General features: G+C 60.7%; 97 protein-coding genes, 7 tRNA genes and 2 riboswitches (1 of these 106 cut by a window edge). Of the genes, 62 read left to right on the top strand and 42 right to left on the bottom strand.

Annotation, left to right across the window (positions count from 1 at the left end; translation table 11 throughout):
- Nucleotides 1-1158, bottom strand: the 5' portion of a protein-coding gene (locus EBB56_RS01080; RefSeq protein ID WP_185696360.1) for a cobaltochelatase CobT-related protein. Its footprint begins 588 nt before the window's first position; only the first 1158 of its 1746 coding nucleotides appear in the window; the start codon lies at nt 1156-1158; its stop codon lies beyond the left edge, outside the window.
- On the bottom strand, nt 1155-2204 hold the full coding sequence (locus EBB56_RS01075; RefSeq protein ID WP_124802468.1) for a MoxR family ATPase: 1050 nt from the start codon (nt 2202-2204) through the stop codon (nt 1155-1157). The genes EBB56_RS01080 and EBB56_RS01075 overlap by 4 nt, the downstream gene beginning before the upstream one ends.
- A 213-nt stretch (nt 2205-2417) precedes the next feature.
- On the opposite strand from EBB56_RS01075, the gene thiO reads away from it, so the two are divergent.
- The 3 genes from thiO to EBB56_RS01060 all read left to right on the top strand — a co-directional run bounded on the left by thiO (nt 2418) and on the right by EBB56_RS01060 (nt 5602).
- Nucleotides 2418-3608 (top strand): glycine oxidase ThiO, encoded by a 1191-nt coding sequence (gene thiO / locus EBB56_RS01070; protein ID WP_124802466.1) that lies wholly within the window; start codon nt 2418-2420, stop codon nt 3606-3608.
- Nucleotides 3609-3727: 119 nt separating this feature from the next.
- Nucleotides 3728-4120: a nuclear transport factor 2 family protein gene (locus EBB56_RS01065; protein WP_045991941.1), complete on the top strand. Its 393-nt coding sequence runs from the start codon at nt 3728-3730 to the stop codon at nt 4118-4120.
- A gap of 33 nt (nt 4121-4153) precedes the next feature.
- The gene (locus EBB56_RS01060; RefSeq protein ID WP_108131560.1) at nt 4154-5602 is read left to right on the top strand and encodes an FAD-binding oxidoreductase; all 1449 of its coding nucleotides are present in this window, start codon (nt 4154-4156) and stop codon (nt 5600-5602) included.
- A gap of 114 nt (nt 5603-5716) precedes the next feature.
- On the opposite strand, the gene EBB56_RS01055 is transcribed toward EBB56_RS01060, so the two are convergent.
- Entirely contained in the window at nt 5717-6619 is a 903-nt protein-coding gene (locus tag EBB56_RS01055; protein WP_108131561.1) for a LysR family transcriptional regulator, read from the bottom strand.
- Between the two features lie 117 nt (nt 6620-6736).
- Between EBB56_RS01055 and EBB56_RS01050 the strand changes: the two genes are divergently transcribed.
- The 3 genes from EBB56_RS01050 to EBB56_RS01040 are packed head-to-tail and all read left to right on the top strand — an operon-like array spanning nt 6737 to nt 10840.
- Nucleotides 6737-8251: a sodium/glutamate symporter gene (locus EBB56_RS01050; protein WP_124802464.1), complete on the top strand. Its 1515-nt coding sequence runs from the start codon at nt 6737-6739 to the stop codon at nt 8249-8251.
- Nucleotides 8251-9870, top strand: a complete 1620-nt coding sequence (locus tag EBB56_RS01045) for an amidohydrolase (RefSeq protein WP_124802462.1) — start codon at nt 8251-8253, stop codon at nt 9868-9870. Before EBB56_RS01050 ends, EBB56_RS01045 begins: the two co-directional genes overlap by 1 nt.
- Nucleotides 9860-10840: a GTP-binding protein gene (locus EBB56_RS01040; RefSeq protein WP_052704285.1), complete on the top strand. Its 981-nt coding sequence runs from the start codon at nt 9860-9862 to the stop codon at nt 10838-10840. The genes EBB56_RS01045 and EBB56_RS01040 overlap by 11 nt, the downstream gene beginning before the upstream one ends.
- A 17-nt stretch (nt 10841-10857) precedes the next feature.
- Here the strand turns inward: EBB56_RS01040 and EBB56_RS01035 are convergent, their stop codons facing one another.
- Complete coding sequence (locus tag EBB56_RS01035; protein WP_124802460.1) at nt 10858-12351, bottom strand: PLP-dependent aminotransferase family protein; 1494 nt, start codon at nt 12349-12351, stop codon at nt 10858-10860.
- Between the two features lie 288 nt (nt 12352-12639).
- On the opposite strand from EBB56_RS01035, the gene EBB56_RS01030 reads away from it, so the two are divergent.
- From EBB56_RS01030 to EBB56_RS01015, 4 genes are all read left to right on the top strand, one after another.
- Nucleotides 12640-13728: a TRAP transporter substrate-binding protein gene (locus EBB56_RS01030; RefSeq protein ID WP_260425260.1), complete on the top strand. Its 1089-nt coding sequence runs from the start codon at nt 12640-12642 to the stop codon at nt 13726-13728.
- A gap of 122 nt (nt 13729-13850) precedes the next feature.
- Nucleotides 13851-14402, top strand: coding sequence for a TRAP transporter small permease (locus EBB56_RS01025; RefSeq protein WP_108131565.1), 552 nt, complete (start codon nt 13851-13853; stop codon nt 14400-14402).
- 3 nt (nt 14403-14405) lie between these two features.
- Nucleotides 14406-15746: a TRAP transporter large permease gene (locus tag EBB56_RS01020; protein WP_108131566.1), complete on the top strand. Its 1341-nt coding sequence runs from the start codon at nt 14406-14408 to the stop codon at nt 15744-15746.
- Nucleotides 15747-15829: 83 nt separating this feature from the next.
- Nucleotides 15830-16312, top strand: a complete 483-nt coding sequence (locus EBB56_RS01015) for a universal stress protein (RefSeq protein WP_045991948.1) — start codon at nt 15830-15832, stop codon at nt 16310-16312.
- Nucleotides 16313-16411: 99 nt separating this feature from the next.
- Here EBB56_RS01015 and EBB56_RS01010 read toward each other — a convergent pair whose 3' ends face one another.
- From EBB56_RS01010 to EBB56_RS00995, 4 genes are all read right to left on the bottom strand, one after another.
- Entirely contained in the window at nt 16412-17185 is a 774-nt protein-coding gene (locus tag EBB56_RS01010) for an IclR family transcriptional regulator (RefSeq protein ID WP_045991949.1), read from the bottom strand.
- Between the two features lie 95 nt (nt 17186-17280).
- Nucleotides 17281-18558, bottom strand: coding sequence for a TRAP transporter large permease (locus EBB56_RS01005; protein WP_045991950.1), 1278 nt, complete (start codon nt 18556-18558; stop codon nt 17281-17283).
- 10 nt (nt 18559-18568) lie between these two features.
- On the bottom strand, nt 18569-19156 hold the full coding sequence (locus EBB56_RS01000) for a TRAP transporter small permease (protein ID WP_124802458.1): 588 nt from the start codon (nt 19154-19156) through the stop codon (nt 18569-18571).
- Nucleotides 19156-20388: a TRAP transporter substrate-binding protein gene (locus tag EBB56_RS00995; RefSeq protein WP_204248927.1), complete on the bottom strand. Its 1233-nt coding sequence runs from the start codon at nt 20386-20388 to the stop codon at nt 19156-19158. Before EBB56_RS00995 ends, EBB56_RS01000 begins: the two co-directional genes overlap by 1 nt.
- A gap of 225 nt (nt 20389-20613) precedes the next feature.
- On the opposite strand from EBB56_RS00995, the gene EBB56_RS00990 reads away from it, so the two are divergent.
- Both EBB56_RS00990 and EBB56_RS00985 read left to right on the top strand, forming a co-directional pair.
- Complete coding sequence (locus EBB56_RS00990; protein ID WP_045991951.1) at nt 20614-22245, top strand: GMC family oxidoreductase; 1632 nt, start codon at nt 20614-20616, stop codon at nt 22243-22245.
- 183 nt (nt 22246-22428) lie between these two features.
- Nucleotides 22429-23478, top strand: coding sequence for a YeiH family protein (locus EBB56_RS00985; protein WP_083970279.1), 1050 nt, complete (start codon nt 22429-22431; stop codon nt 23476-23478).
- A 109-nt stretch (nt 23479-23587) separates the two neighbouring features.
- Here EBB56_RS00985 and pta read toward each other — a convergent pair whose 3' ends face one another.
- The 4 genes from pta to tenA form a co-directional block, all read right to left on the bottom strand.
- Entirely contained in the window at nt 23588-25750 is a 2163-nt protein-coding gene (pta, locus tag EBB56_RS00980; RefSeq protein WP_124802456.1) for a phosphate acetyltransferase, read from the bottom strand.
- The gene (locus EBB56_RS00975) at nt 25747-26961 is read right to left on the bottom strand and encodes an acetate/propionate family kinase (RefSeq protein WP_045991953.1); all 1215 of its coding nucleotides are present in this window, start codon (nt 26959-26961) and stop codon (nt 25747-25749) included. Before EBB56_RS00975 ends, pta begins: the two co-directional genes overlap by 4 nt.
- Nucleotides 26962-27245: 284 nt before the next feature.
- Nucleotides 27246-29198, bottom strand: a complete 1953-nt coding sequence (thiC, locus tag EBB56_RS00970) for a phosphomethylpyrimidine synthase ThiC (RefSeq protein ID WP_045991954.1) — start codon at nt 29196-29198, stop codon at nt 27246-27248.
- Nucleotides 29199-29275: 77 nt separating this feature from the next.
- Nucleotides 29276-29410, bottom strand: a riboswitch (TPP riboswitch).
- A gap of 11 nt (nt 29411-29421) precedes the next feature.
- Nucleotides 29422-30090, bottom strand: a complete 669-nt coding sequence (gene tenA, locus EBB56_RS00965) for a thiaminase II (RefSeq protein WP_045991955.1) — start codon at nt 30088-30090, stop codon at nt 29422-29424.
- Between the two features lie 81 nt (nt 30091-30171).
- Nucleotides 30172-30325, bottom strand: a riboswitch (TPP riboswitch).
- Between the two features lie 763 nt (nt 30326-31088).
- Between tenA and EBB56_RS00960 the strand changes: the two genes are divergently transcribed.
- Together EBB56_RS00960 and EBB56_RS00955 are read left to right on the top strand one after the other, a co-directional pair.
- Nucleotides 31089-32147, top strand: coding sequence for a GSCFA domain-containing protein (locus EBB56_RS00960; protein WP_124802454.1), 1059 nt, complete (start codon nt 31089-31091; stop codon nt 32145-32147).
- Nucleotides 32144-32848, top strand: coding sequence for a hypothetical protein (locus EBB56_RS00955; RefSeq protein ID WP_124802452.1), 705 nt, complete (start codon nt 32144-32146; stop codon nt 32846-32848). Before EBB56_RS00960 ends, EBB56_RS00955 begins: the two co-directional genes overlap by 4 nt.
- Nucleotides 32849-33047: 199 nt before the next feature.
- On the opposite strand, the gene mdoH is transcribed toward EBB56_RS00955, so the two are convergent.
- Both mdoH and EBB56_RS00945 read right to left on the bottom strand, forming a co-directional pair.
- Nucleotides 33048-34949, bottom strand: coding sequence for a glucans biosynthesis glucosyltransferase MdoH (mdoH, locus tag EBB56_RS00950; protein WP_045991957.1), 1902 nt, complete (start codon nt 34947-34949; stop codon nt 33048-33050).
- A complete protein-coding gene (locus EBB56_RS00945; protein WP_260425259.1) occupies nt 34949-36535 on the bottom strand; it encodes a glucan biosynthesis protein in 1587 nt (528 codons plus the stop codon). Before EBB56_RS00945 ends, mdoH begins: the two co-directional genes overlap by 1 nt.
- Nucleotides 36536-36898: 363 nt before the next feature.
- On the opposite strand from EBB56_RS00945, the gene EBB56_RS00940 reads away from it, so the two are divergent.
- Both EBB56_RS00940 and EBB56_RS00935 read left to right on the top strand, forming a co-directional pair.
- A complete protein-coding gene (locus EBB56_RS00940) occupies nt 36899-37153 on the top strand; it encodes an AbrB/MazE/SpoVT family DNA-binding domain-containing protein (RefSeq protein ID WP_124802450.1) in 255 nt (84 codons plus the stop codon).
- Nucleotides 37150-37491 carry a type II toxin-antitoxin system ChpB family toxin gene (locus EBB56_RS00935; protein ID WP_124802448.1) on the top strand — a complete coding sequence of 114 codons (342 nt, stop codon included), beginning with the start codon at nt 37150-37152 and terminating at the stop codon, nt 37489-37491. The genes EBB56_RS00940 and EBB56_RS00935 overlap by 4 nt, the downstream gene beginning before the upstream one ends.
- Before the next feature lie 197 nt (nt 37492-37688).
- Here the strand turns inward: EBB56_RS00935 and EBB56_RS00930 are convergent, their stop codons facing one another.
- From EBB56_RS00930 to EBB56_RS00915, 4 genes are all read right to left on the bottom strand, one after another.
- Nucleotides 37689-38045, bottom strand: coding sequence for a hypothetical protein (locus EBB56_RS00930; RefSeq protein WP_231498501.1), 357 nt, complete (start codon nt 38043-38045; stop codon nt 37689-37691).
- Nucleotides 38042-38983, bottom strand: a complete 942-nt coding sequence (locus EBB56_RS00925; RefSeq protein ID WP_045994905.1) for a lysophospholipid acyltransferase family protein — start codon at nt 38981-38983, stop codon at nt 38042-38044. Before EBB56_RS00925 ends, EBB56_RS00930 begins: the two co-directional genes overlap by 4 nt.
- Nucleotide 38984: 1 nt before the next feature.
- Nucleotides 38985-39377 (bottom strand): DUF4870 domain-containing protein, encoded by a 393-nt coding sequence (locus EBB56_RS00920; protein ID WP_045994904.1) that lies wholly within the window; start codon nt 39375-39377, stop codon nt 38985-38987.
- Nucleotides 39378-39475: 98 nt separating this feature from the next.
- The gene (locus EBB56_RS00915; protein WP_108131577.1) at nt 39476-39862 is read right to left on the bottom strand and encodes a VOC family protein; all 387 of its coding nucleotides are present in this window, start codon (nt 39860-39862) and stop codon (nt 39476-39478) included.
- Nucleotides 39863-39903: 41 nt separating this feature from the next.
- Here EBB56_RS00915 and EBB56_RS00910 point away from each other — a divergent pair, with 41 nt between their 5' ends.
- Both EBB56_RS00910 and EBB56_RS00905 read left to right on the top strand, forming a co-directional pair.
- Nucleotides 39904-40542, top strand: a complete 639-nt coding sequence (locus tag EBB56_RS00910; RefSeq protein WP_108131578.1) for a class I SAM-dependent methyltransferase — start codon at nt 39904-39906, stop codon at nt 40540-40542.
- 198 nt (nt 40543-40740) lie between these two features.
- The gene (locus EBB56_RS00905; RefSeq protein ID WP_124802446.1) at nt 40741-42231 is read left to right on the top strand and encodes an MFS transporter; all 1491 of its coding nucleotides are present in this window, start codon (nt 40741-40743) and stop codon (nt 42229-42231) included.
- Between the two features lie 101 nt (nt 42232-42332).
- Here EBB56_RS00905 and EBB56_RS21805 read toward each other — a convergent pair whose 3' ends face one another.
- Together EBB56_RS21805 and EBB56_RS00900 are read right to left on the bottom strand one after the other, a co-directional pair.
- Nucleotides 42333-42485 carry a hypothetical protein gene (locus tag EBB56_RS21805; protein ID WP_156088597.1) on the bottom strand — a complete coding sequence of 51 codons (153 nt, stop codon included), beginning with the start codon at nt 42483-42485 and terminating at the stop codon, nt 42333-42335.
- Between the two features lie 175 nt (nt 42486-42660).
- On the bottom strand, nt 42661-43995 hold the full coding sequence (locus EBB56_RS00900) for a replication-associated recombination protein A (protein WP_124802444.1): 1335 nt from the start codon (nt 43993-43995) through the stop codon (nt 42661-42663).
- A 226-nt stretch (nt 43996-44221) separates the two neighbouring features.
- On the opposite strand from EBB56_RS00900, the gene EBB56_RS00895 reads away from it, so the two are divergent.
- From EBB56_RS00895 to EBB56_RS00880, 4 genes are all read left to right on the top strand, one after another.
- Nucleotides 44222-44764 carry a hemerythrin domain-containing protein gene (locus tag EBB56_RS00895; protein WP_045994910.1) on the top strand — a complete coding sequence of 181 codons (543 nt, stop codon included), beginning with the start codon at nt 44222-44224 and terminating at the stop codon, nt 44762-44764.
- A 325-nt stretch (nt 44765-45089) separates the two neighbouring features.
- Nucleotides 45090-45902 carry a glutamate racemase gene (gene murI / locus EBB56_RS00890; RefSeq protein ID WP_045994899.1) on the top strand — a complete coding sequence of 271 codons (813 nt, stop codon included), beginning with the start codon at nt 45090-45092 and terminating at the stop codon, nt 45900-45902.
- Nucleotides 45903-45995: 93 nt separating this feature from the next.
- Nucleotides 45996-47102, top strand: coding sequence for a tRNA (uridine(54)-C5)-methyltransferase TrmA (gene trmA / locus EBB56_RS00885; RefSeq protein ID WP_124802442.1), 1107 nt, complete (start codon nt 45996-45998; stop codon nt 47100-47102).
- A gap of 213 nt (nt 47103-47315) precedes the next feature.
- Entirely contained in the window at nt 47316-52157 is a 4842-nt protein-coding gene (locus EBB56_RS00880; RefSeq protein WP_124802440.1) for an NAD-glutamate dehydrogenase, read from the top strand.
- 191 nt (nt 52158-52348) lie between these two features.
- On the opposite strand, the gene EBB56_RS00875 is transcribed toward EBB56_RS00880, so the two are convergent.
- Entirely contained in the window at nt 52349-52720 is a 372-nt protein-coding gene (locus EBB56_RS00875) for a hypothetical protein (RefSeq protein WP_045994896.1), read from the bottom strand.
- A gap of 459 nt (nt 52721-53179) precedes the next feature.
- Entirely contained in the window at nt 53180-54532 is a 1353-nt protein-coding gene (gene mgtE, locus EBB56_RS00870; RefSeq protein ID WP_108131584.1) for a magnesium transporter, read from the bottom strand.
- A gap of 101 nt (nt 54533-54633) precedes the next feature.
- On the opposite strand from mgtE, the gene EBB56_RS00865 reads away from it, so the two are divergent.
- On the top strand, nt 54634-54924 hold the full coding sequence (locus EBB56_RS00865; RefSeq protein ID WP_045994894.1) for an encapsulin-associated ferritin-like protein: 291 nt from the start codon (nt 54634-54636) through the stop codon (nt 54922-54924).
- Nucleotides 54925-55052: 128 nt separating this feature from the next.
- A complete protein-coding gene (locus EBB56_RS00860; RefSeq protein ID WP_108449714.1) occupies nt 55053-56069 on the top strand; it encodes a quinone-dependent dihydroorotate dehydrogenase in 1017 nt (338 codons plus the stop codon).
- 81 nt (nt 56070-56150) lie between these two features.
- Here the strand turns inward: EBB56_RS00860 and rmf are convergent, their stop codons facing one another.
- Complete coding sequence (gene rmf / locus EBB56_RS00855) at nt 56151-56357, bottom strand: ribosome modulation factor (protein WP_045994893.1); 207 nt, start codon at nt 56355-56357, stop codon at nt 56151-56153.
- A gap of 296 nt (nt 56358-56653) precedes the next feature.
- Between rmf and rlmKL the strand changes: the two genes are divergently transcribed.
- Nucleotides 56654-58954, top strand: coding sequence for a bifunctional 23S rRNA (guanine(2069)-N(7))-methyltransferase RlmK/23S rRNA (guanine(2445)-N(2))-methyltransferase RlmL (gene rlmKL, locus EBB56_RS00850; protein ID WP_124802438.1), 2301 nt, complete (start codon nt 56654-56656; stop codon nt 58952-58954).
- Nucleotides 58954-59313, top strand: coding sequence for a glutaredoxin family protein (locus tag EBB56_RS00845; protein WP_240184286.1), 360 nt, complete (start codon nt 58954-58956; stop codon nt 59311-59313). The genes rlmKL and EBB56_RS00845 overlap by 1 nt, the downstream gene beginning before the upstream one ends.
- A 91-nt stretch (nt 59314-59404) precedes the next feature.
- Here EBB56_RS00845 and EBB56_RS00840 read toward each other — a convergent pair whose 3' ends face one another.
- Together EBB56_RS00840 and EBB56_RS00835 are read right to left on the bottom strand one after the other, a co-directional pair.
- Nucleotides 59405-59755: a hypothetical protein gene (locus tag EBB56_RS00840; RefSeq protein WP_045994891.1), complete on the bottom strand. Its 351-nt coding sequence runs from the start codon at nt 59753-59755 to the stop codon at nt 59405-59407.
- A 2-nt stretch (nt 59756-59757) separates the two neighbouring features.
- Nucleotides 59758-60039, bottom strand: coding sequence for a hypothetical protein (locus EBB56_RS00835; RefSeq protein ID WP_045994908.1), 282 nt, complete (start codon nt 60037-60039; stop codon nt 59758-59760).
- Between the two features lie 186 nt (nt 60040-60225).
- Here EBB56_RS00835 and pdxB point away from each other — a divergent pair, with 186 nt between their 5' ends.
- Nucleotides 60226-61410: a 4-phosphoerythronate dehydrogenase PdxB gene (pdxB, locus tag EBB56_RS00830; protein WP_124802436.1), complete on the top strand. Its 1185-nt coding sequence runs from the start codon at nt 60226-60228 to the stop codon at nt 61408-61410.
- Nucleotides 61411-61607: 197 nt separating this feature from the next.
- Here the strand turns inward: pdxB and ggt are convergent, their stop codons facing one another.
- The 5 genes from ggt to msrB all read right to left on the bottom strand — a co-directional run bounded on the left by ggt (nt 61608) and on the right by msrB (nt 67694).
- Nucleotides 61608-63347, bottom strand: a complete 1740-nt coding sequence (ggt, locus tag EBB56_RS00825; protein ID WP_108449652.1) for a gamma-glutamyltransferase — start codon at nt 63345-63347, stop codon at nt 61608-61610.
- 219 nt (nt 63348-63566) lie between these two features.
- Nucleotides 63567-64466, bottom strand: coding sequence for a protease HtpX (gene htpX / locus EBB56_RS00820; protein ID WP_045994888.1), 900 nt, complete (start codon nt 64464-64466; stop codon nt 63567-63569).
- Nucleotides 64467-64651: 185 nt separating this feature from the next.
- On the bottom strand, nt 64652-65881 hold the full coding sequence (locus EBB56_RS00815; RefSeq protein WP_045994887.1) for a pyridoxal phosphate-dependent aminotransferase: 1230 nt from the start codon (nt 65879-65881) through the stop codon (nt 64652-64654).
- 108 nt (nt 65882-65989) lie between these two features.
- Nucleotides 65990-67024, bottom strand: a complete 1035-nt coding sequence (ylqF, locus tag EBB56_RS00810) for a ribosome biogenesis GTPase YlqF (RefSeq protein WP_124802434.1) — start codon at nt 67022-67024, stop codon at nt 65990-65992.
- A gap of 271 nt (nt 67025-67295) precedes the next feature.
- The gene (msrB, locus tag EBB56_RS00805; RefSeq protein WP_045994885.1) at nt 67296-67694 is read right to left on the bottom strand and encodes a peptide-methionine (R)-S-oxide reductase MsrB; all 399 of its coding nucleotides are present in this window, start codon (nt 67692-67694) and stop codon (nt 67296-67298) included.
- 305 nt (nt 67695-67999) lie between these two features.
- Between msrB and EBB56_RS00800 the strand changes: the two genes are divergently transcribed.
- The 15 genes from EBB56_RS00800 to EBB56_RS00735 all read left to right on the top strand — a co-directional run bounded on the left by EBB56_RS00800 (nt 68000) and on the right by EBB56_RS00735 (nt 78446).
- Nucleotides 68000-68075 (top strand) — tRNA-Glu (locus EBB56_RS00800).
- 40 nt (nt 68076-68115) lie between these two features.
- Nucleotides 68116-68190 (top strand) — tRNA-Gly (locus tag EBB56_RS00795).
- Between the two features lie 4 nt (nt 68191-68194).
- A tRNA-Glu gene (locus tag EBB56_RS00790) sits at nt 68195-68270 on the top strand.
- A 27-nt stretch (nt 68271-68297) separates the two neighbouring features.
- Nucleotides 68298-68372, top strand: a tRNA-Gly gene (locus tag EBB56_RS00785).
- A gap of 3 nt (nt 68373-68375) precedes the next feature.
- Nucleotides 68376-68451, top strand: a tRNA-Glu gene (locus EBB56_RS00780).
- A gap of 53 nt (nt 68452-68504) precedes the next feature.
- Nucleotides 68505-68579 (top strand) — tRNA-Gly (locus EBB56_RS00775).
- 394 nt (nt 68580-68973) lie between these two features.
- A complete protein-coding gene (locus EBB56_RS00770) occupies nt 68974-69918 on the top strand; it encodes an ABC transporter ATP-binding protein (protein ID WP_124802432.1) in 945 nt (314 codons plus the stop codon).
- Complete coding sequence (locus EBB56_RS00765; RefSeq protein ID WP_045993708.1) at nt 69915-70688, top strand: ABC transporter permease; 774 nt, start codon at nt 69915-69917, stop codon at nt 70686-70688. The genes EBB56_RS00770 and EBB56_RS00765 overlap by 4 nt, the downstream gene beginning before the upstream one ends.
- A gap of 68 nt (nt 70689-70756) precedes the next feature.
- Complete coding sequence (gene queF / locus EBB56_RS00760) at nt 70757-71611, top strand: NADPH-dependent 7-cyano-7-deazaguanine reductase QueF (RefSeq protein ID WP_124802430.1); 855 nt, start codon at nt 70757-70759, stop codon at nt 71609-71611.
- 123 nt (nt 71612-71734) lie between these two features.
- Entirely contained in the window at nt 71735-72295 is a 561-nt protein-coding gene (locus EBB56_RS00755) for a nitroreductase (protein ID WP_108131653.1), read from the top strand.
- 6 nt (nt 72296-72301) lie between these two features.
- Nucleotides 72302-72904: a YiiD C-terminal domain-containing protein gene (locus EBB56_RS00750; RefSeq protein ID WP_108131654.1), complete on the top strand. Its 603-nt coding sequence runs from the start codon at nt 72302-72304 to the stop codon at nt 72902-72904.
- A gap of 180 nt (nt 72905-73084) precedes the next feature.
- Nucleotides 73085-73172: transfer RNA gene (locus tag EBB56_RS00745), tRNA-Ser, on the top strand.
- A 263-nt stretch (nt 73173-73435) separates the two neighbouring features.
- The gene (locus tag EBB56_RS22295) at nt 73436-75196 is read left to right on the top strand and encodes an ABC-three component system protein (RefSeq protein WP_409360197.1); all 1761 of its coding nucleotides are present in this window, start codon (nt 73436-73438) and stop codon (nt 75194-75196) included.
- 8 nt (nt 75197-75204) lie between these two features.
- Complete coding sequence (locus EBB56_RS00740) at nt 75205-75747, top strand: hypothetical protein (protein WP_124802428.1); 543 nt, start codon at nt 75205-75207, stop codon at nt 75745-75747.
- Nucleotides 75744-78446: an AAA family ATPase gene (locus EBB56_RS00735; RefSeq protein WP_124802426.1), complete on the top strand. Its 2703-nt coding sequence runs from the start codon at nt 75744-75746 to the stop codon at nt 78444-78446. Before EBB56_RS00740 ends, EBB56_RS00735 begins: the two co-directional genes overlap by 4 nt.
- A gap of 202 nt (nt 78447-78648) precedes the next feature.
- Here the strand turns inward: EBB56_RS00735 and radC are convergent, their stop codons facing one another.
- The 5 genes from radC to EBB56_RS00715 all read right to left on the bottom strand — a co-directional run bounded on the left by radC (nt 78649) and on the right by EBB56_RS00715 (nt 81832).
- Nucleotides 78649-79146: a RadC family protein gene (gene radC / locus EBB56_RS00730; RefSeq protein WP_124802424.1), complete on the bottom strand. Its 498-nt coding sequence runs from the start codon at nt 79144-79146 to the stop codon at nt 78649-78651.
- A 13-nt stretch (nt 79147-79159) separates the two neighbouring features.
- Nucleotides 79160-79771: a lambda exonuclease family protein gene (locus EBB56_RS00725; RefSeq protein WP_124802422.1), complete on the bottom strand. Its 612-nt coding sequence runs from the start codon at nt 79769-79771 to the stop codon at nt 79160-79162.
- 61 nt (nt 79772-79832) lie between these two features.
- The gene (locus EBB56_RS00720; RefSeq protein ID WP_124802420.1) at nt 79833-80570 is read right to left on the bottom strand and encodes an ERF family protein; all 738 of its coding nucleotides are present in this window, start codon (nt 80568-80570) and stop codon (nt 79833-79835) included.
- Nucleotides 80571-80581: 11 nt separating this feature from the next.
- On the bottom strand, nt 80582-80743 hold the full coding sequence (locus EBB56_RS21800) for a hypothetical protein (RefSeq protein WP_185696359.1): 162 nt from the start codon (nt 80741-80743) through the stop codon (nt 80582-80584).
- 120 nt (nt 80744-80863) lie between these two features.
- Nucleotides 80864-81832: a DUF932 domain-containing protein gene (locus EBB56_RS00715; protein WP_124802418.1), complete on the bottom strand. Its 969-nt coding sequence runs from the start codon at nt 81830-81832 to the stop codon at nt 80864-80866.
- A gap of 940 nt (nt 81833-82772) precedes the next feature.
- Here EBB56_RS00715 and EBB56_RS00705 point away from each other — a divergent pair.
- The 4 genes from EBB56_RS00705 to EBB56_RS00690 all read left to right on the top strand — a co-directional run bounded on the left by EBB56_RS00705 (nt 82773) and on the right by EBB56_RS00690 (nt 86229).
- Nucleotides 82773-83882, top strand: coding sequence for an inovirus-type Gp2 protein (locus EBB56_RS00705; RefSeq protein ID WP_124802414.1), 1110 nt, complete (start codon nt 82773-82775; stop codon nt 83880-83882).
- Nucleotides 83883-84326: 444 nt separating this feature from the next.
- On the top strand, nt 84327-84491 hold the full coding sequence (locus tag EBB56_RS22290) for a helix-turn-helix domain-containing protein (RefSeq protein ID WP_260425281.1): 165 nt from the start codon (nt 84327-84329) through the stop codon (nt 84489-84491).
- Between the two features lie 106 nt (nt 84492-84597).
- Nucleotides 84598-85896 (top strand): YfjI family protein, encoded by a 1299-nt coding sequence (locus EBB56_RS00695; protein ID WP_124802412.1) that lies wholly within the window; start codon nt 84598-84600, stop codon nt 85894-85896.
- Nucleotides 85897-85995: 99 nt separating this feature from the next.
- The gene (locus EBB56_RS00690) at nt 85996-86229 is read left to right on the top strand and encodes a hypothetical protein (RefSeq protein WP_124802410.1); all 234 of its coding nucleotides are present in this window, start codon (nt 85996-85998) and stop codon (nt 86227-86229) included.
- Between the two features lie 153 nt (nt 86230-86382).
- Here EBB56_RS00690 and EBB56_RS00685 read toward each other — a convergent pair whose 3' ends face one another.
- The gene (locus EBB56_RS00685; RefSeq protein WP_124802408.1) at nt 86383-87456 is read right to left on the bottom strand and encodes a hypothetical protein; all 1074 of its coding nucleotides are present in this window, start codon (nt 87454-87456) and stop codon (nt 86383-86385) included.
- A gap of 426 nt (nt 87457-87882) precedes the next feature.
- Here EBB56_RS00685 and EBB56_RS00680 point away from each other — a divergent pair, with 426 nt between their 5' ends.
- The 9 genes from EBB56_RS00680 to EBB56_RS21795 all read left to right on the top strand — a co-directional run bounded on the left by EBB56_RS00680 (nt 87883) and on the right by EBB56_RS21795 (nt 100958).
- A complete protein-coding gene (locus tag EBB56_RS00680) occupies nt 87883-88173 on the top strand; it encodes an AlpA family transcriptional regulator (RefSeq protein ID WP_124802406.1) in 291 nt (96 codons plus the stop codon).
- A gap of 215 nt (nt 88174-88388) precedes the next feature.
- Entirely contained in the window at nt 88389-91754 is a 3366-nt protein-coding gene (locus tag EBB56_RS00675; protein WP_124802404.1) for a helicase-related protein, read from the top strand.
- Nucleotides 91751-92419, top strand: coding sequence for a DUF4391 domain-containing protein (locus EBB56_RS00670; RefSeq protein WP_124802402.1), 669 nt, complete (start codon nt 91751-91753; stop codon nt 92417-92419). Before EBB56_RS00675 ends, EBB56_RS00670 begins: the two co-directional genes overlap by 4 nt.
- Before the next feature lie 34 nt (nt 92420-92453).
- Nucleotides 92454-94346 carry a site-specific DNA-methyltransferase gene (locus EBB56_RS00665; RefSeq protein ID WP_124802400.1) on the top strand — a complete coding sequence of 631 codons (1893 nt, stop codon included), beginning with the start codon at nt 92454-92456 and terminating at the stop codon, nt 94344-94346.
- A gap of 4 nt (nt 94347-94350) precedes the next feature.
- Complete coding sequence (locus EBB56_RS00660; protein ID WP_260425258.1) at nt 94351-96066, top strand: RNA-binding domain-containing protein; 1716 nt, start codon at nt 94351-94353, stop codon at nt 96064-96066.
- A gap of 88 nt (nt 96067-96154) precedes the next feature.
- Entirely contained in the window at nt 96155-99202 is a 3048-nt protein-coding gene (locus tag EBB56_RS00655; RefSeq protein ID WP_124802398.1) for a type III restriction-modification system endonuclease, read from the top strand.
- 64 nt (nt 99203-99266) lie between these two features.
- On the top strand, nt 99267-100238 hold the full coding sequence (locus EBB56_RS00650; RefSeq protein WP_124802396.1) for a restriction endonuclease: 972 nt from the start codon (nt 99267-99269) through the stop codon (nt 100236-100238).
- 24 nt (nt 100239-100262) lie between these two features.
- Nucleotides 100263-100592 carry a hypothetical protein gene (locus tag EBB56_RS00645; RefSeq protein ID WP_124802394.1) on the top strand — a complete coding sequence of 110 codons (330 nt, stop codon included), beginning with the start codon at nt 100263-100265 and terminating at the stop codon, nt 100590-100592.
- A gap of 213 nt (nt 100593-100805) precedes the next feature.
- Complete coding sequence (locus EBB56_RS21795) at nt 100806-100958, top strand: hypothetical protein (RefSeq protein WP_185696358.1); 153 nt, start codon at nt 100806-100808, stop codon at nt 100956-100958.
- Between the two features lie 60 nt (nt 100959-101018).
- On the opposite strand, the gene EBB56_RS00640 is transcribed toward EBB56_RS21795, so the two are convergent.
- The 3 genes from EBB56_RS00640 to EBB56_RS00630 form a co-directional block, all read right to left on the bottom strand.
- The gene (locus tag EBB56_RS00640) at nt 101019-102797 is read right to left on the bottom strand and encodes a DUF726 domain-containing protein (RefSeq protein WP_124802392.1); all 1779 of its coding nucleotides are present in this window, start codon (nt 102795-102797) and stop codon (nt 101019-101021) included.
- A 79-nt stretch (nt 102798-102876) separates the two neighbouring features.
- The gene (locus tag EBB56_RS00635) at nt 102877-103944 is read right to left on the bottom strand and encodes a YafY family protein (RefSeq protein ID WP_124802390.1); all 1068 of its coding nucleotides are present in this window, start codon (nt 103942-103944) and stop codon (nt 102877-102879) included.
- A 56-nt stretch (nt 103945-104000) separates the two neighbouring features.
- Nucleotides 104001-104666 (bottom strand): DUF2201 family putative metallopeptidase, encoded by a 666-nt coding sequence (locus EBB56_RS00630; RefSeq protein ID WP_124802388.1) that lies wholly within the window; start codon nt 104664-104666, stop codon nt 104001-104003.
- A gap of 212 nt (nt 104667-104878) precedes the next feature.
- On the opposite strand from EBB56_RS00630, the gene EBB56_RS00625 reads away from it, so the two are divergent.
- Nucleotides 104879-105133 carry a hypothetical protein gene (locus tag EBB56_RS00625; protein WP_124802386.1) on the top strand — a complete coding sequence of 85 codons (255 nt, stop codon included), beginning with the start codon at nt 104879-104881 and terminating at the stop codon, nt 105131-105133.
- A 174-nt stretch (nt 105134-105307) separates the two neighbouring features.
- Here EBB56_RS00625 and EBB56_RS00620 read toward each other — a convergent pair whose 3' ends face one another.
- Nucleotides 105308-106504, bottom strand: a complete 1197-nt coding sequence (locus EBB56_RS00620) for a site-specific integrase (protein ID WP_124802384.1) — start codon at nt 106502-106504, stop codon at nt 105308-105310.
- A 487-nt stretch (nt 106505-106991) separates the two neighbouring features.
- Here EBB56_RS00620 and EBB56_RS00615 point away from each other — a divergent pair, with 487 nt between their 5' ends.
- Nucleotides 106992-107324, top strand: coding sequence for a gamma-glutamylcyclotransferase (locus EBB56_RS00615; protein WP_124802382.1), 333 nt, complete (start codon nt 106992-106994; stop codon nt 107322-107324).
- 391 nt (nt 107325-107715) lie between these two features.
- Here the strand turns inward: EBB56_RS00615 and EBB56_RS00610 are convergent, their stop codons facing one another.
- The gene (locus EBB56_RS00610) at nt 107716-109368 is read right to left on the bottom strand and encodes a thiamine pyrophosphate-binding protein (RefSeq protein WP_124802380.1); all 1653 of its coding nucleotides are present in this window, start codon (nt 109366-109368) and stop codon (nt 107716-107718) included.
- A gap of 18 nt (nt 109369-109386) precedes the next feature.
- Nucleotides 109387-110127 (bottom strand): FadR/GntR family transcriptional regulator, encoded by a 741-nt coding sequence (locus EBB56_RS21790; protein ID WP_108131667.1) that lies wholly within the window; start codon nt 110125-110127, stop codon nt 109387-109389.
- Between the two features lie 135 nt (nt 110128-110262).
- Here EBB56_RS21790 and EBB56_RS00600 point away from each other — a divergent pair, with 135 nt between their 5' ends.
- Genes EBB56_RS00600 through EBB56_RS00580 form a run of 5 tightly spaced genes read left to right on the top strand, consistent with a single transcriptional unit; the run spans nt 110263 to nt 114412 of the window.
- On the top strand, nt 110263-111201 hold the full coding sequence (locus EBB56_RS00600; protein ID WP_260425257.1) for an NAD(P)-dependent oxidoreductase: 939 nt from the start codon (nt 110263-110265) through the stop codon (nt 111199-111201).
- 57 nt (nt 111202-111258) lie between these two features.
- Nucleotides 111259-112230: a TRAP transporter substrate-binding protein gene (locus EBB56_RS00595; RefSeq protein WP_124802376.1), complete on the top strand. Its 972-nt coding sequence runs from the start codon at nt 111259-111261 to the stop codon at nt 112228-112230.
- Between the two features lie 58 nt (nt 112231-112288).
- The gene (locus EBB56_RS00590; RefSeq protein WP_124802374.1) at nt 112289-113575 is read left to right on the top strand and encodes a TRAP transporter large permease; all 1287 of its coding nucleotides are present in this window, start codon (nt 112289-112291) and stop codon (nt 113573-113575) included.
- Nucleotides 113572-114069, top strand: a complete 498-nt coding sequence (locus EBB56_RS00585) for a TRAP transporter small permease (protein WP_124802372.1) — start codon at nt 113572-113574, stop codon at nt 114067-114069. Before EBB56_RS00590 ends, EBB56_RS00585 begins: the two co-directional genes overlap by 4 nt.
- Nucleotide 114070: 1 nt before the next feature.
- Nucleotides 114071-114412, top strand: a complete 342-nt coding sequence (locus EBB56_RS00580) for an NIPSNAP family protein (RefSeq protein ID WP_124802370.1) — start codon at nt 114071-114073, stop codon at nt 114410-114412.
- Nucleotides 114413-114718: the final 306 nt, after the last annotated feature.

Raw genomic sequence — 114718 nt, 5'->3', positions numbered from 1 at the left:
GATGGACTCGCCGTGGGCCTTCATCGAGCCGGAGCAATCGATCAGCAGGGTGACCTGGGCGTCACTGACCGGACGGTAGCGCTCGCGCCGAAAGACGCGCCGCTCCTGAGGGGAGGAGACGATCTGGGACAGTCGGCGGCCGTCGATGACGCCGCTTTCCTCGCCGTCCTGCCAGCCATCGCGATCGGCCACCGACAGGTGGCGACGAAACTGGCGGGCCAGACGACGCACATTGACCTTCTGGGCGTGCAGGCGCTCGTCCAGGCGCGACCGGTACTCTTCCAACTGGGCCTGACGCACCAGGCTGTCGGCCTCGCGCTCGCTGTCGTAGGCGGTGGTGAAGGCGCGATAACGATGGGCGCCGTCGGCTAGGGTGCGGCTCTGGCCGGTGGCGGCCAGGGGCACCTCGTCGTCGAGTTCGTCCTCGCTGTCGAGCAGCAGTGCCAGCGCCCGGCGTGGGTCCTTGGCTTCGTCCTCGCGCTCGCCCTGGGGCTCGTAACCTTCGAGCTGGGCAGCGATCCAGTCGGCGATGTCGCGGGCGTGACGCTGGAATCCTTGCTGGTCGTGGCGCTCGCGCCGCAGTCCTGCCAGGGCGTGGCCCAGCGCCGGTACGATATTGGCGCGGGTCGCTTCCAGCAAGTCCTCGAATTCCTCGAGCATGGGCGCCGCCATCAGCCGTGACCGGCTGATCTGGATCACGCAGAACAGCAACAGGCCCAGCGCGCTCTCGGTGAGCTGGGCGTGGTGATAGTCCAGCGACCAGCGCTCGAAGCGTGCTTTCAGGTTGCGCGCCATGCCTGGGGCTGGCCCGTCCAGCAGGGCCTCGACCCGACACTGCTCGAGCCAGTCGTAGATCAGTCGCGGCTCGGGTTCCTCGGGGCGCAGGCGCTGGTGCAGCCGGTCGTCGCTGAAGCGCTGGCGCAATGCCAGGGCGTCGCTGACGGCGCGATAGTCGGCGAGCGACAGGCAGTCCTCGGCGAGCTTGAGGTGAGGCGCGCGCAGGGCCACCCGGGACGCCCCTCGGTAGAGCCTGCGACCGGCGTAGAACCAGTCGTGCTCACCGGTATGGGCGCGCAGCACGGCGGCTTCCAGCTCCTCCAGGTACTGCTGGCGGCGCTGGCGGGCGAGCGCCAGCGCCGCCTCGCCCGCTGCGCTCATGGCGCCTCCCCGGCGTCTGCTTTCTTGTCCAGTGAATCGCTGGCCTGTGAATCGTCGTCTGACGACACACTGGCCACGGATTCGCTGAGTTCGGCATCGAAGCAGCGCTGGTAGAACTCGGCGACCAGGGGCCGTTCGTGCTCGTCGCACTTGTTGAGAAACGATAGCCGGAAGGCCAGCGCCGGGTCGCGGAAGATCTCGCAGTTCTCGGCCCAGGTGATGACGGTACGCGGCGACATCAGCGTCGACAGGTCGCCGTTGGCGAAGCCCTTACGGGTCAGTTCGGCCACCGCCACCATGGCGTCGATGTGGCGTCGGCCACGTTCGTTGTCCTTGCTCGGCACCCGGGCGAGCACGATCTTCACTTCCTCGTCGCGGCGCAGGTAGTCGAGCTTGGCGACGATGTTCCAGCGGTCCACCTGAGCGTGGTTGAGCAGTTGGGTGCCCTGGTAGAGGCCGTCCTGGTTGCCTAGCCCCACGGTATTGGCGGTGGCGAACAGACGAAACATCGGATGCGGGCTGATGACCCGGTTCTGATCGACCAGGGTGAACTGGCCGTCGCGCTCCAGAATGCGCTGGATCACGAACATCACGTCGGGACGCCCGGCATCGTACTCGTCGAAGATCAGCGCCACCGGGCGCTGCAGCGACCAGGGCACGATGCCTTCCTGAAACTCGGTGACCTGGACCCCGTCGCGAATGACGATGGCGTCCTTGCCGACCAGATCGAGACGGCTGATATGGCCGTCCAGGTTGACCCTGACGCAGGGCCAGTTGAGGCGGGCGGCCACCTGCTCGATATGGGTCGACTTGCCGGTGCCGTGCAGGCCCTGAACCATCACCCGGCGGTTGCGGGTGAAGCCGGCCAGGATCGCCAGGGTCACGTCGGGATTGAAGCGATAGGCGTCATCGATGGCCGGCACATGGTCGTCGCGCGTCTCGAACACCGGGACTTGGAGGTCGGATTCGATGCCGAAGATTTCCCGGGCGCTGTGCCAACGCTGGGCGGGGAGGGCGTCGTCGAGCAGGGGTGAGGCGTCGGCCATGGTCGTCAATCCTGAAACGCGGTGGAAAGGTGTGTCGTCACTATAGACCTGTTTTAAAAAATAACGCAAATTGTATCGAAAAATGAGATTTGGTGGATCTTGTGTCGCTGCGACGATTGGCCTTTGGCGGTGATAACAGCGGTGATAATGGTGGTGGCAGCGGTCGCGATAGCGGCGCTGAATTGACATGGGCAGACGAGCGAGGAGGCGAGCATGAGCGATGTAGTGGTGGTAGGCGGCGGGGTCATCGGCCTGATGAGCGCCTGGCAGTTGGCCGAGGCGGGGCTTTCGGTGACCCTGGTGGAGCGCGGGCGCTGTGCCCGGGAAGCCTCCTGGGCCGGTGGCGGTATCGTCTCGCCACTCTACCCCTGGCGCTACAGCGCCCCGGTGTCGGCGTTGTCGGCACTATCGGAAGAGGTCTATCCGGGACTCTGCGATGAACTCAGGGAGACCACCGGCGTCGACCCTCAGTTCAGCCGACACGGGCTTCTGTACCTGGCGGTGGAAGATGCCGACGCGGCGCGTCGCTGGGCCAGGTGTCAGGCCAAGCCGCTCGAGGACATCGACGCCGATGCCATCCGCCGGATGGAGCCGGCGTTGGCCGACACCCATTGGGTCCGCCAGGGCCTGGGCGGACTGTGGATGCCGACCCTGGGTAGTCTGCGCAATCCGCGCCTGGGCCGTGCCCTGCGTGCGCGGCTCGAGCGGCATCCAGGGGTCGAGCTGCGCGAGGGCTGTGAGGTGACCGGCTTCAAGGTCGTGGCCGGGCAGATCCAGGGCGTCGACACCGCCACCGGTGGGCTCACCGCGTCCAGGGTGCTGGTATGCGGCGGCGCCTGGAGCGGTGCCCTGCTCAAGCACCTCGGGGTCGGCATGGCGGTGGCACCGGTCAAGGGCCAGATGATGGTGCTGCGACCGGCTCCCGGCACGCCGCGGCCGCTGTCGCGGGTGGTGCTGGCCGATGGGCGCTACCTGATTCCACGGCGTGATGGCCGCATCCTGGTGGGGTCCACCCTCGAGCATCAAGGCTTCGACAAGCGCACCACCAGTGAGGCCCGGGTGTCGCTGTATCGCAGTGCTGTGCGCCTGCTGCCGGCGCTCGCCCGGGCGTCGATCGAGCACCACTGGGCGGGCCTGCGTCCCGGCTCCCCCGGGGGGATACCCTTTATCGGTGAGGTGCCGGGATGTCGTGGCCTCCACGTCAATGCCGGTCACTTTCGCAACGGCCTGGTGCTGGCGCCGGCGGCGGCGCGGCTGGGCGTCGAGCTGATGCTGGGGCGCACCCCTTGCGTGGAACCAGCCCCCTATCGCATCCAGCGCGAAGAGCCGGCGGGCCCTTTCTCTACCGCTGGCTCGACGTCCGTGTCGGGGCTGGCCCAATCGACGGCGGGCAACTGGTGCTAAGTGGCAGACGACCGGCCCCTATAGGCTCAAGGTGAGTCGAGGCGCGCTGCGCCTCGCCACCACTTTGCTGACACAGCGTGGGCGACACCCCCGCGCTGCCAATAACAAGGAGTCTCACCATGAGCCAGCCCGACGCCCAGTTTCTCGCCGACTTCGCCGACGCCCTCAACCGTCACGATATCGATGCGGTGATGTCGATGATGACCGACGACTGCGAATTTCATGCAGTCGCAGGTCCCGACCTGCTCGGCAAGACCTTTCGTGGTCAGCAGGAGGTTCGCGCCGGGCTGCGTGCCGCCTGGGAAAACGCGCCGGACGCCCAATGGCTCGACGGCGTGCATCAGGTCGTGGGAGATCGCGGCTACAGCGAAAGCACCTATAGCGGCACCACCGCCGATGGCATGCGCTCCGAGGCGCGGATGATCGACGCCTTCACCTTCCGTGACGGCAAGATCGCGGTGAAGAACGCCTACCGCAAGCAGCGCCCCGCCACGCCGGTCAACAACGGCTGAGCGACCTCGGATACCTGACTCGGGAGCTTCGACATGCTGGATCTACAGACCCCGCTGGCCGCTTCGTCGGACGATGCCGCCCGGGCCACTCCGGCCCAGGCCCCCTATGATCCCGCCTATGACCCGTTGACCGCCAGGCAGGTCGGTACCGGCTGTGACTATGCGCCGACCTACTGGATCGCCACCGCCGGCGAGCCCCCGGCCGACGATGGCCCGATCGTGGCGGACACCGACGCCGACGTGGTGATCATCGGCTCCGGGTTCACTGGCCTTACGGCGGCGATCTTTCTGGCCGAGCGCTACGGCATCAAGGCCACGGTGCTCGAGGCCAACCGTGTCAGCTGGGGATGCAGCACCCGCAACGGCGGCCAGGCCCAATGTGCCTCGGGGCGGCTCAAGCGGTCTCAGTGGATCCAGCGCTATGGCCTCGATACCGCGCTCAAGTTGCACCGCGAGTGTGTCGAGGGCATGCAGACCTTCAAGTCGCTGATCGCCGATATCGACTGCGACCCGCAGCCCGGCGGGCACCTGTATATCGCCCACAAGGATAGGGTGATGCCGAGCCTGGAGAAGGAGGCGCGGCTTCTGCGCGAGACCTTCGACTACGACGCTCGCATCATCGACGGCGACACCGTCAAGCGCGAGTGGGTGGGCGACAGCGAGGCGGCCGGCGCCATGCACGAGCCCGAGGGCATCGGTATCCACGCCGCCAAGCTGGCCTTCGGCTACCATCGCAAGGCGCGCGCTCTGGGGGTGAAGATCCACCCGGCGAGCCCGGTGCTGGGCTGGGAGACCCATGGCGACGTGCACCATCTGCGCACGCCAGGAGGCGTGGTCAAGGCGCGGGCGGTGGGCATGGCCACCGGCGGCTACGTCACCGGCCAGCTGAGCCCCCACCTCAAGAACCGGCTGCTGCCGATTCTGTCGAACTCCATGGTCACTCGGCCGCTGAGCGAGGCCGAGATCGAGGCCACCGGTTTCCGCACCCGTCAGGTGCTGACCGACACCCGAATCCTGCGCCACTACTATCGGCTGCTGCCGGACAACCGCGTGCAGATCGGCAGTCGCAGCGCCATCAGCGGCCGCGATGCCCCCAGGGAGCGCTACGCGGCGGTGCTCAGGGGCGATCTGGAGCGCAAGTTCCCGGCGCTTGCCGGCATCGAGATCGACTACTCCTGGTGGGGCTGGGTCGACGTCAGCCACGACATGATGCCGCGCATCCATCAGCCGGACCCGAAGGAGAGCGTCTACTACGCCCTGGGCTATGGCGGCAACGGGGTGATGTACTCGGCCCAGGCCGGCAAGCGCCTGGCCCAGTGGATCGCCGGGGAGGGCAGGTCGCTGGATCTGCCGATCTTCACCTCGAAGCTGCCCTTTCCCAACCTGCGCGAACGTATCGAGTCGGAGGCCTTCGCCCCCTTCCGCCGATTCGGCCAGCGCTTCCTCTATCGCTACTACTACTTCAAGGATGAGGTGCTCTGAACCCGATCGGTCCCGTTCTGGATATGGGTAACCCTCACGACGATGCCGCGACCTTGGGGTCGCGGCTTTTCAATGTCTGTGGTGCTGCGGTGGGTGCTGCGGCGGGTGCTGTCGCTACTTCACTTCCTCCGGTGGCAGCATCTTGTCGAGGCGGTCGAGAAAGGCCTGCTGAACCGCTGTCACGCCGTCTTCCCGCCAGGCCACCTCGGTGACCAGGCACTCCTTTACCCCCTCCAGCGGCAGTAGGGTGACGCCCTTGCGCACATAGTTGGTGGCGCACTCCAGGTGCACGGTGACGCCGAAGTCGCAGGCGACAAAGGCAAACATGGTCTCGCTGTTGAAGGTCTCCTGGGCGACATGGGGTTCGAAGCCCGCCTGCCGACAGATCTGCTCGAGCATCTGGCGAAAGTGTAGCCACATGCTGCGGGCGCCAAGAATGAACGGCTCCCGGGCCAACTCCTCCAGCCGGATGCTCTTGCGCCCGGCCAACGGGTGGTTGTCACCGACCGCGGCGATAAAGTGATCTCGCTGGATGGGACGGGAACGCAGCCCCGGGGTCAGCACCGGGCCGGTAACGAAGCCGAAGTCCAGGCGTCCCTCGGTCAATTCGTCGAGCTGCTGGGCGGTGGAGCCGAAGCTCAGGTCGAAGTGGATGTCCGGATTCTGGCGGCGAAAGTCGTCCAATAGTGCCGGCAACTCACCGGTGATGGCGAAGTCGGTGTAGCCGATGGCCAGCCGGCCCAGTTCTCCACGGCCCGCTCGCTGCGTCTTGAGCACCGCATCATCGACCTGGCGCAGTATCTGGCGGCTCTCCTCGAGCATGATGCGTCCCGGATCGGTGAGGCGGACCTGGCGATTGTTGCGCACGAACAGCGCTTCACCGATGGCGTCCTCGAGCTGAGCGATGGTGCGACTCAGCGCCGGCTGGGCGACGTTGAGACGCTCGGCGGCGCGGCGAAAGTGCAGGCTGTCGGCCACGGCGACAAAGGCGTAAAGGTGGCGAAGCTCAATGCGCATTGATGCCTCTCAGGTATCAAGGGAACGTTAAATGATATTATACGCGCAACGATGGCGTGCCTAGGCTGGAAGTGTTCGCTTCACTTCCAACAACGACAACGTCGAGGTGACTCCATCATGCAAGACTCCTTTCACGGGGTGATCGCCTTCGCGCTGCTTGCCCTCATGCTGTGGGTCGGCAGCCAGCTGAGAAGCCGGCTGAGCTGGCTTCGGGCCTCGCTGGTTCCGGCCAGCATCGTCGGCGGCCTGATCGGTTTCCTGGCGCTTTCGCTGGATCTGCTGCCGGGCTACTCACCCGCCGACTTCACCGCTCTGACCTTTCATTTCTTCACCCTGAGCTTCATGTCGCTATGCCTTACCGGGGGTGGTCGCCAGGACGCGCCCGGTGGTGGCGGCAGTATCGTGCGCGGCGGACTCTGGCTGACGCTTGCCTGGAGCATCAGCCTGGGCATGCAAGGTGCCATCGGCTTTCTGGTGGTGACCGGCTATGACGCCGTGACCGGCAGCGACGTCAGCGGATTTCTGGGAGCCATCGTGACCCACGGCTTTACCCAGGGGCCGGGCCAGGCGCTGACCTACGGCACCATCTGGGAGACCGAGTACGGCATCGCCAATGCCGCCCAGGTGGGGCTGATCTATGCCTCTCTGGGATTCTTGATGGCGTTTGCCCTGGGCGTGCCGCTTGCCCGGCGCTACCTGACCAAGGGGTTGAACGCCAATCGCGCCTCGCGCCTGGATGACAACTTTCGCCTGGGCTTCTTTACCCGGGCGGGCGACGACGAGGGCAACCAGCAGGCTCCCGGGATGGGGCGCATGGTGTCGCACCCGGGCAATCTGGATTCGCTGGCCTACCATCTGGGCCTGCTTGCCATCGCCTACGTGATCACCCACCTGTGGCTGACCTTCGTGCAGGGCATCATCGGCAATGCCTCGCCGTTCGGCATCAACGTCGGGGTGCTGTTCAGCCACAACCTGTTCTTTCTGCACGGGCTGGGTGTCTGCGTGCTGATGCGCATGGTGATCGATCGGCTCGGGCTTTCCCACCGTGTCGATGACGAGACGCTCAAGCGGATCACCGGCAGCGCGGTGGACTTCATGGTGGTGGGGACCCTCATGAGCATCCAGTTCGCGGTGCTCTACGCGCTGCTGGCGCCGATCCTGCTGGTGACCGTGACGGTGACGATCGTCACCCTGGTGGGCTGTCTGTTGATCGGGCGGTTGAGCGGCAATCTGGGACCAGAGCGTACCGTGACCTCGTTTGGATGCTGCTGTGGCTCCACCGGTACCGGGCTCTTGCTGTTGCGCATGATGGACGCCGACTTTTCCACCTCGGTGCCCAAGGAGCTTGCCTTCTTCAATCTGGCCATCGTGGTGGTCAACCTGCACATCCTGATGATCTTCGCCCCCATCGTGCCGTCGCTGACGCCGGCGATCTATCTGCTGGTGTTCGGCGGCACCGCCATCGCCCTGATCGCCTGCATCCCGCTGATGCTGATGTGGGGGCGGCACGGCAGAGCCTCATCGCCCTCGTCGGGCTGGGCCGAGGGTGTTCCCACCCAAGGCCATGCCGCTGCCCAGTCAGACTCAGCCTCCGCGTCTTCGCCCACCATCAGCAAGGGAGCTGCCTCCTGATGAGCATCACCGTCTATCCCGCTCGACGCATCCTGACCATGAATCCGTCCCAGCCCGAGGCGACCCATGTCGCGGTGCAGGGAGATCGCATCCTGGCGGTGGGGGATGCGCAAGCCATGCCAACCGACGCCCGCATCGATGATCGCTTTGCCGACAAGGTGATCCTGCCGGGCTTCGTCGAAGGCCACAGCCACGCTCTGGAAGGCGCCATGTGGGACTACCTCTATCTCGGCTATTTCAGCCGGGTCGATGCTGAGGGCAAGGAGTGGCCGGGGCTGAAGAGCGTCGCCGAGATGCAGGCCCGGCTGCGCCAGCATGCCGAGAGCCTGCCGCCGGGCGAGCCGCTGGTCGCCTGGGGCTTTGATCCGGTCTACTTTCCCGGCCAGCGCTTAAGTCGCCACCAGCTCGACGAGGCGGTGGGAGATCGACCGCTGGTGGTGCTGCACGCAAGCCTGCACGTGATGACCGTCAATTCGGCCATGCTGGCACTGTCCGGCATCAGCGAGGGGCCGCGGGTCGAGGGCATCATGCTCGACGAGGACGGCCAGCCCAATGGCGAGCTCCAGGAAATGGCCGCCATGTTCGTGGTGTTCGATGCCCTTGGCAGGAATCTGTTCGAGGCGGTGGCGTCACCCGAGGTGCTCAGGCGCTACGGCGCCATCGCGGCGGCCAAGGGCGTCACCACCATCACCGATCTGTACAACCCCTTGAGCGATGACGCCATCGCCTCGATGGTCGAGGTGACCCGGGAGGCCGATTTTCCGGTGCGCCTGGTGCCGGCCATGGGGGTGCTGGCGTGGTCGGCCGAGGAGGGCATCGCGCGGCTCCAGGCGGCGATGGGCCACAGCCATGAGCGGCTGGTGTTTGGCCCGGCCAAGCTGATGACCGACGGCTCGATCCAGGGCTATACCGCGCGGCTGAAGTGGCCCCACTACCATGACGGTCATCCCAACGGGCTGTGGAACGCCGAGCCAGAGGGACTGGTGGCGCTGGTGCACGCCTACCACCAGGCGGGGCTTCAACTGCACATTCACACCAACGGTGACGAGGCCGTGGAGTTGATGCTGGACGCCCTGGAGGAGGCGCTGACCCTATGGCCGCGCTTCGATCACCGCCATACCCTGCAGCACTGCCAGATCATCGACCATGCCCAGTTACGTCGCGCCGCCCGTCTTGGACTGTGCCTGAACATGTTCGCCAATCATCTCTACTACTGGGGCGATGTGCACCTGGAACGCACCCTGGGACCGACGCGCTGCCAGCGCCTGGAGCCGCTGGCCTCGGCCCGCCGACTGGGCATCGTCACCGCCATCCACAGCGATGCGCCGGTGACCCCGCTGGGGCCGCTGTTCACCGCCTGGTGTGCGGTCAACCGGCAGAGCGCCAGTGGCCAGACGCTGGGTCACCATGAGGCGGTGAGCGTGGAAGATGCACTGGAAATGATCACCCTGGGCGCTGCCATCACGCTGGGTATGGACGACCGTGTGGGTAGCCTGGACGTCGGCAAGTTTGCCGATATGGCGGTACTGGACGACGACCCATTGCAAGTTTCAGCACAGGATCTGCGACACATCCGGGTACACGCCACGGTGTCGGGAGGACAGGTGCATGAGGTGTGATGATCGGGTGCCGGTGACGGTGATCGCAGGTTTCCTGGGGGCGGGCAAGACCAGTTATCTCAACCGTCGGCTGGCGTCGGGGGATATCGAGGATGCTCTGATTCTGGTCAACGACGTCGGCGAGGTGAACGTCGATGTAGCGGCGATCGACTACCGCGATGATCGAGTGCTGTCGCTGTCCAACGGCTGCGTCTGCTGCACCCTGGGGGGCACCCTGGCCGAGCAGCTGTCCCAGGCGCTGCGACTCAAGGCCAGGCCAACGGAAATTCTGATCGAGGCCAGCGGCGTGGCCAATCCTCAACGGATCGCCGATATCGCCAGGCTGGCGCCGGGGCTTGAGCTTGCCGATATCGTGGTACTGGTGGATGCGAGCCAGGCTGGCCGTCTGGCGCTGGACGCCCAGGTGGGGGAGTTATGGCGCGCCCAGGTGCACGCCGCCCATCGTCTGCTGGTCAATCGTCTGCCCCAAGAGGACAGCGCGCGCGACCAGCTGCTCGGGTGGCTGGGCCAGCTCGCCCCTGGTGCGGCGGTGGCGACAGAGCCGGTACAAGTCGCTCCCGCGTCGTCCAGGACGACGTCCTCTGGCCCGGCCTTTTGGCAGGGAAATGGCGCCAAGGCATCGGCGGAGCCGTTCGCCGTGCGTGCCCGACACTCGGGGCTGACCGATGCCACCCTGCACCTTCGCCACTCCCTGGTGGCCGAGGAGCTGCAAGTGCTGCTCGAGCGCTACCGCGACTGCCTGTTTCGCGCCAAGGGTTTTGTCCGCTGTCGGCTGGCGGACGGGGAAGAATGGCGAAGTCTGCAGTTGAGCGGGCAGCGCCTCGCCTGGCAGAGCCACGGGCCGCCCGCTACCGGCGCCGTGCTGGTGTGCATCGGGCGTCGGGGCGAACGCTTTACCCGGTTGATGGAGGAGCTTGCGCAGCTCGACAGCGAGACTGATACGGCGCCGATGGCACCGATCGGGCGCTAGCCCAGTGCCTCCCGGATTCAGCCGGTGCGACGTGCCTGGGGCAGCAAGGCCGCCAGGCGTTCGATGCCGCGCTCGATGCGGGTCTCGTCGATGGCCGAGAAGCCGAGCCTCAGGGTGGGGCGAGGCGCCGGGGTCAGGAAGTGCACCTCGCCGTTCTCGATCAGGATGCTGTGCTCCTCGGCCAGCCGCTTCAGCAGTGCCACGTCAGTGTCGGCGGGGGCCTCCAGCCAGAAGCAGGAGCCGCCGAAGGTGGAGCGGATACGCAGCTCGGGCAGGTGGGATGCGAGGGCGTCACGCATCAACAGCCAGCGGCGCTGGTAGGTCTGGCGAATCTGGCGCAGCAGCGCGTCGTGGTAGCCGCGGTCGAGAAACAGCGCCACGCTGCGCTGGTTGTTGGTGGCGGGGTGGCGCAGCATCAGCCGGCGCAGGGCGCGCGCCTCGGCGATAAAGGCGGGGGGCGCCACCATGTAGCCGAGCCGAAGGCCCGGCGCCAGGGTCTTGGACAGGCTGCCCACGTAGATCACCCGGCCATCGCTATCGAGGCTCTTGAGTGCCGGCGTCGGGTTGTCGACGAAGTTGGTCTCGCTCTCGTAGTCGTCCTCGATGACCAGATAGTTGTTGGCGCTGGCGCTGTCGAGCAAGTCGCGGCGGCGCTGCATCGGCAGGGTCACGCCGGTGGGCGACTGGTGGCTCGGGGTGACGTAGGCCAGGTGGCAATCGGCCAGGCGCTGGTCGATCACCAGGCCCTGGTCGTCCACGTCCACCGCGACGATTTCGTCGGTGAAGGTGCGGGCGATATTGACCATGTCGACGTAGCCAGGGTTCTCCATGGCGAAGCGTCGACCCGCCCCCAGGATCAGCATGGCGGTGATCCATAGCGCCTGCTGGGCGCCCACGGTGATCAGGATCTCCTCCGGTCGGGCCCAGACGCCACGGCGGGGCAGCAGTCGCTGGTGGATCTGTTCGATCAGCAGCGGGTCGTCTTCGCTCAGGTGGTCTGCCGACCAGCGGCGGATGGCGGGTACGCTGACCGAGTCGCGGCTGCACTCCCGCCAGTGCTGGGTGGGAAACAGGTTGGGATCGATCTGGCCGTAGAGGAAGGGGTAGTCATAGTCGAGCCAGTTGGCCGGCTTGACGATGGTCGGCTGGCGCGAGGGTCGCATCGTCAACAGCTCGTCCCAGGGCGTCGCTGTGCCGGAGTGGGAGGTGGCGCTGGCGGCTGGGGGGGCGATGTCGGCTGGGGGCGTGACGCGTCCGGCGAGGATATCCGGATTGACGAAGTAGCCGCTGCGCTCCCGGGCGACCAGGTAGCCGTCGTCCAGCAGTTGCTCGTAGGCGATCATCACCGTGTTGCGGGCCACGCCCAGCTCCTTGGCGAGCTTGCGGCTCGAAGGCAGGGCCTCACCGGTGGGCAGATGCCCCTCGAGGATGGCGTGGGCGATCTGCTCGCGAAGCTGGCACTGAAGGCTTTCCTGACGCTTTGCGTCGAGTCGAAACAGGGGGGCGCTCATACCGACGACGGGTTCCCGGATGGTGGTTGTTGGACGAGTTCCGGCGTGGCCCAGGCCTGGCGGCCACGCTTGCCTACGATCTTACAGCGTCGACGTCTTGTCGAGGGCTCGCGGGTGCCTGGCCCAATCGATGTGGGGCCACTGGTCCTATGGCGTCGATGCTCGACGGGGGAGAGTGAGTCACATGGCGGGTCGGACCTGACGGCGCTCGCCAGCCAATGACGATCAAGATGTGACACCCGCAACAAGATTCCGCTTTAAGCGGCACAACAATGATGGGAGTTCCGCATGCACACCAAGTCCCCTTTCCTCCGCACCACGCCCCCGCGCAACATGACTCCTGCGGCCATCGGCGCTGCCGCCTCGACCCGGCGCCTGGGCCCACGCCCGCTGGTGGCGGCGGTCGCCCTGGCGCTGCTGGGCGCCGCTGGCTCGGCCCAGGCGGCGACCTGGAAGATGGCGCTGGGCGACGCCGCCGGTGGCACCCAGCATGAGATGGGACAGACCTTCGCCAAGCTGATCGAGGAAAAGTCCGGCGGCGACGTCAGCGTGGACCTGTTTCCCAACGGCCAGCTGGGCAGTGAGCAGGACACCGTCAACAACGCCAGCATGGGCCTGCTCGACCTGTCGGTACTGGCGATCAACAACATCACGCCGTTCTCGCCGACGGTCGGGGTGATGACGCTGCCCTACGTGATCCAGAGTCCCGAGGATGCCCGCACCCTGACCCAGGGCGAGATCGGCCAGGAGATGGTCGACAACACCATCCGTGACGCCGGCGTGCGGATACTGGGCTGGGCCTACTCCGGCTGTCGCCGTCTGACCAACTCGGCGAGGCCAGTGGCGAGCCCCGAGGATCTGGATGGCCTGGTCATCCGGGTGCCCAAGAACGAGATCATGATCTCCGCCTACCAGTCCTGGGGCGTCAATCCCAACCCGCTGGCCTGGTCGGAAACCTTTACCGCCCTGCAGCAGGGCGTCGTCGACGGCCAGGACAACCCCTACATCACCATCGACGCGATGAAGTTCTACGAGGTCCAGGATCACGTCACCGACAGCTGTTATGTGTTCTCCATGGAGCCGTTGATCATGGGTGAAGGCATGTTCCAGAGCCTGTCCGAGGAGGAGCAGCAGTGGGTGCTGGAGGCTGCTCAGGAGGCCACCGATCACAGCTACGAGTATCTGCTGGCCCAGGAAGACGCGATCAAGACCCGGCTGGTGGAAGAGCACGGCATGGAGATCACCGAGCCCGCCGACGGCGAGCAGGCGTGGATCGAACAGGCCACCGCCATCTGGCCCGACTTCTACGACAGCATCGGCGGCAAGGCCAAGCTCGACGAGGCGCTCGCCGCGCTGGGACGTGAGCCAGCCCCCTGATCTGTCACGACGTCGCTATCGTCTTGAATCCTCCCGGCGCCTGACTCCAGGCGCCATGAATCATGGCACCGCCGGAAGTCTGCCATTGGACGCCAGGTGGTGCCTGCTCAGAGGTCGTCGTGATGAATCGTCTATGGAAGCTCGTGGACAACCTCGAGAACTGGCTGTGCCAGCTATTGCTGGTGACCTTTGTGGCGCTGCTGTTTGCCCAGATCATGCTGCGCAACCTGTTCAGCTATTCGCTGCCCTGGGCCGATGAGCTGGCTACCTACGCCTTCGTCTGGTTCGCCTACCTGGGGGCGGTCTACGCCGCCAAGAAGTCGGCCCATAACCGCGTCACCTTCCAGTTCCGTTTCTTCCCGCGCTGGGTGGAGCTGGCCTGCGGTGCGCTGACCGACCTGATCTGGATCGCCTTCAACCTGGTCTTCATCTGGCTCAGTTACGACTTCGTGTTCAACAAGATGAATACCTTCTGGAAGTCCCAGACCCTGGGCATCCCGATGAAGGTGTTCTACCTGATCCTGCCGCTGGCCTTTGTGCTGATGACCCTGCGCATCCTGCAGAACAACTACCTGCGCTTCGTCAAGCATCGCGAGCCCGTCGATCCCGAGGCCGAGGCCATCGCCGAGGCCAAGTCCTCGACGCTGTCGTCATCCAACGAGAAGGGAGACTGATCCATGGAGACGACCATCATCTACGTGCTGTTCGGGGTGTTCTTTCTGCTGCTGGTGCTGGGCGCGCCGATCACGGTGTCGCTGGGGGTGGCCGCGCTTGCCACCTATCTGTCGCTGGGGGAGAACCCCATGGCCTTCGTGCAGATCGCCTTCACCTCGGTGGGGTCCTTTCCGCTGATGGCGCTGCCGGCCTTTATCCTCGCCGGGGCCTTGATGGAAGCCGCCGGCATTTCGCGACGCCTGGTGGATATCGCCGAGGCCTTCGCCGGGCCGGTGACCGGCGGTCTCGCCGCCGCCACGGTGTTCGCCTGCATGTTCTTCGGCGCGATTTCAGGCTCAGGGCCCGCCACCACCGCGGCGGTGGGCATGCTGATGATCCCGGCCATGGCCAACCGCGGCTATGATCGCGGCTATGGCTCTGCCATCACGGCGTCCTCCGGTGGCCTCGGCGTGGTGATACCGCCGTCCATTCCCATGGTCATCTTTGGTATCTCGGGGATGGGGCTGCAGCCACCGGCGGAGGCCGTGGCCGCTCACGGCGCCTTCCAGACGCTGTCGATTCCGAAGCTGTTCATCGCCGGCATTCTGCCCGGCATGGTGATCGCTGGCTGCCTGTTGACCGTCAACTACATCATCTCGCGCCGGCGCGGCTACAGCGGGCTGAGCGACAGCTGGTCCTGGGACACCATCGCCAGGAGCCTGAAGCGTGGCGTGTGGTCGATCCTGGCGCCGCTGATCATCCTCGGCGGTATCTACAGCGGTCTGTTCACGCCCACCGAGTCGGCCATCGTGGCCATCGCCTACACCCTGATCGTCGGCATCTTCCTGCACCGCGAGCTCAAGTGGAAGCCTACGCTCAAGACTCTGGAGACCACCACCTGGATCACCGGACGGGTGCTGTTGATCCTGTTCACCGCCACGGTATTCGGCCGCTTGCTGGTCGAACAGCGGGTGCCGGCGGTGATCGCCGAGGGCATGCTGGGACTGACCGATAACCTGTACTTGATCTGGGCCATGGTTATCGCATTTCTGCTTTTTGTCGGCATGTTCATGGAAACCCTGGCGGCTATCATGATCCTGACGCCGGTATTGCTGCCGATCATGTACATGCTGGGCATGGACCCGGTGCACGTCGGTATCGTCGTCGTCTGTGCCCTGGCCATCGGCTTCCAGACGCCGCCCCTGGGGGAGAACCTGTTCGTGGCCTCGGGCATTGGCGGCGCCTCCATCGAGGAGATATCGATCAAGGCGCTGCCGTTTGCCGCAAGCTCGGTGTTCGCGCTGTTCGTGATCGCCTACTTCCCGGAAATATCGCTGTGGCTACCCCGTATGCTGGGGTATTGATTGCGCACCGTCAGCGCACCGCAAAAAAGGCCGGGTGTCTTCGCATGTCGCGGCGACCCGGCCTCTCGCCAAGGAGTCACGCCATGCCTGTTTCGATCTCGCGTCTTCTCTGTTGCCTGGGGCTGAAGGACGATTGCCGCCAGGTGCTTGCCCACACCCTGACGCTGGCCAAGGCCACCGGGGCCGAGGTTCACGTGCTGCATGCGGTCAAGTCGTTGTCCGATGACGTCATGCATACCCTCAAGGCCAACATCGGTGAACGCGCCACCCTGGATGGCTTGATGGAGCAGCGCCTGCGTCTGGCGCGAGAGCGTCTGGACGAATTTGTCGAGGCCTTCTGGCAAGAGCACGAAGCGAACCTGCCTGGGCGCGAGGTGGTGGCCGCCAAGTCGGTGCTGGAGGGTTACCCGGCATCGGAGATTACCCGCTACGCCGTGCGCCATGACTGCGACATGATCATCATGGCCACCAACAAGCGCGGCTTCGCCTCGTCCTATGCAGGCCGGGTGACCAAGGGCGTGATCAAGCGTGCCAGTGTGCCGGTGGTGGTGGTGCCACCGATGTAGCCACGAAGAACGTCAGTCTGGCTGGCCGAGCGTGTCCTGACCCGATCGGTCAGTCAGCGTACCTTGGCAATGCGTTCATGCGTTCATGCGTTCGTATGCTCAGTGGTCGAAGGTATCCTGCAGCTGCCCGGCGATACGCCGCATCAAGGGCGCCCACTCCATCAGCGAGTCGATGCTGTGGCGCAGCCGGGGCGCGTGGATCGCCAGCGTCGCCTGGATGCGCCCGGTCTGGTCGTACACCGGCACGGCGATGGCCACCATGCCCTGGATGAACTCCTCGTTGTCGGTGCTCAGCTCCTTTTCGGCGATGTCCGCCAGGCGTCGCTCCAGCTCGTCTGCTTCGGTGGCGGTGTAGGGGGTATAGGCCTCCAGCGGCAGGTGCTTGAGCAGCTGGCGGCGCTGGGCCGGCCCCATCAGCGCCAGAAACATCTTGCCGCTGGCGGTGCAGTGCAGCGGAAGACGTGAGCCCGGCGGCAGCTGTATGCGTACCGGCCAGTTGGTCTCCACCCGTTCGTAGTAGAGCACCTCGTGACCTTCGAGCAGGGTCAGGTTGCAGGTTTCGTTGACCTCTTCGGCCAGGCGCTTGAGCAGCATACGGCGCGGCGCCTTGAGGCTCTCGTTGGCGAGCACGCCCATGGCCATGCGGTGCAGTCGTTCGCCGGGAAGCAGATGCCGTCCTTCCACGTCGCGCACGATCAGATCCTGCTCTTCGAGCTGCTTGAGCAGGCGATGCAGGGTGGGCTTGGGAATGTCGAGCTGACGCTCCAGGTCCGAGGCGCTGACGCCGTGGATCGAGGTGGCGATGGTTTCCAGCAGTACCAGGCCTCGTTGCAGCGTCGAATTGGTCGTGGTCCGAGTGCTTGCTGTAGACATACGCGATCCTTGACGACGGAAAATGGTGGCAGGCACTCATGATAACGCGGCAAGCCCGGTGAGGCTTGCCGCGTGCTCCTGCTTGCCTGTCGGTGTTACAGGTTCACCAGCATCAGTGACAGCGCCGGCCACATCGAGATGGCGATCCAGCAACTGATCAGCGCAATGAAGTAGGGGATGACGAACTTCACCAGGCGCAGGTAGGGGATCCCGGTGATGCTCGAGGCCACGTAGAGGTTGAGGCCGAAGGGCGGGGTGACGAAGCCGATGGCGGCGCCGACCAGGAAGATCACCGCGAAGTGGATCGGGTCGACCCCGGCGTTCTGGGCGATGGGCGCCAGGATCGGTGCCAGGATGATGGTCACCGGCAGGCTCTCGAGGATCATCCCGGCCAGCAGGATCATCAGCATGCAGGCCCCCAGGATCACGTAGTAGTTGCCCAGACCACTGAGCAGGTCCTGCAGCGCCTGGCCCGCGCCCAGCACCGACAGCAGTTGCTGCATCACCACCGAGATCGCGATCAACGGCGCCAGCATGCCGGCGATCTGGCCCGAGCGCAGCATGATCGAGGGCAGCGCGGTGAAGCGAATCTCGCGGGTGATCAGTAGCCCCGCGATCAGGGTGAAGCCCACGGTGATGGCGGCGGCCTCGGTGGGCGAGAACTTGCCCGAATAGATGCCGTAGATCACCACCCCGATGGTAGCGAAGCCGAGATAGGCGCGCCTGGCGAAGCGCGCGCTTTCACCCGCCTTGAACGGAATCAGGGTGCCCCAGCCGTGACGTCGCGCCACCAGGTGACAGGCCGCCATCATGCCGAACACCATCATCGCCCCGGGGATCATGCCGGCGATGAACAGGTCGCTGATCGACAGGTTCATCATGAAGCCGTAGACGATAAAGATGATCGACGGCGGGATGATGATGCCGACCGTTCCGCCGGAGGCGGCGGTGGCGGCGGAAAAGCGCTCGTCGTAGCCGTTCTTGACCATCTCCGGCTGCATGATCGAGCCGATGGTGGCGGTGGTGCCGGCGTTGGACCCGGAGATCGCCGCGAACAGGCCGCAGGCGCCGAGGGTGGCCATGCCCATGCCGCCACGCAGCCAGCCCAGTACCGAATAGGCGAAGTCGGACAGTCGCTTGGCGATGCCGGCGGCGTTGATCAAGTCGCCGGTCAGGATGAACAGGGGCAGTGCCAGCAGGCCGAAGAAGCTCAGGCCCTGGAACAGGGTGACCCCGATATTGGCCAGGGTGAAGTCGATGATCAGGCTGGTGCCGACCACCCACAGGCCGATCACCAGGAAGATCGGTACCCCCAGCAGAAAAATGGTGGTGCAGCCCGCGGTGACCAGGCCGATAAGCATGCCGTCGGTCATGACGTCTCTCCTAGTCCATGATGGACGGTTGCAGGTTGAACGGCTCGCGGCGCCGGAAGCGCGCGATGTCGCTGGCCAGGTTCTGCAGTACCCGGAAGATGATCAGCGCCCAGGCCAGCGGCGTGGCCAGGTAGAACCACCACTGCATCACGTTGTCGGTGCCCGGCACGATGGCGAAGTTCATGTGCGCCAGTTCCACCTGGGCGATGGTGAAGTGGATGACCAGGGCGCCGAAGCCGATCCACAGCACGGCGTCGAGCACCTGGCAGGCGAACTGACCGGTGTAGGGCAGACGCATGCGAATCTCGTTGAGCGACAGGTGGGTACGCTGCTTGACGTTGAGCGAGGCGCCGAACCAGGTCAGCCACAGAAACAGCAGCACCGGAATGCTGGTGCTCCAGGGCGCCTGCAGGCTGAAGAAGAAGCGGCGGATGACCTCGACGAAGATGATGCCCGCCATGCCGCTGTAGGAGATCAGGATGATCACCTTTTCCAGATTGGCGTCGAGCCACTTGAGTGGCGCCAGCCAGGCGGGGGTCGGCCGATCGGCGACGTCGTTCGACGTCGCCTGGGCCGCGGTGGCCTTGTGATCGGTCATTACGCCCTCCACCAGCGCTTCGGCGCCACGTTGACCGCCGCCATCTCACGCGGGATCTCCCGGGCGATGGTGTGGATTTCCTTGTAGATGTCGACGTCGCCGGCCCAGGCATTGAGCCGCTCGCGCCACTGCTCCCAGGGCTCTGGATTGAACTCCGGGGCGCATAGCTGCTCGGCCTGGGCGCGGATCTCGTCGGACAGCGGGGCCACCCGCACGTTGTTCTCGGCGAACACGGTGCCGGCGGCGGGGTGTTCGGTGGCGCCGACGATCTGGTAGCGGCCGGCCTCGTTCATGCCCTGGGTAAAGATCTGGGCGGCGTAGGCCGACTCCATCACTTGATCCTGCAGCTCGGCGTCCAGCGCCTCGAACTTCGACAGGTTCATGGCGGTGTGCTCGGTACCGGCGAAGAAGCGCAGGTCGACCGCCTGGGACACCACCGGTGCCATGCCGGCGTAGGCCACCGCGCTCATCCAGGTCTCGGCGCCGTCCAGCAAGCCCTGGCGTAGGCCGTCCAGGGTCTCCTCCCAGGCCACCGGTACCGGGTTGAGGCCAAGCTGCTCCATGGCGATGCGGCCAAGCTGGGTGCCGGTGACCCGGTTCTTGGTGCCCTGAAGCACCTCGAGGCTGTCCACCAGCGGCTTGTCGGCCCAGCTCTGACCCATCATCAGCCCGCGCAGATCGCAGTGGGTGAACAGGAACTGCAGGTTGTGGCGCTGGCGCATCGGCTCGCGCAAAAGGGCCTCGCTGCGATGGTCGTAGAAGAAGTGAAACATCGAGGCGACGCTCGGGAACATGTAGGCAAAGTCCAGCACGTTCAGGTAGGGCGCGCCGCCGGCGGAGTTCTGGGTCGAGGCCGAGAAGATGTCGACGATGCCCTGCTGGGCCTTGCTGACACAGTCGAGCTGGTTGCAGACCTCGTTGGAGCCCATGAACTCGACGCGGATGGCGCCGTTGGTGCGCTCCTCGACGTCACGGGCGAAGAACAGCTGCCCGGACTTCTGGATATCGAGATTGCGCTCGTTGAACCCGGAGGCGCCGAAGCGCAGCTGGAACTTGGGCTCGGTCTGATAGCGGCGTTGTTGTTCGGTGTCGGCGGCCCGGGCCAGGCTCGAGGCGGTGAGGCCAGCGCCGAGGCCACTGGCGGCCAGCAGCGTGGAGGTCATGCCGAAGCGACCCGAGATATTCAGGAAGTCGCGGCGCGACACGTCTGATGAGAAGAGGCGTGAACTCATGGAAGGCTCCCAGTCTTGTGTTTGGTGTAGGGATGCAGGGGAGTGCCGGGTCGTTCGCGCTTGGCGATCGTCGCCTGGCACCGGGCCCGATAAAGGGCCTTGACCACACCTTAGAAGTCTCTCGGGAATAGATCAATAAAAATGAGTTATTTTGTCTCGATATTGATCTTTTGAGAAAACTGTCTAGCATAAATTGAGATAAAACGTCTCGATTGAGTGAGCGACATGACAACCACAACACCACCGCCAGAGGCTTTCGACTACATCATCGTGGGGGCGGGCTCCGCCGGCTGCGTGCTGGCCAACCGCCTGAGCGAGGACCCCGAGGTGTCGGTACTGCTGCTCGAGGCCGGCGGGTCCGACTGGAATCCGTGGATCCACGTGCCCGTGGGCTACTTCAAGACCATGCACAATCCGGCCACCGACTGGTGCTACCTCACCGATCCCGACGAGGGCATCGACGGTCGCCGGCTGCAGTGGCCCAGAGGCAAGGTGCTGGGAGGGTCAAGCTCGCTCAATGGGCTTCTGTACATTCGCGGTCAGCGCGAGGACTACGACGATTGGGCGCAGCTGGGCAACGACGGCTGGGACTACGACTCGGTGCTGCCCTACTTCAAGAAGTCGGAGTGCCAGGAGCGGGGCGCCGATGACTACCACGGCGCCGACGGGCCCTTGAAGGTCTCGGATCTGCGCCTGCGCCGCGAGATCGCCGAACGCTTCATCGAGGCGGCCAAGGCCTCGGGGATTCCCGAGAACCGCGACGTCAACGGGGCCAGGCAAGAAGGCGTGGGCTACTTCCAGCAGACCTCCTACAAGGGCTTTCGCTGCTCGACCGCCAAGGCGTTTCTGCGTCCGGCGCTCAAGCGCCCCAATCTCACCCTGGTCAAGCGAGCCCACTGTCAGCGGCTGCTGCTGGAGGGCAAGCGCGTGGTCGGGGTCGAGTACCGCCAGGGGCAGAGCACCCATCGGGCAAGCGCCAGGCTCGAGGTGCTGCTGTCCAGCGGCGCCATCGGCTCGCCGCAGATCCTGCAGTGCTCCGGCATCGGGGACCCCGACCACCTGGCCGAGGTCGGCGTCGACTGCCGTCATGCACTACCAGGCGTCGGCGAGAACCTGCAGGACCATCTGCAGATCCGGCTGGTGTTCAAGACCTCCTGTCGCACCCTCAACGACGAGGTGCGTCATCCGCTGAGAAAGCTGGCGGTAGGCACCCAGTACGCCCTGACCCGCACCGGACCGCTGACCCTGGCGGCCAGTCAGGTGTGCATCTTCACCCAGTCGCGGGAGGGCCTGGATCGCCCGGATATCCAGTTCCATATGCAGCCGCTGTCGGCGGACAAGCCGGCCGAAGGGGTGCATCCGTTCTCGGCCTTCACCTCCTCGGTGTGCCAGTTGCGTCCGACCAGCCGGGGGCGTATTCGCATCACCAGCGCCGACCCCGCCGTCTATCCCTCGATCCAGCCCAACTACCTGAGCACCGAAGAAGACTGTCGCGTGGCGGTGGACGCCATCAAGGTGGCGCGACGCATCGCCGAGCAGGCACCGCTTGCCGAGGTGATCACCGATGAATACGTGCCGGGGCGGGAGTATCAGAGCGACGAGCAATTGCTCGAGGCCGCCCGGCGCTACAGTCAGACCATCTACCACCCGGCGGGCACCTGCAAGATGGGCCACGACGACCTGGCGGTGGTCGATGACCGACTGCGGGTGCACGGCCTCGAAGGACTGAGGGTGGTGGACGCCTCGATCATGCCGATCATCGTCTCGGGCAACACCAACGCCCCGACCATCATGATCGCCGAACGCGCGGCGGACATGATCAAGGCCGATCGCCGTGCCCAGGCGCGCGTCGCCTGACGTGCAGCGCTGGAACCTCGACAGCGGATCGATGCCATCGGGGCCTGGCCTTACTCGAGGCCGCGCTCTGGCCCTAACGTCGCGGTAGCGGGCTGGGCCAGGATCAAATCAATAGCGCGTCATCGGCTGACCCGCTGAGCGCGACCCCTGATACGCGAACAACGAATAAACGAGAGGACGCCCATGTCCCAGCCAACGACACACGCCAAGCCCGAGACGCCCGTGACCGGGTGGCGTCGCCATCTGGAGCCCGCCCGGGAGCGCATGCCGGGGGTGCTGATCTGCATCACCATTGCCCTGGCCACCACCTTTATCGCCGATCACTACGGTGGCCCGACCCTGCTCTACGCACTGCTGTTCGGCATGACCCTGCACTTTCTCAGCGAGCAGGGCCCTTGCCTGGTGGGGGTGGAGTTTGCCGCCCGCACCATCCTCAGGCTGGGTGTTGCCCTGCTGGGTGTACGCATCACCCTGGAGCAGGTGGCGGAACTCGGGATCGGCCCGGTGGTGACGGTGGTCGCCGGGGTGGTGCTGACCATTCTGGCGGGAAGCGTGCTGGCGCGACTGCTGGGGCTGAAAAATGACCTGGGGCTGCTGACCGGCGGGTCGGTGGCGATCTGCGGCGCCTCGGCGGCGCTGGCACTGTCTGCGGCGATGCCGCGCAACGAGATCGCCGAGCGCAATACCATCCTGACCGTGGTCGGGGTGACGACGCTGTCCACCGCCGCCATGGTGCTCTACCCGCTGCTGGTCGGCGCGCTGGAACTGACCGACACCCAGGCCGGCATCTTTCTTGGTGGCACCATCCATGACGTTGCCCAGGTGGTCGGTGCCGGCTACATGATTTCCGACGAGACCGGCGACATCTCTACCTTCGTCAAGCTGTTGCGGGTCGCCATGCTGGTGCCGGCGGTGATGGTGTTCATGCTGCTGTTTCGCCGCGCCCGTGGCGGTGAAGGCGGCAAGGTGCCGATGTTCCCGAGCTTCCTGGTGGCCTTCGTGGCGCTGGTGCTGATCAACAGTCTTGGCGTGATCCCCCAGGTGATGGTCGAGGGCATGACCGACCTGTCGCGCTGGTGCCTGGTCACCGCCATCGCCGCACTCGGTATCAAGACCTCCTTCCAGAAGCTCGCCGTGGTCGGCTGGAAGCCCGTCATCCTGATGGTCGCCGAGACCGTCTTCCTGCTTGGGCTGGTGCTGGTGTGCCTGTATACCGGCATCGCCGAGTGGTAGCGAGCGGTCCCGGGCGAGTTAGAAAGCAACGCAAAGCCCACACAAACACCGAGGCCCCGGTTCTCCGGGGCCTCGGCGTTTCTCACGGTCTGTGGCGCTGTTCTGGTCGTTACTGACCGGCCTGGATCGCGGTCAGCGCAATCGTATAGACGATGTCCTCGACCAGGGCGCCCCGGGACAGGTCGTTGACCGGCTTGTTGAGGCCCTGAAGCATGGGGCCGATGCTGACTACCCGAGCGCTGCGCTGGACCGCCTTGTAGGTGGTGTTGCCGGTATTCAGATCCGGGAACACGAACACCGTGGCGCGGCCGGCCACCGGTGACTCCGGTGCCTTCTGCCGGGCCACGCTGGCGATGGCCGCAGCGTCATACTGCAGCGGGCCATCGATGGCCAGGTGCGGGGCCCGTTCCCTGGCGATGCGGGTGGCCTCGCGGACCTTGTCGACGTCGGCGCCGCTGCCGGACTCGCCGGTGGAGTAGCTGATCATGGCGACCCGCGGCTCGATGCCGAAGGCCTCGGCGCTGGTGGCGCTCTGCAGGGCGATCTCGGCCAGCGCCTCGGCGTCGGGGTCGGGGTTGACCGCGCAGTCACCGTAGACCACCACCTGGTCGGGCAGCAGCATGAAGAACACCGACGACACCTGGCCGTAGCCGGGGGCGGTCTTGATCAGCTGAAAGGCCGGGCGCACGGTGTTGGCGGTGGTGTGCACGGCGCCGGAGACCAGGCCATCCACCTCGCCTTCGGCGAGCATCATGGTACCCAGCACCACGCAGTCATGAAGCTGGGCCTCGGCGGTCAGTGGGGTCAGCTTGCCACGTCGGCGCTCGACCATGGGCGCGATAAAGCGGCCACGCTCGGCGTCCGGGTCGAGGATCTGCAGATCGTCGGGCAGCTCCAGACCTCGCGCCTTGGCCACCTCCAGGATGGCGCGACGCTTGCCCAGCAGCACGCAGTTGGCGATACCGCGACGCTGGCACAGGATGGCCGCTTCCAGGGTGCGCGGCTCGTCGCCTTCGGGCAGCACGATACGCCGACGCTTGTGCTGGGCCATGCTGACCAGTTGATGGCGGAAGGCTGCCGGTGACAGGCGGCGCTGGGCGTCGTCGTGAATTAGTGCCAGCAGCCAGTCACGATCCAGGTGATCGGCGACGAAGGCGCAGATGGCCTCGGCGCGCTCGTGATCATCGACCGGAATGCCGCCGGACATCTCGGTGAGCCGGGCCACGGTGGCGTAGCTGTCGGTGTCCACCGAGAGGACCGGTAGCCCCGAGGCCAGCGCCGGGCGACAGACGTCGATCAGCTGCTGGCTGGGTGACTCGCCGTGGGTCAGCAAGAGACCTGCCAGGGGCACGCCGTTCATGGTGGCCAGCGCCGCCGCCAGCAGGGTGTCGTCGCGGTCCCCGGGGGACACGATCAGCTCGCCGGGACGCAGGGCGTAGAGCAGGTGCTCGGCGCTGCGGGCCCCCAGCGTCGAGTGAGCGACGCGGCGGCGATCGGCTTCGCCGTGGTGCAGGATCCTGGCATCGAGGGCGCGGGCCACGTCTACCACTCGCGGTGCGGTCAGGGAGGCCCGGTAGGGCACCGCCGCGACCACCGGCAGGGTCAGATCGGCGCCGCTGGCGAGCTGCTGCTGCCAGTGCTGGCGATGGGCGCGGGCCTCGACCTCGCTGACCGAGGCCAGGGTCTGGTCGATGGCAGAGCCGTCGCCGTCCCCCGGCAGTCGCATCAGCATGGCACCCAGAGTACGGACCGAACCCACCGCGTCGATGCTCTGGCGATGGAACTGCAACTGCTTGGCCAGCTCCTGGGGATCGGCGATCTGGCCATCGGCGACCAGTACCACCTGGGCGTCGAGGGCACTGGCCAGGCGCACGTTGAGGTCGAAGGCGTAGGCGTTTCGCGGCAGTGGGCGAACGCCCTCCACCACGATCAGCGCCGGTGCCTTGCCGGTGGCAGGGCGGGCGACGCGGGCGTGGCGCTCCACGGCGAGTTCCAGCAGACCATCGCGATCGTCGCGGCCGAGATACTGCTCCAGTGTCTGGCGCGAGATCGGACGCGGCGAACCTATGCCCAGGGTACTGGCCACCAGCGAGCGGGCGCGTTCGTCGTTGTCACTTGCCTGCTCGCCACCTTCGGACTGGCTGAAGGGCTGCAGAAAACCCGCGTCCAGCCCCAGCGTATCCAGCGCACGAAGCAGGCCGAGGCCGGCGGAGGTGAGGGCGACGCCGTCGTCGATGGGGATCAGCAGCAGCGTGCGGGACTGGGTGCTCACAGAACCTCCTCGAGCTTTGGCGTGGACGTCAGGCTCACGATCAATTCCCGGGTCTGGCTGGCGATATAGCCTTCCTCGTCGGTGGGGATGACGCGGATCTCCGGCGCCGAGCTGGCGCCTCGGTCGTGGATCTGGCCTTCCTCGCCACGCCCGAGGCTCTCGTTGGCGTCAGCGTCCAGGCGCACACCGAGGGCCTCCAGGTGGCCCAGCGTCCGGGCGCGCACCAGGGCAGAGTTTTCGCCGATGCCGCCGGTGAAGGCGATGCCGTCGATCCGGGGCAGGGCACAGGCCAGGCCCGCCAGGGACTTGGCCAGGCGGTAGCAGAAGACTTCGATGGCCAGGCTCGCGCCGGCGTGACCTTCACTGGCGGCCTGTTCGAGCTCACGCATGTCGTTGGTCAGCTCGGACAGCCCCAGCAGTCCGCTCTTCTGGTTGAGCAACTGATCGACGCCCTCCAGCGACATGCCCAGCTGCCGCGCCAGGTGCAGGTGCAGGCCGGGGTCGACGTCACCGCTGCGGGTGCCCATCACCAGGCCTTCCAGCGGGGTCATGCCCATGCTGGTGTCCAGGCTTCTGCCGGCCCACACCCCGGTGGCGGAGCAGCCATTGCCCAGGTGGGCAATCAGCCAGCCGCCTTCACCACGGGCGCTGACTTCTGCCAGGCGGCCGGTCACGTAGGCATGGCTCGAGCCGTGGAAGCCGTAGCGACGGATGCCGTGTCGGCTGTAGAGCTCTTCGGGGATGGCGTAGCGGTAGGCGTGGGGCGGCAGGGTCTGGTGGAAGGCGGTATCGAACACCGCCACCTGAGGCAGATCCTCGAACAGCCGGCGCGTGGCGACGATACCGTCGAGGTTGGCCGGATTGTGCAAGGGAGCCAGGCTGATGGTCTGGCGAATGGTGCGCACCACGGCGTCGTCGAGCAGGGTAGCGGCGGTGAAGCGCTCGCCGCCGTGTACCACCCGGTGGCCGATACCGATGGGCCGGTGGACGCCAAGGTGCTCAAGAATCGTCTTGAGCGCCAGGGCGTGGGTCGCACGGGGAAGCGAGACCTCGCGGGCGCTGCCGTGTTCGTCCGTCAGCTTGAGGCGAGCCTCGTGGCTGCCCAGGCGCTCGGCGATACCGGACAGTCGGGGAGCGTCGGGGGCCTGATCGATCAGCGCGAACTTGATCGAAGAGGAGCCGCAGTTGATCACCAGAATCGGGGCTTTCATGCCATCTCCAGAAAAGACGCCTTGGTGAGGCGAGAATGCGTGGGATGGCGGCGAATCTAGCACCGCCCCGGGGCGCGAATAATTGGCCTGGGGAGGTAGTCGAACGGCTTTGCTGGTGGATCCGACGAAGCCGTGATGAGCGTCAAGTGCATGAATCTTCGGATTAGACTTTTGTCTAACTTTGTGCGGCAGAACTGGAACCGGGCGTACAAGACTTGCATCCCCGAGCAGTCGAACGCTGCCCGGGGATGCGCCGGGGAATGGCTTGTCTCAGACCTCCTTGTTCAAACCTCCTTGTACAGCTCAGCGCCTTGTTCACGGAAGACCCGGGCGCGCTCCTCCATGCCGGCCATGACGGCGTCGCCGTCACCCTCCAGGCCGTTGTCGCGGGCGTAGTCGCGGACCTCCTGGCTGATCTTCATGGAACAGAACTTGGGGCCGCACATGGAGCAGAAGTGGGCCACCTTGGCGGAGTCCTTGGGCAGCGTCTCGTCGTGATAGGCGCGGGCGGTGTCAGGGTCGAGGCCCAGGTTGAACTGGTCCTCCCAGCGGAACTCGAAACGCGCCTTGGACAGGGCGTTGTCGCGGCGCTGGGCGCCGGGATGCCCCTTGGCCAGGTCGGCGGCGTGGGCGGCAATCTTGTAGGTGATGATGCCGGTCTTGACGTCGTCCTTGTCGGGCAGGCCCAGGTGTTCCTTGGGGGTGACGTAGCACAGCATGGCGCAGCCGTACCAGCCGATCATCGCCGCTCCGATGCCCGAGGTGATGTGGTCGTAGCCCGGGGCGATATCGGTCACCAGTGGCCCAAGGGTATAGAAGGGCGCCTCGTCGCAGTACTCGAGCTGCTTGTCCATGTTCTCCTTGACCAGGTGCATGGGCACGTGGCCGGGGCCTTCGATCATCACCTGGACGTCGTGCTTCCAGGCGATATGGGTCAGCTCACCCAGGGTCTTGAGCTCCGCCATCTGGGCCTCGTCGTTGGCGTCGGCCACCGAGCCCGGACGCAGGCCATCGCCCAGCGAGAAGGCCACGTCGTACTGCTTGCAGATCTCGCAGATTTCCTCGAAGTGGGTGTAGAGGAAGCTTTCCTGGTGATGGTAAAGGCACCACTTGGCCATGATCGAGCCACCGCGGGAGACGATGCCGGTGACCCGGTTGGCGGTCAGCGGCACGTAGCGCAGCAGCACGCCTGCGTGGATGGTGAAGTAGTCCACGCCCTGTTCGGCCTGCTCGATCAGGGTGTCGCGGAACACCTCCCAGGTGAGGTCCTCGGCCACGCCCTTGACCTTCTCCAGCGCCTGATAGAGCGGCACCGTGCCGATCGGTACCGGCGAGTTGCGGATGATCCACTCGCGGGTTTCGTGGATGTTCTGGCCAGTGGACAGATCCATGATGGTATCGGCGCCCCAGCGGATGCCCCAGGTCATCTTCTCGACCTCTTGCTCGATGGAGGAGGTCACCGCCGAGTTGCCCAGATTGCCATTGATCTTCACCAGGAAGTTGCGCCCGATGATCATCGGCTCGGCTTCCGGGTGGTTGATGTTGGCGGGGATGATGGCGCGCCCGGCGGCGACTTCCTGGCGCACGAACTCTGGGGTGATCTCCTCGGGAAGACGGGCGCCGAAGCCCTGCCCGGGATGCTGGTGGTCAAGGATGCGCTCGACCTCATCGCTGCCTCGATAGCCATCGGCCAGGGCCTGTCGACGCTGGTTCTCGCGGATGGCGATGAACTCCATCTCCGGGGTGATGATGCCGCGGCGGGCGTAGTGCAGCTGGGTAACATTGCCGGCGCGGCCATCGGCGCCACGACGTGCGCGGCGCGGCGTACGAGTCAGTTCGAAGCGCAGCGGAGCGAGCGTCGGGTCGTTGGCACGTCGGCGACCGTAGTCCGAGGTCGGGCCATCGAGCCATTCGGTGTCGTCGCGCTCCTCGATCCAGGGCCGGCGCAACTCGGCAAGCCCGCGACGCAGGTCGACCTCGACCTGGGGATCGGTGTAGGGGCCGGAGGTGTCGTAGACCAAGAGCGGCGGATTGGCCTCGTCGGCCCCGGAGGTGCGGGTCGCTGACAGCGAAATCTCGCGAAACGGCACCCGCAGGTCGTCGCGGGAGCCCTTTACATAGACCTTGCGCGAACCCGGCAGGGGCGTAACTGCGGCCTGGTCGACCTGGGCGGTCTCGGCCAGGAAGTGCGCGCTATGGCGGGGTTTGTTTGCGGAAACGGGTTGATCGAGCGGCATTGGCTTGTCCTTCTCACGGCACTGGGTGCTGGCGTTGTTGTGTGCATCGCGTGAGGAAGGAGGGGGCGTCGTGGCCTGGGCCGTGAGCGCTTGATCCCTACGCTGGTCCTCACCGCGATGCCATGGCATCGGGGTTACCCCCAGATCAGGTTCAACGGGTCCCATGCGCTGCATGATCTCAGCCGCCTCTGGCGGCCCCCCGTCAAGCGTGGTGCTGATTGTGTTAGTCGCTTAGATCGAGCCCCATCTGCCAGAAGTCGATCTCGAGTCGTGTCGCGTCGGCGAATATCCGTGACAGTCGCGCAAAGCGCTCGCCGGATACCTGGGCCAGCTGATCGTCGAGCCAGGCCTGCTCCTGGCGTGCGGCGGCCTGGAAGTCGTCGCTTTCGTACATGGCGATCCAGGTGTCGAAGGGATTGTCTGCACCGCGCAGGGTGTCCGAACGGGCGTTGAGCGTTCTCGCGATATCGGCGTAGCCGACCATGCAGGGGGCCAGCGCCACGTGCAGGTCCAGGAGGTCGCCGCGGCTGCCGGCGTCCAGCACGTAGCGGGTATAGGCCAGGGTAGCGCGAGCTTCGGGCAGCTCGGCGAGTTCGGCCTCGCCGATGCCCCAGTCACGGCAGAAGGCGAGATGCAGGCCGAGTTCCACATCGAGGATGGTCTTCATGCCGTCGAAGGCGCCGCGCAGCTCGTCGAGGCTGTGGCTCTTGTAGGCCGCCAGGGCGTAGGCCCGGGAGAACTGCAGCAGAAACAGATAGTCCTGCTTGAGGTAGTGACGGAAGCTGGCGTCAGCCAGTTCACCACGGCCAAGGGCGAGCACGAAGTCGTGTTCGATGTAGGCGTGCCAGTCATCGCGGCAGGCGTCGACAAGATCGGTAAAGCGGTAGCCCATGTTACCTCCGGTTGGTGCGGATCCGGAGTGCGGCGGCTGAGGACACGGCGACGAGAAAGGAGGGAGGTGCGCGCGCAGGGGCTGTCACCACCGCCTGATTCCCTACGCCGGTTCAAGGTGTGAAGCCACACCGCACCCGGATCAGGTTCCACGGGATCGGCGCTGGCGGCCGGTGATTCGTCACCCTGGCCCTGCGCCATCTCAGCCGGATTCACCGGCACCCCGTCAAGCGAGTCTGGATCGAGTCTAGCATGACCTCGAAGGGAGTCCACCTCGGCTTGGCAAGAACCGATCCCGATCAGTAGATACGCCGCTGGGGGGAGGAGGTTTCCACGATATCGCGAGAGTGCAACTGCCCAGATATCTGGAGAAGTTTCCGCATGGTTGAGAATGCATTTTATCCGATTGAGGAAAAGTGGCGAAGTAGAGTCCTGATTGATCAATTCGACAAAGTTTCGACGATTTTGTTGTTATTTAAAGGGATATTTGCGTGGTTTTTCTTGGATGTTCTCTGGATTGTATTTGCGTGTTTTGCGGCTGCCTGATAGAGAATATGTGAGAGAATCTAGAGTGAAAAAAGTACGTTTGTTTTATCGATATTCTGACAGTCGTTGTGCGCTTGATGACTCCTTTGTGAAGAAGGGCAGAAAGTGACAGGTGTGTTGGTCCCGTCTTTATGGGAAGCATTGGTTCGCCGAGTTTTCATGGAAGCTAAAAATGCTTGCTTTGTTCTCTTTTGAACCACCCGTGGGGCAGGGAAATGGTGCATGGGAAAGGTTCTATGAAGGGCTCCGGGGCCGTTGTCAGTGCTCGTTTCTCAACACAATAGACAAATATTTCGCCTATCTTTTTTTATGCAAATATTTTAGAAAGGAAGACGAGATGCCAGTGTTGGCGTAAACACTCCTATTCGTCGTGGTAATGTGTGATTTAAGATAGACGTTATCAATTTTGTTCGTTCACGACCGATGTTATATATTATGTTTGAGGTGATTAATATGAATCCATATTCGACACTTCCAGACCGTGCCTTCTGGAAAAAAGCTGTATCAGAAAAGTCGATTTTTGACATATCCAATTTGTGGTCTCCAAAGTTCAAGATCACAAAGGATAGTAGGGTGGTTACCTTCGGTTCCTGCTTTGCGCAACATATTGGAAACGCTCTTGATAGCAGAGGGTTCAACTGGGTCTCGACAGAAACTCCACCTAGGGGGCTCTCGCAGGAAAATGCAAAAAAATACAATTACAATATATTTTCGGCAAGAACCGGGAATATATACACCACCTCATTGTTGAAGCAGTGGGTAGAGTGGGCAACAGGGATAAAAGAGCCGCCTGAGGAGATTTGGGAAAAGAACGGAAGGTTCTATGATCCCTTTCGCCCCGTGGTGGAACCAGAGGGTTTCTGTAGTAAAGAAGAGTTAATGCTCTCTCGAGAGGAGACAATAAAAGCGTTTAGGGAATGCATCTTCTCATCAGACTTCTTTGTCTTCACCTTAGGGTTGACTGAAAGCTGGTTCAATTCGGAATACGGCTACGAGTATCCGATGTGTCCCGGGACTTCAGCAGGGACCTACCTGAAAGGTATCCATGCGTTCAAGAATCAGATGTATCCCTCTGTGATGAATGATCTGCGAGATGCCATAGAAATAATGCGTCATGAGAATCCTGAGTTACGCTTTATATTGACAGTTTCCCCTGTTCCTTTGGTAGCGACAAACTCCAGGAACAACGTGATCGTCGCTACAATGGAATCCAAGTCAGTGTTGCGTGCCGTGGCTGGGCAGATTTCTAGAGGTTGTAATTATGTGGATTATTTTCCTTCGTATGAAATAATCAACAGCCCGGTTTTCAAGGGGGTGTTTTTCGAACCCAATCAACGAAGTGTTAACCCCCACGGTGTCGATTTTGTGATGAATCATTTTTTTTCTTCTCTGAGGAAAAAGTTTGGCGCTGAGATTTTCGGAAAACAAAACAAGAGGGTAGGTAGCGTAAAGAAAATGAATGATCTGGTTTGCGAAGAAGAGATCTTCGACGCCTTTGGAGGTAAGGAATGAAGAAAAATATTTGTGTGCTGGGCAATAGCCACGTTGGTGCTTTGAAAAGAGCCTGGGACCTGATGCCAGAGTGGCATCAAGAATATAATCTTGTCTTCTTTACCGCTAGAAGTAATGGCTTGGGTGGACTGTTTCTCATCGATAATAAACTGGTTCCAAAAACAGATAGATTAAAGAGGACCATCACCTATACATCGGGTGGCAAGAGTGAGATTGATATCGTTGAATATGATCTATTCTTGATTTACGGACTTCAGATGGAAGTTTTTTTTGTCGAACCTGGAAAATTTTTTTCATCAGCAGTAATAAAGCAAACCGTGCTGGATAGTGTCAAGGGTACGACGTCCTGGAAGATCATGGAAATGATCAGGAGCGTGACCAATAAAAAGATATATGTTGGACATAATCCCCTGCCTATTCGGAAGAAAGGTGATGATAGAAGTTATCCTCCGGAAAGCTACCTGTCCGGAATAAAGTTGATGAACGATGAAGTGTATGATAAATGCAATGCCGAGTTGATCGCTCAGCCTGCTGATACCATCGTCAACGGATGTTTTACGGAGCGGGAGCTCTCGAAGGGAAGTAAAAGATTGCCTGTAGGGGATGCCATGGATGAGGAAGCGCATCCAGACCATGATATCAGGCATATGAACGAAGAGTTCGGGAAAAAGTGGCTATCCTGCTTTTTAAGTAGAGATTGACAAAGGGTTTTCCTGGCGGATGTGTGTTATCCGGAGCTGGAGAACGCTCTTTGTAGAGCAAAGCGTTACCACCAGACAGCGGCAAACAGATGAATCATGGATCACGCTACTATGCTTGACGTGTAGTAGTCCGCTGGGATTCCCCCTCCGGATGATGCAAAAGGAGGGGGAGGACACAACGCTGTGCCACGGCACCGGCTCAGTCGACGGGCTTCTCGCCGGAGACCTCCGGCGCCGATTCCGTGCCGTGCTCGCGAAAGGACTGCACCGGCATCTCGCGGGGGACTTCCCGTGGCGGCTCGGCCGGGGTCGCCGGCGGCGGTGGTGCCTCGGCGACGCGAAGCTCGCCTACCACCGCCGGGGGGCGGGTCTCGCTCGGGACCAGCAACAGGCCGGCGCGCCTCAGGGCCCGGCCGATGCTCAGGCTGGAGCTCCAGCGGACCAGCGGAGCGGCCATCACCAGGCCGAGCCACACCGGCGTCAGCCAGATGAAGAAGCTCGGGGTGAAGGCCCAGGTCACCAGCGCCCACAAGGCGCCGATCAGTGACCATAGCCAGGTGTGGCGAAAGGCTTCCTTCCAGGGCAGGGCGCGGCCCTCGCGGGACTGTGGATCCCAGGCCACGGTGCGGCCGCTCAGTACCTGAATCACGAAACGACTGTGGAACACCATCATCAAGGGCGCGATGAGCATGGCAAACAGCGTCTCCAGCAGCATGCTGGCGACGAGCCGGGCCCGTCCGCCATAGGCCTGTGGGTTCTGGATCAGCCCCAGCACCAGCCCTAGCACCTTGGGCATCAGCAGCATGCCCAGGGTGCCGATCAGCAGCGGCATGATCAGGTTGGGTGGGGCGATCGGCCAGTCGGGAAACAGCTGCGAACTCGAGGTGAAGAAGTTGGTCGGCACCAGCGCCCGGATCAGGGCGTCGATGGTGCTGATCACCAGGATCGCCAGCCACACCAGCGACGACAGGTAGGCGAGGGCACCGAAGAAGAAGTGCAGACGGCTGAGCACGTGCAGTCCGCGCCCGCCGAGCAGGCGCATATGCTGCAGATTGCCCTGAACCCAGCGCCGGTCGCGCTTGGCGTAGTCGAGGATATGACTCGGCATCTCTTCGAAGCTGCCGCCCAGGTCGGTGCGCATGCGCACCTGCCAGCCGGCACGGCGCAGCAGCGCCGCCTCGACGAAGTCGTGGCTCAGGATATCGCCACCCAGCGGTGGCTTGCCGGGCAGCTCCGGCAGGCCACAGGCATCGGTGAAGGCGTCCACGCGAATGATGGCGTTGTGGCCGAAGTAGTTGGCCGCGGTGGCGTGCCAGAAGCTCAGACCGCTGGCCAGCATCGGCGAGTAGAGTGCAGCAGCGAACTGGTTGGCGCGGCCGAACAGGCTGTCCTGGCGCACCGGAATCGGCACCGTCTGCAACAGGCCAAGGCGCGGGTTGGCCATCATCTCGTCGATCAGCTCGATGACGGTGGTGCCGCTCATCAGGCTGTCGGCGTCGATCACCAGCATGTAGTCGTAGTGGCTGCCCCAACGGGTGCAGAAGTCGCCCAGATTGCCTGCCTTGCGCCCGACGTTACTGTCACGGTGGCGGTAGTGCAGTTGGCAGTGGCCTTCCAGGCGCTTCTGCAGCTCGGCCATGGCGGCCTTTTCCTCGGCCACCACCTCGTCGTCGGTGCTGTCGCTGAGCACGAAGGCTTCCACCTCGATGCCTTGCGGCAGGTCATCCAGATCCTTGCAGGTGGCCTCGAGTCCGGCGGCGACTCGCAGCACGTCCTCGTTGTGGATCGGCATCACCAGGGCGGTGCGGGAGTGGGAGCCTTCGGGCCGCATGGGATAGGAATGGCGCGGCTTCAGGCTCAGCGGGTCACGCCCGGTCAGGTTGAGCACGAAGCCGATCAGCGCGCTCCAGAAGGCCATGGTGATCCAGCCGAAGGTGATCGCGAACAGGCCGATGATCGCCATCTCGAGCGGACTGATGCCCTCCACGTAGAGGATCCTGAACATGGTCCAGACCCCCAGCGCCGTGGTGGCGGCAATGGCCAGGCCGACGCCAAGACGTCGCAGGCGTGGCCAGGGTACCTCGGGAGTATGGGCGTTCATCAGGGGCTCCAGATGCTGTTCCAGGTTTCGCTCAGGCGCTCGCCACGAAGCATGAGGGTCAGGCGGATATCAGCGGGCTGGTCGCCGTCGGGCAGCAGCGTGAAGCTGGCGCGCCAGGTGTCGTTGTCGGGCAGCGGTGTGACCTTGGCCTCGGCGGTCTCGCCGCTGGAGGTGGTCAGGGTCATCTCGACCGGTTGGCTGGCATCGAGTCCCTCGAGCTCACCGCCGCGGAAGTCGATGATGAACTGGCGCAGGCGCTCGTCGGGGGGATCGCTCTGTCCCGGCACACCGCCCCAGCCCTGGCGCGAACGCACCACACGAGCCAGCGGTTCGGCCGTGGGGGTGTCGCCGAAGGTCCAGGTACGATAGCGGTAGGTGCGGGAGTCGCCGGCCATCAGCGGGTTGGCGGGCACCCAGTAGGCGGTGATGTTGTCGTGGGCCTCGCTGTCGGTGGGGATCTCCACCAGCTCGACGTGGCCTTCACCCCACTCGCCCTGGGGTTCGACCCACTGACTGGGGCGACGCTCGTAGCGGGCCTCCATGTCCAGGTAGGCGTTGAAGTGCTGGGGCCGCTGGACCAGGCCATAGCCCTTGGGCGAGGTGTCCTGCAGCCCTGAGATCTGGAGGCTTTCGGGGTTTTCCAGCACGCGCCAGGTCCACTCGTCGGTGCTGGTGGCCATCAGCAGGCCGCTGGAGTCATGTACCCGGATGCGGTAGTCGTCCTCCTGGCGGCGATCCATCTCGCCATGCAGGAACATGCTGGTCAGCGGTGCGACGCCGAGCTTCTCGACGTCTTCCCTGGCAAACAGGCGTGCCTCGGTGTCGACCTGGGTGCGCTTGCCCGGGGCGATGTCGAAGCGGTAGGCGCCGGCCAGAGACGGGCTGTCCAGCAGCGCCAGCACGGTCATGTGGGTATCGCCGGGCTGCGGCTTGACCAGCCAGTATTCGCGAAAGGCGGGAAACTCCTCGCCCCGGGGCAGGGCGGTGTCGATGGCCAGGCCACGGGCCGACAGGCCGTAGCCCTGGTCGCGGCCGACCAGGCGGAAGTAGGACGCGCCCAGAAATACCGCGAACTCATCCTTGTAGTCGGCGCGGTTGAGCGGGTAGTGCAGGCGAAAGCCGGCATAGCCGAGCCCACTCAGATCGAGCTCGGCGAGGTCGGCGGCATCGTCGTCGTAGCGAAAGCGCTCAGGCTCGAAGGGCAGCGAGCGTACCTCGCCATCCTCCAGCAGGTGGATATCCACCGGCTGGTCATACAGAAAGCCTGGGTGGAAGAGCTCCACCTCGAAATCGCCATCATCCTTCCACAGTGCCCGCTCATCGCGGTAGCGAATCTGTCGGTAGCGGTCGTAGTCCATCTCGGTTAATGCCTCGGGCAGCTCGGCCGAGGCCTCTTCATAGGGGGACGCGGCCAGTTCCTTGGCCCGGTTCGTGACCTGTTCGAACAGCGCGCCGGTCTCGACGGCCATGGCCGGCGTCGTCAATGCGGCGCTGGTGATGACGCCGACGAAGGCGAGCGCCAGGTTGCGCGAGCCAGGTCGCCGCCGAGCAAGGGTGTGTCGTGCTCGAGATATTGCCGTGTCCAAGTGCGCTCTCCTTGCGAGCGGACGAACGCCCGGTGGCTCGGGTTCGCCCGCTGGGGGTGTAGGGGATCCTTCTGCCGTTCACATCGATGGCATGTTCTATGCGACTTTCTATGCCACTTTCTATGTCGCTTTCTATGCCAAATCGAGCCAGCCTTTAATCTAGCCTATTGGCCGAGACAAAAGTTGCAATAGATGTCATTCGAGTGCATTTGAGGGTTTGTGCTAATTCGGGTTCCGTGTCGCCGATTAGCGACGGTGTTGGGGTGGGCAGGTTACTGAGCGGTAACAGGCGAAGTGGATGCACGAGCTTGCGGTCGAGGCAGCGCGTATCTGCTGTGTAGATACGTACAGGAGGGGAGTGATATGGAACTCAAGATTCAGAAGTGGGGCAATAGTGCCGCCATCAGGTTGCCAGTTGAATTGCTTCGACAGCTGGGCCTCAGCGATGGGGATTTGCTGGAAGTCGAGGAAACTTCCCACAGGTTGGTGTTGAAGCCTGTGGCGTCAAAGCCAAAGTATTCCCTGGAGGAATTGCTGGCACGCTGTGATCCCGAGGCTCCCGAGCCTGAAGACCTGGCAGCCTGGCAGGAAATGGCCCCGGTAGGGCGTGAAGAATGAAGCGTGACAAATATAGCCGTGGCGATATTGTGCGAGTTCCCCTCAATCTGACCGAAGGACGCGAGCAGCGAGGTGACTTTCGCCCTGCGCTAGTGTTGACGCCAATAGCTTTCAATCATTTTGGTACGGTGGTCGTGGCACCCATCACCCAAGGTGGCAACTTCGCGCGCCACGCAGGCTTTGCGGTACCTCTGAGCGGGACCCGTACGCAGGGGGTAGTGCTGGTCAATCAGATCAGGACTGTCGATCTTGAAGCGCGCGGAGCGCGCAGAGTCGAGTCTGCCCCGGATCACGTCGTCGATGATGCTTTAGCGCGTGTTCGTACGTTATTTGAATAGGCCGTGGTCGCAAATTCTTAGGCGCTGTCCGAAAAGTCGACGAGCGAAGGTTAGACAAGGCAAAAATCGGTGAGAAAGCGCAGTTTACGGGGTGTAAATGAGCATTTTGACCGGGCTGGCGCACCAGCCGATTTTTAACGCCGTATTACCGAACGCAGGCACTTTTCAGACAAGCCCTAGTGCTGGCATTGCCGCGCCTACCACAGCCAGCTGGATGGTCTGGGCGGCGGCAGGCGCTGGTGCAGGGCACGCCAGCCGACGATGCAGCGGATCACGAACCAGGCGGTGACCAGCAGTGGGGGCAGTGCCAGGCCGATGATCAGCACCGACAGTACCACTGCGGCGACCATGTAGAGCAGGCCGATCCAGAAGGTGCTGATCAGAAACTGGTAGTGGGCACGCAGCCAGGGGGCGGCGTCGGTGCGATAGACGTAGGCGACGACCAGCGCGATCAACAGTGTCACGAATCCGCTCACCAGCCCTGCCAGGTAGAGCAGATAGAGGACGTGGCCGACGCGAGTCTCCGGCGGCGGTGACACTGACGCTGTCGTCACTTCATGTTCCTCGAGCTGTAGAGGCGGTAACGGCGGAAGTCGGGATCGCCACGTTGTTCTTCCAGGGTCTTGGTGTAGCGCTTGTATTCCCACTGGTACTGGGCCGGGTCGAGTGCGATCACCGCCTCGATGCTGGCATTGACCCCGCTGCAGGAGATGGTCTCGTCTTCATCGTAGACGCGCTCGTCGGCGGCCAGGAAGTACAGCGCGAAGCCCCGCCCGGGACGGCGCAGAGCGACGCCGGTCACGACCCTTGCATTGGTGCGCGACACCAGCTTGGGCAACAGGGTGGCAGTGTAGGCGGGGCGCTCGAAGAAGGGCGCGAAAACGCCGCTGCCCCAGCTGGGTTCCTGATCGGGCAGGATGCCGACGGCCTCGGATCGCTTGAGCGCCTTGAGCAGCGCCGCCACGCCTCGGGGGTTGGTCGGCACCAGGCTGGCGCCGCAGCGCTCGCGCCCGGCGCGGATGATCGGGTCCAGCGGTGCCAGCTTGGGCGGCTCGTACATGGCGGTGAAGGGGAAGTGGCTCGACAGCCAGAAGTTCAGCACCTCCCAGTTGCCGAAGTGAGGCGCCAGGATGATCACGCCCTTGCCCTCGGCGCGGGCATCATCCAGCAGTTCGCGGCCATGTACCTCGACGATGCTGTCGGCCACTCGGTCGGGGTCGCCCTGCCAGGCAAAGCCGAGTTCCAGCATGGTGGCGGTGGAATGCTTGAGGCTTTCGCGCCCCAGGGTGGCGCGACGGGCCTCGGTAAGGTCGGGATAGACCACTTCCAGGTTGAGCCTGGTCACCGCGCGTTCGCGCTTGAGCAGGGGGTAGGCCACATTGACCAGGGCGACGCTGAGTCGCCACAGGGTCGTCGGTGACAGTCGTGACAGTATCCGCCACAGGCGTGATATCGCGGTAGCCTGGAGTCGCTGTTGCCAGGGGACGTTCATATCAGATCAACCAACTTTCCACATTGTCCGGAGCGCGCTTTTCCTGCAGTGCCTTGAAGCCTTTGACGCAGCGCACGATCAACCACACCGCCAGGGCCAGCAGCAGCGGCAGGCCGATCACGATCAAGGTCAGGATCGAGGCCACGATGCCGTAGAGCAGGCCTATCCAGAAGGTACGGATCTGGTAGCGATAGTGCTCGTCTAGCCACTCGGGGCCCTTGCCACGGTAGACGTAGGCGATGATCACCCCGATCACCGCGGTGAAGCCGGTGACCAGGTTGGCCAGCAGCAGCGCGTAGCCCACCAGCGACATGGTGGTGTCGGCGGGGGGCGTGTCGCCAGGTGAGGGAGGCTCGACAGTGGGTCGTTGAGGCGTAAGGTCGTGTTGGCTCATCCATGGTCCCTTGGGTGCATGTCATACGGCCCCGTTATCATACCCAGCCTGTGCCGCATTGCCATGACAGGCGAAGCGACCCGCAGGGACGACCGACGTTACTCCTGTTTGAGCGGACGGCTGATCTCCAGCAGGTTGCCGTCCGGGTCGCGAAGATACAGCGACTCGATCTTGCCGGTGGCACCCTGACGTTCCACGGGGCCCAGTTCCACCTCGACCGACAGGGCATCGAGGTGAGCCTTCACCTCAGCCAGCGGCAGATGGCTCTTGAAACAGACGTCGAGGCTGCCTGGGGTAGGGGTGGCGGCCCTGGGGGTCACGTCGGTGGCGGTCCAGTGCAGGCGCAGGGCCAGCTCGCCGAGCATCAGGTCGACCCGCTCGGTATCGCGATAGCGGACGTCCAGGCCCAGAACGCGGGTGTAGAAGTCCACGGCGCGGGAAATATCGGTCACGGTGATGACCAGGTGATCTAGACCTGACAGCATGCCTCTCTCCACAAATGATCCAAGTCCCAGAGAATACGACGATGCCAAGCTGTCCGCTATGCGCAAACCCGACGACGCACCACTTTCATGCGGACGGGCGCCGCGACTATTTTCGCTGTTCGGTATGTGACCTGGTGGCGGTGCCTCCCGAGCAGCGACTGGGACCGCAGGCCGAGAAGGCGGTCTACGATCAGCACGACAACCGCCCGGATGATCCCGGCTACCGTCGTTTTCTGGGTCGCCTGTTTGATCCCCTGAGCGAGCGTCTGTCGCCGGGTGCCGAGGGGCTCGATTTCGGTGCGGGGCCCGGTCCGACGCTGTCGCTGATGTTCGAGGAGGCGGGGTTTGCCACTCGGATCCATGATCCCTACTACCATCCCGCGCCGGAGAACCTGAAGCGGTATTACGATTTCATCACCGCCACCGAGGTGGTCGAGCACCTGTTCGCGCCCGGCCCGGTGCTGTTTGCGCTGGCGCGACAACTGCGACCCGGTGGCTGGCTGGGGCTGATGACCAAGCGCACGCCGGAGGACTTTGCCCGCTGGCACTATATTCGTGATCCCACCCATGTGGTGTTCTTCAGCGAGACGAGTTTTCGCTGGTTGGCCGAGGCACTCGGCATGAGTGTCGACTTCCCCGCGGCCGATGTGGTTCTGATGCGCCGTGACACGAGTCACTGAGGCCGGATTTATGCTTGACCAACAATGCGTTACAGATGCATGGGGGACGCCCTTCGAAAGACATTGACAGGCGCGAAAAGGGGGGTATATTCGCCGCCCAAGAGTCGTCGATACGCACCGCGACGGACGGACTCGAAACATCAACACCCACCCGCCGCCGCCGTCCGCGTCGTCCGCATCGCTGGAGCCCGACTCCTCATGTCTCCCCAACTCCTGGCCATGGCCCTGCCCCCCGTTCTGGGGCTATTCATTCTGGGCATCGGCAACGGTTTTCTGTCTTCGCTTATCACCCTGCGCCTGGACGCCGCCGGTGAATCGCCGGTGGTCATCGGCTGGGTCTCCGGCGCCTACTTCATCGGTCTTGGCCTGGGTGCCCTGTTCAACGACCGGCTGCTGCTCGCTATCGGCCATATTCGTGCCTACGGCAGCTTCGCCTCGCTGGTGGCGGTGACGGTGCTGCTGCAGGGGCTGATCCTGGATCCGGTGGCCTGGTTCGGGCTGCGTCTGATCGGTGGCTGGGCCACGGTCGGGGTCTTCCTGGTGATCGAGAGCTGGCTGCTGGCCTCCGGAGACTCCAAGGTGCGCGGGCGTCTGCTGGCGCTGTACATGATCGCCCTGTACGGCTCAGGTGTGCTCGGTCAGCTGCTTTTGGGCATCACCCAGAATATGGGCGAAACCGCCCCCTTCATGGTCATCGGTGCCCTGGCCTCGCTATCGGTGCTGCCGATGGCGATGATTCCGCGGGTCACGCCACTGCTCGACAAGGTCGAGCCGCTGTCGCCACTGCGCCTGATGATCCTCACCCCCACCGGGGTGGTGGGGGCCTTCGGTTCCGGCATGCTGGCGGCCGCAGTGTACGCCCTGATGCCGCTGTATCTGCAGCGTACCGGCTTTGATCTGGCCGAGGTCGGCCAACTGATGGCGATAACGGTACTCGGCGCCATGCTGCTGCAGTATCCGGTGGGCCGCTGGTCGGATCGTCACGACCGCCAGCTGGTGCTGATCCTGATCGGTCTGTTCTGCCTGGCCATCTCGCTGGCGGTGCTGCTGCTGCCGTTGCCGAGCTGGGGGCTGGCCGCGCTGCTGTTCCTGCTGGGCGGTGGCGTCTTCTCGTTGTATCCGGTATCGGTCAGCCACTCGGCGGACCGTGCCCCCGCCGGCGCCCTGGTGCCCATGAGTCAGGGGCTTTTGCTGATCAGCGCGCTTGGCTCCTCGGTCAGTCCGCCTCTGGTCAGCCCGGTGATGGCGGCGCTTGGCGATACCGCCCTGTTCATGGCCTTCGGCGCCCTCGGTGGCGCCCTGGTGCTGTTCTTCGCCTGGCGTCGCCTGGTGCGTCCGGCGCCGGTGCCGGTGGTGCCGTTCTCCCCGGCGACGCCGTTGTCGTCGGTGGGTGCGGAATTCGTGGTCACCGACGAGTGGGTGGCGGGCGCCAAGGAGCACGAGCATATGGAAGACCTGTCCGACGTGGTGCCGGACGTGGACGTGGCCGAGCCCATGGTGGGGCCGCCAGCCGAGGAAGGTCAGTACGTGCCTTATTTCGATGAAGACGGCTACCACGATGGCGTGCTCGAGGTGAACCATCACGAGTCTGATGAAGACGCCGCCGCTATCGAGCCAACGCCCGTCGAACCCGGCTGGGAGCAGGAGTCGCCGTCGGCGGCTGAGCCGGGCGACGCACCCAAGGGCTGATCAACGTGGCCGGCGAACTTGTCCCTTTGGGTCGCCGTGGGCGGCTCAGAGCTGGCAAGAGGCGCCGGCCTGAGCGGTCAACATGTGGCAGACAGTGGGCCTCAGTTCGGTCCGAACAGCAGCTTGAACAGCGCACGACGTACCGCGGGTGTCGCCTGCTGGCGGGCGTAGGCCAGCAGCACGTCGTGATGGTTGGGATGACGGGCGTTCTGTACCAGGATCTGACGAGCTTGCTGTAGCTGGGTGGCCGACATGACAGTCCCTCCGGAGCATCGGGTGCCCACCATGGGCACTTGAGTCCCACAGTAGTCGCGGTCCTGGCTCGCTCCTTACGATGCCTGGTTGTGCTGCAGCGGCCTATTTCCTTCCCACGTCGAAGACAGATGGTTTTTCTCAAGTGGTATCTGAGCTGCCACCTCCGCTTCTATCTCATCCGCTATCTGCGGCCTCATCGAGCTGCGCCCGCCAGGCCATGATGCGAGCGAAACGCTCTTCCTGGCCATGATCCGTGGGGCGGTAGAAGCGCTCGGTCGGCACTGCCTCGGGCCAGCAGTCGTGGGCCGACCCCGCCGGGTAGCCGTTGGGCTCGGCGTGGGCGTAGCGGTAGCCGTCGCCGTGGCCCAGGGAAGCCATCAGCTTGGTCGGTGCGTTGCGCAGGTAGGTCGGCACCTCCAGGCTCGGCTGGGCCGCGACAAAGGCCTGGGCCTTCTTCCAGGCCTGGTCGATGGCGTTGCTCTTGGGCGCTACCGTCAGGTGGATGGCGGCGTGGGCGATGGCGCGCTGGCCTTCGTAGTCGCCCAGACGCAGGTAGGCATCCCAGGCCGACATGACCAGTGGCAGGCAACGCGGGTCGGCGTTGCCGACGTCCTCCGAGGCGATGGCCGCCAGGCGACGGATGACGTCCAGCGGATCGCCACCGCCCTGGATAAAGCGGGCCATGTACAGAAGGGCGGCGTCGGGGCGCGATGAGCGTACCGACTTGTGCAGTGCCGACAGCAGGTCGTAGTAGTGATCGCCTTGCTTGTCGAAGGCGCTGGCAGTGTGGCCGATGACGTCCTCGAGCGCCTCGCGGGGCAGACGCTCTGCACCGCCTTCCGCCTGGGTGAAGTCGCAGGCGGTCTCCAGAAGGCCCAGGGCGCGCCGGGCGTCGCCGGCCGAGGCGCGCGCCAGTATCGCCAGCACCTCGTCTTCGACGCGGATGTCGCGGTGACCAAGGCCGCGCTCGGGGTCGGCCAGGGCGCGGCGCATGACCTCGATCAGCGCGGCCTCGTCCAGCGCCTTGAGCACATGGACACGGGCCCGGGACAACAGCGCCGAATTGACCTCGAACGAGGGGTTCTCGGTGGTGGCGCCGATCAGCGTCAAGAGCCCCGACTCGACGTGGGGCAGCAGGGCGTCCTGCTGACTCTTGTTGAGGCGGTGGATCTCGTCGAGAAACAATACCGTGGTCTGCCCCTGGCCCTGGGCCACCCGGGCGCGCTCCACCACCTCGCGAATGTCCTTGACCCCGGCCATGACCGCCGACAAGCGCTCCAGCCGTGCGCTGGAGGCGCTGGCGAGGATATCGGCCAGGGTGGTCTTGCCGACGCCGGGTGGCCCCCACAGGATCATCGAGCGTACCTGGCCGGCTTCTACCATGCGCCGCAATGGCTTGCCTGGCCCCACCAGCGACGGCTGGCCCACGTAGTCGTCCAGGGACCTCGGGCGCATGCGCCAGGCCAGGGGCGCGGCGTCTTCCTGGTGGGCCTGTTCGAACATGTCCATCGCCGACTCCTGAGAAGAATGAATTGAGCGCCAGACGTCAACGCTCAGGCGGTGTGTAGGAAATCAACCCTTCTGAATGTGGCAATTTTCGTCGGGCAAAAACTCGATTATGCGTCTAGGGTGATACATTCCGGTTCCCGCACGATCCGGAACCTGACCCGAGAAGGCCAGTCTAAGCTAGGGTGCCTTCAGCTCATGCTGACCACAGGAGGTTTCCGTCATGCCCATGCTAAAGCAACTGCGACGGGATCATGCCAACATGGCGCGCATACTGCACGTCCTGCAACTCAAGCAAAAGACCCTCGCGCAGGGAGAGCGGCCCAACTTCCAGCTCGTCAGGGAGGTGGTTGACTATATTCTCGACTACATGGCGGGTTTCACCCTGCCCCTGGAGCAGATCTGTACCGACCGTCTCAAGGAGCTGGCCCCCGAAAGCGAGGCAGTGGCCGAGCAGCTGTCCGGCGACTACCGCAAGCTCAAGGCCCGGCTGACGCGCCTGTCCCGTGACATCGACATGATCCTGATGGATGTCGCCATCCCCATGGACCAGTTTGCCGATGACCTCAAGCAGTACCTGGACAGCCACCGTGCTTACCTTCGCCAAGAGCGTGAGGAACTCTTCCCGCTGATCAGCGAGCACTTCTCGGACGAAGATCTCGATCGCCTAGCCCACGCCCTGCCGGAGAACGCCACCGCCGAACTTGAGCGACTCCAGGCGGCCTACCCTGAACTCTATGCCGAGCTACGCGAGGAGCCGGTACCCGCCTGATCGGTTTTTCCCTCGTTCGTTCCTTGCTTCTCGAGCATCACGTCGTCGGCCCGAACTCCGGTTCGGGCCGCATGACGTCTGCGCTCACCTCGGCGCGCTGGCGTATCCGTGGGCGCCCTTGCTGCGCTTATGCAGGTCCGCCAATGTCGGGTAGAATGGCGCCCATGTTGATTCAGGTGCCGTTTCCCTTGCTCAGCCTCTTGCCCCTCCTCCTTCCCCGTCTCCGGTCGGCCTCGATGGCGGCCCGATCCGATCGTGGGGGATATTTCCCCGCCGTCCGGCAGTGGCGGTGGGCATGGGCTTTGCCCGTCAGGGAGGAGGCTTGATGGCCGGACCTGTGCTGGTGTTCGACTCCGGCGTGGGCGGGCTTTCCGTGGTGGCGGCGCTCAGACGCCATCTGCCCGATACGGCGCTTGCCTACTGCTGCGACAACGCCATGCTGCCCTACGGTACGCGGCCGGACCCTTGGTTGGTCGAGCGGATCGTCGCGGTGTGCGAGGCGGCGGTGAATCGTACCGGTGCCGATACCCTGGTGGTGGCCTGCAATACCGCCAGCACCCTGGCACTGGAGGCCTTGCGCGAGCGCCTGGACGTGCCGGTGGTGGGCACGGTGCCGGCGATCAAGCCGGCCGCCCAGGCCAGTCGCAGTGGGCATCTGGCACTGCTGGCCACCAGCGCAACGGTCGCCCGGCCCTACACCCAGCGGCTGATCGACAGCTATGCGCCGCACTGCCAGGTCGAGAAGGTGGCCGCCGACGCGCTGGTGGCCGAGGCGGAGCGCGCCATCCAGGGGCACGCTATCGATCCTGCGGTGGTTCGCCAGGCGCTGGCAGCGCTTGTGGAGGATGCCCGTATCGATACGGTGGTGCTGGGCTGTACCCACTTTCCCTTGCTGCGTCGCTGGCTCGACGAGGCCATGCCGCGGGCCGTCACCTGGGTAGACTCCGGCGACGCCATTGCCCGACGGACGGCCCAGGTGGCGGTGGGCCCGGACGCCCGACAGGGCCTCGATGCGGCCTGGGTCACGAGTCTATTGCGGGATTCGTCAGGTGCGACGGACGCCTCGGAAAGGCTGACGCGAGGGCTTGCGTCCTTCGGCTTTGCGGCCCCTTGCCTGCTGGACGTGCCCAGCGCTTGACCCACCTCTTGTACACCGTCCGGCAGCGGCGCTGACCACGCCGCCATCGCCCACGTCATTTGTTTATTGTTCATCGTTTTTCCAGGAGTTTCCGTGGCCATACCCGTCGTTGAACCCGAACGCTATGCCGAACAGCTCGCCGCCAAGCGTGATCGCCTGGTCGAGCAGTTTGCGCGGTTTTCTCCGCCCGAGCTCGAGGTGTATCCGTCACCGCCGAGTCACTACCGGCAACGCTGCGAGTTTCGCGTCTGGCATGAGGGCGACGATCTCTACTATGTGATGTTCGAGGTCAATCCCGAGGACCCCGACGACAAGCGACTGGTACGCATGGACCAGTTCGCGGTGGCCAGCGAGCGCATCAATGCCCTGATGCCGGCGCTGCTCGACGCCATCCGTGACAACCCGGTGATGCGGCGCAAGCTGTTTCAGGTGGAGTTTCTGACCACCCTGGCGGGTGAGACGTTGATCAGCCTGATCTACCACCGCCCGCTGGAAGAAGACTGGGAGCGGGATGCCCGGGAACTCGAGCGCGAGCTTGGGGTGATGATCATCGGCCGCTCACGCAAGCAGCGGCTGGTGCTGACCCGCGACCACGTGTGGGAACGTCTCGAGGTGGACGGACAGGTACTGCACTACCAGCAGGTGGAAAACAGCTTTACCCAGCCCAATGCGCGCATCTGCGCCTCCATGCTGTCCTGGGCACGGGAGGTGACCACGGGCAGCCAGCAGCAGGACCTGGTCGAGCTCTACTGCGGCAACGGCAACTTCACCATCGCCCTGGCAGAGAATTTTCGCCGGGTTCTGGCCACCGAGATCTCGCGCACCTCGGTGGCAAGCGCCAGGGTCAATCTCGAGGCCAACGCGGTGACCAATGCCTTTGTCGCGCGGATGTCTGCCGAAGACTTCTCTTCTGCGCTCAAAGGGGAGAAAACAGGCCGGCGAGTGGACGAGATGTGCCTGGGTGACTATGACTTCTCCACAGTGCTGGTGGACCCACCGCGGGCCGGTCTGGACGCCGACAGCTGTGATCAACTGAGTGAATACCCGCGTATCGTCTATATTTCATGCAATCCGGACACCCTGGCCGTCAATCTCGAACAGCTCACCAGGACGCACCGCATCGTTCGTTTCGCTCTGTTTGACCAGTTCCCCTTCACCCATCACTGTGAGTGCGGGGTCTTGCTGGAACGGCGCTCCTGAGGCGCCAACGAGCCTAACGCAAGCGTGCTGTCAAGGGGGGATGCGTAACCGTCATGCTCCATGAGAAGGCGGGCATCTGGATGGGGGTGGGGTGGGGATTGGCGTAAGCTTGCCGAATGCGCCGGGAGCGCCGGATGCGTAGCGCCGCGCAGCACGCTCGTCACTACCTTTACACAGGCCACAGTGAAGTGGCCGCCGCCAACCGAGGTGAGGATGTTACACGTCGCACAGGATGACAGTCGCGAGGATCTGCTCAAGCAACTCGAGGAAAAGCTGGAAGGACGCCTCGATCAGGAAAAGGCCGGTCTGGTGGGTGACTTCGCTCGCCATTTCTACTCCACGGTGCCGCTGGAGGATCTGAGTGAGCGGCGCCTGGATGATCTGTACGGCGCCACCCTGTCGGTGTGGCACTTCCTGCAGCAGTTCGATCCGGCCTCACCCAAGGTCAAGGTGATGAACCCTGACTTCGAGGAGCACGGCTGGCAGTCGACCCACACCTTTGTCGCGGTGCTGCACGAAGACATGCCGTTTCTGGTCGACTCGGTGCGCATCGAGCTCAACCGTCGTGGCATGACCGTCCACGCCATCCACAATTCGGTCCTGTCGGTCGCTCGTGACAAGCAGCACCGGGTCGAGCGTGTGTCGTCTCCGGGTGAAAAGGACGCCCCCGAGCATCGTGAGTCGCTGATCGCCATCGAGGTGGATCGTCACTCCGACCCCGAGGAGCTGGCGGCCATCGAGCAGAGCATCCACGAGGTGCTGAAGGAAGTGCGCACGGCGGTGGCGGACTTCGATCCGATGCGCGCGCGCATCCGCGAGACCATCGACGAGCTCAATAGCTGCTGCCCAGGCCCGATCGACAAGGCCGATCACGACGAGGCGGTGGCCTTCCTCGAATGGATGCTGGAAGACAACTTCACCTTCCTCGGTTATGACGAGTTCACCGTCGACAAGGACAACGGTGGCCAGAGCCTCAATCAGGTCGACGGCAGCGAGCTCGGTCTGTTCCGTCTGTCCGATGCCCAGTATCGCCAGCGTATCCGCACCGACCAGGGAGTCGAGGGCGATCGCTACGTGCTGGTGCCGCAGCTTCTGTCATTCGCCAAGAGTGCCTTCCACGCCCGCGTCCACCGTCCCACCTATCCGGATTACGTGACCATCGATCGCTATGACGACAAGGGCAACGTCATCGGCGAGCGTCGATTCCTGGGGCTGTTCACCGCTGGGGTCTACAACGACTCGCCGCGTCATATTCCGATCCTGAGGCGCAAGCTCAAGACGGTGATGGATATCGCCGGCTTCAACCCCAAGGGCCACAACGGCAAGCAGCTGACCCAGATCCTCGAGGTCTATCCCCGCGACGACCTGTTCCAGATCGACACAGACGAGCTGGCCCAGACGGCGCTGGGTATCCTCGATATCCGTGAACGTCGCCGGGTGCGGCTGTTCATCCGCGAGGATCGCTTCGGTCGCTTCTATTCGTGCCTGGTATTCGTGCCGCGCGATGTGTTCTCGACCGAGCTTCGTCTGCGTCTGCAGAACCTGCTGTGCGAGGAACTCGACGCCACCTTCGGTGACTTCAACACCTACCTGTCCGAATCGGTGCTGGCGCGGATCCAGTTCATCCTGCGCTTCAACGGCGACACGCCGACCGACTACGACATCAAGGCGCTGGAAGAGAAGCTGGCGCGGCTCGCCCGCAACTGGCGTGACGATCTGCTCAATGCCGCCATCGAAGGCTTCGGCGAGGAACACGCCAACCAGCTGCTGGATCGCTTCCGCGACGCCTTCCAGGCCAGCTACCAGGAAGACTTCAGCGCTCGCACTGCGGTGTACGACCTGCAGCACATCGGCGAGCTGGACAACGGCAAGCCGCTGGCGCTGTCGCTGTACCGACTGATCGAGGAAGAGGGCAGCGGCGTCAACCTCAAGCTGTTCCACAAGCGCAAGCCGATTCCGCTGTCCGACGTGCTGCCGATGATGGAAAACCTGGGGCTCAGGGTCATCGGTGAACGCCCCTACGAGGTCGAGGCGGTGGACGAGAGCTACTGGATCCACGACTTCGATCTGGAGCATCACACCGACACCGAGGTCAACCTGCAGGAGATGCGCAAGCCGTTCATCGAGGCCTTCCAGCGCATCTGGGCCGGCGAGGCGGACAATGACCGCTTCAACCGTCTGATCATCGGCGCCAACCTCGACTGGCGTGAAGTGGCGATGCTGCGCTCCTACGCGCGTTATCTGAAGCAGATCCGCTTCGGCATCTCCCAGAACTTCATCGCCAATGCACTGGTGGCCCACCCGCAGATCACCCGCGAGCTGGTGACCCTGTTCGAGCTGCGCTTCGATCCCGAGGATCGTCCCGCCGAGGGTGAGATCGAGGCCTGCGTAGAGCGCATCAATGGCCTGCTCGACGACGTCGCCAGCCTCAACGACGACCGGCTGCTGCGTCGTTACGTGGAGCTGATCCAGGCGACCCTGCGCACCAACTACTATCAGAAGACCGAAGATGGCGGCTTCAAGGACTACCTGTCGTTCAAGCTGGAACCGTCCAAGGTCACCGGCATGCCCAAGCCGCGCCCGATGTTCGAGATCTTCGTCTGCTCGCCGCGGGTCGAGGGTGTTCACCTGCGCGGTGGCAAGGTCGCCCGTGGCGGCCTGCGCTGGTCGGATCGCCACGAGGACTTCCGTACCGAGGTGCTCGGGCTGGTCAAGGCGCAGCAGGTCAAGAACTCGGTGATCGTGCCGGTGGGGGCCAAGGGCGGCTTCGTGTGCAAGCGCATGCCGGAAGGTGCCGATCGCGAGACCATCCAGAAGGAAGGCATCGCCTGCTACCAGACCTTCATCCGCGCGCTGCTGGACGTGACCGACAATCTGGTCGGTGGCGAGGTCGTCGAGCCGAAGAACGTGGTACGCCACGACGAGGCCGACCCCTACCTGGTGGTGGCGGCCGACAAGGGCACCGCCACCTTCTCCGACATCGCCAACGAGATTTCCATCGAGTATGGCCACTGGCTGGGTGACGCCTTTGCTTCCGGCGGCGCCAACGGCTACGACCACAAGAAGATGGGCATCACCGCCAAGGGCGCCTGGGAGTCGGTCAAGCGTCACTTCCGTGGCCTCGGCATCAATACCCAGTCCGACGAGTTCAGCGTGGTCGGTATCGGTGACATGGCCGGTGACGTCTTCGGCAACGGCATGCTGCTGTCCGAGACCATTCGCCTGGTCGGTGCCTTCAACCATATGCACATCTTCGTCGATCCGACGCCGGATGCGGCCAGCACCTTCAAGGAGCGCAAGCGCCTGTTCGAGATGCCGCGCTCCAGCTGGGAAGACTATGACACCTCGTTGATCTCCGAAGGCGGCGGCGTCTTCTCCCGTGCGGCCAAGTCGATCAAGATCACGCCGCAGATGAAGGAGGTCTTCGGCATCAGCGAAGACAAGCTGCCGCCCAATGAGCTGATCCAGGCGATGCTGCGCTCGAAGGTCGACCTGATCTGGAACGGCGGCATCGGCACCTACGTCAAGGCCAGCACCGAGACCGACGCCGAAGTCGGCGACAAGGCCAACGACGTGCTGCGCATCGACGGCAAGGAACTGAACTGCCGAGTGGTAGGCGAGGGCGGCAACCTTGGCCTGACCCAGCGCGGGCGCATGGAGGCGGCGGCGCGTGGTGTGCGCGTCAACACCGACTTCATCGACAACGCTGGCGGGGTCAACTGCTCCGACCATGAGGTCAACATCAAGATCCTGATCGATGAGGTGGTGGCCAACGGTGACATGACCGACAAGCAGCGCAATCAGCTGCTGGCGGACATGACCGAGGAAGTCAGCGAGCTGGTGCTGACCGACAACTATCGTCAGACCCTGGCGCTGGATCTGTCCGAGCGGCTGTCCCACCAGGGGATCGGGCCCTATCGCCGCTTTATCAGCGAACTGGAAGCGGCCGGTCAGATCGATCGCGAACTCGAGTTCCTGCCCTCCGACGAGGAGCTCCAGGAGCGTTCGGCCAATGACCAGGGCATGGTGTTGCCGGAGCTGTCGGTGTTGATCTCCTACGCCAAGAGCACGCTCAAGGGCGACCTGATCGCCTCCGACGTGCCCGACGACGAGATCATCGCCCAGCACGCCACCCGGGCCTTCCCCCAGAGCCTGGTGGAGCGCTACCGCGACCAGGTCCTGAGCCACCGCCTGAAGCGCGAAATCGTGGCGACCCAGCTGGCCAACGATCTGGTCGACCACATGGGCATCGTGTTCACCCGCCGGCTGATCGACTCCACCGGCATGGGGCGTGCGGACATCGCGCGGGCCTACGTCATCGCCCGTGACAGCTTCCAGCTGCCCAAGCTGTGGGAGCAGATCGAAGCGCTCGACAATCAGGTCTCGACCGATATCCAGTACGGCATGATGCTCGACCTGATGCGCATGATTCGCCGCGCTTCACGCTGGTTCCTGCGCCATCGTTCGGGCCAGGCTGCCGGTGACTGCATCGAGTACTACCAGCCGCGTATTGCCCAGCTGCAGGAGAATATCGGCAAGCGTCTGCGTGGCGAGGAACTCGAGGCCTGGCAGGCCCGCCGTGACGAACTCGTCGACGCCGGGGTGCCCGAGGCGCTGGCCTCCACCGTGGCCGCGGCCGATAGCCTGTACGCGGCGCTGGGCATCATCCAGACCGCCCGTCAGGTCAACGAGAAGCCGCAGAAGGTGGCCGAGGTCTGCTACGAGATTGGCGCCCGTCTGGAGCTGCCGTGGATGATCCAGCAGGTTACCGCCTTGCCGGTGAAGGATAGCTGGCAGGCCCAGGCGCGGGAGACCTTCCGCGACGACATCGAGCGTCAGCAGATGGCGTTGACCGCCAGCGTGATGAAGATGGAGAGCGGCGCCCGCGATACCGCCGGACGTGTCGATCAGTGGCTCAAGCACCACGAGTCCATGCACAAGCGCTGGTGCCGCCTGATCAACGAGGTCGACAGTGGCGCCCAGGGCGGCTTCCCGCTGTTTGCCGTGGCGGTGCGTGAGCTGGTGGATCTGGCCGAGAGCAACAGCGAGGTCTAGACCCCGGGTCAGTGAGTCGACCACGCGAGGACGCCCACGGGCGTCCTCGTCGATTCTCGGGACGATCGAGTGGAACCGTGGCGTTGGTTCACACCAGGTGGCGGTTCACACAATGCAAGAAGGGCGCCCCTGGGGGCGCCCTTCTTGCGTCTGGCCTTTGCAGGCCTTGTCGGCAACCAACGGACCGAGGCTTAGCGGCAGCTGATGCTCCAGATCGCCTTGAAGCCTTCGCTGTCGTCGTTCAGCGCCGCCAGGTTGGTGTCTTCGTTGACGGTGCCGCCTTCGACCATGGCCTCGGCGCGCTCACGCTTTTCCGGGCTGGTGTTGGGGCCAAGCACCTGTTGCTCTTCGATGATGAATTCGTCGCGATCCTGGGCCTCGCACTGCTCCAGTGCGCGTTCCTTGGCCTCTTCCAGGGCTTCCTGGCGATCGTCGCCGAGCCCGGTGACGATGTAGTCGGTGCTCTCTTTCTCCATCGAGGCGCTGTCGCTGGCGCAGCCGGCAAGGCCGAGGGCGGCAACGGCGCCGAGGGCAAGCATCATGGGGCGAGTCTTGATCATCATGCGGTCTCTCCTTTTCCGTCTCGGGGATCCCTGTTTCCAGCAGGGATGGGCGCTTGTCACCCGCGCCTTGCTGACCATGCTAACGAATCAGCACAGCAGCACAAGAGTAGCGTACCGGCGACGGGGGGTGTCGCAGACGGGAGACGGCAGGCAAGGGACGGCAAACAAGAGTCGGCAACCAAGAGCCGGTAGATAAGTGACAGCAGACGAGGGGGCGCACGAAGCGGGAGGCAAGAGTCGGTAGACAAGAGCCGGTAGATAAGTGACAGCAGATGAGGGGGCGCACGAAGCGGGAGGCAAGAGTCGGTAGACAAGAGCCGGTAGATAAGCGACAGCAGACGAGGGGCGTACCAAGCGGGAGGCAGGAATCGGTAGATAGGCGACGAGGTGGCGGGACCACCGATCGGCCATCAGTGCCCGTGGGGCAGTGATGGCCGGTCGATGAATCCGCTCAGCGCGCTACAGCAGGAAGATCGTCGCCAGGCCGAGGAAGGACATGAAGCCGATCACGTCGGTGACGGTGGTCAGAATGACCGAGCCGGACAGCGCTGGATCGATGTTCATGCGCTTGAGCACGAGGGGAATCACGATGCCGCAGACCCCGGCGGCCAGCATGTTGATGACCAGGGCGGCGGCGATGATCACGCCGATCGCCACGCTCTTGAACCAGAGCACCGCCAGCACCGCCACCACCAGGGCCCAGACGACACCGTTGAGCAGGGCAATGCCGACCTCCTTGCGCAGCAGCCAGTTGCTGTTGGTCTTGCTGATCTGGCCAAGGGCGAGGCCGCGAATGGCCAGGGTCAGGGTCTGGCTGCCGGCGATGCCGCCCATGCTGGCGACGATCGGCATCAGTACCGCCAGCGCCACCACCTTCTCCAGGGCATCCTCGAACTGACCGATGACCCAGGCGGCGAGAAAGGCGGTCAGCAGGTTGATGCCGAGCCATACCGCACGACGCTTGGCGCTGGGCAAAACCGGCGCGAACAGGTCTTCCTCCTCGTCGAGGCCGGCCATGTTCATCAGCGCCTGTTCGGAGTTCTCCTGGATGACGTCGACGATATCGTCGATGACGATACGGCCGATCAACATGCCGTCGTTGTCCACCACCGGGGCCGACGTCAGGTCGTGGGTCTGGAACAGGGTGGCCACGTCGCGGGACTTCATGTCGCCCTGGATGACGTCGACGTCGGCGTCCATCAGCTCCGCCACCGAGGTCTCCTGATCATGGGAAACCAGCCGGGCCAGCGGCAGCACGCCGACGAAGTGGCCGATGCGGTCCACCACCATCAGGTTGTCGGTGTTGTCCGGGATCGACTCCTTCCAGCGCAGGAAGCGCTGCACCGTCTCGAGGGTGACGTCGGAGCGCACCCCGATGGCGTCGGTGCGCATCAGGCGCCCGGCGCTGTCTTCCTCGAAGGACAGGGTCTCCTGCAGACGAGTGCGCTGCATCTCGTCCATGGTGCGCAGCATGTCCTCGGCCACCTGCTTGGGCAGGTCCTCGAACAGCTCTGCCAGGTCGGCGGTGTCCAGGCTTGCCGTGGCGGCGACGATCTCCTCGGGGTCCATGTCCTCGAGCAGGGTGCTGCGCACCTCGTCATGGACGTGCAGCAGAACCTCGCCGTCGTCCTCCGCTGGTACCTGTTCCCATAGCCTGATGCGCTCGCTCAGCGGCAGCGATTCGAGCAGCAGGGCGACCTCGGCGGGTTCGAGATCCTCCAGGGCCTCGGAGACCTCCTGGGGGTTCTCGTCTTCCAGGGCCAGGTGGATGCGCGACAGCTGGCTTTCAAACGTCTCGGTCACTTCTGTCATGGGCCCTCCCGGCATATGTCGCTGACTGACAAGACAACGATCGTGTCCTACGTTGATGGAGTTAGTAGAACACAACTATTTACAAAGAAAAGGAGTGGCGAATGGCTGGATCGAGCGAGGGCTACCACGAACCGGTGGAAGAGTTGACGGCGCAGACCCGGGATTACCATCGCGCCATCGTGTCGTTGATGGAGGAACTGGAGGCAGTCGACTGGTACAACCAGCGAGTTGACGCCTGTCAGGACGAAGATCTACGCAAGATCCTCGAACATAACCGTGATGAGGAAAAGGAGCACGCGGCCATGACCCTGGAGTGGCTGCGCCGCAAGGATCCCGCCATGGACAAGTATCTACGCGAGTTTCTGTTTACCGAAGGGGACATTGGACACTGACGACCTGGGATGAAAGCCCGTTTGGGCAAAACTGCTGAGGTCTGATTCAGGAAGTCGTCGTGGCGTCGCGGCTGCGCTATACTCGCGCCCGGCCGCGCGCCCTCGTCCTTTTTCGCCTCGGAGACGCCATGTACGATCTCGCCCGCTCCCTGTTGTTTCGCCTGGATCCCGAACGGGCCCACGGCCTGTCCTTGACGTCGCTGGACTGGGCGGCGCGCGTGAAGGCGACGCGGTTGCTGGCAGGTGCCCGCGTGGACGATCCGGTCAAGGTGATGGGCTTGAGCTTCCCCAACCGTATCGGCCTGGCGGCGGGGCTCGACAAGAACGCCGATCACCTCGACGCTCTGGGGGCGCTGGGCTTCGGCTTCGTCGAGGTCGGCACCGTGACCCCCAGGGCCCAGTCCGGCAACCCCAAGCCCCGGCTGTTCCGCCTGCCCGAGCGTGGCGCCATCATCAATCGGATGGGGTTCAACAACCTCGGCGTGGATCACCTGGTGGAGCAGGTAAAGGCCAGCCGCTACCGCGGGGTGATCGGCATCAATATCGGCAAGAACCTGACCACCTCGGTGGAGGACGCCGGTGACGACTACCTTTACTGCCTGGAGCGGGTTCACGCCCACGCCGACTACGTGGCGGTCAATATCTCGTCACCGAATACCCCGGGGCTACGCAACCTGCAGTTCGGCGACCACCTCGATGAGTTGCTCGGACGCCTGCGCTCGACAGGCACTCGCCTCGATGAACAGAGTGGACGCCGTGTGCCGCTGGCGGTAAAGATCGCCCCGGACATGGACGAGGAAGAGGTCGTCCTGGTGGCGCGGGCGCTGGCGGACAATGGCATCGACGCGGTGATCGCCACCAACACCACGGTATCCCGTGAAGCGGTGCAAGGGCTTGCGCACGCCGATGAGCAGGGCGGACTGTCGGGTTGCCCGGTGTTCGACGCCTCCAACCTTGTGATCGAGCGGCTGCGCCAGGCGTTGCCCGACATGCCGATCATCGGCGTCGGCGGCGTCGACAGTGGCCAGGCGGCGGTGGCCAAGCGTCAGGCAGGGGCGGATCTGGTGCAGGTGTATTCGGGCTTTATCTACCGCGGACCGGGGCTGGTCCGGGAGTGCGCCAGGGCGCTGGCGTCGGCGCGCTGAAAGGGCGGGCAGCAAAAAGCCCATGGCGTCTTGTGCCATGGGCTTGGCGGGTCTTTCCTTTACCTCGACAGTACTGCGTTATCAGAGCACCATGGGGTTCTTGTGAATGCCGGACACTCCCGTCATGCCCGACCACTGGTCCCCACGACCTTCACGCCAACCGCTCATCCAGTATTCCCGTAGATTGATGTCCTGGCTGGGGCAGTCATCGCGGGATCTACCCGAGAGACCGGCCTTATAGCCATGTACATAGGCACGCTGGAAGCGATCACGTTTCTGTCGTTTCATGGGTCTACCTCGTGACAAAGGTACCAATCTGACCTGCCCCTGCGGGAAATTCGGGGGATGCAAGCGGCAGGCCCGTGATGCCCAAGCCCTGCGATGTGCAGGCTCTCCCGAGTCGCACGAAATGAAGGCTTGTTGACAGGGACACATGTGTCGTATCTCGTAGCTACCATTCCATTGATAGCGTAAGCCGCTCGGCATTGTCGACTGTTGTTTTGTAACAACCTGTTCACCTTGTCGTCATGAAATGGTTAACCGAATAATGGCTTTCGCAGTCATCATTAATGTAGGAGAAGCAAGTGCCTGAGAAGCTTGACCTTCTGGCAACCTGTCCGCGGGGCATCGAACAACTGTTAGCCGACGAGCTAGTCACATTCGGCTTGACACCGGGCAAGACCACCGTGGCAGGCGTGAACGCCGAGGGCGATCTCGAGGGTGCCTACCGGGCCTGTCTGTGGTCGCGCCTGGCCAACAGGGTCATCCTGTGTCTGTCGCGAACGGAAGGCGTCGAAACGCCGGATGCCTTGCACGATGCCGCCGCCGCCGTCGACTGGCAGCGCCATCTGCCTGCCGGTGCCAGCATTGCGGTGGACTTTCATGGTCGCAGTGACGAGATTCGACACACCCGCTTCGGCGCCCAGACGGTCAAGGATGGCGTGGTCGACCGTCTTGGTGCGGCCGGCCAGGCGCGTCCCGATGTCGACGTCCGTAATCCCGACGTTCGCCTGTATGCCCACCTGCACCGTGGCCGCTTGACGCTGGGCATCGACCTGTCCGGCGACAGCCTGCACCGGCGCGGCTATCGTCGCGATACCGGCCACGCCCCGCTCAAGGAAAATCTGGCGGCGGCGCTGCTGGTGCGCGCCGGCTGGCCGGAGTTGGCCAAGCAGGGGGCGCCGCTGGTTGACCCCATGTGTGGCTCGGGCACGCTGTTGATCGAAGCTGCGCTGATGGCCGCCGACATGGCGCCCAACCTGAACCGGGAGCGCTTCGGCTTTGCCCGCTGGGCCGGCCACGACCCGGCGCTGTGGCGCGAGGTCCTGCGCGAGGCCGAGGCCCGGGCGAGCATCGGACGAAAACGCGCGCGCTCGGTGATCTTTGGCTTCGACCAGAGCCCGCCGGCGCTGTCGGCGGCCAAGACCAACGCCATGCGCGCCGGCATCCCGGCGCTGATCCACCTCGATGGCGCCAGCGTGCATCGCCTGTCGCGGCCGCGGGTGCTCGACCCCGAGCTTGCGGGGCTGGTGATCAGCAACCCGCCTTACGGCGAGCGTATCGGCGAGCTGCCGGAGCTGGTGCGGCTCTATTCGGACCTGGGCGAGCGGCTCAAGGCCGACTTCGGTGGCTGGCGCCTGGCGCTGTTCACCGGCAATCCGGACCTTGGCCACCGTCTCGGCATGCGTGCCCACAAGCAGTACGCGCTGAGAAACGGCCCGCTCGAGGCCAAGCTGTTGCTGATCGATATCGCACGCCGCGATGGCCAGAACCAGAACCAGGATCAGAACCAGGATCGGAGCCAGGGTCGCCGCCATGACGCTGAGGCAACGTCGGCGGTCGACGGCCAGGCTAGCCCGGCCACTCGGGCAAGCCTGGAGGCGGCGTCCTCCGATACCCAGGCAACATCCACGGCACCTCGTAGCGAGGGCGCCCAGATGTTTGCCAACCGTCTGGAAAAGAACCAGAAGAAGCTGCGCAAGTGGCTCAAGCGCAGCGGCGAGAGCTGCTATCGGCTGTATGACGCCGACATGCCCGAGTATGCCCTGGCCATCGATGTCTACGGCGATCACGTCCACGTCCAGGAGTACGCCGCGCCCAAGTCCATCGATCCGTCCCAGGCCCAGCGGCGTCTGTTCGATGCCCTCGGGGTGATTCCCGAGGTGCTGGAAGTGGACCCCGGCAAGGTGGTGATCAAGCGGCGCAAGCGTCAGCAGGGCAAGTCTCAGTACGAGAAGCAGGGTCGCAGCGGCCAGCGCTTCCAGGTCACCGAAGGTCGCGCGACGCTATGGGTCAACCTGCGTGACTATCTGGACACCGGGCTGTTTCTCGATCATCGCCCGGTGCGCCGTATGCTCGGCGAGATGGCTGCCGGCAAGCGCTTTCTCAACCTGTTCTGCTACACCGCCACGGCCACGGTGCAGGCAGCGCTCGGCAGCGAGGCCGAGGGCGGCGCCAGTGACAGTGTCAGCGTCGACATGTCCAACACCTACCTGGAGTGGGCGCGGGACAATTTCGCGCTCAACCGGCTCGACCCGTCGCGCCACCGGGTGGTGCGCGACGACTGCCTGCGCTGGCTGGAGACCGCAGGCGGCGAGTTCGACCTGATCTTCATGGACCCGCCGACCTTCTCCAACTCCAAGAAGATGGAAGACACCCTGGATGTCCAGCGGGACCACCCGCGCCTGGTGCGCCTGGCCATGGCTCGGCTGGCGCCGGGCGGTACCCTGGTGTTCTCCAACAACCAGCGGCGCTTTCAGATGGATGACGAGCTTGCCGTCGACTTCGAGGTCAAGGACATCTCGCGTCAGACCTTCGACCCTGACTTCAGCCGCCGGCCGGACCTGCACCACTGCTTCCTCATCCGCCATCGGCAGGCGTCGTGATGGTACTGACGCTCTACACCACCCTGGGCTGCCATCTGTGCGAGCAGATGGAAGCCCTGGTGCGTGCCCTTGCCCGGGTGGAGTTCACCATCGAGCGTATCGAGATCAGCGAAGACGACACCCTGCTTCGCCGTTACGGCGAAAGGATCCCGGTGCTGATCGACGCTGAACGTCCCGATGACGTCCTGGAGGGGCGGGTGGAGCCGGATGCCGTCATGCGCTGGCTGGCGACACGCGGGTGGTTGAGCGAGCAAGTGGTCGCTGTGCAAGCCGAAGCGGACTCGGCGAGCCAGGGGAGGGAGGCTCCCGCAGTAACAGCGTCCCGGGTGAAGGGACGCCGCGTCTTCGGCAAGCTCTGAGCGGGTGCCGGGATGGCTGTAGGATGACTGTAACAAGGGCTATGGCGAGAGCGCCCGTAGTGGTGGCCTCGTCGCCATGGCGGCCACCGCGTTAGCGGCGGGTCGCCAGGGCAGCGGCCAGCTCTCGCTGGTAGGCCTCGAGATGTGAGGTCGGCTCCTCGTCAAGACGCCCAAGTGCCACCGCCAGTTCGAAGAAGCCAGGGCCCGGCAGTTGGGGTGCCTGGCGGCTGACCACCAGGGCGGCGATCAGCGGTCGTTCGGCCGCGACATCCTCGCGCATGGTGATTTCCAGGGCTTCGGCCACCCGGCGGATGGTGCGTGGCGGGGTGAGCCCTAGAGCCTCGGCGGCCTGCTGGTAGGTGATCGGCAGGGCGCTGTCGGGCAGGCTCTCCAGCAGGGCACGCAGTCGGGGAGCCAGGCTGGCAGGGGAGGTGTCCGCCATGCTCAGTGCTCGTCCAGCAGTGACAGTTGCCCCATGGCTTCACGGCCTTCCGGGCTATGGTCGTCGGCTTCCAGGACCTTGGTGAAACCTCGCGATCCGAGGATGGTCTTCTCGTCTTCCAGCCACATCATTGCCTGACCGTAGTCATCGGCCAGCTGATGCTTGAGCCCGCCGAACTGGGTTCCGATCTGGCCCCAGGCACGGCTGAAGATCCAGTCGCCGAACATGTCCTGGTGCACGTGCACGAGGACATAGTCATGGTCGGTTTCCCAGCGGACGATCACGGCGACTCCCGTCATATCACTTGGTGGCTACGGAGGGCGGGCGCCGGCTCCGTTTCTGGAAACGCTGATAAAGCCTTTGCAGTGTTTCCATTATGGTTATCATGGGCATTGTAAGCCCTTGAGGCTAATCCACAAATAGCCCGGTTGCATGACCGGGAGCCCGATACCTGCGACCCGGGGAACCCCATGAAGATTCTTGTCGATGCCAACGTGCCCGCCGCCGATGCCTGCTTTGCGCCGCTTGGCCAGGTCAGCCGCCGGCCGGGGCGCGAGATCGACGCCGACAGCCTGGCCGATGTGGATGCCCTGGTGATTCGCTCGATCACGCGTCTCGACGCCGATTTGATCGAGGCCACCAAGGCCAAGGGCTCGCCGCTGTCTTTTGTCGGCAGTTGCACCATTGGCACCGACCATGTCGACCAGGCCGCCCTGGCGCGCCATGCCATCACCTTCGCCAGCGCCCCGGGCTGCAATGCCGAGCCGGTGGTGGACTACGTGCTGTCGGCGTTGATGCTGGCCTGCGAGCGTCGTGGCCAGTCGCTGCTCGAGCGTCGCGTGGGGATCGTCGGTGTCGGTAATGTGGGCGGCCGGCTGGCGACCCGTCTGGCCGCCATGGGCATCGAGCACCGGCTGTGCGACCCGCCAAGGGCCGAGAGGGAAGCCAGCAGCAGAGCCGGTGACGAGAACGGCCAGGACTTTGTCGAGCTGGACGCCCTGATCGACAGCTGCGACGTGCTGTGCCTGCATACCCCGCTGGTGCGCGAGGGATGCCACGCTACTCGCCACCTGCTCGACGCCCGGCGCATCGAGGAGCTGCTGCCCGGTACGCTGCTGCTCAATGCCGGACGTGGCGACTGCGTCGACGGTCAGGCGCTGAGCCGACGCCTGGCTCGCGGTGATGACCTCACCGCACTGCTCGACGTGTGGGAGGAAGAGCCCTCCATCGACCAGGTACTGGCGCACCAGGTCGCCCTGGCCACGCCCCATATCGCGGGGCATAGCCTGGACGGCAAGCTGCGCGGTACCCATCAGATCCATCAGGCGCTGGTGGCCCACCTGGGGCTGGGGGAAAGGGTTTCCCTCGCGGAGCTGCTGCCCGCTCCCGCGTTGTCACGCCTGGTGCTCGATGGCGGCCTGTCGCCGGAGGAGGCGCTGGCGCTTTGCATGCGGGCGGTGTATGACCCGCGGCGCGATCATGATCGACTGCTGCGAGCCATGGCCGTCGATGACCCGGGCAAGGGCTTTGATCAGTGTCGGGCGAGTTATCCGCTGCGTCGTGAGTTTTCGACCCTGACGCTGGAGCTTGTCGGCCAGGCGCAGGAGCTGGCGCCCCTGCTGTCCGGGGCCGGCTTTCAAGTGGACTGCCGCTGACTCAGACGGCACCGCTGACACAGACGGCACCGCCGTCCAAGTGGTCTTTCCCGACCAGCTACATGGACACCCCAAGGGCCCGACGCCATGCGCCGGGCCCTTGTCTGTTGGGGCGGACATCCTCTACTGCGACTTCCATCGCGCGGCTGAGTCTTGGCGTCGCGGCCAAGTCTTGGCGTTGCCTGGGTGTCAGCAGGTTACAGCCCCATGGCCGAGGAGGTGGAACGGCGCGGATCGGCGCCGCCGTAGAAGACGCCGTCCTCGATCAGGATCGACTGGGCGGCACCCATGGCCTCCTGCTGGCTGACGGTGTGGCCCATGCTCTCCAGCAGGTCCAGGGTGTCGGGGCTGACGCCCTGTTCGATACGGATTTCGTCGGGCAGCCACTGGTGGTGGATGCGCGGCATGCTGACCGCTGCCTGGATGTTCATGTCGTGGTCGATCACGTTCATCAGCACCTGCAGGGTGGTGGTGATGATGCGCGAGCCACCGGGGCTGCCGGTGATCAGGTAGTTCTTGCCGTCGCGCTTGACGATGGTCGGCGTCATCGACGACAGCATGCGCTTCTCCGGCTCGATCTTGTTGGCTTCGCCGCCGATCAGACCGTAGGCGTTGGGTACCCCCGGCTTGGCCGAGAAGTCGTCCATCTCGTTGTTGAGCAGGAAGCCGGCGCCGTCGACCACGATGCCCGAACCATAGCTGAAGTTGATGGTGTAGGTGTTGGACACCGCCAGGCCGTTGCCGTCGGCGATCGAGAAGTGGGTGGTTTCGTTGGACTCGTAGGGCAGCGGGTTGCCTGGCGCGATATCGGCACTCGGGGTGGCCTGGTCGGCGGCGATATCGCTGCGTAGCTCGGCGGCGTACTCCTCGGAGGTCAGCCCGGCCAGGGGCACCTCGACGAAGTCGGTGTCACCCAGATACTGGGAGCGATCGGCGTAGGCCCGCTTCATTGCCTCGGCCATCAGGTGGATGGTGCGGGCCGAGTTGAAGCCCAGCTCGCCGATATCGTCGTCCTCGAGGATGTTGAGGATCTGCACGATATGGGCGCCACCGGAGGACGGCGGGCTCATCGCGTAGACGTCGTGGCCACGGTAGCTGCCATGCACCGGGTCGCGCACGGTGGCCTCGTAGCTGGCCAGATCCTCCCGTGTCATCAGGCCGTCGTGACGCTCCATCTCGGCGGCGATCAGCTCGGCGGTCTCACCCTCGTAGAACTCACGGGGGCCCTGTTCGGCGATGCGCTTCAAGGTGGCGGCCAGGTCCGGCTGGCGGTAGATGTCGCCGACCTGGTAGCGCGAGCCATCCTCCTTGAAGAACTTGGCGCGGCTGGCCTCCCAGGGCTCGAAGCGTTCGCTGGCGCTGTCGATGCCGTCGACGAAGCGCTGGGGCACGGCGAAGCCCTCTTCGGCAAGCTTGATGGCCGGGGCCAGGGTCTCGGCCAGGCTCATGGTGCCGTAGCGCTCCAGCGCCAGCGCCAGCCCTGCCACGGTTCCGGGTACGCCGGCGGCGTTGTGGGTGTAGCGGGACAGCTCGGCCACAGCGTCGCCGTTGTCGTCCTGGAACATGGTCTCGTAGGCCGCCTTGGGCGCTTTCTCGCGGTAGTCGATGGCGATGACTTCATCGCTGTTCTCGTCGGAGATCAGCATGAAGCCGCCGCCGCCGATATTGCCCGAACGCGGCTGGGTGACCGCCAGCGCAAAGCCTGCGGTCACGGCGGCGTCCACGGCATTGCCGCCGTTGGCCAGCACCTCTCGGGCCACCTCGGAGGCCAGGAAGTGGCTGGTAGCGACCATGCCGCGGGTGCTGACCTCAGGATGGAAGCGTTCGCCTTCCAGGATCGCCTGACTGTCGGCCAGCGCCGAGGTCGAGACGAGACCCAGAGCGAGCCCTAGCGCCGAGCCTGCGATTGCCCCGCGCAGGGAGTAAGAGACTGACATGGCATACCCTCGTGTTTTCGGTAGATCGTTGCAGGCCGCTGGCCGTGCGGCCAGAACGCCTCGTTGTACGCTGCTTAACTATTGTCGTGACGAGGCGTACGCGCAAATGGCGAAGCGATCCTGGGTGTGCCGAGAGGAGTAAGTGAAAGCCGGCTCCAACGACAACGCCCCCGCCAGGCAGGGCCGGGCGGGGGCGTTGCGAGCGCATCAAGTGTGCGCTTACTGGCGGTAGGCGGCTTCCTTGAGCGCGCGGATGCGGTCGTCCAGCGGCGGGTGACTCGCAAACAGCTTTTCCATCAGCTTGCGGGTCTGGCCGGTGGTGATGGCGAAGGCGGTCAGGGTGTCCGGCATCTGGTCGGGCATCTGGGTCTCGGCCTTGAGTCGAGCCAGGGCATTGATCATGGCGCCGGAACCGGCGAGCTTGGCCCCGGCGGCGTCGGCGCGGTACTCGCGGAAGCGCGAGAACCAGGCGGCGATCATCGAGGCCAGAATGCCGAACACGATCTCGGCGACCATGACCACGGCGATGTAGCCAAAGAAGCCAAGGCCCTCGTTGTCGTCACGCCGCAGGAAGCTGTCGACCACCTGGGCGACCACCCGGGCGAAGAACATCACGAAGGTGTTGAGCACGCCCTGAATCAGCGCCAGGGTGACCATGTCGCCGTTGGCGACGTGGCCGATCTCGTGGGCCAGCACCGCCTTGATTTCTTCGGGCTGCATGCGATTGAGCAGACCGGCGGACACCGCGACCAGGGCATCGTTCTTGTTCCAGCCGGTGGCAAAGGCATTGGACTGCTGGGCCGGGAAGATGCCGACCTCCGGGGTCTTGATGTTGGCCTCGCGGGCCAGCTCGGCGACGGTGTCGACCAGCCACTGCTCGGTGGCGTTGGAGGGATTTTCGATGATCACCGTGCCGGTGGAGCGCTTGGCCATCCACTTGGAGATGAACAGCGACACCATGGAACCCGCCATGCCGAACACGAAGCAGAAGATCAGCAGGCTGTTGAAGTTGATGCCCTGGGCGTTGAGGTAGGGCTCCACGCCGAGCAGGCGCAGGGTGATACTCGCCACCAGGATCACCGCCAGGTTGGTGCCCAGGAAGAGCAGGATTCTCATCATTGCCGACATTCTCCGTAAGGAAGGAAACCTGCCGAGCCAATCGGCTCGACGGGAGGAATCAGATGCTTAGATAAGCCCTGGAGCGACAAGTTTCAAGCGCCCGGGCGCGGATGACGCTATCACCGTGCCAGCGTCGAGATAGCGGATTCGATGCTGGCACCCGGCGATGACGTCGGCGTGACCGCTTACTGGCGATAGCGCGAGAGGAAGCGGGCGAAGCGATCCAGGGCGTCGCCGAGCTGATCGGCCCAGGGCAACGTGACGATGCGCACGTGGTCCGGGTCGGGCCAGTTGAAGGCGGTACCCTGGACCAGCAGGATCTTCTCCTGCAGCAGCAGGTCCAGCACCAGTTGCTGGTCGTCCTGGATATTGAAGACCTTGGGGTCCAGGCGCGGAAAGGCGTAGAGCGCGCCCTTGGGCGTGGTGCAGCTGACCCCTGGGATGGCGTTGAGCTTTTCCACCGTGATGTCGCGCTGGGCCAGCAGGCGCCCGCCGGGCAGGATCAGGTCGTTGATCGACTGGTAGCCCCCCAGTGCGGTCTGGATGGCGTGCTGGGCGGGCACATTGGCGCACAGGCGCATCGAGGCCAGCATGGTCAGGCCCTGGATAAAGTCGTTGGCGCGCTGGCGTGCCACCGCCCCGGACAGGGTCATCCAGCCGCTGCGAAAGCCGGCGCAGCGGTAGCTCTTGGACAGACCGTTCATGGTCACCACCAGCTGGTCTTCGCTGGCCAGTGCCCCGGTGGCCACGTGCACGGTGTCGTCGTAGAGGATCTTGTCGTAGATCTCGTCGGAGAACACCACCAGGTTGTGCTCACGGGCGATGTCGAGCAGCTCGCGCAGCACCTCGGGGGGATAGACCGCACCGGTGGGGTTGTTGGGGTTGATGATGACGATGGCGCGGGTGTGGCTGGTCACCTTGGCGCGGATATCGTCCATCGCTGGCGCCCAGTCGGCCTGTTCGTCGCACAGATAGTGCACGCCACGCCCGCCGGACAGGTTCACCGCAGCGGTCCATAGCGGGTAGTCGGGGGCCGGGATCAGCACCTCGTCACCGTCGTTGAGCAGCGCCTGCATGGCCATCACGATCAGCTCGGAGACGCCGTTGCCGATGTAGATGTCCTCGATACCTACGCCAGGGATCTCCTTGCGCTGGCACTCCTGCATGATCGCCTTGCGCGCCGAGTAGAGACCCTTGGAGTCACAGTAGCCCTGGGCGGTGGGTAGATTGCGCATCACGTCCTGCAGGATCTCTTCCGGCGCCTCGAAGCCGAACGGCGCCGGGTTGCCGATATTGAGCTTGAGGATGCGCTGTCCTTCGTCCTCCAGCCGCTTGGCGTGCTCGAGCACGGGCCCGCGGATGTCGTAGCAGACGTTGTCGAGCTTGTGAGACTTGGAAAGGGTGGGCGTGTCCATGGCGCGGGTCTCGCTGGGTCCGTGTGTCCGTGCCCGCCGGGGCGGGAGTGTCGTTGTTGGTGAGTCCTGTCGATGCGTTGCCGGGGCGGCGGTGGCCGGGCGTGCGGCCTAGTCGTCGCTCGCCGCTCCGCCCTGGGCACCCTGGTGAGGTGCTGCCTTCGAGGCGTCTTCTGTGACATCCTGCGAGCCGTCTTCCGAGGCATCGTCTGCGGCGTCGACAGCGGCTTCCTCAGGCGCCGGGATGTCCTCCGGGGTCTCCAGGGTCAGGCGCCCGAGCTTGCCGTCACGCAGTTCGTGCAACAGCACCTCGCTGCCGCGGTGCAGGTCGATCTCGCCACCGGCGCGCAGGCCACCGCGCTTGGCGGCGATCTCGGCGAGGATGGCGTGGCCGTCGAAGCCGGCCAGCGCCATCAGGTCCGGGCGAGCGTCTCCGTCGGCCTCGACCTTGTCGGCGTCGGGATTGGCCTCGTAGGCCGGCAGCGCCTTGAGTTTATAGCGTGCCTTGAGCGCCTCTGGATAGCGTTTGGCCAGCTCGGCGGCGGTGATCAGGGCCACATCGACATAGTCGATGGCGGTATCGCGGATGGCGCCGCTGGCCGCCAGACGATAGGCACTGGCCTGATCCTCTATCTTTGGCCACAGCACGCCCGGGGTGTCGGTCAGCGCCACGCGACCCTGGATGCGTACCTTCTGCTGGCGCTTGGTCACCGCCGGTTCGTTACCGGTCTTGGCGATGGTGCGTCCCGCCAGACCATTGATCAGCGTCGATTTGCCGACATTGGGGATGCCCATCACCATCACCCGCACGTCGCGGTCGGCACGCACCTGGCCAGCCAGTTCATGGCACAGCTTGGGAATGCGCTTGAGCTCGCGGGTATTGGTGGTGGTCACCGCCAGGGCGCGGGTGTCTGGCTGGGCGTCGAAGTGGGCGGTCCAGGCACGGGTACCCTCAGGATCGGCCAGATCGGCTCGGGACAGGATCTTGAGTACCGGCTTGTGGCGGGTCAGGCTCGCCAGCATCGGATTGGCACTGGAATAGGGCAGGCGCGCGTCCAGCACCTCGATGACCACGTCGATTTCCGGCAGCGCCTCGAGAATCTGGCGTCGCGCCTTGTTCATGTGTCCCGGAAACCAGCCCAGCATCTCGTTCTCCTGCCTTCTCTAAAGGGTGTTGCGCAAATGGCTCCCCATCTTATGGAAATGCGAGGCAAATGTCGCGAGCGGTGGATGACAAGGTCGCAGATGATGGAGGGCAGGGTCGCACACGGTGGGAGGCGAGGTCGCAAGGTCCGGGCGACAAGCGCGCCAGGCCCGCCGAAAAACACCTGGCGGCGGGCACAGGGGCTTGCAGCGAGAAGGAAAGGGGCAAGGGGAGAGAGACGTCTGGGGCGTAGGCCAGGGGATGGCGCAACGCCTACTCCCCCTCATGAAAGTCGATGGCCAGCGAGTTGATGCAGAAGCGCTCTCCGGTGCTGGTCGGACCGTCGGGGAACACATGGCCTAGGTGGGCATCGCAGCGATGGCAGGTGACCTCGATGCGGTGCATGCCGTGGCTGGTGTCCTCGTGGCGCTGCACGCTTTCGCAGGACAGCGGGCGGTCGAAGCTGGGCCAGCCGCAGCCAGCGTCGAACTTGTGCTCGTTTTCAAACAAGGGGGCGTTGCAGCACACGCAGTGATAGATGCCGTGCACCTCGGTGATCTGGTAGTCACCGGTAAAGGGACGTTCCGTGCCTTTTTCGCGGGTGACGTGGTACTGCTCCGGGGTAAGCTGCTCTCGCCATTCGGCGTCGGACTTCTCGATCTTCTTGCGCATGGACGGTCTCCCGTGACGTTCGGTCGAGGCTTGCGCATCGTGGTTCGCGTCGATGCGGCACCCACGACTGCATCAAAGTCGCAGCCTCGGTATTCAAGCTAAGACGTTTGCTGCAGTTTGACCAACTCCTGCGTTCCACGATGCAGGGGAGGGTGGCTGAAGCGTCGATGGAGAGCGAATGCGTATAGAAAGAGCCTATATAGAGAAGGGCGCTGAATCGAGCAGGAAATCCTTCAGCCGGGGTTGACACTTTTGAGGGTGCTCAGTAACATACGCGCCACCTCGAGATGAGACGAGGCGGATGCGTCCCATTCGTCTAGTGGTCCAGGACACCGCCCTTTCACGGCGGGAACAGGGGTTCGAACCCCCTATGGGACGCCAACTCGAATCTCGAGGCCGGAATGCGGCAGTAGTGCGCAGCGCGGGAATAGCTCAGTGGTAGAGCACAACCTTGCCAAGGTTGGGGTCGCGAGTTCGAATCTCGTTTCCCGCTCCAATGCGTCCCATTCGTCTAGTGGTCCAGGACACCGCCCTTTCACGGCGGGAACAGGGGTTCGAACCCCCTATGGGACGCCACTTTCCGGTACAATTTGCGATGCGTTTGCGGGAATAGCTCAGTGGTAGAGCACAACCTTGCCAAGGTTGGGGTCGCGAGTTCGAATCTCGTTTCCCGCTCCATGCGTCCCATTCGTCTAGTGGTCTAGGACACCGCCCTTTCACGGCGGGAACAGGGGTTCGAACCCCCTATGGGACGCCACTTCGCAGCGCAGGCAGGACACGATGAAGACATCGTTGGACTGCATCGATCAAGCGGGAATAGCTCAGTGGTAGAGCACAACCTTGCCAAGGTTGGGGTCGCGAGTTCGAATCTCGTTTCCCGCTCCAGTATCGAGAAGCGTCTCAAATACCTGTGAAAAGCACATCGCCAGAAGCAGCAACAGTCGCCTGAGCGACGCGAATCATCGCGTTGATCGGCGATTTTTTTGTGCTTGCGCGAAGCGAGTCCGGCGTAAGACCATCGAGTGCCCCCTGCGTCGACGCCGCATTTGCCGCTTTGTCCGGTTGAAGATGCTCCCGACCGACCCCATATGCTAAGCCTTCTATCGAATAGCGAATCCCGTCGCTCGGCACGGCGCGATCGCGACGGGTTGGGCAAGCTGATGCCAACCGTCAACGTCGAGTCACCCGCGACAGGCAAGCTAGCGAAGGCGTGCAGCGCTTGGCGTCCGATCTCATGCTTCAAAGCCCAAGCTTTCAACCCTGACACCAAGGATCCCTCATGGCCGAACCGGCTCTGTCCATTCGAGGCCTGACCAAGGTCTACGGCAATGGCTTCAAGGCCCTAAAGGGCATCGACCTCGACGTCCAGCAGGGCGACTTCTACGCCTTGCTTGGCCCTAATGGGGCGGGCAAGTCCACCACCCTGGGCGTGGTCTGTTCGCTGGTGCAGAAGACCGCCGGCCAGGTAAAGATCTTCGGCATCGATATCGACGAGGACTTCGCCCGGGCCAAGTACCATCTCGGGGTGGTGCCGCAGGAGTTCAACTTCAACCAGTTCGAGCGGGTCATCGATATCGTGCTGGCCCAGGCCGGCTACTACGGCATGCCTCGCCGTGAAGCGTTGCCTCGGGCGGAAAGTCTGCTCAGGGACCTCAGCCTGTGGGACAAGCGCAACGGCAGCGCACGCATGCTGTCCGGCGGCATGAAGCGCCGCCTGATGATCGCCCGCGCGCTGATGCACCGTCCCAAGCTGTTGATCCTCGATGAGCCCACCGCCGGGGTGGATATCGAGTTGCGCCGCAGCATGTGGGAGTACATGCGGCGTATCAACCGCGAGGAAGGCACCACCATCATCCTGACCACCCACTATCTGGAAGAGGCGGAGAGCCTGTGCCGCAACGTGGGCATCATCAACCACGGCGAGATCGTCAGGAACACCAGCGTGCGCGAGCTACTGAGTGAGCTCGACACCGAGACCTTCCTGCTGGATCTGGCCGAACCCATCGATCATGCCCCCGCCATCGAAGGCTTCGAGGTCAAGCAGGTGGACAGCGCCCAGCTATCGGTGATGGTGCATCGCGGGCAGTGCCTAAACGACGTCTTCGATGCCCTCAAGGCAGACGGCGTGCGGGTGCTGTCGATGCGCAACCGGGCCAACCGGCTGGAGGAAATGTTCGTGTCCATGGTGGAAAGCGGCAACGCCGACAAGGAGCTGAGAGGATGAACCCGAGTCAGATCGCGATCGCCCTGTGGACCCTGGTGGCCAAGGAAGTCCGGCGCTTTACCCGGATCTGGCCGCAGACCCTGTTGCCGCCGTCGATCACCATGACGATGTACTTCATCATCTTCGGCAACCTGATCGGCTCACGCATCGGTGAGATGGACGGCTACAGCTATATGGACTTCATCGTCCCGGGGCTGATCATGATGTCGGTGATCACCAACAGCTACTCCAACGTGGCCTCGTCGTTCTTCTCCAACAAGTTCCAGCGCAGTGTCGAGGAGATGATGGTTTCGCCGATGCCCAACTGGGTGATACTGGCGGGCTTTATCCTCGGTGGCATGGCGCGCGGGCTCGGTGTCGGCATTATCGTCACCGGGGTGTCGCTGTTCTTCACCCGTATCGAGGTGGCCCACCCGCTGTTGACCATCGGGGTGGTGATCCTGACCGCGGCACTGTTCGCCACCGGCGGCTTCATCAACGCGCTGCTCGGCAAGAAGTTCGACGATATCTCCATCGTGCCGACCTTCGTGCTGACGCCGCTGACCTACCTGGGTGGGGTCTTCTACTCGATTTCGCTGCTGCCGGCCTTCTGGCAGGGCGCCTCGATGCTCAACCCCATCCTCTACATGGTCAACGTCTTCCGCTACGGTTTCCTTGGCGTCTCCGACATCCCGGTCGGCTGGGCGCTCGCCGCTATCTTCGGCTTTATCGTGGTGCTGTTCGCCATTGCCCTGTGGATGCTGGAAAACGGCAAGGGCATTCGCAGTTGATCGCTCCGGCCGCCTCGGGCGGCCGGTCGCCGTTTGTCTCTCGGACTCTCTCTTGTTCAGGTATCGCCATGTCCACTATCCCTCGGGATCCCCACCACCGCCCCGACACCCTGACCGATGCGCCCCTGGGACGGGAGTCGGACTATCCCGAGCGCTACGATGCGCAGCTTCTGTTTCCCATCGAACGCGCCGCCAACCGCAAACCGCTGGGAATCGAGGAGGGCGCGTTGCCCTTCGTCGGCGAGGATGAATGGCACGCCTTCGAGCTGTCCTGGCTGACGCCCAGGGGCAAGCCCTGTGTCGCCGTGGCACGCTTTCGCCTGCCGGCAAGCTCGCCCCGGCTGATCGAGTCCAAGTCCTGGAAGCTTTACCTCAATAGCCTGAATCAGACCCGCTTTGCTGGCCACGACGAACTGATCGAAACGCTGAAGCGCGACTTGAGCGAGGCCGCCGGTGCCGAGCTCAGCGTGGAGATCCTGGCGGTGGACGACGCCGAGCTCAACCCGCGCCCGTTGCCGGGGGAGTGCATCGACGATCAGGACATCGAGATCAGCGACTATACGCCGAGCCCGGAGCACCTTTCGGTCAGTGACGAGATCGTCGAGGAAACGCTGACGTCCCACCTGCTCAAGTCCAACTGCCCGGTGACCGGCCAGCCCGACTGGGGCAGCGTGATGATCCGCTACCGCGGTCCCCGGCTCGATCGCGAAGGCCTTCTGCGCTACATCGTCGGCTATCGCCAGCACCAAGACTTCCACGAGCACTGCGTCGAGCATATCTTCATGGACCTGATGGACAAGGCTCGCCCAGAACGGCTCTTGGTGCTGGCACGCTACGTGCGCCGCGGCGGTCTCGACATCAGCCCCTGGCGCGGTACCCCCGGCGAGACACCGCCTACGCCGCTGCGCCTGGCGCGCCAGTAGTCGGCAATGGCTCAGGGCGATAGCGACAGCGCCACAGACAATACCCGAGTGATCTGGTAGGGTAATGCGAAGAATTCTCGATCGCTGAACAGTGACAGGGCTCGGACCCTCTGGAGTGACACGATGGATGCAATGACACTGCTGCACGAGCGCAGCTCCATGGGCAAGTTGATGGGGCCGGCGCCCAGCCGTGAGCAGCTTGAGGCGATCTACTGCGCCGCCCTGCGCGCACCGGATCACAAGGAGCTCAGACCCTGGCGGTTTATCGAGTTCTCCGGCGAGGGGCTCGATCGCCTGGGTGAATTGTTCGCCGAGGCCGAATTTCGCGAAGACCCCAAGGCGACAGACGAGTGCCTCAATAGCGCTCGAATGAAGCCCAAGCGCGCACCCATGATCATCGGCGTCGTCGCCAAGGTGAACCCGGACGTGCCCAAGGTGCCGAAGATCGAGCAGGTCATCTCCGCTGGCTGCGCTGCCCACGGCATCCTGCTGGCCGCCCACGCCCTGGGGCTCGGCGCCATGTGGCGCAGTGGCAAGTACGCCTTCGACGACACCGTGCGCAAGGGCCTCAGGCTCGGCGACGACGACGAACTGGTCGCCTTTATCTACATCGGCCAGCTCGGAGGCCGCCACAAGCCCATCGCCTGTCACGATAGTGAGGATTTTGTCGAGCGCTGGGACTAACCCCTCATGGATGAATTGATCAGACGCGTTGGCACGGCCCACCCGCGGCCCGTCTTGCCGCCCGAGGGAGGCGAGGACGACCCCGGGGCCTTTCTCGACTGGCTGGGTGAGGCCATCCCCCTGGTCGGGTCGCTTGGCATCACCCGTATGGCGCGCGACCAGGACTCGCTGCGCTGGGAGCTTGCCCTGACCCCTAACCTCAACGACAAGGGCACCGGTTTTGGCGGCTCGCTGGCCGCCCAGACCACCTTGCTCGGCTGGTGCTGGACCACCCTGTGGCTGCGCCGTCGAGGCTACAACCGCGACGTAGTGGTGGCCGAGGCCAGCCAGCGCTTTCTCGCCCCGGTGACCGGCGACTACCGCCTGATCTGCCGACCCGAGGCAAGCAGCTCCGCAGACGTTGATGCCAGTGGTGCGGCAGGGCCGGGTAGTGCCGGGCAGGTCAGCAGGGAAACAGGCGCCGAAGCGGCGCTCGAGCAGCGCCTGGCGGAACGCGGCAAGGGCCGCATTGCCCTGGTCCAGCAGCTGTGGTGCGGCGACACCCTTTGCCTGGAAGCCAGGGGTGACTACGCCGTGCTGGCCAGCGAACCTCCCATCGCAGCACGCTGACGCCATCGCGCCGCTTCGCCACCGCGCCGCTTCGCCATCAGACCCCGAACTGCCACGCGACGAATCTGATGTAAGCCGAAAAACGGCTTGCAATCGAGAACTTAAGGCGATAAAGTATGCGCCGTCTTGAGGGATAAGCACCGCGCAACGCGGGCATCATGTTTCTCGAGATGACAATGCGGAGGGGTGTCCGAGTGGTCGAAGGAGCACGCCTGGAAAGTGTGTAAGTCGAAAGGCTTCGAGGGTTCGAATCCCTCCCCCTCCGCCAAGAATATCGAATAAGCCGCTGATTTCAGCGGCTTTTTTATTTTGTGCTGTGCCCAAGACCATACCTCAGCCCATACCTTGAAGCTGGCTTCTAGTAGAGCGTTTAGGAATGCACTGGACGCATTGCCTTCGGATTTCTGATGATCCGTTGCTCCGTGCCTGTTGCTTACTGCTCTCAATACATCAACACAGCGAGTGCATTCGCCAAGAAGGTACGGTAGCCTTAAGTAAATCTACCTTGCTGTTGAGCATGTTACCGTCAGTATGAGACTTGGGATGGCGCGAGAACACACTACAAATGACAGCGCGAAGGACGTCGAGGGTAGCGATCGATACGAAATTCCTATGCGGTTGCTCTCAAATGGAGCGCTGTCATTAGTTATGGTGCAAACGGCACCTCTCTCCTCCGAACAGCTGAGAGAAGGAGGTGATAGGCCAGCTGCATTAGCTGCTGTCCATGCCCTATTCGATCATGATGATGCATCTGGTGCCGAGTCAGAGCTAGATTCGCTAGCCCCACCCGATCCACTTCTGATCGTTTTCCCAGAGTTCTCTTTTGGTTTCAATCACTGGCACGACCTGGATGAGCGAATAAGGAAAAGGCCCGAGAAGATAATAGTAATCGCTGGCTTTGGGCCGGTGAAAGGAAAGGCCATCAGAGAGTGGACTGAAGATCCAAGAGTCGAAACCGAAAGGCTTGGTCCTAACGAGACACTTCGTTCAGGCAGAAGCTACAACGGTGGGTGGTGTTGGGTTCACGACCCCAGCGATACTGGCCGTACCCAGTGCTTCTGTTTTTTGAAGAATTGCCGAGAACAATCAGTAGAGCCGCAGCATGTAACAGAAGAAGGGCGATCTGTTTTGGCTCTTCGGTTCGACGATATGCTTTTGCTTCCTGCCATTTGCGCGGATCTGGTTTCTAACAGAGAAGGCAATCCGCAAGAGCGTTTTCGCGAAATCGCTCGTTCTGAGGCAGATGAGCCAAGAGTCTTGGTCGTGGGTAGCCTCTATGATCCAAGCCCATGGAATAGTATATGGAATGCGAGGCTTAATTATCTTGTTCAATCAATACCAAACGTAGTTGTTGCATTAGTGAACTGCGCATTCGATGTGCCTCGATCTCAAGATGAGGAAGATTGTTGGCGGACTCGCACTGGAGTCTATATGGATAGGAGATATAGAGCGAGTCTACCATCGGAATCTGAGCGGCGCCCTTTTATCCGTACGCAGGAAACCGACGCTTTAGTCGGCGGTGTTGTGCGCCATTCTCAACCCTCTATCCTTTTTGGTCGAGTGGTATGGCCTCCATACGGTCCGACTACGGCTCGGTGGCTTTGGGAAGTATCACATCGGCTTGACCTTGTCACAATGGTTAGTGAGGATATCACTGAATGCCCATCGTTACTTGACTACGAATTCCCCCGGTTTCTTCGTCGACATATGCAGCCAGGCACTTCACAACAGGAGGCTGCAGTTAGGGAAATTTCAGATGGAGTGGGGATAAGTTCCGAGTCGATAACGGGTACCTGTTTACATGGTTTGGGTGCAAAGGCTTCCCCTCCAACTGAACCTTGGGGTTTTGACAATCAACCGACCGATCCCAAGGAACTTCTGAAGCGTTCAACTAAAGCACTATGTCAACTGGCTGGCAGCGACCAGACCGTATGGTGTGTCGATCCCTCTCTAGAAGGGTTACTGAGTTGCACTGAAACGGGTGCAAACATTCTAATTTGGAGCGGCGAGAAGGGTAAAGTGATGAGACAACAGCTGCGCTCGTGGGCGGCTTGTACTGACTCACACCCTCCACTTATTGCAGTTGCTCACGCCGACGATGGTGGACTATACCCAGAGTTGGTTCGCCCTGATCGACATACTGATTTTGCTGCCCCTCCTGAAGAGTCCGACGATATTGGGCAGGCACATGGCACGCGCTTCGCAAAGTTTATACCCATTGCTGAGGTGCTAGATGATGAACAGGATGACGATCAAAGGTTCGATGCTCTGAGAGAGGACGTGCCTCTATGAGTCCAGACATGGATAGTCTGATCAAAGAAATTAACAAATTGGCTGAATCTGTCGGCTTCTCTCAGGTTGGTAGTGGGCATCCATTGTATCCGAACCTTCCTGAAAATGCTTATGCTTACAGCAGTGACTATGCGTGGCTTGTGGTGTGGCCTGTAGCTGAAACAACAGATAGCGCGCTGAAATTGGCGGATCAGTCGGCCCAAAACCACTTCGCGGAATCCTTGCCACCTCAAGCAGGTCAAACTGGGTCAGTGATTGACGCTTATGTCGTTCTGGTACTACCTGATCCTCCAAATCCAGATATGGTTGAAATCCGTCGTGCAAGATTGAAACGATCAATATGTCGTCGTGCTGTGGTGTGGTATGAAGAGCAGAGCAATTCTTGGAATGGCCTTGATTCAATCACTGTATTGGGTGTGCGTGGCCTAGGCCCCCGTGAAGGACCTCGTAACTTACCGAATCTTCCGAAAGATGAGAAGATATTACTTGAGAAAATTGGTGTTGATGGTAAGCAAGCGGCTTTGTGCCACCTAACGGAAATTTCACAATGACGTCTACTCCTATTGAAATTCGAGAACTAACTGTTGAGGCCTTCCGCGGTGTAAACCACACAACGACTTTAGCTTTTCCAGGGCGGTTAACTCTGCTATTGGCACCAAATGGGACTGGCAAGACTACCGTTTGTAATGCTTTGGAATGGCTGCTAACGGGACAAGTTAAAGGCATTGAGGAACGAAATCTCAAATGCTTAACATCTGTTGAATCCGCTCAGCCGCGTGTAAGTGCGAAAATTTTCGTTGGTGACACTTCGCAAAGGGTGGAACGAACACGTGGGCAATGGAAAAGGGGGGATAGCAGCAGCTCCCTACGCAAATCGGCGCCGGGTGCATTCTTGGAATATCTGGCACCCGATACTGCAATGGCAGAGACTGGAAAGGCTGCCACTGGGATTCGTCAGAGCTGGTTACGGGGTACCCGGTTTTTAGCTGGTCATGATTTAGCATTGCTCTTGGATGATGAAAAAGATTCAATTGAAAGCCGGCGCCGAGTCTTTGCCGACTTATTTGGTGTAGAGCATATACAAGCTTCGCTAAGGCAAATCAAACGCTATAAAAATGAAATTGGGCCTGAGTTTAATATTATTGAAAAAGATGTTTCTAGGCTAGAGGAAGAAGATAAAGAATATTTTTCATTTGTGCCGCCCACTTCTGGAGCTGATTCATCACTGACGCAAGCTGCAGAGACCATTAATTTTTCTATAGATAATCTAGAGCCCAATCATGCGTTTGATAGCCTGCTTGCTGAGGTGACGCGTCGAGGCTCCATGGTCGAGCAGCAAGCAGAAGTCCTAGAACGCGTCAAGGCGATTTTTCCGCAGCTGAGTAGCCTTGAAAAGGAAAAAGAAGAATTACAAAAAAAAATAGGTTCAGAATCCGCAACGATCAAATGGCTCAAAAGTTGGTTGGCGCGAGTTGATAAAATTAAAGAGAGTGCTTGGTACGAGGAATCACGTTTGTCAGGAACTGGCCGTGATATGGAATGGCACTTGAAAGAGTTAGAAAAAGTTTTACGTGATGAAGATGTCGCTCCTTTTCTGGCGAAGGATATTAACATTACAGGTCTCCGAGAAGAGACTGAAAAACGGGCCTATCTTTTTTCTGAAGAGCGCCTCGCTAAGCTTGATGTTTTGATGAAGTTTGTGCCTGACTTGCTAAAGGCTAAGTTTCGGGTTTCTGAGTTAGAGGCTACGGAAGAATTTTCGCTGGGTGAGCCAAGCAATGAAGAGATAGATCGCAGTATCGCCTATCATTCGGAGTTAAAACGGCAGCAGCGCGAAATTTCATCTAATCTTGATAGCTTAGCTGGCCCTATCGGTGAGCTTCGCACTGCAGGAAGAACGGCGCTGAACTTGCTCGATGGTGATACATCTGATTGTCCTCTTTGTGGGCACGACTGGATTACAGCTCAGGCACTCCGCTCTGCAGTTGATCAGACATTGGCTGGCACAACTCCGGTTGTTCAAGCAATGGAAAAGCAGCTTTCTCAGGTAAAAGAGCAAGTGCATCATCAAGACAGGATAGTAATAAATGTAAAACAACGAGCTTCTGTATATGAGGAGTGGCGCGACAAGCATGGCATGATAAAAAAACACTTGGATGATGCTCATCAGCTTGGGCTGTCAGATTTTCCTGAAAAATGGGAAGATGAGGTCAAGCATGCTCGAAATTTGCGTCATCTATACCAGAAACTCGATGTCATATCGGCTGTTTTCAAAAAAGTTCCATTTGAAGTAAATTCAAAACTTCCTGTGGCCAAGGTTTTGGGTTTATCGCACGCGAAGATTAAAAATGAACTTCAAGAAATATGCTCTCGTAGGGAGCGAGTAAATGAAACTATCGATAGAGCGGGACGTATTCAGGAATCGATACAGCAGCGCCTAATCCATCATGATGTTTCAGAAGTTTATAAAGCTTTGGCAGCATTAGATAATCGTCTGTGTGATTTGGGCCGCGATTGGGAGAGTTTGTCAGGTAAAAAGCTTACGAAGCCTGCAATAGAAGAGATAGAAAGTGCGATTATAGGAGAGCGAAGGAGATTAGCGGAAGCGAAAAATTATTTAGATGCTGCGCAAGTCAGCCTTCGACATGCTGAAGAGGCTCGTCATGCAAGAGAGGCGAGGGTTCGGTTAAATGAGAAGCGTCAGAAAGCTATTCAGCTTCGCGAAAAGTTACAGCTTGCAGAAAATTTAAGTAATCGACTATCTCAGCATCGGGATGGGTATATTTGTGAGCAGCTTAATGATTTGATGCCCACTGTGCGCAGTCTTTTTAGTCGCGTGCATGCTAACCATGTTTTTGACACCATATTGCATGGCGACAAGTCAGATCCATTGAAATGGTTCGCACAAATCGATGGCAATCGACTTTCCACTGATAACTTTAGCCAAGGGCAACGACAGGATCTGGCGCTAGCTATCTTCTTGGCTCGAGCTTGTTCTTTAGGTGGTACATTCTTCATGGATGATCCATTGTTTCACTTAGATGATCTTAATCGTGTTGCTGTGTTAGATATTTTACGTGCTATCGCTATTTCCCAGCCCCATGTTCATTTGGTAATAACTACCGCAAGCCGTCCACTTGCCAGACATCTGAAGGAGAAGTTTGGTCGATTGGATAATAGTTTGCTCCAAGTATTGGAGCTGCAAGGTGACCCTCGTTCTGGGAAAATAGCCGTCGAGCCAATGAGATGAAGAGTTGGTAAAAATAGCTTATTTTTCAAGTTGAAATTCGGTTTTATTTATTTTTCAATAATAATATATCTCGTATGCAGAGAATAAGTTCTTAAAATTTTTGTAAGGTTGATATTTTTAATGACTGGGCAAAAAAAATAATGATACGGCCTTGAGGTGCTGCCCCCTAGGAGCAGCACCGGCTTTATGTCGTGTCTCGCTTTTACAGATATCTCATCTCCGCGAAGGACGCACATTCCTCACTACCCACTACGATGTGATCGATCACCCGGATTTCCATCAGGCCCAGCGCTTCCTTCAAGCGCTGAGTGATACGTCGATCAGCGTCGCTGGGTTCTGGGTCTCCAGACGGATGGTTGTGCACCAAGATCACAGCGGCGGCGTTGCAGGCCAGGGCCTGTTTGACCACTTCACGCGGGTAGACGCTGGCTGAGTCGATGGTGCCGCGGAACAGCTTCTCGAAGCAGATCACCCGATGCTGGCTGTCGAGGAATAAGGCGCTGAATACTTCGTGCTCGTAGTCCTGTAGTAGCACCTGCAGGTACTCGAAAGCGAGTGCTGGCTGAGTGATCTTGCGTCCCCTAGATAGCCGACGACGAGCGAAGGTCTTGGCGATGCTCAAGAGCTCCGCTTCAGTCACCGTGTCGGTGATGCGATAGGTGCCGGCGGTCTCGCCGGCACTCAGCTTGCGGTGGTTCATGGCGTCTCCCTCCTCAGGCCGCCATGACCATGGTCATGCGGCGCTCCAGCTCCTCGTAGAAGGCCTCGGCCCGCTCGGCGATGGTGCGGATCATCGCCTCGTCCCGGTAGGCCCGCTTCACGAACAGCGGCATGCCCGGCCAGTAGCTGACGAAGTCGATCCACTCCCGTTCGCTGACCCATAAGCCCCCCTGGCATTGTGCGACGTGCTCCTGGGGCAGCTCGTCTGCCAGCAGCAGCTCGATCTGGTACTTGGGTAGCTTGGTCTTGATCTCGACGAGGCCGTTGCTATCCACCAGACAATCCGGCGAATAGCCCACTTCGTGATTAAGGATGATGCCGACCTGCTCAAGACGCGGAAGTCCTGTGGCTTCTTGGTAGAGTTCTCTGGCCACCGGCTCCAACTCGTGTCCCCGTTGGGTGTGGGTGTTTCCCTGGAAGGCATCAGAGGGCTCGCCGGTGATGCGTTCGCCAATCAACTGGTGCATATAGCTCAGTGCACCTGCTCCGAAGCCTGCTGGCCCCTTGCCCTTGACCAGCAGCGTCTTCAACTCGGACATGGTGATGATGCCGAGCCTTGCGGCATGCCACTCGGGCGTGCCCTGTTCCAGTGTCAGGATCTGCATGATGTTCTCCTTCTCGATGACACGGCATAAGCCAGCGAGGGGAGGTTCCCTCGCTGGCCGATCAGTGATGTTGGTGGTTGGGCTGCGCACGCTTCTGTAGGGAAGCCCGCAGCCAGTCGAAGTCGCTTCGCGGCACCTGCTCTGCGTCGCCGTACTTGCCGACGAACCACTCCTGGGTTGCTGGGGGGCAGGCGGCGATCAACTGTCTGATCTGCCCGGCCTGAAAAGGCGTGACCAGCTTGACCGGAGCGGCGGCGTGGCCGTTGTCGTCCTGGCCCCGGGTGGTGATGTTGAGCAGAGCGCAAAGCACATAACGCTTGCCGTAGCTGGTGGAGGATCCAAAGGCCTGTACAGCGTTCTTGTTGCCGCTGGTATCGGCCGGCAGCAGCATGCTGGTCTCTTCCCGATGGCCGTCCTGGTGCATCAGCACGCCGGTCACCAGGATGCCGCGCTCCTGCGTCTGGATACGAAAGCTCACCGCGAAGCCGTGCTTCTTCATGATCGGCCGCACGGTATCGACGATGTCCTCGAGGGTGGCGTAGTGGCCGTTGTTGGTTTTCCCGCGCTCGGCGATGCTTGGCAGTTCGGTCTGCATGGCTGCCATGGCAGCGCTGTAGGCCATCAGCGCCTGGCGATCCAGCACGCGCTCCTGCATCTGCAGCAGGCGCTCCATCTTGTCGATATCGACATCAGGATTGAGGGCGGCCCGCTCGATCACCTGGATGATCGCGGTGTTGTCCGGGGTGGCTTGGGTAACCGGTGCTTTGTTGACGGTCTTGGGGTGAATGGGCGTTGCCATAATGGCCTCCGTTAGCGATAGCGTTGGATGACGTCAGGGAGTTGTTCGATAGACACCGGCTCAAGGGTCAGGGCCACGCGATAGACGCGACCCTCGGCCAGCACATGGGTCTCTGTTGCGTGTTCGCCGGCCTCCAGCAACTGACGCGTCAGCTGGGTTAAGACACGGCACATGTCGAACGTCATGGGCGGTTGCATGGGCATCTCCAGAAGAAGTAACGCCCGGCCTTTCAAGGGGCCGGGCGCTATGCCGTGATGAGGGAAAGACTGAGTGGGGGTGTCGCTACTGGTAAATCAGCCCACCAGCGCAAGGGCTGACTCCAGGGCCTTGTCCTTGAGACCGGCTCCCTGGCCAAACCAGGCGGAGTCCATCCGGTAGTCGTTGCTACGGGCGCGCTTCTCGTGATCCACGTACTCGGTGACCGCGTTGAGCAACCCCCAAGCGGTGCCTTGCGCCGTGCACAGCCGAGAGCCACGCCCCTCACCCTGATAGAGCTTCTGGACGCGATTTAGGGCGCGAACGTTGGGTAGCTTGGAGGGATCTTCCAGCGGTGCTTCGGCGTTGCAGATCACCGCTTGGAAGTAGGCTCTCGCTTCCTCCTGGCTGACCTTGCGCTCGGCCAGCGTTTTCAGGCGATACATGAAGTCGTCCCACTGTGAGACAGAGATCCCCAACTGCTGCTTGACCAGCTGAGGTCGGAACTCGGTGCTGTGCGGCACCTTCACGCCCTGCGAAGTGCCATCCACGGCGATGGTCAGGGTGTTGTTGCAGACCACCCGCACGGACGTCGGGGTAGCGACGGTAGCCAGTGAACCGTCGCAGGAGGTGGCCAGCAGCAGGTAGTCGTTGACCTGATCCTGGCCCTGCAGAGCTCCGCCCAGGCCGCTACGGGCCAGGGCCCAGAACTTGCGGCCACCTTTGAGCACCCCGGCGGTCTCGAGCTCATAGCCCGCGTATTCGGTCAGATCGCGGTAGAACTCCAGCACCTCTTCCGGCTGTACCACCTTGTAGCGTTGGGAGACCACCGACAGCGGGGCCCGGGTGTCGGAGCGATATAGGACCTTCTGCTCGGGGAAGGAATGGATGCTGCCCAGGTGGCCGGCACCATCGGTGATGAAGCGCACCGGGGATTCCTCGATGTGCCAGTCCATGCCGGCCTGCTGCCGCCAGACCTCCAGCGGTTGGTGACGGGACAGCTGCTGGCCCAGGCCATGCCAGGGGGTGTCACCGACGTAGGCCATGTGTTCGATTTGATGTGCCATGAAAGTATCTCCTATATGACTGTGATAAATACGGCATAAACAGCCAGCTCCCATGGGGGCTGCTGGCCTCAGTTATAAAGCGAGGTAAGTACAAGAATACGGGGAGTCGAGTTTGCTAAGGATTAATGGTGCGGAAGGAGCTCCCGCAATCTCGGCACTCATAGTTATCGAGCACCTTCGCGTCGAGCTCGTTACCAAGACGGGTCCCCGTGATCCCACCAGCCGTGCCACCCACTAGGCCTCCGAAAACGGCACCGGTGAGGGTACCCACGGTGATTCCCACCGGGCCTGCCCAGGCTCCTACTATGGCCCCGGTATTGGCACCACTTAGTGCACCGGCGGCCCCGCCGGCAGAACCTGCTGCCATACCGATACCTCCAGCGATCTTACGTCCGCGATGGCGTGTGCAAGTGCGACACGAACCACAACTCGGGCACGTGATCATCATACAAACCTCCTGATTACATAAAGGCGCGTCGAAGAAGTCATCGCCTCCCGACTTCAAGGAGGTAGTACGTGGCTGAAAATCTTTTAAATCCCCTCGACATGCGAAGCCAAAAAATATCAAGCTACGACGCCTGTTCACGACGCTAACTTTTTTTAGAGTTTGGGAGCTGAAGCGCCGTCATCATTGCGTTACCTACACTCAAAAGTCCGGTTTTTACGAGTATCGGAAAACCTTCAATTTTCGGGTCCTTTGTTATTGGATATAAAAGGGTTTTCTACAAAGGGAATAAGCAAGGCCTATCTAGCCTTGCTAACGGGAAAGCTCTTTATTGATTTGGATGTTACGTCTTCACAAGAAACCACTTTATAAAAATGTTAAACAATCAAATGTCATGGGATATAAGAAATATAACGGCTTTGCCGTATTTTTTTATGGTCATGGATCATCCTACGAGCAAGACGCTATAAATTCTCGAAACGGAAGGATGATTTCATGTGTGAATTTGAAAGAGATAATCTGAGCGACAGCGACATACAGGACTTTCTAGGCTGTCTGGATGAGTATGAGGTGGTAACGGATTCCCAAAATCAAGAGCGTCTTGTCTCGTCACGGCACGTCTTGACGAGACGGTTGATCGAGGCGGACAACCAATTGAGAGCGTTGGGAAAGGGGAATCGCTATTTGTATAGCGAGAATCTGATTCAACCGGTTTCCTGGGGCAGCGACCAGGTTAGGCTGGCGAGTCACCCGCTGCTGACCAGGCTCGAGAATCTCCTTGCCGAGCTGTTGACGCTCTTTGGGAATAACGCGTTCGGTCACCACTATGCGCCCAGCCCTTATATCGACCGCTTTTTGCGATCGTTTCAGGACTGTGTCTATTTGCATGAGGCAATATTCAACGGGGCCCCGATGATGACTCGCGAACGGGCCGAATGGGCCGTTGAGGATCTGAATGAACGGCTAAGCACCTGGCATCATCAGCTGTCGTTGCCGGATTTTGCCTACGAGTGCCAACGCGTTCACCGTAACAGTCGCGACAACCTCAAGCGCCTGAGAAACCTTATTCAGGCCCTGTTCGAGCGCCATGGTTGCCTGCTCGTACTGCGTGTGGATCTGGGGTATAGCCAGGAGTATGGCTCCTGGATCGATTACGAGACGGCCAAGCATCACCGTGAACGACTCTGCCAGCAGTTTCACACCAATGATCTATTTGCTCATCAACTGGGGTACGCCTGGAAGCTGGAGTGGGGCATGGACAAGGGGTTTCATTACCATTTCGTGTTCTTCTTCGATGCCAATCGGCGAAAGGAACCGGTCACTCTGAGCAAGAGGATTGGAGAGCTGTGGGCGCAGTCCATCACTGGGAAACAGGGGGTCTACCATAATTGTAATCTGAATGCCGAGAACATCTATGTACAGAATGCCATGGGCGAGATCGCCTATCACGACTTGACCAAGCGGGGTTATCTCGACACTGCGATCCGCTATCTGATCAAGGTCGAAGACTGCGCGGCACTTCGCGTTCCCGGCCGTTCTTTCCAGACCAGTGCTATCCCACGCCCCTTCCCGGGCGCTCGGTTGGGCCGGCCACGCCGGTATTAACCGATGGTTACCGGCGCTCGACCTGTTTCGTCCCGGTAACGCATTTAACATTAGTGCTGTCTCGACTACGGCACTGCCTGACAAAACACCCTGGTTTACGCCCGCGCCCATGGTATGGCGGCAGTGCCGCAGTTGGCTTGATACCCCGTTTCCTTACAAAGGAGGCTCAATATGAGCGATTCCTACAGTGATCGATGGCTTCGCTGGTTCGAAGAACAGCATCCCCATCTCAAAAGCTCTCGAGAACCCCAACCCCACCAAGTAGCTATCGGAACGGCACCAGTCCCCCAAGCAATGGCCGAAGTGCCGGCAAGGTTAAAAAAAACAGCCTGTGCTACGAATCTATCTGTAAGGCATAACTCATTCCCCCTTTCCGGTGGGATGAGCCAGCCATCATCAAGCGAGCTAGGCCCTGCTTCGGTTGAGGAGTTGATCATAGAGGTCATGGCGCTTCGCCTTCGCCTGAACATGTCTCAGAAAGCATTCGCCCACAAGCTGGGTATCAGCTCTCGGACCTATCAGGACTGGGAGCAGGGACGCCGCCGGCCGTCGGGCCCCGCCAGGACCCTGCTGGAACGGGGCCTAAAAGAGCTAGGTTCCGATCATTAGCCATAAAGCACAGCGAGAGCGATAGGAGGAGTAGAAAGGGGAGTGACTGTCTGAATTTGTGCTAGAATTGCAATTTCTCGCAAAAATAGCACGGATTGGGACAGTCATGGATGATATGAATCGGATGATTGATGAAGTGCAGGCTTCTTTGAGCCTGCCAGAAGCACAGTGCGAGATCCCAGCCATTGAGAGCGAATGGCCGCACTTTCGTGAAGGTTCTCGGTTTGAATCGGCGGTAGTGGCCGTCAGTGACCATGTCCAGGTTGCTTATGAGATGGCGGTGTCGGTTGCGTTGGGAGCGATGGCCACCGCATGCCAGGGGATGGTGGATGTGGAGTATCCCAACGGTCATCGCGTACCCACCTCCCTCATGCTGCTGGTTGCAGCTAACAGTGGCGAGCGCAAAACGGCACTGGAGGGCTGGTTCTTCGGGCCAATCCGTAAGCTGCAGAACGAAAAAGAAACTGAGCGAAAGCGGCTGCAGGAGGATTACTCTCGTGAACTGAAGAATTGGCAGGATAAGGAAAAAGTATTAAGAAAAAAGATGATCAAGGCATTCGATGAAGAGCTGGAAACGGAAGGTTTAGAGAAGCGCTTGGCCAAGCACGATAAAATAAGGCCGGTATCACCCAAAGACTATCGCTTGATTTATGAGAATACGACACCCAGCGCTCTAACCTACGGGCTTTACACCAATATTCCCATTGGATGCCTGTTGTCGAGCGAGGCCGGTAGTCTCTTCAGCGGTAAGGCGTTTGAAGATCTTTATCTTTTTAACGCGCTATGGAGCGGATCTCCTATTTCTGTTTCTAGGCGTACTAGCGAATCCTTCATGCTAGATGATGCACGCTTAACCGCATCACTCATGATACAGCCAGACATCATTCAGCGCTTTCTGGAAAAGCGAGGCGATGATGCCCATGGTAGTGGCTTCTTGGCCCGCTTCCTGTTTGTCTATCCGACTCCCATGGTCGGGCATCGTGACGAGATTCCAGCTAAGCTTTCTGATGCTGATATCGCTCCATTTCAGGATCGCCTACGTGAACTTTTATTAGAGTCACTAGAGTTACTCGAATCAAGAGAGTCACGTGACAATCAATGTCCACGCCGTGTTCTCACTTTTACAGCTAACGCCAAAAGCTTATGGAGAAAAATGTACCGGCATATTGAGCAGGAGATGTTGCCGGATCAAATTTATTATCATGCTGAAGGTCATGCCTCTAAGCTAATGGATAACATTACTAGAGTTGCAGGGATCGTTCATGCTTTTGAGGGTGATAGTGGAAGTATAGACACCGATATACTTACATATGCCTATCGCTTAGTTCGCCACTACTCTCGGCATTATCTAGACCATGTTGCAGGTGAGCCTGAAATTGTGACACTTGGAAATCGTCTGGTGTAGGATATAAGGAAATTTGCCGACTATCAAAACGATCAGTATCGGTTTGTTGTCTCTGATATCAAAAAGAGAACGCACCCGAAGTTGCGTAAAAAAGATAAGATGAAGGCTGCGCTTACTATTTTGAAGCGCTTGGGGCATCTCCAAGAACTGCCACGTAGCAAGCAGATGGTTTTTAAAGATACGGTTATTGGTCCCGGTGAGCCGGAAATCAAGAATGGAGGGGTTTATTACCTTGAAGAGTTGCCGCTCTTTGAGGATCAAGAGTTTATGGTGGGCCAGGGGATGATAAAGTCTCGGTATGAGATGGGGCCTACCTTCGGCGATAAAATGTGATGGATGTGGTTTTTATGATAAACAATTAAATTAATTTTTCTCTGCTGGTTTTTGGTTTCTATAAGGTTTTTCTATATTTAAGAAAAGTGCCCGCCCAAAAATAATTGGGTGGGCGACCTTTTCTGAAGGTTTTGTTGAGTGTGTTAAAGAGAGTTAGTTGGCCTGGTTAGTTTCGCCTTCCGGTTGGTAAGGTACAATGTCTTCCAGCGACTTGGCATTGGGGAGGCGGACTAGATACTGTTGCAATGCATCTAAATCGCTCAACTGGCTCATGAATGCCTCAATCTCCTTAGGGAGCTCGCCAAAGCGGAGTTGTAGTTGTTGTATTAGTACGGTTCTCACGCCCTCAATTCGTCCCTGTGTCAGTGCTGCCTCACCTTCCAGTTGTTGATTCTTTTCGATGCGGGGAAACTCATGACGTAGTGAATAGGCCAGGCCGCGCCGTCTACTCTGGTGCTCGCTGGCTCTTTGTTGTTTCTCACGCAGTGAGTGAACGATGTCTCGGAGTTCAGCTTGAAGGTCCTTCAAGCTGGAGATATCGAGCAACTGGTATTCGTAATTTGCCGCAAAGATGCGCTCCGCTAGTTTATCGGCTACCTCGGTGCGGTCGCGCTTTTCCCAATTGGGGTTATTGTACAGCAGGCCCTTGACCATGGTGCTGAGGAGCAAGGTGGTATCCTTGTTGGAGGGACGGGCATGTCGAGCATGGCCGCCCTTGCTAGCACGAACGCCGTAGTGCTTGCCTTCCAGGTTCTTGAGGGCCTCCAACATTGCCAGGTGACGATTGGCATGCTTTAGGGCAGTGACCGTGGGTGCAAGAGATGCCGTGACGGCGCTTGTCCATTCTCTGTTCATCGAGACCAGTGGTGAAAGGTTTTTCACCCAGCTATAGACGACGAATACGGCCTGGCGAAGCGCAATGTCTCCGTGGTGGGTCAGTTGGTTGTCGATGGCGCGTTTTCCCTGCTGGATCGACAGTTCCTGATCCCAATCTCCGCGAGGGTCGACGCTGTATACTTCGATCTCCTCGAAAACCTTGCGCAGCTGGTACTCACGAGCAGCCGGACTGGCGGGGCCCGTCAAGGCGAATATGCGTTCTGTTACTGCTTTAGCCTGTTGCACAAGTTCGATAGCGAATACCGCCCAGTGGCAATCCGAAGGGGCTGACGCTGTGAACAAGGAGGAGGGGGCGGGAGTAAACTGGCTGGTTAACCTTACCGGGTCCATCGGGCATCTCCAGGGAAGCTTTACAAGCAGGGTATCATTAGCCTTGGCGCTCGATGTGGACAAATGTGGCCCTTTGCCCGGTTTCTTGAAGACGCGGGGCGTAGCCCGACAGACGACGTTGATAGCCGAAAGCTACCTGGTGATGCCACCCATTGCGTCGACGCACGCGATCGTTTCCGCCAACTCCTCCATGAGTCCATGCTCTTCAGGCCGGTCGACAGCATTGCCTCTGTCGACCGGCCTGGAGTATTCGCCTTCGTATGGCTTTTGAGTCACTTGTCCTGGGGCATGATTTTTCTGTAATGTCAATGATTCTGCTTGTTGGCATGATGCCATTAAGTGGCACTAAGGCTTCAATCTCGGCGCAATGCGATGGTTCGGGTGTTCGCTTATACATCAGCTCAGAGAGGAGTGATAGAGATGCCCATGACCATCAAGGAAGGCGCCAAGACACTGAATGCACGTCATTTTCAAGCCGACCATGGAAGCGCACGGGAGTCAGAAATCAGGCCTAAGTCCAAAAAAATGCTGCGCATCAAGGAGTTGACGGCCAGGGTTGGGCTATCAAGATCTTCTATCTACAGCAAGCTGGACCCAGGGTCAGCAGCGTTCGATCCCACATTTCCGAAGCAGATCAAGCTGGGCAGCAGAGCAGTGGCATGGTTGGAGGACGAAGTGGAGGCCTGGCTGGATCAACTGGCTAGTCACCGCTCATGACCTTCACCGGAGCATGTGTGCCTGTCCCAGCCGTGTTGCCTTGGTCAATGGCGGCTTCATACACGGGGCACCCGGGAGCATGGGCAGGAGTAGGGGCTTGGCTCGCCCCACCACGTTTATGCTGCTGGGCTATTCCTATAAGCTCAAGGCTATAAAGAGCTGGGGTGACCAGCCCGTCATTGAGCACGGCCATAGATTGCAGGGAGAGCGATACCGTGGAGATCATCGACAACGTCAGCCGGCTGCTCGGCGACGACCTGAAGGATATCCTGCGGCCCGGTGCCCGTCTCAAGATCGCGGCCTCCTGCTTCTCGATCTACGCCTACGAGGCGCTCAAGGATGAGCTGGAGGCGCTGGATTCGGTCGAGTTCATTTTCACCTCACCCACCTTCGTTCCTGACCAAGCCAGCGACAAGTTTCGCAAGGAGCACCGGGAGTTCCATATTCCCAAGGCGGAGCGTGAGCGTAGCGTCCACGGCAGCGAGTTCGAGATCCAACTCAAGAACAAGCTGACTCAACGGGCCATCGCCCGAGAGTGTGCCGACTGGATGCGCCGCAAAGCCTGCTTCCGCTCCAATCGGGGCCAAGCGGCCATGCAGCCCTTTGCCGGCGTTGCAGCTTCAGGCGGCGACACTGTCTATATGCCGCTGCAAGGCTTCACGGCGGTGGATCTGGGTTACCAGCAGGGCAACGCTGTCTCCAACTTCGTCACCCGCTTCAGCGAGCCAGCCCACACCTCACAGTTCATGGCCCTCTTTGACCAGCTGTGGCAGGACGAGGAGAAGCTCGAGGATGTCACTGAACGGCTGCGCGAGCATATCGCCTCGGTCTACCGGGAGAACCCACCGGAGCGGATCTACTTCCTGATGCTCTACCACATCTTCCACGAGTTCCTGGAAGACATCAGCGAGGACGTGCTGCCCAACGACCGCACCGGCTACCAGGACAGCGTCATCTGGCAGAAGCTGTTCAACTTCCAGCGCGACGCGGCCACCGGCGTCATCAACAAGCTGGAGACCTACAATGGCTGCATCCTGGCCGACAGCGTGGGGCTCGGGAAGACCTTTACCGCCCTGGCGGTCATCAAGTACTACGAGCTGCGTAACCGCTCCGTGTTGGTGCTGTGCCCCAAGAAGCTCGCGGACAACTGGCTGACCTACAACCGTAACCTGACCACCAACGTGCTGGCCCAGGACCGTCTGAACTATGACGTGCTCTGCCATACCGACCTGCAGCGCACTCGTGGGGAATCCTTCGGCATGCCGTTGGACCGCGTCAACTGGGGCAACTATGACCTGGTGGTAATAGACGAGTCGCACAACTTCCGCAACAACGACGTCTACAAGGATCGCGAGACGCGCTACCAGAAGCTGATGAATCAGGTCATCCGTGCCGGTGTGAAGACCAAAGTGCTGATGCTCTCGGCTACGCCGGTCAATAACCGCTTCAACGACCTCAAGAACCAGCTGGCCTTGGCCTACGAGGGCGAAGCCGAGAACCTGACGCGCCATCTCAGCGGAGCCCAAGACATCGAGGGTATCTTCCGCCGCGCCCAGGCGACCTTCAACGAGTGGTCGGCGCTCCCGCCCGAGAAGCGCACCACGGGTGCCATCCTGCAGGCGCTGGACTTCGACTTCTTCGAGCTCTTGGACAGCGTCACCATCGCTCGCTCACGCCGGCATATCGAAACCTTCTACGACACTAGTGATATCGGCAGCTTCCCGGAGCGTCGCAAGCCGCTCTCGTTTCACTGCCCGCTCACCCACCGGTCTGGCGTGATTGGCTTCAACGAGATTTTCCGGCAACTCTCCCAGCTCAAGCTCTCGGTCTACGCCCCGATCAGCTACATCCTGCCCAGCCGCCTCAAGAAGTACGAGGAGATGTACGACACTGAAGTGTCCAGCGGGGGAGGAAGCTTCAAGCAGGTGGACCGGGAGAAGAGCCTGCAGGCCCTGATGACGACCAACCTGCTCAAGCGTTTGGAGAGCTCGGTGGCGGCGTTTCGCCTGACACTAGAAGGGCTGCAGGATAGCCATACCAACCTCCTAGAGAAGATTGAGGCCTTCAAGCGCACCGGCCGTTCGGGTGGCTTCGCCGATATCGCCGCGTCCTTCGAAGATGCCGACCCTGACGACGACAGCATTCCCATGCCTGGCGATGCCACGGTAGGTAAAAAGGTCCAGATCAGCCTGGAGGATATGGACCTGCCGTCCTGGGAGCATGATCTGAACAATGACCTGGTGTGGATCGAGCTGCTGCTGGAGGAAATGGCGAAGATCACTCCGGCCGACGATGCCAAACTGCAGCACCTGAAGACGCAGATCGCCAGCAAGCTCGTCTCGCCGATCAACCCCGGCAACCGCAAGGTGATGATCTTCACCGCCTTCGCAGATACCGCCAAGTACCTCTATGACAATCTGGCGCCTGGCTTGCTGGAGAGCCAGGGCGTGCACACCGGCCTGGTGACCGGCAGCGCTGCACCGAAGTCTACCATCGGGGCCATGCCCAACAGTCGCCAGCACTACGACTTCCAGGGCCTGCTGACGCTGTTCGCCCCTCAGGCCAAGAGCAAGGACGTGGTGTACCCCGATGAGCCCCGCGAGCTGGATATCCTGATCGGGACCGACTGCATCTCGGAAGGCCAGAATCTGCAGGACTGCGATTACCTGATCAACTACGACATCCACTGGAACCCGGTGCGCATCGTCCAGCGCTTCGGGCGTATCGACCGGATCGGCTCGCCCAACGCCAGCATCCAGCTGGTCAACTACTGGCCGGATATCAGCCTGGATGAGTACATCAATCTCAAGGAGCGCGTCGAGAACCGCATGGTGATCGCCGACGTCACCGCCACCGGCGACGACAACGTGCTCAACGCTCAGTCCAACGACGTCGCTTACCGGCGAGAGCAGCTTCGCCGGATGCAGGACGAAGTGGTGGAGATGGAGGACCTCAAGTCCGGCGTGTCGATCACCGATCTGGGCCTGAATGAATTCCGCATGGACCTGCTGGGGTACATGAAGGAGAACGGCGACCTGAGCCGAATTCCCAACGGGCTGCATACCGTCGTGCCGGCTCGCCCCGAGAAGGGCCTGCAGCCTGGTGTCATCTTCACGCTGCGTAACCTCAATCAGCGGGTAGGCCATCAAGGCAGTACGCTGCAGCAGCAGAACCGCTTGCATCCCTTCTACCTGGTCTACATCAGCCACACCGGCGAGGTGATCAGCGACTACACCGAGGTCAAGCGCCTGCTCGACCTGGCACGCACCGCCTGCAAGGGGCTGAGCGCCCCCGTCGAAGCTGTCTATCGTGCCTTCAACGAGGAAACTCAAGACGGCCGTGAGATGCACGACTATTCGGCGCTACTGGATGAGGCCATCCGCTCGATGATCGAGGTGAAGGAGGACAAGGACATCGACAGCCTGTTCAGCGGTGGCGAGACCACGGCACTGGTCGATACCATTGAAGGGCTCGACGACTTCGAGCTGATCACCTTTATCGTCATTCGTGAGGCAGGCTCAGCCACAGACATGGGTACGGAGCGTCATGCGGCCAGCGGAGAAAGCGAGAAAGAGGCATGACGGCACCGCTGTACCAGTACCCCACCAAGACGCTGCTCGACCGCGTGGTAGCCAAGCAGCGCATCCTGGCGCATGTGCGGGCCACCGCTAAGCTCAGGGAGCGACTGCGAGACGACGTCGCCCAGATCACCTGGCATGCCAAGCTGGCCCATAACACGATCAACTTGCCTGGCACTGACGACGTGCCCGAGTTGCAGGTCTTCGTGATCACGCTCAAGGGCGAAGACCTGCATCGAGATGTGCTGCGGGCCATCGACCGTGCCATACCTTTTCCGATCCTGTTCGAGCTACATGGCACCCGCGGCATCCGTGTCACCGCCGCCTACAAGCGGCCAAGCCAGGCCGACCCCAGCAAATGGGTGCTTGATGACCACTATGCCAGCAGTGACTGGCTGCCAGCCGAGTCGCCCCGTCAACCGCTGCCCACGGCCATCGACCTGAAGCAGCTCTACCAGCAGCTTCTGCGGAGCCTGCTCCCAACGCCGTCGCGTCAGGGCGAAGCCTTGCCGGATCAGTTGGAACGGCTCAAGGCCGTGGAATCCCTCAAGAGGGATGCCGACAAGCTCGAGAAGCGCCTGCGCAACGAGAAACAGTTCAACCGCAAGGTCGAGATCAACGCCGAATTGCGCTCGATCCGTGAGAAAATTGCTGACTATGACATCTAATCACGACCGCAGAGGTCCGGAGACAAGCGACACCATGGACAAGCTGAAGATGCACTCCCCTAACCTGACTGAGGACAGTATCGCCAAGCTGGCCGAGCTGTTCCCCAGCTGTGTCTCCGAGGCGCGGGATGAGCAGGGGCGAGTGAAGCAAGCCATCGACTTCGACCAGCTACGCCAGGAGCTCTCCGATCATATCGTCGAAGGGCCCAAGGAACGTTACCATCTCAACTGGCCCGGCAAGCGGGAGGCCCTGCTTGCGGCCAATGCGCCGATTGCCAAGACACTGCGCCCCTGTCGCGAAGAGAGTGTGGACTTCGATACCACGAAGAACCTTTTCATTGAAGGGGATAACCTTGAGGCACTCAAGCTTCTTCAGGAAACTTACCTAGGCAGGGTCAAATTAATTTATATCGACCCGCCCTACAATACAGGGCGTGAATTCATCTACGACGATGACTACCGCGAGTCCTTTGACGACTACCTTGATTCTTCCGGGCAGCGTGATGAGCAAGGTGGCCGGTTAGTTGCCAACACCGAAGCCAATGGGCGATTCCATTCGGACTGGCTATCTATGATGTACCCCCGGTTGCGGCTGGCAAAGAACCTTTTGTGCGATAACGGCGTGATCTTCATTTCCATTGATGATCATGAGGTTGATAACCTTAGAAAGCTGTGTGATGAAGTTTTTGGCGGTGAGAACTTTGTTGCACAAATAATCTGGCAGAAAGTTTTTTCCCCAAAAAATAGCGCCAAATGGTTCTCTGAGGACCATGATTATCTGCTAGTTTACGCTAAAGACAAAGATTCATGGGCTCCAAACATGCTTCCTCAGACAGAGGAAATGATTGCACGCTATAAAAATCCAGACAATGATTCAAGGGGAGTTTGGCAGTCTGACAATCTAACGGCGAGAAATCGCTATGATGCTGGGCTTTATTCAGTCACATGCCCTTCAGGGAGAGTGATTGAAGGACCACCCAGAGGAAGATATTGGAGCATAAGTGAAGAGAGCTTCCATAAGCTAAATGCTGACAACAGAATTTGGTGGGGGGAGGATGGGAACAATATGCCCCGGCTAAAAAGATTTCTGTCCGAAGTCAAGCAAGGAAGGACTCCGCAGACCATCTGGCCATATAGCGAAGTTGGGCATACTCAAGACGCGAAAAAGACGCTATTGAAGTATGTTGATTTCCAAGAGACAGAAAATGTTCTCAATTCAGTCAAGCCAGTTGAGCTGATACAGAGGATCTTGCAGCTATCCACATCGCCTGATGGCAACGATATTGTGCTTGACTTCTTTAGCGGAAGCGCATCGACAGCTCACGCAGTGCTAAAGCAGAATTATGAGGATGGAGGGAAGCGCCGCTTCATCGGGGTGCAAATTCCCGAGCCGCTGCCCAAGCCTGAGCCCGAGCTTGGTTCAATCTTTGAGATGGGGGCTAAGCGTATTAAGAATTACGCCAAAGAGATTTCATCAGAAGCAGATGACCAAAAGGCTAGTTCTCTCGATCTTGGCTTTCGCGTCATGAAGATTGACTCGTCAAACATGCGAGAAACTCACTATTCGCCGGACGAGCTGAGCCAGGGCCTGCTGGCTGAAAGTATCGACAATATCCGCGAGGGACGGAGTTCAGAAGACCTGCTCTTCCAGGTCCTACTGGGCTGGGGCGTAGACCTTTCGCTTCCCGTCTCCCGCCAGGAGCTCCACGGGAAAACCATCTTCCTCGTCGACGGGGCCGAGAAGCATATGGCCCTGGCCGCCTGCTTCGACCTCGATATCGACGAGGCCTTCGTCAAGCAGCTCGCCGAGTACGAGCCGCTGCGCGTGGTGTTCCGCGATGCCGGCTTTGCCAGCGACAGCGTCAAGATCAACGTCGAGCAGATCTTCGCTCAGAAGTCGCCCAATACCGACGTCAAGGTGATCTAGGCCCATGAGCATGGACGAGCAGGCGCTGAAGCAGTTGCTCCACTCCCTGATCGAGCGCTGGGAGAGCGAGGTGGTCGAGTTCAAGCGCGGTGGCAAGGGCTTCTCCACCTCGGATCTCGGCAAGTACCTCTCGGCGCTGGCCAACGAGGCCAATCTGCGTGCCTGCGAAAGCGCCTGGCTGGTCTTTGGCATCGACGACAAGACCCGGCGCATCCTGGGGTCCGAGTACCGCCAATCCCTCGGCGAGCTCGATAAGCTCAAGATGCAGATCGCCGACGGCACCGAGCCTAGTATCACCTTCCGTGACATCCACGAGCTGGAAACGCCGGAAGGGCGGGTGCTGCTGTTCGAGATTCCGGCCGCGCCGATGGGCATGCCCATCGCCTGGCTGGGGCATTACTACGCTCGCGCTGGGGAGAGCCTGACCAGCCTTGGCCTGGACAAGCTAGATACGATCCGACGACAGACCGATGCCACCGACTGGTCCGTGCAACTGGTACCGAATGCCACGCACGACCATCTCGACCCTGAGGCGGTCAGCAAGGCCCGAGAATCCTTTGCCAAGAAGTACGCCAACCGCTTCGAGCCCGGCGAGGTGATGGGGTGGCCGCTGGCCACCTTCCTGGATCGCGCCAAGCTGACGCTGGATGGCAAGGTGACCCGGGCGGCCCTCTTGCTGCTGGGCAAGGAGGAGGCGGTACCGCTGCTATCTCCCCATCCCGCTCAGCTGACCTGGAAGCTGGAAGGGCCGGAGCGGGCCTACCAGCACTTCGGCCCGCCGTTCCTGCTGGCTACGACGTGGCTGTACCAGCAGATCCGCAACGTGCAGGTGCGAATCCTGCCGGAGGACCAGCTACTGGGCGTGGAGCTGGCCAAGTATGACCAGCGGATCGTACTGGAGGCGCTGCACAACTGCATTGCCCACCAGGACTACACCCGCAACGGCCGGGTCCTGGTCACCGAAGAGCCGGACCGGCTCATTCTGGAAAACGCTGGTGCATTCTTCGAGGGCAGGCCGGAAGACTATGTCACCGGTCACAAGACACCGATGCACTACCGCAACCCCTTCCTGGTCAATGCCATGGTCGAGCTGAACATGATCGACACCATGGGCTACGGCATCCACGAGATGCATCTGGGGCAGGCGAAGCGCTATCTCCCCATGCCGGACTATGACGTGACCGACCCCGCCCGGGTGCGGCTGACGATCTATGGCAGCATCGTCGATCCGGCCTACACACGCATGCTGATCAAGAAGACCGAGCTCTCTCTGCAGGAGATTTTGGCCCTGGATCGCGTGCAGAAACAGCTGCCACTCGACAAGGAGATGGCGAGTCGCCTGCGCCGCGCCAAGCTGATCGAAGGCCGGCAGCCCAATCTGCGCGTCTCCGCCGAGATTGCCACCGCAACGGCGACCAAGGCCCAGTACATTCACACCCGCGGGCAGGATGACGCCTTCTACGCCAAGCTGGTGACCGACTACCTGGCCAAGTTCGGTTCCGCCAGCCGTCAGGAGATCGACACCCTGCTGTGGGACAAGCTCAGCGATGCCCTGGATGAGCCAAAAAAGAAGGCTAAGGTCGGTAACATTCTGACCAAGCTGCGCCGAGCCGGCCAGATCCGTAATGCTGGCAGCCGCGGTGCGCCGGAATGGCGGCTGACAGAGGCTGATGCAGAAAGCTCTGCAGAAAGAAACGGCGGCTCTGCAGAAAGAGACTGAAAGAAGTTCTATTTAAGTTGTTGATTTTAAAATTAAAGCATCGTGAGCCCTTTCTGCAGGCTCCGATGCCGGTGCAGAAAGGAAGGCCATGAAGCTCAAGTTCAAGACCCAGGAATACCAGACACGGGCGGTCGAGGCGCTGGCGGACTGCTTTGCTGGCCAGCCCTTTAGCAGCGGTATCCGCTACCGTATCGACCCGGGCGAGGCCGCGCCCCTGGCACAGCCGCTGCAGCGGGATATGTATGCTTCCCCAGACCCCGACGACGCCGGTTTCAAGAATGCCGCGCTGGAGCTGACGGAGTTTGAGCTGCTGAATAACATCAAGACCATTCAGCGCCGTCAGAACCTCCCGGTTTCCGATAGCTTGAAGAAAGACGACAAGACTGGCTGTCCCATCAACCTGGATATGGAGATGGAGACCGGTACCGGCAAGACCTACGTCTATCTGAAGAGCATGTTCGAGCTGAAGCAACGCTACGGCTGGAGCAAGTTCATCGTGGTGGTGCCCAGCATCGCTATCCGAGAGGGAGTCTACAAGTCGCTCCAGATCACCGCTGACCACTTCCTGGAGAGCTACGGGGAGAAGGCGCGCTTCTTCATCTATAACTCGAAGCAGCTGCACAACCTGGAAAGCTACTCCTCGGATGCCGGCATCAGTGTGATGGTCATCAACGTGCAGGCCTTCAACTCCCGTGGCGCCGATAACCGCCGCATCTACGATGAGCTGGACGACTTCCAGTCGCGGCGTCCCATCGACGTTATCAAGGCCAATCGCCCGATCCTGTTCCTCGATGAGCCGCAGAAGATGGAAGGGGGCAAGACGCTCAGCTCACTGAGCGAGTTCAACCCCCTGTTCATCGTGCGCTACTCGGCGACCCACAAGACGACCTATAACAAGATCCACCGCCTGGATGCCCTGGACGCCTACAACCAGAAACTGGTGAAGAAGATCTCGGTGCACGGTGTTACCACCAAGGGCCTCACCGGCACCGATGCCTATCTCTACCTCGAGAACATCGAGACGGCCAAGAACAAGCCCCCTGTCGCCTGGGTCGAGTATGAGGAGAAGTCAGCCAGTGGCGTGAAGCGAAAGCGCCGCAAGCTGGGCAAGGGTGACAACCTGCATGAACTCTCGGGTGGGCTGGACCAATACAAGGGCTTCGTCGTCTCGGACATTGACGCCCGGGTGGACCAGCTCAGCTTCATCAACGGCGTCGAGCTAACCGCCGGGGAGGTGACCGTCGACGTCACCGAGAAGGCGCTGCGCCAGATTCAGATCCGTGAGGCGGTCAAGGCGCACTTCAAGAAGGAACAGCTGCTGTTTTCCCAGGGCGTCAAAGTTCTCACGCTGTTCTTCATCGATGAGGTGGCCAAGTATCGCCAGTACGATGAAGGCGGCGAGGTACTGGGCGAGTACGCCCGGATCTTCGAGGAGGAATACAACCAGCAGCTCAACCAGGTGCTGACCCTTGAGGACAGCGAGTACAACCGCTACCTGAAGGGCATCAACGCCTCGGACACCCACAACGGCTACTTCTCCATCGACAAAAAGTCCAAGCGCCTCATCGATCCCAAGACCAAGGCCCGCTCGACTGAGACGGACGATGTCGATGCCTACGACTTGATATTGAAGGACAAGGAACGCCTGCTCTCCTTCGAGGAGCCCACGCGATTCATCTTCTCCCACTCCGCACTGCGGGAGGGCTGGGACAATCCCAACGTGTTCGTCATCTGCACGCTGAAGCATAGTGACAACACCATCTCCCGGCGCCAGGAAGTGGGCCGGGGTCTGCGTCTCGCGGTCAACCAGCTAGGGGACCGCATGGACGATCCCATGACGGTGCACGACATCAACGAGCTGACGGTGGTCGCCAGCGAGAGCTATAAAGACTTCGTCACCGCCTTGCAGCGCGACATCAGCAAGGATCTCTCCGAGCGCCCGCGAGTCGCCGATGAGGCCTACTTCACCGGCAAGCTGCTCGTGTCAGATGAGGGAGAGGTAGAAGTCACGCCCGCCATGGCCAAGGAGATCTACCGCTACCTGCTCAAGAACGACTACACGGATAACGCTGATCACATCACTGATGACTACCACCAGGCCAAGGAGGACGGGACCCTGGCCGAGCTGCCAGAGGCGCTGCAGCCCCATGCGCAGCAGGTCTTCCAGCTGATCGACAGCGTCTTCAGCAACGCCCAGTTGCCGCACATTGAGGATGGCCGCAAAGCCAAGCTGAACCCGCTCAATGACAACTTCCACAAGAAGGAATTCCAGGAGCTCTGGGAGCGCATTAACCGCAAGGCAGCCTACTCCGTCAGCTTCGATTCCAACGAACTGATTGGGAAATGCGTGGGCTACCTTGATCTGAAGCTCAAGGTGAAGCGCCTGGAGTATCAGGTGGAACGTGGCACCCAGAAGGCGGAAGCCAGCTACCAGGACATGACAAGTGGGCAGGCCTTCACCGTCGATGAGAGCGAGCGGGTCAAGCATGACGGCTCGCTTCACTCGGCGGTTCAGTATGACCTGATCGGCCGCCTGGCCGAAGCCACGCAGCTGACACGACGCACCGTCGCGGCGATTCTCTCCAAGATTCAGCCGAAGACCTTCAAGCAGTACCAGATGAACCCCGAGGACTTCATGGCCCAGGCCGCCAGGCTGATCAACGAGCAGAAGGCCAGCATGGTGGTCGAGCACATCAGCTATGACCCGCTCAACGAGCAGCACAGTCGGGAAATCTTCACTATAGAGAAGTCGGAGAACCAGCTGGATCAAGCCTACAAGGCCAACCGCCACGTCTATGACTACGTAGTGACCGATTCCAAAATTGAACGGGAATTCGTTGAAGAGCTCGATACCGGCAAGGAGGTGGTGGTCTACGCCAAGCTACCGAAGAGCTTCTTCATCCCGACGCCAGTGGGCAACTACAATCCCGACTGGGCCATCGCCTTCAACGAAAATAACGTCAAACACGTCTACTTCGTGGCCGAGACCAAGGGCAGCATGTCATCGCTGGAGCTGCGTGAAATCGAGCAGGCCAAGATAAAGTGCGCCAATGAGTTTTTCGACACTATCGCGACGGCGAGGGTGAAGTACGACGTGGTGGATTCCTATGACAAGCTGATGGATTTGGTTCGATAAAGAATAACGACGCCAGGCCTTTTCATGGCCTGGCTTATGCCGCGATAGAGACAAGGAGAGTGCTGTGGCTAAGATAATACTGGTAAGAAGTCCGCTTGAGTTAGCAAAAATAGATCAGGCCGGATATGGCTGGTCTCAAATGAATTTTTCAGAGCACTCATCTGCTGAATCACTGATGGCAGCATTTCGTGACCAAGATATCGAGGTTGGTAGGAAAGGAAACCAAATCCGGCGATTCTTTAATATTCGTGCCGGAGACTTGATAGTGGTGCCCGTCGCTCGGGCTATCCTGCTTTCTAGAGCTACTGGCGAGAAAAGCTTTGGACTAGATGTGGGGTATGGAGAAAACCGCGTCGGTGCAAAATACTTGCGGGGTCCAGATGGAACCATCAAAAGGATTCCTCGCGACGACCTTTCCACCGCCCTTGAGACACGGCTAAAAATTCGGATGGCCGTTGCATCGCTGGATGAGTTCTCAGACGAGCTGGAAACACTATATGCGCGGCTGGAATCTGGTGGTTTCAGTAACATCAATAGCCAGCATGAGGCTGAAAACAGTGAAGCAATTGAAGCTTTCAAGAATACCCTGCTAGAACGTATCCGAGAAGGAAATACCTTCCTTTCTGGAGGCGGAAATGGAATGGAAATGCTGGTGATGGAGCTCTTGAAGCTGGAAGGGTATGACGTTCACCGGCCCAGTAAGCGACACTACGAAGGCATTGCAGATGCTGACATTGAAGCTTACCGAAAGGATCGGTTCAATCCTACCAAGCTCCTCATTCAAGTAAAGCATCATCAGGGTACTACTGGATCTCACGGCATCCGGCAGCTCGCCGCAATTGATGAGGACGGCGCTCAGCGATGGCTGATCACGACAGCGATCTCAGGGGAAAGCACCAAGGCATTGGCGGAGAAAGATGGCATCCAAATAATGGATGGGGCTGACTTTGTTGATTGGCTCTCTGAACATTGCCAAAACTTGTCGGTTGTCACACGAAGTCGGCTTGGGCTCTCTGATGTCCCTGTACTGCTTTAAAAATACTGCTCTGGAGGAAATTCAATGGGCTATGATTCAGGGTTCGACCAGCGTCGGCTAGACCAACTAGCATCGACATACCTAACGGATAGCTTGGCAGTCGGCGACGTCGTATTTTTCGCTGATGACGATGGCCGGCTGGGGAAAGCGACCTGGTGCCTTAACGAGGGGCACTACAAGTCCCTGAACGACTCAGGTTTCAAGTATCACTTGATGGAGTTGCTCGACTCCCTCTTGACCTATCGTGCTCAGCATGAGCAGCCAAATGCTACACAAGGGGTGGTTAAGCTGAATAAGAAAGAGCTCAGAATGCAGTGGGTCACGCCGGAGGAAGCCAGCCGGCTCGCGGAGTAATTTGGCAAGCCATCCAAGAGCATCCAGGGTAAAAGCCAAGCTCATTCCGATCTTTAAATACTTGAACCCAAGCGGCTCAGATATCTCCGGTTGGCGATATGAAGCAAATGACAACAGAGGGTTCCAGCTCGGATGCATAATCAGAATAGGTCAAAAAAACGCCAAGTCACGCCTCCATCCAACATTTCTTTGTCTGAGGGGCGGGAGGTCGCCATGACACATGAAACCAAGGAAATGCTGGACTTCCTTCAAGCAGTAGCTGCTGCAGAGATCGAGAGAAAGCGCCGGCTTGGCCACTATGTTGTTGTTTGGTTGGACGGTCGGCCAGCGCTGATTGGAGAAGATGCGCCAACCGACCATGAGTGAAAAATTCTTCTTCTCTTAAGGTTTAAACAGATAGCTATTTTTAACCATTACTTCAACTTCTCAAAGGGATGAGTGCTCTAGAATGCTGACCAAGTTAGACTTGTATTCTGTATGCCCACCCACAATCTCAGTTACATCTATATTCACCACTTCGCAAATTCCAATGCCTTTAGTTTTAAAATATTCTATCTCTCCCAGGCCCACAGGATCATCCCCTAGCTCGGCAGTGTGGTACAGTTTTTTTAGCACATCGTCGTTCATTGAATAAAAATTAAAAACGCGGTCTTCTACTGACTGCAAAGCTCCAGCCCAGCGCTGTTTGTCTTTTCGAGATACCGCCCCACCAAATAAGTAAGCCTGATCAACTTTACAACCTGATCCAAGGAGAGCCACCAAGGCGTTGTGAATTACACGGCCACCTAACGAATGTCCGTATAGTCTCACCTTTAAGTCCGGAGCAAAAGTCTTTGCGTTAATTATTTGTTTGGCAAGCTCATTGCCATAGATATAAGAATTTTCTACCGCTTCATACCAGCAAGTTATCCCAGATTCGTCAAAGTTTCTCGAAGGCCATGAAAATCCAAAGATAGAGCCAAATGTCTCACGGGTTTCTAGAGACGTCCTCCAATCAGAAAACTGCCCTTTTGCTGACTCTGACATAAAGCCATCAATGCAAATGTGAAGAAATTTCGTATCGTCAATTTGAGACACTCTCCGTAGCCCAAAAATTTTCTCGGCAGCTCTTTCCTCATCTGCAGTGAAGTCATCTACAAAGCTGCTAGCACTCTTCCCGAGCTTGTGTACCTTTTTGAATCCAGCCACGCCGGGAACAAAATCTGTTGCTATATCGGCAACAAAAAGAGCCCTTCTCAAGTAATCCGTCCCCTTGACCCCAGGAGCGTAATCATCACGACTCACATCATGCAAGCGTTCAAAACATTCAATACAAGTTGCTTTGTAGTTCATGATTGCAGGATGAATTGTTCTTGACAGCAGTTTATTATCAACATCCAGATCATCTGCCATTTTTTTTATATCAATATCATCAAACGGATCTTCATTTTCTTCTAGACGAGAAAGACTGGCTAGCATTAATAAATTTTTTAACCAAGGTTTGTCAATCTTTAAATGTGAAGATCCAGAGCCATCCTCAATATAGTCTTGTGAAGCCCCCGAGTTTTGATAAAATGCCCCCAGAATATAGTTGAGGAACATTGTCTCTGCGCCACTCGCTGACCCCTCATGATTCTTCATTATTTTATTATTAAAAATTAGAACGAAATTAGAAGCTTCCAGGGTGCTAAGCTCGTAGAGTTTGATGGAGTTAAGCATGAAGATTTTTTCTGATGCCGGGATCTCTTCAAGTTCTTTTTTATCTAGGTCTTCAGAATAAATAATGTCATAAATTTCACATGAAGACTTACACAGCGAATTGGCCAAGGTGCAAATATTTTCTTGCGCTTTAACACCAAAATGTATATTGGGTTCGAAATTTTTACTTATGAAGGAGCTGTACTCGTTTTCACCTGAGAAAAGAGACAATCCTGACTTTTGATGCAAACCGAATTCGCACAGTTTGGCAAGGAATAGCAAAAGTTTTTGAGACCCAACAGAAAGCGTCTCATCAATCACTTCGTCGAACAGCCAATTTTCACGCATGTCGAGGCGCATTGCCGCTGCGACATCTTGCTCATTAAAACCGGAAAATTCACACAGTGTTTCTATCAATGTCAGTTCTTTTTTATTCATCGGCGGGCTAGAAAAAAGCATCAGCCCCAAAAGTTTAATGATAGCTTTTCGCTCAGAAAGTTCCCTCTCTTGAAGAACTGAGTAAATCACACTCTCCTCCTGCCTAGAAAAATGTCAAGCGATAAGATTTTGATCGCTAAGATAAAAATCGGCCATCAGGAAATTTTATTTAGGGTGATGCTGAGATCTTTTTGGCTAGAGTCTGTCGGAAAAGATCGCAGCTATTAACGCCTTCTGCCCTGGCAATAATCTCTGTGGCTGTTTCAAGGATTATCTGCCTCCAAGCAGGGGGCTCCAACACGTCAACGTTCATCCCCATTCCCATCAGCCACCACAGGGTCTGCTGATCATCGGGTACCGTGGCTTCCAGGCGTTGCCAGTCGCTCTCGAGTAGCGGCGTGAGCCGTTGCTCCTCGGCTAGTGGCGTCTCGCTGAGCAGCCAGACCACCTGGGGCGCGACATTGGCCACCAGTGTCACGGGGGCCTTACTCTGAAGGTAGCCGAAGGCGCCTCCCGCGATGTAGTCGTCCAGATCGAAGTCTCCGGCGTCATGCCAGCAGGCATCACTGAGGCGTGCCTCCTCGATGCGGTGCAGGGCGAACTGGCGAACATCCGTGTAATCATTCACCGTGGCCAGCAGGTAGGTCACGCTGTGGCGGCTAACCAGCCCCTGCGGGTGCAGGGTGAACTGTTTTTCTTCCTCAGCACTGCGCGACAGGTAGGTGACATCGATGGCGCGCTGGCTCAGCAAGGCCTCGGACACTGTCTGCCACGTCTCGGCACTTAATGGTGCTGGAATCAGTGCCTTGCCGTTGGGGATGGCGCGAACCCGTCGGGCCCACTGGCTCAGGTCGTTCTGCTCCAGGTCATCCAGCAGCTGGCGGGCGTCACGAAACTGGGGGGCCAGCTGGTCGACCACTACCGGCGGCAGCAGGCCCTTCAGGTACTCCTCAGCCAGCACCAGGGTGAGGGCGCTGGGGATGTCCAAGGCCGGCAGGCTGCAATGGAAGTCGCGATCGAAATACCAGCGGTAAGGCTTCTGGCTGTCGTCACACACTAGCGGGAAGTGCAGTGAGAGGCGGTCACGCAGGTCGCGCTGCAGCGAGCGGGTATCGATCTGGAACCCTCGCTCTTGGAGCTTCTCCAGCAGCACCGGGGTGCTGATGCGACCCGGGCTGCGTGGAATCAGCTGCAGCATGGCCAGGTAGCGGAACAGGGTATCGCGAATCTCGGACATGGACGTTCCTTGTCGAGGGGGGAAATGGTCTACAGCCTAACCGGGTTTAGGATTGCTCACCAACAGTTCAGTAGCCAGGCAGCTACTCCCTGAGGCAAGTGCGGAGTTCCCAGGTAGCGGCGAATCACCTCAATAGTGCAGCTTTGCCAATGTCGGTAGCTTATCTGGAACGATGACAAGGTCGCATTAATTGGCCCTGGCGAGTCGACGAAGGTCAACCATGGTGGTGCGTCAAGGCTTCGCTCTTCATGGATTAGCGGATTGTCAGCTAACCAGGCATAGACCGCCGTCGTGGGCTTGCCGATGCATGCGGGAAAAAGCACTGTCTGTGGTGAGAGGGTGAACCCCATCATCAGTAGTGCAACATTGACCTCATGATCACAAGCCAAATGCCAGCGGTAGGTATCATGACCGAGTGCTGGGCGGAAGTGTCCGGCCGCACAGTGCCACACCAGGTGGGCGTGGACGAAGCGACGTGTCGTATCATCAAGGCCGGCACTCCAGTCCGAGTTCACCAAGAGCCGAGCGCCATCGGTGGTGGCCGTTGCTACTTCGGCGGGTGCCTGCTCAATAGGCAGCCCCTCAGCGAGCAAGGCTGAGGCAGGTTGCTTAGTTCGCCAACCTCGCCGATCGGCCTCCCACTTCCGCAGTGTCTCGGCCCAACAGTGGGACGTTGTTTTCTGATAACACATTGTGCCACTTGGTTTTTCTTTCGATTCCATGATGGCACCTCCCTGTCGCTTGGTGGTGTCACAAGTGTCGTGTCGTGAAGCGACATCCTGTGTCGCAAGTTGTGAGCGAGGTCTGGGAGGGAGCCGAGGAGCCAATGCGGGATAGCGAGCTCAGAACTAGAAACCCATCGTGAAGGCCAAGCCCGCCTCAAGGTTCTGAATGTGCTGCCGATACCCAAGGATGGAATAACGGAGGTGCGCTCATGGCTTGGATATTTGGCATCGTTGCTGTCTTGATTGTGATATTTGTCGTTGGTGTGATTCTGAGCGCAGCTGGTCGTGCTGCGTCAGCTGGACACTCCCTGGGCGTGGGGACGGTATTGGCAGTTCTTGTGTTGGGGGGTATCGGCTTCGCGGGAATGACCGCCCTTACCGAGAGCACTGGCTGGGCTGTTTTTGGAGCCATCGTCGGCGGGCTCACAGCACTTTTCATTCAGCAGAATTCGCGTATTACGTAGCAGCTCAGTGTTGAAGAATTCTTTACTATGCAGATTCCGGAAACGTCACCGCGGATTCCGAAAAGATATCGGCATAGCTCACCACGGCCCAAGATTGGCCGTCACGATAGTGTTGAACACGTAGATAACGAGAATTGTGTGCGATACCGTGGCGGCGTGCCACTCTGACCCGCCTCAAAGATTGATGATGTAGTCCGCCCAGTCCTGCATCATCGCCCGTCGCTTCTCGAACAGGTCTCCTCGGCGATAGGCCGCCTCCACCTTGTTCTCGATAGTGTGGGCCAGCGCCATTTCGGCCACATCGCGGGGGTAGCTGGTGACCTCGCCAGTCCAGTCGCGAAAGCTCGAGCGGAAGCCATGGGGCACGTAATCGCCACGCTCACCGTCGAGGCCGAAGCCAATGCCGCGCATCAGCTGGAGCATTGCCATATTCGAGAGGGGGCGTCCCTGGCGTGCGCCCGGAAAGACATAGGAGTTGCCTTTTATCCTTGGGAGCTGAGTCAGCAGTTCCACCGCTTGCCGCGACAGTGGTACGCGATGCTCACGGCGCGCCTTCATCCGGTCCGCTGGAATCGTCCAGGTCTCATTGTCGAGGTCAATCTCTGGCCACTCCGAGCGTAGCACTTCCGAGGTGCGTGTGGCCGTCAGTATCAGGAACTGCAGTGCCTTGGAGGAGATGCTGGTGTAGCCTTGGACCTCGGTCATGAACTCGGCGACCTCCTCGTGTGGCATGGCCGGGTGGTGGGTCACCTTCTTGACCCTTGATGGCTTGGCCAACAGCTTGTCGAGGTGCCCACGCCAGCGGGCCGGGTTCACAGGGTCTCGGTAGTTGTGCGCCGCGGCGTAGTCGAGGACGTTCTCAATCCGGCCTTGCACGCGCTTGGCCGTTTCGGTCTTGCTGGTCCAGATCGGTGACAGGATTTTCAGGACGTCTTGGGTGGTGACCTCATCGACAGGCTTGCTTCCGATGACTGGTCGAGCGTAGGCCTTCAACGTGCTGACCCATTGCCGCGCGTGCTTGGCGTTCCGCCAGCTGCGGCGGTGGGACATGATGTAGCGGGCGGCACAGCTGGTGAAGGTGGGCGTGGCCTCGTCTACTTGCTCTTCTTTTACCTTGGCCTCAAGGGGATCAAGGCCTTCCTTGATGAGGCTACGATTCTTGCCGGCACGAGCTCGCGCTTCGGCAAGGCTGACGTCCGAACAGCTACCAAGGCCCATGTCGCGAAGCTTGCCATGGCGCCGGAAGCGATAGATCCAGCTTGCTCCCCCTTTCTTGCCGATTTTGAGGTACAGGCCCTCACCATCGTTGGTCAACCCGGGCTTGGCCTCCCTGACCAGTTTCTGTACCCCACGTGTGGTGAGCTTTCCCATGGCCGCCTCCTCGTTGTCGGAGGGGCAGCGTACCATACCCTGGCCCATACTCCAGCCCATACTTTGACTCTGCAGGTTCCGGTACGGCTTTGGATCTTTCTGGACAAAAAAGACAAAAAAATTTATATAAAACAATGAGTAAGTGGGCTTTCTTGGATCTCTCTGTAATCTATATAAGCGGACTCCCCCTCCGCCACAGAATTTGAGAAAGCCGCTGAGAAATCAGCGGCTTTTTTCTATGTGAATTCTATCCGCGTTGACCCCACCCCAATCCATGCAGGGTGTCTGTCCTTCCTCAGGTTCGCCAGCCTGATCCATCTGGCAGCGGTAAAGCCTCGCTTCACAGCACCGGAATTGACGATACCTCCCACTCTCAAACGGCAGATCTCCACCGCGTGGCACAGCACGCTGGCAGCAGGCCGGGCTTGCCCAGCCCAGGGGCTAGCGGAGAAAATTAGTCGTTTACCTATTGAGAGGGAGGTGCGTTTTGGCACACCTGTTTATCTACGGGACCTTGGGGCCGGGCGGACCCAACGAACACGTCATGCAGGCCATCGGCGGCCATTGGCAACCGGGCAGCATCAAGGGACGGCTGCACCAGGCGGGTTGGGGCGCCGAGATGGGCTTCCCGGGCCTGGTGCTGGATGACGCCGGCGACGATATCCGAGGCCACGTCTTCGTGTCCGACGCACTACCGGAACACTGGGCGGCCCTGGACGAGTTCGAGGGGCCCGAGTACCAACGTACCCCGGTCACCGTCAGGCTCGATGATGGCGGTAGGGTCGAGGCCTACGTCTACGCCCTGCGCAGAGGAGCCTGACGAGGGGAGCTGATCTCACCCTGCGGTGGTGTGGAAAGACGCGTCAAACCGGCCTGGTGGTGATCATTTCCCGTACCGCAAGATCACCGGCTATCGAAATACGTGTGGCGAGCTTTACGCATTGGCGGTGGATCACTTACCAGTGAAAGGTCTGTGAAATACCATCCTCACTCGCCGCGGATGCCAGAGCCCAAGCTGTGCATCAGATGCCATCAAGCTAGCCGATCCCGGGCCGCGAGTGCAGCTTTCTACGCGAGCGCTGCTTCCTACTAAGTGCAGCTTGAGACTGAGATGCTGCTGCGGCCCGGCAGGGTCGTCGCGGTGAGTCAGGCCTACCCTGCCGATGGTAGGGCAGCTTCCGGTCCGCGCGGGTATCTCTTGGCTACTGCCTTCATGGATGGGCCAGGGTCAGCTTGGGCGACAGGGCGTGTGGGTCCACCTTCAAGTCCAGGATCGCGGGGACCCCTGCCTCTCTGGCTGCCTGCAGTGCGGCTGGAAATTCGCTATCGCTGGTCACGGTTGCGCCAAAGCCCCCGTAACTTCTGGCGAATGCAGCGAAGTCGGGATTGTGCATTCGTGTTCCCGAGGGGCGGTCCGGATACTTTCGTTCCTGATGCATGCGAATGGTGCCGTACATGCCGTTGTTGGACACCAGAACGATGACATTTGCGCCGTACTGACAGGCAACACCAAACTCTTGCATCACCATCTGAAAGCAGCCATCCCCTGCCAGGCAGACCACGTCTCGCTCGGGGTGGCGCAATTTGGCGGCGATCGCTGCCGGCAAGCCGTAGCCCATTGAACCACTGGTGGGGGCAAGCTGGGTGGGCCAGTTGCGATAGCGATAGTAGCGATGAAGCCACGCGGAGTAGTTCCCGGCACCATTTGTCAGGATGGCATCCTCACCGAGCGCCTCGTTGAGGTGGGAGATGACTTGTTCCATCTTCAGGTCACCGGGGCTCTGCTGTGGTTGCTGCCACTCCTCGTAGTCCGAGCGCGCGCCGGTGATCCATTGCTCACGCGGTGACTCCGGCGACCTTGCTGCATCGGCCAGCTGACAGACGAGCTCAGCAGCGTTCGCGACGACGCCGAGGGCCGGTCGATAGACGCGACCAATTTCCGCAGCGTCTGCGTGGACGTGTATGAGGGTCTGTCGCGGCAGGGGAGGCGTCAGCAAGGTGTAACCGCTGGTCGTCATTTCACCCAGTCGAGCACCGAGTGAGAGAATGACATCGGCATTCTTGACGCGTTCCGCGAGCTTGGGGTTGATGCCGATACCAACGTCGCCAACATAGTGTGAATGTCGGTTGTCGAGATAGTCCTGGCAGCGAAAGGAGGCTCCCACCGGTAGCGCGGCCTTGTCGGCAAATCGTCCGAGCGCATTGGCGGCTTTCTGGGACCAGGGCCCACCGCCGACGATAACCAACGGGCGTTCGGCCTTTGCCAGCATGTCGACAATGGCGCCGACATCGCTCTCAGCCGCCTTGCCCGAAGGTAGCGTGGCAGCCGGTACAGCCGGGGCGCCAGTGTAGTCTGATGAGAGGATGTCCTCGGGAAGTGCGAGCACAACAGGACCCGGACGGCCGCTTTGAGCGACATGGAAGGCGTGGCTTACGTACTCAGGAATCCGGTCGACGCGATCAATTTCCGCGACCCATTTTGCCAATGGATTGAACATGGCCCGGTAGTCGACTTCCTGGAAGGCTTCTCTGTCGCGCTGATCGCTCGCCACCTGCCCAATGAAGAGGATCATGGGCGTCGAGTCCTGGTAGGCGACATGTACGCCACAGGAAGCGTTGGTGGCGCCGGGGCCCCGCGTGACGAAAGCGATGCCGGGACGCCCGGTAAGTTTTCCATCGGCTTCGGCCATCAGCGAGGCCCCGCCTTCGTGTCGCGTCACGATGGTGTCCACGCCGGAATCGAAAAGCCCATCAAGAGCGGCCAGGTAGCTTTCTCCAGGCACACAAAATACCCGCTCCACCCCCTGTGCCTCGAGGGCTTCGACGAGAACTTTCCCACCATGACGTGACGGTTGTTCACTCATAAATCTAGACCCTTGTTCTTATAGAAAGTCTTCGCGTGCTGCCAGGCGCTCAGCCGCGCGTTCGAAGCGTAGGCGTGTCGCGCTGCGGGCTAGCGATGCGTCTTGTATTGCCAGTGCATCTCTCACCGCGCGGTGTTCATCCAGAATGGAAGGGCCGAATTCAGAAGCCGCTGCATTCTTCAGAAAGGCCGAGCGCAGGTTGCTCTGTATATTCCCCTCAATCATGCCGATAACCTCGACATAATATTCATTGTCAGAAGCTTCGGTAATGCGGCGATAGAATTCGAGCTCGGTGTCGACTCTTTGCTCTAGCGCTCCATCTGGACCGAGTGCGTCGAGTCGCTCGATTTCTGCAAAGAGTTCTTCTAAAGCCTGCATTTGCTCAGCCGTGCGTGTTCCAGCGGCAAGCGCAGAGGCCCCTGCCTGCACCTCTGCTCTAAGCTGAAGCAACTTTATGATCTGCTTGCGTTTTTCGAAACATCCCGGGCTGATGCGAAACGCCGACCGATTGGTGGTTTCCGTAATAAAAGTGCCGACGCCACGTCGTGAGTCGACGACGCCATCGTACTTGAGAAGCGAAATCGCCTCGCGGATCACCGTGCGCGCAACGCCAAATTTCTTGGAAAGTACCGCCTCAGTTGGAAGGCGGTCGCCAGGCTGAAGCTGGCCTCCTTCGATCGCCTTGGTCAGGGCTACCGCGACCTCATCAGGTAGCCGGCGAGGGCGATCAATACGCCCATAGATTTCAAAATCCTGCATTGGGATGTCTTCCTGATCGTCTGAACAGCTCAAGCCGCGACGCGTCGTTGAAGCGTAGGCCATGCGACCTGTAAGGGGCTAGTGCGACAAAGGTAGCACTAAAAACAGTTGTCAGACAAACAGGCTTGAACTAGCTTGAGGTCCACAGAACACAAGAGCAACAAGGAGAAGGTAATGGCAGGGCAACGTATCGGGTTTGTCGGTCTGGGGGGCATGGGGAGAGGGCTCGTCAAGAATCTCTGCCTCAAGGGCCACAGGGTTACGGTCTACGATCTGGATCCGGAAAGGGTCGCCGGCGCGGTCAATGAAGGCGCGGCAAAAGGAGGCTCGATCGGCGAGATCGCCGCAGAGTCCGATATTCTTGCCGTCTGTATCACCACCGCAGAAGCGGTCCAGGCGCTCGCCCTCGGACCCGATGGCGCCTTGGCCAAGTTGCCTAAGGATGCCATCTTTCTGGACCACACGACGGTCTCGGTCGAGCATGTCGAGCTGATGCGCAAAGCGTGTGAGCAAGCCTCTGTCCACTACGCAGAAGCCCCAATGACCCGCACTCCCGCTCATGCTGAACGTGGTGAGGTCAACGTCTTGTTTGGTGGCGATGAGGCACTGCTGGAGCGACTGCGCCCCGTCTTCGGTGCTTATGCTGAAAACATTTTTCATGTGGGTCCCGCCGGACACGCGACACGCTTGAAGTTGATCCATAACTACATTGCCTTCGCCAATGTGGCGTCCTGGTGCGAAGGCTTCGCCCTTGCCGCGAAAGAGGGGCTCGATATGTCAAAGGTCATCGGGATTATCTCGGCGGCTGGTGGCAAGTCTGGGATGATGGACCTTTATGGCAACCTGACGCTCCAGCGTGATTTTACGCCACACATGTCATTGGAAAATGCTCAGAAAGACGTTCGTTATTATGCCGAGTGGTTGGAACAGGCAGGTCTTCCGGCTTTCATGGCGCAGTCGGTGCACAACACCTATGCCCTCGCTTCGATAATGGGGCACGGTGGCGAAGGTTGCACAGCCGTGATCAAGGCATATGAAGAGCTTTCTGGCATCGAAGCTTGCCTGAAGGAGTAGGCGCTCACTGATGTAATGAAACAGAACTGATAACTATAATGAGAGGAAGGTTGTACTATGTATTATAATAAAATCCTTTTCGGCACGCTCGCTTGCATTCTGTCAGCCTCGGTTGAAGCGCAGGATGTTACGTTACGAATGGCACATTTTGCTGCAGAATCTCATCCTGCCCATCAGGCGGCGTTGGCATTCGCGAAAAATGTTGAAGAAAGAACAGAGGGTGCGGTATCTGTCGAGCTATATCCCGCAAACGAGCTTGGCTCACCTCCCGAGCAGCTTGAGCAAACCGTTCTCGGTGTCGTCGATATGAACTTGCCGACCCAGGGGGGATTGGACAAGTATGTAAAAGCATTTGGTACGGTAATGACACCCTTCGCCTTCGGCAGTTACGAAGAGGCTCACAACGTCCTTGACGGTCCCTTCTTTGAGTGGGTTGCGCCACAGCTCGAAGAGGAGGGGCTGGTCATGCTGTCAAACTGGGAGTACGGGTTCAGAAATATCACCAATAGTGTCAGGCCGATCGAGAGCCCCGAAGATGTGGACGGCTTGAAGTTGCGCACCCCGCCAGAATTGCAGATCGTCGCAGCGCTTGAGGCACTTGGTGCATCAACCGCGCAGATTGCCTTCCCCGAGCTTCCCAATGCTCTTAATCAAGGGGTCGTTGACGGGCAGGAAAATCCCATCAGCGTTATCTACCACTTCAACTTTGACGAGTTGCAGGACCATCTGGCTCTGACACGCCATGTCTACAACTCCATGGTCCACGTGGTCAATAAGGACACCTGGGATTCTCTTTCCGAAGATCAGCAGTCCATTGTCCGTGAGGAAAGTGTCGCCGCCTCGACGATGATGCGGGACGCCGTCATCGCACAAGAGGAGAAAGATATTGCTGCCCTCAAGGAGCGAGGCATGCAAGTGACGGATCCCGACTCGGCGATGTTTGTTGAGCTGATGGGGCCGGCCAGAGATCGCGTTTCAGAGTATGTCGGTCAGGAAAACATGCAAACATTCCTGAGCTTCCTGGATTAATCTCTACGGCACGGATTGGAGCGCTGGACTGCGCTCCAATCCGTATGGGGTGTGCTATATGCTGACATTCGTCATCCTTGGAGCTCTTGTCTCTTTGATTGGTATCGGGCTTTCGGTTGCTGCTGCGCTGGGTCTGATTTCCGTTGGTTTTTATTCCCTGCAGGGGGACTTTGATATTCTGGCGATGTTGCCGCAACGAATGTTTTCGGCAACCACCGGTTTTACGCTTCTAGCGATACCGTTTTTCATCCTGGCCGGTAATCTCATGAACACGGGAGGGATTACTCACCGGATCTTTCGTTTCGCCGATGCGTGTGTCGGACATATTCGTGGTGGACTTGGGCAGGTAAACGTTCTGGCGTCACTCTTCTTTTCCGGCATGTCTGGTGCCGCTGTGGCGGATGCGGCCGGGCTTGGGCAGGTTGAGCTCAAAGCGATGGCGGATCGAGACTACGATCCGGACTTTTCTGCGGCAATCACGGCGGCCTCATCCACCATAGGGCCGGTGTTTCCGCCATCCATCCCCTTCGTCTTGTATTCATCGATCACCGGGGTGTCGGTAGCCCAGCTTTTTCTTGCAGGCGTTGTGCCTGGCGTCCTGATGGCGCTGGCCTTGATGCTGGCGGTTTACGTGCACGCCTTGCGCCACAAGATGTCCCGACGGGATCATGTCGATTGGGCCGAAATCGGCCGTAGTTTCCTGTCTGCACTTCTATCGTTGCTGACGCCGGTGATTATTATTGCGGGGATATTTGGTGGCGTGTTTACACCGACCGAGGCGGGGGTCATGGCCAGTGCCTACGCCATGTTTTTATCAATGGTTGTCTATCGTGAGGTTAAGGTATCCGACCTTCCTGAGATAATATGGGAAACATTGGTCCATACGGTACGGGTCATGTTCGTTATTGCTGCCGCCGGCTTCTTTGGCTGGCTGTTGATACACCAACGCATTCCCAATCAGTTGGTGGAGACCATGCTTTCCCTCTCCGAGAGTCCAGCAATAATAATGGCTATTATCGTTGCTATCTTGCTGGTCCTGGGGATGTTTCTGGAAGGTATCGCGGTCATCGTACTAACCGTGCCTTTGTTTCTTCCTGTCGTAACACAGATTGGCGTTGATCCGGTGCATTTCGGCGTGATCATGATCATGTGTTCGATGGTCGGTTTGCTGACGCCTCCCGTGGGTATGGTTCTCTTTGCTACATCGTCGATAGCCAAAATCAGCGTCGGCCGCTTGTCGCGTGCCTTGACGCCTTACTTGATTGGTCTTTTCGTGGTGTTGATGGCCGTCGTCATGATTCCAGCGATATCGACATGGCTTCCTGATCTGGTGATGAACTCATGAATAAACTTGATCGAGTGGTGGGCCAACTCCTGCGCGCGATTGCCTCGTTCTGTTTGGCAGCGTTATTCATCCTGCTGTTTTCAAGCGTCATTGCGCGCAGCTTTCAACTTGCGAGCTTCGCATGGCTGGATGAGGTGGTAAGGGGCTTGTTTGCCTGGATGGTATTCATGGGCTCCGCTGCCTTATGGCGAGAGCGGGCACACTTCAGAGTGGATTGGCTCGAGCAGGTGATAGGGCAAAAGCGTGCGGCACCTTTGCTCAGGGCTTTTCTGGCATTTCTATCCCTTGGGTTCATGCTCGCCATGACGTGGTACGGATGGGAGCTGACGGCACGGAGCAGTGCAGTAACGCCTGTACTGAACCTTCCGACGGGGCTTTTCTATGCCGCTATCCCCATCTCGGGAACATTGATGATGATTTACTCATTGCGTGATCTGTTTGAATCGATCGCGGACGTTAAAGCGCCATTTTCTACCATGATGAAGGAGAAGTAAGATGATCTACGATCTAAGAACATACACCTGCCGCCCGGGTACCATCAAGAAACACATGAAGCTCTATGAAGACCACGGGTGGAAGGTGCAGAGTAAACACCTGGGTTATCCCGTTGTTTATGGGGCGGTTGAAACGGGTGATGTCAACTCCTATGTTCATGTGTGGATGTACGAGGATGCGGCCGACCGCGCAGCCAAGCGCCAGAAGCTACAGGCAGACCCGGAGTGGAAAGAATATCTCGCGAAAAGCGCCGAGGCGGGGTACCTGGTCAGCCAGGAGAACAAGATACTCGTCGCCGCGCCTTTCTTTGATCCCTTTCATGTAAAGAAGGTCGAAGGGTAGTACATAGGAAATAGCGACTTTTGATGTGATCGACTTTTGATGTAAATGCATTCTAGTCGATTCGAATATATTTTTCGATATGGCAATGGGCTCCTTTTCTCACCGAGATAAGGAGCTTTTTGTCGAACTGGGGGAAAGATGTCGGGGACCGTGGGTCGATGAAGCGGTTTCACACTGCGTCCTATTTCCTGGCCGTGCCCGCCGGCGAACTGCCAGAATCGCCCAGTGAGCTTCGTGTCGGGATGACTGCGTGTCCTCGCATTGCGGGCGGGGTCGATCGCCAAGGGGGCGCGCCATGCAATGCCA

The sequence above is a fragment of the Halomonas sp. YLB-10 genome (assembly GCF_003856855.1).
GTDB lineage: Bacteria > Pseudomonadota > Gammaproteobacteria > Pseudomonadales > Halomonadaceae > Halomonas > Halomonas litopenaei.
This window is presented reverse-complemented; position numbering and strand designations above follow the sequence as displayed.

Excerpts from the sequence above, each read along its gene's own strand:
- EBB56_RS01075 (WP_124802468.1), bottom strand. The coding sequence starts at position 2,204 with ATGGCCGACGCCTCACCCCTGCTCGACGACGCCCTCCCCGCCCAGCGT.
- thiO (WP_124802466.1), top strand. The coding sequence starts at position 2,418 with ATGAGCGATGTAGTGGTGGTAGGCGGCGGGGTCATCGGCCTGATGAGC.
- EBB56_RS01065 (WP_045991941.1), top strand. The coding sequence starts at position 3,728 with ATGAGCCAGCCCGACGCCCAGTTTCTCGCCGACTTCGCCGACGCCCTC.
- EBB56_RS01060 (WP_108131560.1), top strand. The coding sequence starts at position 4,154 with ATGCTGGATCTACAGACCCCGCTGGCCGCTTCGTCGGACGATGCCGCC.
- EBB56_RS01055 (WP_108131561.1), bottom strand. The coding sequence starts at position 6,619 with ATGCGCATTGAGCTTCGCCACCTTTACGCCTTTGTCGCCGTGGCCGAC.
- EBB56_RS01050 (WP_124802464.1), top strand. The coding sequence starts at position 6,737 with ATGCAAGACTCCTTTCACGGGGTGATCGCCTTCGCGCTGCTTGCCCTC.
- EBB56_RS01045 (WP_124802462.1), top strand. The coding sequence starts at position 8,251 with ATGAGCATCACCGTCTATCCCGCTCGACGCATCCTGACCATGAATCCG.
- EBB56_RS01040 (WP_052704285.1), top strand. The coding sequence starts at position 9,860 with ATGAGGTGTGATGATCGGGTGCCGGTGACGGTGATCGCAGGTTTCCTG.
- EBB56_RS01035 (WP_124802460.1), bottom strand. The coding sequence starts at position 12,351 with ATGAGCGCCCCCCTGTTTCGACTCGACGCAAAGCGTCAGGAAAGCCTT.
- EBB56_RS01030 (WP_260425260.1), top strand. The coding sequence starts at position 12,640 with ATGCACACCAAGTCCCCTTTCCTCCGCACCACGCCCCCGCGCAACATG.
- EBB56_RS01025 (WP_108131565.1), top strand. The coding sequence starts at position 13,851 with ATGAATCGTCTATGGAAGCTCGTGGACAACCTCGAGAACTGGCTGTGC.
- EBB56_RS01020 (WP_108131566.1), top strand. The coding sequence starts at position 14,406 with ATGGAGACGACCATCATCTACGTGCTGTTCGGGGTGTTCTTTCTGCTG.
- EBB56_RS01015 (WP_045991948.1), top strand. The coding sequence starts at position 15,830 with ATGCCTGTTTCGATCTCGCGTCTTCTCTGTTGCCTGGGGCTGAAGGAC.
- EBB56_RS01010 (WP_045991949.1), bottom strand. The coding sequence starts at position 17,185 with ATGTCTACAGCAAGCACTCGGACCACGACCAATTCGACGCTGCAACGA.
- EBB56_RS01005 (WP_045991950.1), bottom strand. The coding sequence starts at position 18,558 with ATGACCGACGGCATGCTTATCGGCCTGGTCACCGCGGGCTGCACCACC.
- EBB56_RS01000 (WP_124802458.1), bottom strand. The coding sequence starts at position 19,156 with ATGACCGATCACAAGGCCACCGCGGCCCAGGCGACGTCGAACGACGTC.
- EBB56_RS00995 (WP_204248927.1), bottom strand. The coding sequence starts at position 20,388 with ATGAGTTCACGCCTCTTCTCATCAGACGTGTCGCGCCGCGACTTCCTG.
- EBB56_RS00990 (WP_045991951.1), top strand. The coding sequence starts at position 20,614 with ATGACAACCACAACACCACCGCCAGAGGCTTTCGACTACATCATCGTG.
- EBB56_RS00985 (WP_083970279.1), top strand. The coding sequence starts at position 22,429 with ATGTCCCAGCCAACGACACACGCCAAGCCCGAGACGCCCGTGACCGGG.
- EBB56_RS00975 (WP_045991953.1), bottom strand. The coding sequence starts at position 26,961 with ATGAAAGCCCCGATTCTGGTGATCAACTGCGGCTCCTCTTCGATCAAG.
- thiC (WP_045991954.1), bottom strand. The coding sequence starts at position 29,198 with ATGCCGCTCGATCAACCCGTTTCCGCAAACAAACCCCGCCATAGCGCG.
- tenA (WP_045991955.1), bottom strand. The coding sequence starts at position 30,090 with ATGGGCTACCGCTTTACCGATCTTGTCGACGCCTGCCGCGATGACTGG.
- EBB56_RS00960 (WP_124802454.1), top strand. The coding sequence starts at position 31,089 with ATGAATCCATATTCGACACTTCCAGACCGTGCCTTCTGGAAAAAAGCT.
- EBB56_RS00955 (WP_124802452.1), top strand. The coding sequence starts at position 32,144 with ATGAAGAAAAATATTTGTGTGCTGGGCAATAGCCACGTTGGTGCTTTG.
- mdoH (WP_045991957.1), bottom strand. The coding sequence starts at position 34,949 with ATGAACGCCCATACTCCCGAGGTACCCTGGCCACGCCTGCGACGTCTT.
- EBB56_RS00940 (WP_124802450.1), top strand. The coding sequence starts at position 36,899 with ATGGAACTCAAGATTCAGAAGTGGGGCAATAGTGCCGCCATCAGGTTG.
- EBB56_RS00935 (WP_124802448.1), top strand. The coding sequence starts at position 37,150 with ATGAAGCGTGACAAATATAGCCGTGGCGATATTGTGCGAGTTCCCCTC.
- EBB56_RS00925 (WP_045994905.1), bottom strand. The coding sequence starts at position 38,983 with ATGAACGTCCCCTGGCAACAGCGACTCCAGGCTACCGCGATATCACGC.
- EBB56_RS00920 (WP_045994904.1), bottom strand. The coding sequence starts at position 39,377 with ATGAGCCAACACGACCTTACGCCTCAACGACCCACTGTCGAGCCTCCC.
- EBB56_RS00915 (WP_108131577.1), bottom strand. The coding sequence starts at position 39,862 with ATGCTGTCAGGTCTAGATCACCTGGTCATCACCGTGACCGATATTTCC.
- EBB56_RS00910 (WP_108131578.1), top strand. The coding sequence starts at position 39,904 with ATGCCAAGCTGTCCGCTATGCGCAAACCCGACGACGCACCACTTTCAT.
- EBB56_RS00905 (WP_124802446.1), top strand. The coding sequence starts at position 40,741 with ATGTCTCCCCAACTCCTGGCCATGGCCCTGCCCCCCGTTCTGGGGCTA.
- EBB56_RS21805 (WP_156088597.1), bottom strand. The coding sequence starts at position 42,485 with ATGTCGGCCACCCAGCTACAGCAAGCTCGTCAGATCCTGGTACAGAAC.
- EBB56_RS00900 (WP_124802444.1), bottom strand. The coding sequence starts at position 43,995 with ATGGACATGTTCGAACAGGCCCACCAGGAAGACGCCGCGCCCCTGGCC.
- EBB56_RS00895 (WP_045994910.1), top strand. The coding sequence starts at position 44,222 with ATGCTAAAGCAACTGCGACGGGATCATGCCAACATGGCGCGCATACTG.
- murI (WP_045994899.1), top strand. The coding sequence starts at position 45,090 with ATGGCCGGACCTGTGCTGGTGTTCGACTCCGGCGTGGGCGGGCTTTCC.
- EBB56_RS00880 (WP_124802440.1), top strand. The coding sequence starts at position 47,316 with ATGTTACACGTCGCACAGGATGACAGTCGCGAGGATCTGCTCAAGCAA.
- EBB56_RS00875 (WP_045994896.1), bottom strand. The coding sequence starts at position 52,720 with ATGATGATCAAGACTCGCCCCATGATGCTTGCCCTCGGCGCCGTTGCC.
- mgtE (WP_108131584.1), bottom strand. The coding sequence starts at position 54,532 with ATGACAGAAGTGACCGAGACGTTTGAAAGCCAGCTGTCGCGCATCCAC.
- EBB56_RS00865 (WP_045994894.1), top strand. The coding sequence starts at position 54,634 with ATGGCTGGATCGAGCGAGGGCTACCACGAACCGGTGGAAGAGTTGACG.
- EBB56_RS00860 (WP_108449714.1), top strand. The coding sequence starts at position 55,053 with ATGTACGATCTCGCCCGCTCCCTGTTGTTTCGCCTGGATCCCGAACGG.
- rmf (WP_045994893.1), bottom strand. The coding sequence starts at position 56,357 with ATGAAACGACAGAAACGTGATCGCTTCCAGCGTGCCTATGTACATGGC.
- EBB56_RS00845 (WP_240184286.1), top strand. The coding sequence starts at position 58,954 with ATGGTACTGACGCTCTACACCACCCTGGGCTGCCATCTGTGCGAGCAG.
- EBB56_RS00840 (WP_045994891.1), bottom strand. The coding sequence starts at position 59,755 with ATGGCGGACACCTCCCCTGCCAGCCTGGCTCCCCGACTGCGTGCCCTG.
- pdxB (WP_124802436.1), top strand. The coding sequence starts at position 60,226 with ATGAAGATTCTTGTCGATGCCAACGTGCCCGCCGCCGATGCCTGCTTT.
- ggt (WP_108449652.1), bottom strand. The coding sequence starts at position 63,347 with ATGTCAGTCTCTTACTCCCTGCGCGGGGCAATCGCAGGCTCGGCGCTA.
- htpX (WP_045994888.1), bottom strand. The coding sequence starts at position 64,466 with ATGATGAGAATCCTGCTCTTCCTGGGCACCAACCTGGCGGTGATCCTG.
- EBB56_RS00815 (WP_045994887.1), bottom strand. The coding sequence starts at position 65,881 with ATGGACACGCCCACCCTTTCCAAGTCTCACAAGCTCGACAACGTCTGC.
- ylqF (WP_124802434.1), bottom strand. The coding sequence starts at position 67,024 with ATGCTGGGCTGGTTTCCGGGACACATGAACAAGGCGCGACGCCAGATT.
- msrB (WP_045994885.1), bottom strand. The coding sequence starts at position 67,694 with ATGCGCAAGAAGATCGAGAAGTCCGACGCCGAATGGCGAGAGCAGCTT.
- EBB56_RS00770 (WP_124802432.1), top strand. The coding sequence starts at position 68,974 with ATGGCCGAACCGGCTCTGTCCATTCGAGGCCTGACCAAGGTCTACGGC.
- EBB56_RS00765 (WP_045993708.1), top strand. The coding sequence starts at position 69,915 with ATGAACCCGAGTCAGATCGCGATCGCCCTGTGGACCCTGGTGGCCAAG.
- queF (WP_124802430.1), top strand. The coding sequence starts at position 70,757 with ATGTCCACTATCCCTCGGGATCCCCACCACCGCCCCGACACCCTGACC.
- EBB56_RS00755 (WP_108131653.1), top strand. The coding sequence starts at position 71,735 with ATGGATGCAATGACACTGCTGCACGAGCGCAGCTCCATGGGCAAGTTG.
- EBB56_RS00750 (WP_108131654.1), top strand. The coding sequence starts at position 72,302 with ATGGATGAATTGATCAGACGCGTTGGCACGGCCCACCCGCGGCCCGTC.
- EBB56_RS22295 (WP_409360197.1), top strand. The coding sequence starts at position 73,436 with ATGAGACTTGGGATGGCGCGAGAACACACTACAAATGACAGCGCGAAG.
- EBB56_RS00740 (WP_124802428.1), top strand. The coding sequence starts at position 75,205 with ATGGATAGTCTGATCAAAGAAATTAACAAATTGGCTGAATCTGTCGGC.
- EBB56_RS00735 (WP_124802426.1), top strand. The coding sequence starts at position 75,744 with ATGACGTCTACTCCTATTGAAATTCGAGAACTAACTGTTGAGGCCTTC.
- radC (WP_124802424.1), bottom strand. The coding sequence starts at position 79,146 with ATGAACCACCGCAAGCTGAGTGCCGGCGAGACCGCCGGCACCTATCGC.
- EBB56_RS00725 (WP_124802422.1), bottom strand. The coding sequence starts at position 79,771 with ATGCAGATCCTGACACTGGAACAGGGCACGCCCGAGTGGCATGCCGCA.
- EBB56_RS00720 (WP_124802420.1), bottom strand. The coding sequence starts at position 80,570 with ATGGCAACGCCCATTCACCCCAAGACCGTCAACAAAGCACCGGTTACC.
- EBB56_RS21800 (WP_185696359.1), bottom strand. The coding sequence starts at position 80,743 with ATGTGCCGTGTCTTAACCCAGCTGACGCGTCAGTTGCTGGAGGCCGGC.
- EBB56_RS00715 (WP_124802418.1), bottom strand. The coding sequence starts at position 81,832 with ATGGCACATCAAATCGAACACATGGCCTACGTCGGTGACACCCCCTGG.
- EBB56_RS00705 (WP_124802414.1), top strand. The coding sequence starts at position 82,773 with ATGTGTGAATTTGAAAGAGATAATCTGAGCGACAGCGACATACAGGAC.
- EBB56_RS22290 (WP_260425281.1), top strand. The coding sequence starts at position 84,327 with ATGGCGCTTCGCCTTCGCCTGAACATGTCTCAGAAAGCATTCGCCCAC.
- EBB56_RS00695 (WP_124802412.1), top strand. The coding sequence starts at position 84,598 with ATGGATGATATGAATCGGATGATTGATGAAGTGCAGGCTTCTTTGAGC.
- EBB56_RS00690 (WP_124802410.1), top strand. The coding sequence starts at position 85,996 with ATGAAGGCTGCGCTTACTATTTTGAAGCGCTTGGGGCATCTCCAAGAA.
- EBB56_RS00685 (WP_124802408.1), bottom strand. The coding sequence starts at position 87,456 with ATGGACCCGGTAAGGTTAACCAGCCAGTTTACTCCCGCCCCCTCCTCC.
- EBB56_RS00680 (WP_124802406.1), top strand. The coding sequence starts at position 87,883 with ATGACCATCAAGGAAGGCGCCAAGACACTGAATGCACGTCATTTTCAA.
- EBB56_RS00670 (WP_124802402.1), top strand. The coding sequence starts at position 91,751 with ATGACGGCACCGCTGTACCAGTACCCCACCAAGACGCTGCTCGACCGC.
- EBB56_RS00665 (WP_124802400.1), top strand. The coding sequence starts at position 92,454 with ATGGACAAGCTGAAGATGCACTCCCCTAACCTGACTGAGGACAGTATC.
- EBB56_RS00660 (WP_260425258.1), top strand. The coding sequence starts at position 94,351 with ATGAGCATGGACGAGCAGGCGCTGAAGCAGTTGCTCCACTCCCTGATC.
- EBB56_RS00655 (WP_124802398.1), top strand. The coding sequence starts at position 96,155 with ATGAAGCTCAAGTTCAAGACCCAGGAATACCAGACACGGGCGGTCGAG.
- EBB56_RS00645 (WP_124802394.1), top strand. The coding sequence starts at position 100,263 with ATGGGCTATGATTCAGGGTTCGACCAGCGTCGGCTAGACCAACTAGCA.
- EBB56_RS21795 (WP_185696358.1), top strand. The coding sequence starts at position 100,806 with ATGACACATGAAACCAAGGAAATGCTGGACTTCCTTCAAGCAGTAGCT.
- EBB56_RS00635 (WP_124802390.1), bottom strand. The coding sequence starts at position 103,944 with ATGTCCGAGATTCGCGATACCCTGTTCCGCTACCTGGCCATGCTGCAG.
- EBB56_RS00630 (WP_124802388.1), bottom strand. The coding sequence starts at position 104,666 with ATGGAATCGAAAGAAAAACCAAGTGGCACAATGTGTTATCAGAAAACA.
- EBB56_RS00625 (WP_124802386.1), top strand. The coding sequence starts at position 104,879 with ATGGCTTGGATATTTGGCATCGTTGCTGTCTTGATTGTGATATTTGTC.
- EBB56_RS00620 (WP_124802384.1), bottom strand. The coding sequence starts at position 106,504 with ATGGGAAAGCTCACCACACGTGGGGTACAGAAACTGGTCAGGGAGGCC.
- EBB56_RS00610 (WP_124802380.1), bottom strand. The coding sequence starts at position 109,368 with ATGAGTGAACAACCGTCACGTCATGGTGGGAAAGTTCTCGTCGAAGCC.
- EBB56_RS21790 (WP_108131667.1), bottom strand. The coding sequence starts at position 110,127 with ATGCAGGATTTTGAAATCTATGGGCGTATTGATCGCCCTCGCCGGCTA.
- EBB56_RS00595 (WP_124802376.1), top strand. The coding sequence starts at position 111,259 with ATGTATTATAATAAAATCCTTTTCGGCACGCTCGCTTGCATTCTGTCA.
- EBB56_RS00590 (WP_124802374.1), top strand. The coding sequence starts at position 112,289 with ATGCTGACATTCGTCATCCTTGGAGCTCTTGTCTCTTTGATTGGTATC.
- EBB56_RS00585 (WP_124802372.1), top strand. The coding sequence starts at position 113,572 with ATGAATAAACTTGATCGAGTGGTGGGCCAACTCCTGCGCGCGATTGCC.
- EBB56_RS00580 (WP_124802370.1), top strand. The coding sequence starts at position 114,071 with ATGATCTACGATCTAAGAACATACACCTGCCGCCCGGGTACCATCAAG.